Below are 115,343 nucleotides of genomic sequence, written 5' to 3'. Positions count from 1 at the left end.
CTCCAGTGCCTACGTCACCCCCGGCTCCGGCCAGCTCTACCGCCAGTTCCAGGGCGAGGAGACCAAGGCCGGGCCGGTCTTCCTCGTCACCGACACGGGACTGCGCTACGTCCTGCAGTCCAACGGCGACAGCGCGACGGACGACGCGGGCATCGGCACCACCCCCGAACAGCGCGAGAAGCAGCAGCAGGAGGCCAAGCAGGCCCAGACCCTGCTGGGTTACAAGGACGTCGACCCGGCGCCGATCCCGGCCGCCTGGTCGGAGTTCCTGCCCACCGGCCCCCGCCTGTCGACGGCGGCGGCCCGCCAGCCGCAGGGCTCGTGAGAAGGGAGACGGCGATGGCGCCGCGTACGACGCCCGCCCCGCACGGGACGCCCGCCCCGCACGGGACGTCACGGCGATCCGCGACGTGGCGACCCGTGGCATGGCGTTCCGCGACGTGGGCCCTGCGCACGACGCTCGCGACGGCCGCCCTCCTCACGACCGCCACCACCCTCGCACCCCCCGCGGCGGCCGCGCCGGAAGGGGGCAAACTGCCCTACTCCGACCAGTGCGCGTTCCCCAACGGCGACTACCCGGGCCGCCCCTGGTCCCTGCAGCGGGTCCTGCTGGACGAACTGTGGAGCCGCTCCAAGGGCAAGGGCGTCCGGGTGGCCGTCATCGACACGGGCGTGGACGTAAAGAACCCGCAGCTCGCCCACGCGGTGGACGTGAAGGCCGGCATCAACCTCCTGCCGAAGAACCTCAAGGAGGAGGACGGCGACCCGATCGAGCGCGGCAACGAGAACGGCACGACGGACACCGTCGGCCACGGCACCAAGGTCGCCGGCATCATCGCGGCCCGCCCCCTCGAAGGCACCGGCTTCGTGGGCCTGGCCCCCGAGGCCACGATCATCCCGATCCAGCAGAACGACGCCGAAGGCCACGGCGACACCAAGTCCCTCGCCCGGGCGATCCGGTACGCAGCCCAGGCCGGAGCCGGGGTCATCAACATCTCCCAGGACACCTCCAACGCGCTGAAGCCGTCTCCCGACCTGGAGAAGGCGATCGACGAGGCGCTGGCGCGCAAGATCGTCGTGGTGGCGTCGGCGGGCAATGACGGCCTCGGCGGCAACGTCAAGGAGACGTACCCCGCCTCCTACGAGGGCGTCCTCGCGGTGGCCGCCTCGGACCGCAACAACGAGCGTGCCTCCTTCTCCCAGTCCGGCGACTTCGTCGGCGTCGCCGCCCCCGGCGTCGACATGATCTCCACGGTGCCCCAGGGCGGCCACTGCTCCGACAACGGGACGAGCTTCTCCGCGCCGTACGTGGCGGGCGTGGCCGCGCTGCTCAAGGCACGGCACCCGGACTGGACCGCACGCGAGATCGTCGCGCAGATCGAGCAGACCGCGGAGCGCACCATCGCGGGCCACGACCGCCTGGTCGGCTGGGGCGTCGTCGACCCGGTCCGCGCCGTGACGGAGGACGACCGCCCCATCGAGTCCCCACGCCCCGAAGGCGGCCTGGGCAAGGCCGAGGCCCCGTCCCCCGCCAAGTTCCAGATCGGCGAGACCCCCGACGAACGCAACACCCGCCTCGCCACCTACGTCACCGTCGCGGCGGCCGTCCTCGTAGCCGGCCTCACCGGCACGGCGGTGGCCATCCGCGACGCCCGCAAACGCTCCCGCAGGCTCGCGGGGGCGGGCTAGGGAGCGGAGTAACGGCGCGAAACAGCCGACGCTCGCGGCCACGGGGCGAGTTGAGGCGTGCATGAGGCACGGACTTATAGGATCATCGCAACAGCAAGCGACTTATGATGCCGATGCGTCGGGGGACGGGGGTAGGCATGGGTGTGCCCGGAGCCGGCTCGGGGCAGGGGAGCGGCCCGAATTTGCGGGTCTCCGCAACAAGCCTCACCAAACTCGCCGGCGACCTGGACGACATGCAGGATCACCTGGACAAACAGGTGCAGCGCATGGACGCGATCGTCGACCGCATCGAGGCGGGCTGGCGCGGCCCGGCGGCGTCGGCGTACCGCGACTTCCACCGCGCCGCGGCCGAGGACGCCGTACGCATCCGTGAAGTGATGAAGCTGCTGGAGGAGGCGGTACGGCTCAGCCGCGACGGCTTCTCCCAGGACGACCTCGAAGTGCTCGCCCACATGCGCCAGATCCAGGTGGACGTCGACAGCGAGGTCGCCCGCCTGTCGACCCCGAACACCGAGCCGCCGCCGTCGGCAGCACCGCGCAGCAGCCTCGACTCCTTCTGACGCGCAGGCCGAGCGCTCTTTCCCGCCACAGCTGCCGCAGCCGCCGATACCAAGGGGGACCATGACGAACAGCGCCGCACCCGACGAACACATCACCGTCTCCTTCGCCACGCTCCACGAGCTGGCGGCGGACCTGGAGGACATTCTCAAGGGACTGAATGAGAAGTTGGACGGCCTCTACGACCGTGTCGTCCCGGTCGTTGCGGGTTGGGAGGGTGAGACGCGTGAGGTGTTCGTCGACAAGCTCGACGAGTGGGACCGCTCGGCGCAGGACCTGCAAGCCGCCCAGAAGTGGCTGCACGCGTACGTGACCACCGGCCACACGAACTACGCAGCGGCCCACCTGGCAGTACTGCGGGGCTGGGGAGCGGCCTGATGGGCACCCCGATCCCGTCCGCCAGCGGCACCATCGACGTCAAGCCGTCCCACCTGCACTACGTGGCGGGCGGCTTCGCCGGGCAGCAGACTCCCTTCGACAAGGCAGCCAAGGATCTGCTCACCGAGCTGAACAAGTATCCGGACGCGGGTGGTTTCGGAACGTCCGCCGAGGACCTGGCGAAGGCGTACGTCGAGGTCGGCACCCTGTACCTCAAGGTGTGGGCCAGATCGGTCGAGAGCATCGGCGGCGTCGGTGTCGGGTTTGCGACGACCGCCAACAATTATGCGAAGGCCGAGGCGGCGAACGACGCGTCCGGCAAGACCAAACCTGCCGTGCAACCGCCGCCACAGGTGATCCAGAAGGAGCCGAACTACGGCTCGGTGCCAAATCTCAAATGGGGCGACGACGACGGCGGCGACGATTTCATCCGCTCGCTTCTTGAAGGCATTCCGGAAGTCGTCTGGCACATCATCAGGCCCCTTCTGGAGGACGCCTTCCGTTGGGGCAAGGTGGCGGAGGTCTACCCCTATCCCCAGCAGCACTACCTGAACTCCCTGTCACAGGCATGGGGCGACATGACCATCACGCTCTCCATGACGGAGGGCACGCTGACCGGCCTGGTGAGCGGTATCACGCAGCAGAGCAACAGCGAGTGGTACGACGCCATGCGTCAATTCTGCAGCTCCTTGTGGGGAACCAGCGCATGGGGGAAGAACCCTCAGAACCGCCCCTACAAGTGGAAGCACGACAGCGCTTCCAGCCCCACTGCCACCCACCCTGTCATGTCGGTCCTCTTCGACAGCGCGAAGAAGATCAGTGATCTGCTGCGCGAGTTCGCAGAGGCAGCGGTCGACCTGAACGGCAAGGTATGGGACATCTACGTCGAAGCAGTGAAACGGGCCGTCGGCAACATCGACCTCAGTGACGGCCTCGACATGGACGACGTCAAAAAGGGAGCCAAGGCGGTCGGCCGTGTTGTGAAGGGGCTCTTTTCGGCGGGCGCGGAGCTGGGCGCCGAGATCACACTCAACATCGACACCGCGGCGATCAACGCGGTGGTGGAGCACTACAACCGGCGGGTCAACGCCTTGACGCCCCAGTTCCGCGCCCTCAAGCCGGATCTGGAGGAAGCGCAGCTCAGCGCTCCCCGCTACGCGGCCGAGGAGGCCCGCGCCGAGGCCTTCGGCGCCCGCGCCCTCAACGACTTCAAGAAGGAGCACCAGTGGACGGTGCCGGGCGACGATGCGGCAAACCACAGATATCCGCTCGATCTGGCCGGTCAGGAATACATCGCGAACTCCCACGGCGTGGACAAGCACATCGGCAAGGACGATGCTCAGCTCGCCCAGCGGCTGCGTGACCAGACCAACATTCCTGCTGCCTCCACCTTCACCACCCTGGCCGATGGCCAGAAGTACACACAGCTGTGCATCGACAAGAACCAGGGCGACATCAAGGCCTATCTGGAAAGCGGCCCCCCGTACCACCCGCCGAACAAGGTCTTCACCTATCATGATGTAAATGGTCCGGTGACCGGAAGAAGTCTTTCCAAGTCGGACTACCAGGCTTCCCTGAACTCTCAACAGCCGCCGAATGTAGTCGACTCGCACGGTGTGCAGATCCGGGTGAAGCCCGACCCGGGAATGGACCCGCCGTTCACGCTCATAACGTCCACGCCCACGAAGAACTGACATGGAATCGACCCGTAGACCCGAGGAGTGGCCGAGCGACATGCTCAGCGAAGACACGATCAACCATTGCCGCTTTGCGGGTGCGCGAGTCCTCCTGTCGGTGTTTCGCGACGGACGAACCGTCGACGTTGCGGAGGAACGTGACACTGTCCTCGAACCGGTTCTGCGCTCCCTTTGGCTTGCCGGTAGAAGGGGTGGGCGGAACCTCTGCGAGGCCGCTGCGCAGGTACGCCTGATCGCCGATGCCCTGGAGCCGGGCTCGGGCGGCAGCCCTCCCGTACCCGCAGACCTGGGCGAAATCATCGCCGCCTGGCCCGTGGACGAGCCGTGGTCGGTGCTGCGAGCCATGGCTGAGCGCGCGGAATCCTGGGAGTCGGGCTTCGTGGCCAAACTCCTCGACGCGAACCCCACCAGCCAGGAACTCGGCCGCCGCTTCCCCCGGCTGACCGAATTCCTCCTGAACTACTACGGTCAGGACGGAATGGCGACCGAAGGGGACATGACGGAGGTCGAGGGACTGCAGCTCTTCATCGAAGAATGCCACCCCATCTGTCTGTGGTGCCTCCCTCCTGTCGCGGCGGAATGCGCGGAAGCGCTGGCCATCTTCCACAGCGAGGAGACGCTGCGACGGTTTTTCGAAGAGGAACACGGCTTGGGATCGGGGAATCTCACCTGGTCGGAATGGCTCCCCCTCATCATCGAGACCTTCACCGCGCATATGCGCGAGCACCATTCACCGGACTGGACCTCGGCATCGTCCTGACCGGAGCAGACGCAGGTGCTCGCCGACGCCCGGATGCACCTCGGCCGGTACGGTGACGACGTCGCCTGCTACCGCAACATCACCGACGCCCGCGTGTCCCCGTCGCCCGACGTTTCGTCCGGTGTCAACGGGTGGACGCCCCTCACGCGGTACGGCGGAGACTTCGGATTCGTCGTCGTCTCGTCCGAAGAAGTGGGCGTCTTCTGTTCGTCCAACCCGTCTGATGGAGCCCAACACTTGCGCACCCGCACCGCCACCTACCCCGACCGTGAGACCGCCCAGTGGGCCACCCAGCAGGTCGTCACCGCCAACGAGCAGGTCATTCACCGCTGGCTGGCCGGGTCCACGCGCCCCCGCCTGACCATCGAGGCGTCCTGGCCCTCGCGGCCGGAGCCGGTCGGCCGGGTGCTGGTGCAGGCGATGATGCTGGCCGGCCGGGAGCCCGTCGACGTCCACGCGGCCCGGGTGATCCTCAAGCGGGACGCAAGCCGCCCGCACGGCTTCACCGTTCATGCGACTTTCCCCGTGTACCTGTAGAAACCCAGCATTAGAAACCCTGTAGAGGCTGCCCACCGTGCCCCTGAGCCCCCTCGAACACGACCGCCGTTACGGCGAGTTGGACCAGGTGATCCGCGCCTATGCCGGCAGGCCGGCGGACGACACCGCCGACAGGCCGAGTCTCGCCCTGACCGCCTATCTGCGCCACACCTGGCACACCCGCCCCTGGGCCCTGGCCGTGGCGGAACGCCAGCTGCGCGAGTACGCCGACAACCCGCCCGGCCGACTCCGGGTCCGCCTGGGCGAGTTCTACGCCGTCCCGGACGTCGGCCTGCCGGAAGCCGAGATCCAGCAGTGGCTCTACTGCCTGGCCGACCACCTCCGGCACAGCGTCGAGCAGGGCCAGGTTCCGCCGCCCGCCGTCCCCGCCACCCACTGGGAGTGGCACGCCCGCTTTCCGGAACTGGGCCAGTTCCTCGGCGGCTGGTTCTCGCAGGACATGCCCGACGAGTTCGACGACCACGACGCGGCCGTCGACGACTACCGCTCGCACACCGACCCGCACCTCGCGGCCCGCCTCGTCGGCGAACTGCACGAACTGCTCGCCCTCGACCTGGACGAGCCCGACTACGCCCTGGCCGTGGCCGAGTTGGGCATGGAGGTCGACCCTCCGGCCCCGTACGCCCCCAGCGGATGGCTGGCACACGTCGCAGGCCGACTCAGCGCCCCACGCGCCGACTACGGCCCCGGAGCGCCGACGGACGGGCCCTGACGGGCGACCAGGTCATCTCGCGGTCAAGCGCTGATCTGGCCGCGGCTAAACACCCGTATGCGTTCCGCATGCTCCGCCCCCGCCAACCTGAAATAGCCGGACTTGCCCGAAAGCGGCCTGGCTACGGTGGTGCCGCCACAGCATCCGCAGGTCCATGGGGAACAGGAGACGGCGGTGGGCACACCCATGCGTTCACGCCTCCACGATTACATCGAGGCAGAGCCGCCCGCAGCACCGCCCGCAGGGGCGGACCCGGCAGTTCCGCAGTCGCCGGAGTCGGGGTCGCGGCCAGAGCGCGGTAGATCGCGCCTCCTCGAATACGTCGAGGCAGCGCCCCCTGGAGCAACCCGGTCCGCACCCCCAGGCTCCAAGCCCGGCGTCCCCGCCTACCACACCCCCGTGTTCGTGCCGGCCCATCCCCGGTACGCCGACGTCACGGACGTGGACGGCCGTCCGGCCCGGGTGCCTTTCATCGCGTACGAACTCTTCGAGCACCCGGCGGCCGGAACCGGAACCGGAACCGGAACCGGAACCGGAACCGGAACCGAAGACACGACAGTGACCGGGACCGGGACCGGAACCGTGGCGTTCGCCTTCACCACCCGAGACCGGCTCGTCGCCGCGCTCGGCGAGGCCCAGCCGTGGGTCGCCACATCGATCGGCCCCCTGGCCGAGGCCGTCGGCGCGTACGAAGCGACGGTCCTCCTCGACCCGCGGGTCGCCCCCGGCCACCACAACTGGCAGCCGGACGATCTGGCCGCCTACACGCGGGAGTTGTACTGATGCCGCCCGACTTCAAGGCCGTCCTCGGCGACCTCACCGCGATGTCCACGACCTTCCACGACGAGGCCGTCAACTACCGCAAGCTGCACGCCGACGTCGCCCCGCCGCTCGTCAGCGGCGGCGACGCCGGGCTGGACCACGCCCTCAAGGAGGTCGCCGACCTCATCGTCGCCCTGCACATCGGCTTCGCCGACCGCCTCGACGACCACGGCGACAAGGTGACGTACGCCCGCGACTCGTTCCGACGACACGACATCGACGTGCACGGACTCTTCGAGGACCTGATGGCGGAGGACGGCTGATGGCGGACAGCTGGGTCGGCGGCGACATCGGCGGACTGCGCACGATGGCCGAGACGTACAAGAACGCCAAGGACAAGCTCGACGACGTCATCACCCCCGTCAGCCGCGCCGTCGAGGCGCTCGTCGGCGACGCCGCCTGGAAGGGCGAGGCGGCCGAGACCTTCCGCGCCACCTGGAGCGAGGACGCGCTGACAGCCGGGGCGTTCGCCACGCTCGTGCACAGCGCGGGCGACATCCTCGACACACTTGTGGGCGCGCTCTCGGCCTGCGAGACGGCGCTGCAGAACGCTGAGCACGTCGCCACGGGCAAGGGCGTCCCCATGGGGGAGATGGGCGTCCCGCTGGAGATGCTCACCGCGAGTCCGCCCAGCGCCGACGACCAGAAGACGATCGCCGCCCTCGTCGAGTACGGCAAGGTCCGCAACGAGATCCTGCACACCGCCCAGCATGCCCGCCTCGTCGCCGCGGACGGCCTGCGTGGCCTCTACGCGCAGGTGACGGCGCCGGTCTCGACCGGCGACAAGATCACCATCGCGGACGCCCTGCGCGGCCTCTACGCCTACGACGCCGAGGACGCTCGGGCAGGCGGCAAAAAGGCCCGCACCTTGATCGACGACGCCAAGGCCGAGGAACGGGCCGCCAAGAAGGAACTGCGCACGGAACGCAAGGCCTTCCAGAAGGCCGGCCGCGCGCTGCCCGACGATCTTCCCGCCAAGGGCGCCTACCGGGACGCGGTGACACAGGTCGACTCGCTGGAGGACGCCATCGCCCGTGCCGACCACGGGAGCACCGCCCTGCCGTACGACCGGGCCCTCAACGTCAAGCTGGCCGACGCGGCTGACGCCCTGCGCCTCGGCGAAGGCGTCGCCAAACTTCCCGAGTTCCTCAGGGAGATCCCGGTGCTGGACGTCGCGGCGGCCGCCGCCTGCGGCCTGGTGGAGGCCAAGGACGACCATGACAAGGGCTGGTCCTGGCAGCACTCCGTGGTCGTCGACGGCGGTGCCGCGCTCGGCGGTGTGGCCATTGGAGCGGGCATAGTGGCCGCCCTGCCCGTCGAGGGGGCGGTCGCGGTGGCCGGCGTCGGGGTGGTGGCCGCGATCGGGGCGACCAGCCTCCTTGATCACACTTTCCACGAGCACTGGAGTGAGGACATCCACGACCACGGAGTGGTGGGTGGGGTACTGACCGGCTCGGGTCATGTCCTGACGGAGACCAAGGACGACGGCGTACGCATGGCGAAGGACATCTGGCATGGCGTCAAAAGCATCTTCTGAGCCGACCGAGCAGGCCGGGACCCCTGTGCTCGACATCCCCTCCCTGCCCAAGCTCGGGAGGACCTGGTACAGGCGCGGCCCGCTCTACTGGCTCAGCCGCGCCCGTACGACGGTCTTCCTGCTGTCGGTGATGGCCCTGGTCTGCTTCATGGCCCTCAGCCTCTACCAGGGGTTCCGCAGCGAGATGCCGGCCACCGCACGCACCGTCTGCGACGGCGTCCAGGTGGCCGCCTCCGTGGCGGCCCTGGTCTGGGGCTGGGTCCAGCAGCGCCGCGGACACCGCGAAGGCCTCCGGAACCCGCCCACCCCCGAGCAGACCCGTCAGGCCAAACTGGACCACAACAGGCGCGCCCCCGGCCGGGCCGCCGCCGGTCGCGGCCTGGCGATCCTCGCGGCACCTGTCATGCCGGTCTTCGCCGCGTACCTGGTCGGCTGGCTGACCGCCTGGCTGACCGTCCGTGAGTACCCGAGTGAGGTCGGTGCCCGGCGCTGGATGGCACGGAGGGTGTGACGGTTCTGCGAAGAACAGGTGGTGTGCGCAACGAGCGGTAGCAGGGTTGTTGCATATGGCAGTTGGGACTGTCAGAGGAGGTCGTTAGAGTGGTCGTGTTGCGGTCATGAACACGTGAGAGGCGCGGAGTGAGCTGCTCAGGACGAGCAGCGGAAAACGGGGAGATGGGCTGTCGTGATTCCTGCGGACACAAGTGGGGGCGCCGACATGCGGCGCGGCTACATGGCGCTCTCGACGTTCAAGAAGCGGGTGGACGACCTGCTCACGGCCTTCGAGAAATCTGCGGGCGGTTCCGCCAAGGTCGCGGGACACAGCCTGTCGGCGGCCACGTTCGGAGCGGGTGAGTTCCCGGAGGCAAAGACCCTCCACCTGCAGTACGAGCGCGTCCACGAGCGCATCACCGCGCTCTCCAAGTCACTCGGCCTCCAACTGGAAGCCATGCAGATCGCCGTGCACGGCGTGGACGTCACCTTCGACAACCTGGAAGACGAGTTGCGGTACCGCTTCCATGCGATCCGGGCCGAGGTCAACCAGGATCGCGACGCGATGATGCACGAGCAGATCAAGCGTGACAACAACGCCGACCACACGGACGCGGGGTACTGATGAGCGGCGACAAGAAGCCGGACCACTACCAGGCGGAACGCCAGGACGCGACCCAGCAGAACACCGGCGTGGACGACGCCGTGAACAAGGCTGTGAACATCAGCCCCGGCATGCTCAGCAGTCCCGGCGGATTCGGCAACACCAGCTTCGAGGGCTACGAGCTCAACGCCATGATCGACATCGTCGAGGGGGCGAGCCCGGAGACGCTGGAGAGCGCGGCCACGGCCCTCGTCGACGCGCGGGACGCCATCAACGACGCCGCCGACGAGCTGAGCCGCAACCTGGGCAACGTCGACTGGGAGGGCGAGGCGCACACCGCGTTCTACACGTGGGGTATGAACCTGACCACCACGGCTCTGGAACTGGCGAGTTACACCGACGACGTGGGCACCCAGGTCCTGGCGGCAAGCTCCGGTCTCGCGTCCGTACGCAAGTCGATGCCCCCGCGTGACAGCCGCATCGTCCCCAAGAAGGTCGAGGACATCCCGACGCCCCAGCAGGTCGAGGGCAACGCCGAGTACACGGCGGCGGTCAAGGCCGAGAAGGACCGCCAGGAGGCCATCAACCAGATGTACCGACTGGCGTCGTTCTACACGGTGTCGAGCGGCATGATGGAGATGGCCAAGGAGCCGGTCTTCCCGGAGATGCCGGATGTGGGCGTGCCGGCACCGCCTCCCGAGGACGGCCTCAACGTGGGCGAGCCGATCGCGGGGTCGCGCGGGACCGCGATCAACTCGGGCTCAACTTCCCACCATGTTATGAATTCAACTGCGACGAGACCAGGCACACACGACTTGCCGGCGTCTCACACGAGCCCGGACGAGACCGTAGGGCTGCCCGAACGGCATGTGGGCACGGAGATCGACAGCGTCGGTACCTTGCCGCCTCAGGACACTACGAGGCCGGCGACGGTCGCCCCACCCTCGACGACAGTTCCCAATGCGACTCCCGGAGGACCCCCTTCTTCCTTCGCCCCCGTCGGCGTACCTCCCACTTTCCGAGGCGCCGCCGGGCGTGTCTCACCGATCACCGGGGCGTCGGCAAACAGGTTTTCCGCCTCGCAGGGACGTGTCGCAGGTACCCCGGGCGGTACTGCGGCTGGGCGTACGGGAATCGGCCCCGTGGGGCCGACGGGCCGTGCTGATGCAGCAGGGAAGACTGGCGGCCGTACTGCTGGTCCCATGGAGCGGGGCGTGGTCGGCGGAGCGCCGAAGCCCGCAGGTCAGCCCATGGGGCGTACTGCCAGTGGCCCACGTGGTCCTGTCACCGGGGCGGGTGCCATGAACCCTGGGCGTCCTGGTGGCGCTGGGCGCTTCGGTGCCGGACGTGTCGGCAATGGCGTTGTTGGCGGGAGGCCTGTCACCGCGGGACCCGCTGGCTCCAAGACTTCCAAGTTGTCGCGCGGCACGGTCGTCGGTAGCGAAGGCACACTCACGCCGCGCGACGCGGGTGAACGGCCCGGACAGCGTGGGGTCGTTGGGGCACCCCGTTCAACGGCGGGGCCGGCAGCAGGACAGGCGGCTCGCCGTTCTGGCGGTAGCCCTGGCGGTGTGGTCGGTACGCCTCAAGGACGAGTTTCCGGCGGCAGGAATGGCGGAAACCCTTCCAGTGGCCCGGGCGCGGGGCGTGGTTCTGCCCGCAAGCAGGGTTCAGGTGAGACACGTTCGCGCCGTGACGAGCGGCGCGATGACGCGTCGTCGACCGACTGACCGCACAAGAGCGAGGACAGGCAAGGGCATGGTGGCACTGAGCAGCCGACGCGGCGGGCAGAGCGCGTCTTTCGCAGCACGAAACGGCAGACGGGTCTCCGCCGTCTGTTCAGCGCTCGGTGCCTTCGCCGTGTTCTCAGCAGGCTTGGTCCCGAGCGCGTCGGCTGCCGATGTCCAGTCTCAGCAGTGGTACTTGACTGCGATGAAGGCCGACGAGATGTGGAAGTCGAGCACCGGCAAAGGCGTCAAGGTCGCCGTGATCGATTCGGGGGTCAATCCGCACACGGCTTCACTCAAGGGGCAAGTGCTCGCAGGCGAGGTGCCGAACGCTGTCGCCTATAAGGCAACTGAGGATTACAACGGCCACGGCACAAGTATGGCGGAACTAATCGCCGGGACTGGTGCCGGCGGCGGTCTGAAGGGCCTCGCGCCAGGGGCAAAAATCGTTCCATATCGAATCGCCACAACTCAACTGACAGAAAAGGAGGAAGCGGGCAAAGCTCCTCAGGTGGCGGCAGCGATCCGGGCGGCTGCAGACAGCGACGCCAAGATCATTAGTATGTCGTTCGGCGGTGGCATCGACTATCCCGATAGGAGAGCGGCCGTCAAGTACGCCCAGTCGAAGGGCAAACTGATGTTTGCCAGCACTGGTAATGACGCGCAGACGAAGAACGCAATCGGATTTCCAGCGGCCTATCCCTATGTGGTTGGCGTCGCTGCTTCGGACAAAAACGGAACTGTAGGTAAGTTCTCCGAGTTCGGAAACTACGTCGATCTTGCCTCTCCAGGGCTGGACGTACCCACGTGGTGCGACAACAAGTTCCGCTCCTACTGCCCCAGCCAGGGCACCAGCCAAGCCACAGCCATCGCCTCCGCCTCCGCCGCCCTCATCTGGTCCGCCCACCCCAAGTGGACGGCCAACCAGGTCCTCGCCAGTCTGATCGATACCGCCGGGCGTGACTGGGCGAAGGATGACCCGAGTACGTACCTCGGCTACGGCCTGATCCGCCCTCGCAAGGTGTTGGAGAACCCCAACTTCAACCCCGGACCGGCCGGCACCGACCCCCTGGCCAAGGAAAACGTCACCGGCGTCACGGACGCGGCGGGCAACGCGCCCTCCGCCAAGGCTTCCGCGTCAGCCTCGCCGCAGCCCTCGAAGGGCACGACGGACGATCAGGCCCCCGCAGCGGCAACCGCCGACGCTTCCGACAACACCACGATGTGGATCGCACTCGGAGCCGCAGCAGCGGTTCTGGTGATCGGAGGCGGCGCCTTCGCCCTGATCCGCTCACGGCGAGGTGCCGGATCGACGCACGCATGACGAAGACCGGTCACACACGACGGTTCGGACACACAGACCACCGCGCAGTCAGCAGCGAATCGAAGCTCACAAAGAAGGAGTGTCGCAATGGTCGACCGCAAGCTCAATGACGGCGATGTACACAAGCTCCAGAAGGAAGTCATCGACCGGTACGACAACATCCGGAGCTCCCTCGCGAAGCTGCAGGGCACGATCGACATGATCGAGAAGGCATGGACGGGCCAGGGCGCCAACGCGTTCAACGCCAAGCAGACGGAGATCAACACCCACATGGTGGGGATCGGCAAGATGCTCGAGGACTTCCTCGAGGGCATCCACATGACCAAGACCGACAAGCAGAACCTGGAAGACCAGATCACGGCCGACCTGACCAAGATCTCGGTCGACGATCTCGGTGGAAAGACCTCGGCGCTCAGCAGCTACTGACGAGCCCGAGCCACGGATCGCGCTGAACCACACTGTTGCCCGGACTGACGATTCCGGCTGACATCCGCAAAGAAACGAGGGAAACATGTCCGGAGCCCATTACGAGGAACTTGCCGTCACCTACGGCACCATGGACGCGCTCGCCACCGAGCTCGGCGACCAGGCCAAGAAGCTCGAGGACGACCTCGAGGCGCTTCGGCAGGCCGTGCTCAACGTGTCGGCCGGCTGGGGCGGCGAGGCGTTCCAGGCGTTCCAGGGCAAGAGCGAAGAGTGGAACAAGCACGCACGGGGCATCCACACGGCCCTGATGCAGATCTCGCACAAGGTCCACGGCGCCGGCGGTGACTACCGCGGCGGCGACCTGAAGGGCGCCAGCTACTTCATGTAAGCGCGGGCACGTACGTCACGACACAGGGTGGGCACGCACGGGAGGTGCCCACCCTGTGCTGTGCCGCAACATCCGCAACCGCCGCCTTCGAAGCTGCCCCGTCAGCCGTCGCTGTTGTCCTCCTCGGACGCGCCGGCGGGCATGGCGACGACGAACACGCCCTTGCCCTGGACGCCTTGAACGGTGCCCTCGGCCTGCAGTACCTCGATGGCGGACTTGATGGTTCGGCGGCTGACCGCTCCGCCCGTCTCCTGCTCCAGCTCGTGGTGAGAAGGGATGCGGCGGCCAACCGGAATCTCGCCGCGTCGGATGCGCTCCCGCAGAGCGGAAGCAAGCTGCACGTACATCGGGACGATGCTCTCCCGGTCGATTTCTATCACACCTTAGAGCGTAAAAGGCCAGCTCAGGACAGCATAGGGCGACCTATTACGTGCAAAGACGTACTAGGACGTACCAAGTTGCCGTACAGTCGATGTCAGGAGAAGACCCCCGCGACGGTAGGCGCCGTCCGGGGGCATGGCCGCCAACCCAACGGAGGTTGATGACAATGAGCATTATCCACGCGCTGTTGCGCTGGATCCTGGGCGTGTTCGCGCCTGGCACCGGCAGGCGGAGGGCGGGCGCACTCTCCGCCGTACCGGCCGCCCGCGTCGCGCAGAAGCCCGACGCAGGGGCCGTACGGCGACTCCCCGCAGCCCGTTCCCCCTACGGGCTCCCCGAGCGCCTCGACGGAGCCGACACCGTCCCGGTTCGCCCATACGTGCTCGCGGCCGAGCGAGTTCATCACGGCGGGGAACAGGTACGGGAACAGGTGCCGGAACAGCAGCGGACGCGGCAGACGCCGACCCGGCGTCGGGTGGCCCTGGTCCTCGCGGCGGACTTCGGAATCGACCTCGACCGGCGTGTCATCGGCACGGAGCGGGCGGCGTGACGGGGCCGGCGGAGAGGGCACCCCGCCCGCCCGTGCGGATGTGTGTGCGCTGCGAGGTGACCACGGAGACGCCGGTCGTGGTCGGAGTCGTCCACCAGAACTCGGGGCCGGGCTTCGTCGTCTACGCGTGCCAGGCGTGCGCCGCGCACTACCCGCCGCAGCCGGAGATTCTCACGGTCCTGACCCCGCCAGGCCGAGCCGGGAGTGTGCAGTGAGCCGACGCTTGGCCGAACGGCCGTGGGAGACCCGGGAGTTGTCGCCGGAATGCGCCCTGGCGCATGTGCCCGGCTACGAGGACGTACACCTCTCGTGCCGCCGCCTGCGGGACATCCCGCTCCCGCACGGCGGGGGCCTGCTACTGGTTCACCGTTGCCCCTGCCCCTGCCACCGCCCACGGACGAAGGCAGCGCAGACGGGCGTCGACGCCCAGGCTCAGGCAGCGCCAGACGTCCGACGCTGAACGCGCCCACTCCATGACCTGGATCGGTCCGGCAGGTCGGCCCGATCCAGGCCCTCCCCGAAATGGCGTCGGTGTCGATGTGAGAGCGCAGTAGGTGGTCGGCGGTGCGACACCGCTGGAGCGGTATGCCATGGCCGGCTCGTTGTTTCTCAGTGCCACGGGTTGTGGAGGGGACGGTGATGACGACGGACTTCCGGACGACTACAAGGTCGTTGCGGGGACGCAACTCTGTGGTGGTAGGGCCGTGTCCGCCGACGCGTCCCGGGCGCTGAAGGTGATCACGGGGTCGTCGCGGTTCGAGGCGTCGGCAGAGAAGTACACCGTCACGCAGGCCGCGACGGACCTCGTCTACGCGTTCCCCGGCCGCACTGTGAGGAAGGACGTCTGCCTGCGCTGCGAGAAGAATGGCGGGCTCCCCGAGCGCCCCGTGCTGGATCCCGCGTAGCCGCCGGGGGGCGCGTAGCCGCGGGGGAAGCCGCTTCTGTGCCTCACGCCCCCGGCTCACCCCGCCCCCGGCTCACCCCCCGCTCGCTCCGTCCCTTCCAACCCGTCCGCCACCAACCCCACCTGAACCAACGGCTTCCCCCGCCGCCGGGAGACGAAGATGCCCCGGCCCGCGGGCATCGGACGGGGCCGCACGCCGCCCAGGAGGTCGCCCTCGCCGGGGTCGCCCGCCAGGACCACGCCCTGTGCCCCGAGTTCCTTGACGCGCTGCATGAACGCCTCGTAGGAGGCACGCCCCGCGCCCGCCGTCGACCGCGCGATGATGAACCGTACGCCCACGTCCCGGGCGAACGGCAGCAGTTCGGTCAGTCCCGCCAGCGGATTGCCGCTCGACGTGGCGACGAGGTCGTAGTCGTCGACGACGACGAAGACCGTCGGCCCCCGCCACCAGCTGCGGTCCCGGAGCTGCTGCGCCGTCACGTCGGCCGTCGGCGTCCGGCGCTTCATGAGGTCGGCGAGCGCGGCCATGTGGTGGTCCATCGCGTTGGACATCGGGATGTACTCGGCGAGATGCGACGCCGGCGTCACGTCCAGCAGGGAACGCCGGTTGTCGACCACGAACAGCTTGCACTCGTCGCCCGAATACCGCTGCGTGAGCTGCTTGATCAGCAGCCGCAGCAGATTCGACTTGCCGGACTCGCTCTCGCCGAGGACGAGGAAGAACGGATCCTGCTCGAAGTCGACGAAGACCGGCTCGAGACGGTCCTCGTCGAGACCGAAGGCGACCCCGCGGCGCGGGAAGCGGTCGCCCGGCGGCAGCGACTCGGCCGGGAACTCCCGCGGCAGCAGCCGTACTTCCGGGGCGGGCGCGGCCTGCCAGTGCCGGGAGACCTCCGCGGCCAGTGCCTGCGTGGCGTCGGAGAGCTCGGTGTCCGAGGCGAGGCCGTCGATCCGCGGCACCGCGGCCATGAAGTGCAGCTTCTGGGGCGACTGCCCCCGGCCGGGAACGCCCGACGGGACGTTCGCGGCGAGCTTCCGGTCGATCTCGGAGTCCATCGTGTCGCCGAGCCGGAGCTCCAGCCGGTTCATCAGATGGTCCTTGAGGGCGGCCCTGACCTCCATCGACCGCGACGCCGTCAGCACCAGGTGGATGCCGTAGCCGAGGCCGCGCGCCGCGATCTCGTGGATGATCTGGTCCATCGCCTCGTAGTCCGCGCGGAAGTTGCCCCATCCGTCGATGACCAGGAAGACGTCTCCCCACGGCTGGTCCGTGACCGAGATCTCGCCCCGGGCCCGCCTGGACCGGAAGTCGGCGATCGAGGGGATTCCCGACGCGCGGAAGTACTCCTCGCGGCGGGTCAGGATGCCGTACACCTCGGCCACCGTGCGCCGCACCCGCTCGGGGTCCAGCCGGGACGCGACCCCGCCCACATGCGGCAGGCCGGCCACCGAGGCCATCCCGCCGCCGCCGAAGTCGAGGCCGTAGAACTGCACTTCGTGCGGCGTGTGGGTGAGGGCGAACGCCGAGATCAGCGTGCGCAGCAGCGTCGACTTGCCGGACTGCGGACCGCCGACGATCTGCATATGGCCGGCCGCGCCGGAGAAGTCGACCCAGAGCGAGTCCCGGCGCTGCTCGAACGGCTTGTCCACCAGGCCGACCGGTACGACCAACCGTCCCGCGCCCTCGTAGCCGGGCTGGGTGAGCCCGCGGCCCTCCACCGCCGTGAGGCCCGGCAGCAGCGCGTCCAGCGACGGCGGGCTGTCCAGCGGCGGCAGCCACACCTGGTGCGCCGCCGGACCCTGCGCCTCCAGCCGGCGCACGATCACATCGAGCACGGTGTCGGCCAGCGCGTCGTCGACCTCCGCGTCGCCGGCCGGGCGGGCCTGCGGCACGGCCGCGTACCGCACCGGAACCTCGGACGAGGTGAAGAGCACCGGCCGCCGGTCCAGGGGCAGCGGGCCGCCCCCCGGCGCCGTCCGCTGGCCGCCCGAGCGGTAGACGCCGGACACGTACGCCGCCTTGAACCGCACCATCTCGTCGGTCCCGAACTTCAGGAAGCCCGAACCCGGCACGTTGGGCAGCGAGTACGCGTCGGGCACGCCCAGCGCCGCCCGCGACTCCGCGGCGGAGAACGTGCGCAGACCGACGCGGTACGACAGATACGTCTCCAGTCCGCGCAGCCGCCCTTCCTCCAGGCGCTGCGAGGCCAGCAGCAGATGCACCCCGAGCGAGCGCCCGATCCGGCCGATCTGGACGAACATCTCGATGAAGTCCGGCTTGGCGGTGAGCAGTTCGCTGAACTCGTCGATCACCAGCACCAGCGAGGGGATCGGCTGCAGGGCGGCGCCCGCGGCCCGTGCCTTCTCGTAGTCGTGGATGTTGGCGTAGTTGCCCGCGTTGCGCAGCAGCTCCTGACGGCGGTTGAGCTCGCCCCGGATGGAGTCGCCCATCCGGTCGACCAGCGTCAGATCGTCCGCCAGGTTGGTGATCACGGCCGCGACGTGCGGCATCTGCGCCATTCCCGCGAACGTGGCGCCGCCTTTGAAGTCGGCGAGGACGAAGTTCAATGTCTCCGACGAGTGCGTCACCGCCAGCCCCAGCACCAGCGTGCGCAGCAGCTCGGACTTGCCGGAGCCGGTGGCGCCCACGCACAGACCGTGCGGGCCCATGCCCTCCTGCGCCGCCTCCTTCAGGTCCAGCATCACCGGACGACCGTCCTCGCCCACCCCGATCGGCACCCGCAGCCGCTCGGCCAGCGAACGCGGCCGCCAGGTGCGCTGGGTGTCCACCGACGCGGCGTCGCCGAGGCTCAGCAGCTCGGTGAACTCCAGGTTGGCCAGCAGCGGTTCGTCGTCGTCGCCGCCGGAGGCCATCCTCAGCGGCGCGAGCTGCCGGGCGAGCGCCTCCGCGGACTCCGGCGACAGCACGTCGGGCGTCCCCTCGTAGACGGCCCCGTGCCCCGACTCCAGCCGCAGCGCCCCGGGCTGTACGACGATGTCGAGCTCGCCGCCCGTTCCCGTCAGCTCGCCGGGGACGATCTCGAGGACCGTCACGCCCTGCAGTCCCTCGGAGTTGGCCAGGACCGAGTCCTGCGGGAGCGACACACCGTCCAGGATCACGACCACGTGCGGCTCGTCGACCAGCGGAGTCGCGTTCGGGTGGAAGCGCGGCCGCCCGGTCAGCCGGGAGCCGAGGAGGCTCTCCAGCTCACGGGTGCTCGAGCCGATCAGCCGACGGCTGCCCGCCCCGTCCACGGCGGCGGGGGTCTGGACGTGCGGCAGCCACTTCGCCCACTCCCAGTGAGGCAGTTCGTCCCGGCCCGCCGCGACCACGAGCACCAGGTCCTCGGACGAGTGCAGCGCGGCCAGCGAACCGGCCAGGGCCCGGGTGCAGGAACGGACCGACTCCGGCTCGCCGCTGACCGTCACGTGGTAGAAGGCACGCAGGGAGACCGCCATCGGCAGGTCGTCCAGACTGTCGTGCACGGCGAGGAAACGCTGCAGCGCGCCCGCCGTCAACGGCTCCAGCTGCTCCACCGGACCGGTCTCCGGGGCGACCAGCGGGGTGGCCAGGGCCTGGGCGCCGAGGCCCACCCGGACCTGCCCGAAGTCCTCGTCCCCGGGCCGCCGTTCCCACACCCTGCTGCCCTCGGCGACCAGGGCCCACAGCTGCTCGGGGGAGGGATGCAGGTAGTACTGCGCGTCACGCTGGGCCCGCGCGGTGTCGAGCGCGGTACGCCGGGTCTGCGCCAGGTAGCTGAGGTAGTCCCGGCGCAGATCCGCCAACTGCCCCTGGGAACCGCGCCGGAAACGCACCACCATCGCGATCGACATGGCCACCGTCGAAGCGATCATGACCATGCCCATGATGCGCATGAACGGCTGCCCGCTCGTGAAGAAGAAGACCACCGAGCCACCCATGCCGAGCGTCGGCAGCAGTTGCATCAGCACGCTCTCCTGATGCCCCCGAGGCAGCTCGGGCGGAGGCTGCAGGACGACCTCGCCCATGGGCACCTCGGACGGCAGCGCCCTGGGCGGACGCTTCACGACGATGTGGCTCACTGCTCACCAATCCCCTTGCGAGGCCCCCGGGAAGTACCGTCCGCCACCCCGTGTCAGGCGGACGCAGGCCGCCGCGTGATCCTACTGACTGCTGGTACCACCGCGGGGCGGTAGGGTGCCGGATGTTCGCGTGAGCACACCGCGGGCCGTGCGACCGCACGAACCTGCGCGGGACCTTCACACGGCCGACGCGAGACCATCACTGAGGGGGAGCAGCAGGTTGAGCATCACGACCTCCGCGGCAGCCACCGGAGAGGGACGCGGCGCCGCAGCCGCGCCCGCGGCGGGGACGGGGCTCGGCTTCTGCCGGGTCACCATCGTCGCCCCCGACAGCCGGATCGACGTGGCGCTGCCCGACGACATCCCGGTCGCCGACCTCTACCCGGAGATCCTCCGGCTCGCCCGGCAGAGCCCCGCCGAGGGCGCGCCGGTCGGCTACACCCTCGTCCGCCGGGACGGCTCGGTCCTCGACAGCTCGCGTTCGTTCGCCGCCCAGCACATCCTCGACGGCGAACTCCTCACGCTGCGCCCGTTCTCCGAGTCGCTGCCGCCCGCCGTCTTCGACGACGTGTCCGAGGCGGTCGCCTCGGCCGTCACACGCGAGCACACCCTGTGGAGCGGCGAACTGACCCGCACCGCGGGCCTCGTCGGCGGAAGCGTGCTGCCGGCCCTGCTCGCCTTCGTGGCCTGGACCGGCGACCCGCACCACGACATGCACGGTCTGCCCGGCGTCCTCGCCGCCGTCGTCGGCGTGCTGCTGGTCGCCCTCGCCGGCGTCCGGGCCCGCGTCTACGACGACCGCGGCTCCGCGATCGCCCTGGGCCTCGGCGCCCTGCCCAACGTGGCGGTGGCGGGCTCCGGACTCCTCGCGCTCGCCGACGGCCAGGGCATCGGCAAGCTGCAGTTCCTGCTGGCGTGCGCGGCGGTTCTGCTGGCGTCGGTGCTGCTCACCCTGTGCTCACCCCGCGGCGACGGCCCGTTCGTCGCGTTCGTGGTCGCGTCGGGCGCCGGCCTCGCGGCGGTGTTCGCGGCGATGCTCGCGCACTGGAGCCCGGCCGAGACCGCCGCCCTGTGCGCCCCCGTCGGCGTGGGCGCCCTGGCGTTCCTGCCCGGCCTGTCCATGCGTTTCGCCCGCCTGCCGATCGGCTTCGACGCCCCGGACTCCGCCTCGCGCCGCGCCTACGGCGCCGATCCCGCACCCCGGGAACCGGTCGACGCCGAGCGGATCGCCGCGCAGGCCCGCCGCGGTCACGAACTCCTGGTCGGCCTGGTCGGCGGCTGCGCGGCGATCACGGTCGGCGCCTGCGCGGTCCTCGGGTTCTCGGACGGCGTCTGGGCCCAGCTGCTCGCGCTGGCCACCGGCACCGCCCTGCTGATGCGCGCCCACCTCTTCCGCTACACCGCGCAGGTCGCCCCGGTGCTGGCCGCGGGCCTCGGCTCGCTCGTCCTGCTCGGACTCGGCCTGGCGCTCAACCCGCCCCACCCGGTGATCCGCGCCGCCCTCACCGGCGACCGCGCCGACCTGGACATCCGCACGGTCTGGCTGGTCGCCGCCGTCGCGGCGGCCGCCGCGATCGTCACCTCGATCGGCCTGATCACCTCGCGGGGCGGCCTCACCCCGTTCTGGGGCCGCTTCATGGAGATCGCCGAGGGCTTCGTCCTGCTGACGCTGGTGCCGCTGGCCCTGGCCGTCTTCGACGTGTACTCGGCGGTCCGCTCGATGACCGGCTGACCCCGTGCGGCGGGCGTCATGGGGTCACGGGGCACTCGCACAGATGAGCGCCCGACAGCAGCGCCCCTCGACACCCGGTCCCCGACGCCCGGACGACTCCGGGCGCCCACCCTCCCGGCGCGGTCCGCGCCGACGGTCGGCGACGAGCGGGTCGCCGCCGTACGGCGGATGCGGAAGCGGCTCGACCTATTCCGTCACCTCGGCGGTCTCCGTCGCCGTCCCGCCGTCGTGCGGCGTCGGCTCCAGGTCGAACTCGCCGTCCCGGGCGCCCAGCACGAAGGCGCGCCACTCCGCCTCGGTGTAGCGCAGCACCGTCTCCGGGTCGAGCGAGGACCGCATCGCCACGGCCCCCTCGGGCAGACAGGCGATCTCGACGCGCTCCTCGTGCTCCTCCGTGCCCGGCGCGCTCTGCCACTCGACGCCGGAGATGTCGAGCGCGTACAGCTCGTCCCGCTCCCGCTCCTTGCGCGCTTTGACTGCCATGTCCTCGGCATCGGCCATGTCGGCTCCGACCCCTTCCTCTGAGTTCGCGCTGCCCCAACGAGCTGCAGCGCCACCCTACTTGCCAGCGTTCCCCCAGCTCAGAGGTTCTTCCGTTACGTTCCGGCCGGCCGGCGTCGCCCGTACACTGCCCCGGCCCACCCGAGCGCGGCCCGGCCGTCCGCCGCGATATCCGGGCAGGTCGGGCGCACCGGCCTGATACCCTGGCTCTCGGCCGTTTGTGTACGCACCCCCGGAAGCACCCTCAGACAGCCCCTGAAGGTTCTGGAGGTCGCGCCCAGCGGATCCCCGCCTCCCGAGTAACGGAAGCTCCCCCGAGACCAAGACCGGGGGCACTCGGTGGCCACTGAAAAGACTACGAGGAGTACGCGTGCCGCTCGACGCCGCTACGAAGAAGCAGATCATCAGCGAGTTCGGTCAGAAGGAGGGCGACACCGGCTCCCCCGAGGTCCAGGTCGCCATGCTGTCCCGCCGGATCTCGGACCTGACCGAGCACCTCAAGACGCACAAGCACGACCACCACTCCCGTCGTGGTCTGCTGATCCTGGTCGGCCAGCGTCGCCGCCTGCTGCAGTACCTCGCCAAGAAGGACATCCAGCGCTTCCGTGCGCTGGTCGACCGCCTCGGCATCCGCCGCGGTGCGGCGGGCGCCAAGTAGGTCGCCGTGAGGGGAGCGGTTCCCGGAGACGGGACCGCTCCCTTTGCTGTACACGTCGATGCGCGCCACCTCGGTACGCGTCGGCACGCACCACGACAGGGCCCGTCGTACGCCCGACCGTGGAGCGCAAACGTGCGGAGTGTCACCGACGCTTTGTAGTGTGGTAGCACAACGCCATACGTACGACACAGCGTGATGACGTGTACTCGCTGCGGGTAGACGTCACCACGCACACGAACGAGGAGAAGCGCGCCTAGCCGCCGCCGGTCCTCGGTAGTGGCCCCCGGGCGAGAGAACCCCGGGTGCTTCGATCGAAGACCGGCCCGCACCGAGCGTTTCTCCGCCACCGTCCCCCTGCCACACGGGCAGCGAGGGACGAAAGACGACAAGTAACGGAGAAAATGCTAGTGGAGAACGAGACCCACTACGCCGAGGCCGTGATCGACAACGGCACCTTCGGCACCCGCACCATCCGCTTCGAGACGGGCCGCCTGGCCAAGCAGGCCGCCGGCTCCGCCGTGGCGTACCTGGACGACGACACCATGGTGCTGTCGGCCACCACCGCCTCCAAGAACCCCAAGGACCAGCTCGACTTCTTCCCCCTCACGGTGGACGTCGAGGAGCGGATGTACGCCGCCGGCAAGATCCCCGGCAGCTTCTTCCGCCGTGAGGGCCGCCCCTCCGAGGACGCCATCCTCACCTGCCGCCTGATCGACCGCCCGCTGCGCCCGTCCTTCCGCAAGGGCCTGCGCAACGAGATCCAGGTCGTCGCCACCATCATGGCGCTCAACCCCGACCACCTGTACGACGTCGTGGCGATCAACGCCGCCTCCGCGTCCACCCAGCTGGCCGGCCTGCCCTTCTCCGGCCCGATCGGCGGCGTCCGCGTCGCGCTGATCAACGGCCAGTGGGTCGCGTTCCCGACGCACACCGAGCTCGAGGACGCCGTCTTCGACATGGTGGTCGCCGGTCGCGTCCTGGAGGACGGCGACGTCGCCATCATGATGGTCGAGGCCGAGGCCACCGAGAAGACCATCCAGCTCGTCGCGGGCGGCGCCGAGGCGCCGACCGAGGAGGTCGTCGCCGCCGGTCTGGACGCCGCGAAGCCCTTCATCAAGGTGCTCTGCAAGGCCCAGGCCGACCTCGCCGCCAAGGCCGCGAAGCCGACCGGCGACTTCCCGGTCTTCCTCGACTACCAGGACGACATCCTGGAGGCCCTGTCCGCCGCCGTCCGCCCGGAGCTCGCCTCCGCGCTGACCATCGCCGGCAAGCAGGACCGCGAGGCCGAGCTCGACCGCGTCAAGGCGCTCGCCGCCGAGAAGCTCCTCCCGGAGTTCGAGGGCCGCGAGAAGGAGATCTCCGCCGCGTACCGCTCGCTCACCAAGCAGCTGGTCCGCGAGCGCGTGATCAAGGAGAAGACCCGCATCGACGGCCGCGGCGTCACGGACATCCGTACGCTCGCCGCCGAGGTCGAGGCCATCCCGCGCGTGCACGGCTCGGCGCTGTTCGAGCGTGGCGAGACCCAGATCCTGGGCGTCACCACCCTGAACATGCTCCGCATGGAGCAGCAGCTGGACACCCTCTCCCCGGTGACCCGCAAGCGCTACATGCACAACTACAACTTCCCGCCGTACTCCGTAGGCGAGACCGGCCGCGTGGGCTCCCCCAAGCGCCGCGAGATCGGCCACGGCGCCCTCGCCGAGCGCGCCATCGTGCCGGTGCTGCCGACGCGCGAGGAGTTCCCCTACGCGATCCGTCAGGTGTCCGAGGCCCTCGGCTCCAACGGCTCGACGTCCATGGGCTCGGTCTGCGCCTCCACCATGTCCCTGCTGAACGCCGGTGTGCCGCTGAAGGCCCCCGTCGCCGGCATCGCCATGGGCCTGATCTCCCAGGAGATCAACGGCGAGACGCACTACGTCGCCCTCACCGACATCCTCGGTGCGGAGGACGCCTTCGGCGACATGGACTTCAAGGTCGCCGGCACCAAGGAGTTCGTCACCGCCCTCCAGCTCGACACCAAGCTGGACGGCATCCCGGCCTCCGTCCTGGCCGCGGCCCTCAAGCAGGCCCGCGACGCCCGCCTCCACATCCTCGACGTGATGATGGAAGCGATCGACACGCCGGACGAGATGTCCCCCAACGCCCCGCGGATCATCACCGTCAAGATCCCCGTGGACAAGATCGGTGAGGTCATCGGCCCGAAGGGCAAGATGATCAACCAGATCCAGGAGGACACCGGCGCCGAGATCACGATCGAGGACGACGGCACCATCTACATCGGTGCCCAGGTCGGCTCGCAGGCCGAGGCCGCCCGCGCCACGATCAACGGCATCGCCAACCCGACCATGCCGGAGGTCGGCGAGCGCTACCTGGGTACGGTCGTCAAGACCACCACCTTCGGTGCGTTCGTGTCGCTGCTCCCGGGCAAGGACGGTCTGCTGCACATCTCGCAGATCCGCAAGCTCGCCGGCGGCAAGCGCGTGGAGAACGTCGAGGACGTGCTCGGTGTGGGCTCCAAGGTCCAGGTCGAGATCGCCGAGATCGACTCCCGCGGCAAGCTCTCCCTGATCCCCGTGATCGAGGGCGAGGAAGCTGCCGAGGACGCGAAGGACGACTCCGACAAGTGACGTCGAGCAGCTCCCAGGCGACGGCCCGCACCTCTTCGGAGGCGCGGGCCGTCGCCCGTACCCAAACCCTGATCAAGGGCACGGCCGGCATCGGCGTCGTCCGCAAGACCACCCTGCCGGGCGGCCTGCGCATCGTCACCGAGACCCTCCCCTCGGTCCGCTCCGCCACGTTCGGCATCTGGGCGCACGTGGGCTCCCGTGACGAGACGCCCTCCCTGAACGGCGCCACGCACTACCTGGAGCACCTCCTCTTCAAGGGGACGACCCGCAGGTCCGCGCTCGACATCTCCTCCGCGATAGACGCGGTGGGCGGCGAGATGAACGCGTTCACGGCGAAGGAGTACACGTGCTACTACGCGCGCGTGCTCGACACCGACCTGCCGCTCGCCATCGACGTCGTCTGCGACATGCTGACCGGCTCCCTCATCCGTGAGGAGGACGTCAACGTCGAGCGCGGCGCGATCCTCGAAGAGATCGCCATGACCGAGGACGACCCCGGCGACTGCGTGCACGACCTGTTCGCGCAGACGATGTTCGGGGACAACCCCCTCGGCCGGCCGGTCCTCGGCACCGTCGACACCGTCAACGCCCTCACCGCCGACCGCATCCGCCGCTTCTACCGGAAGCACTACGACCCGACCCATCTCGTGGTCGCCGCGGCCGGCAACATCGACCACAACAAGGTCGTCCGCCAGGTCCGCGCGGCCTTCGAGAAGGCGGGCGCCCTCAGGAACACCGACGCGGCGCCCATCGCCCCGCGTGACGGCCGGCGCGCCATCCGCGCCTCGGGCCGGGTCGAGCTGATCGGCCGCCGGACCGAACAGGCGCACGTCGTGCTCGGCATGCCCGGTCTCGCCCGCACGGACGACCGGCGCTGGGCGCTCGGCGTGCTGAACACGGCCCTCGGCGGCGGCATGTCCTCCCGTCTCTTCCAGGAGGTCCGCGAGAAGCGCGGCCTGGCCTACAGCGTGTACTCGTACACCTCGGGCTTCGCCGACTGCGGGCTCTTCGGCGTCTACGCGGGCTGCCGCCCGAGCCAGGTGCACGACGTGCTGAAGATCTGCCGGGACGAACTCGACCAGGTCGCCGAGCACGGGCTGTCCGACGAGGAGATCGTCCGCGCCATCGGCCAGCTCCGCGGCTCCACGGTCCTCGGCCTGGAGGACACCGGCGCGCTCATGAACCGCATCGGCAAGAGCGAGCTGTGCTGGGGCGACCAGATGTCCGTCGACGACATGCTGGCCCGGATAGCGGCCGTCACCCCGGACGAGGTCCGCGCCGTGGCCCGCGACGTCCTGGGACGGCGCCCGTCGCTGTCGGTCATCGGCCCGCTCAAGGACAAGCAGGCCGCGCGGCTGCACGACGCGGTCGCCTGACACCCCCCGTCAGGCCTTCGGCAACTTCGGTAAGGAAGCACAAGAGATGAGCAAGCTGCGCGTGGCGGTCCTCGGCGCCAAGGGCCGGATCGGCTCCGAGGCGGTACGGGCGGTCGAGGCCGCCGAGGACATGGAGCTGGTGGCCGCCCTCGGCCGCGGCGACGACCTGGAGACGCTGGCGCAGACCGGCGCCCAGGTCGCGGTCGAACTGACCACCCCCGCCTCGGTCATGGACAACCTCGACTTCTGCGTACGACACGGCATCCACGCCGTGGTCGGCACCACCGGCTGGACGGACGAACGCCTCGCGCGGCTGAACGGCCGACTGGCCGCGTCCCCCGCCACGGGCGTGCTCATCGCACCCAACTTCTCCATCGGGGCCGTCCTCACCATGAAGTTCGCGCAGATCGCCGCGCCGTACTTCGAGTCCGTCGAGGTCGTCGAGCTGCACCACCCCAACAAGGTGGACGCACCCTCCGGCACCGCCACCCGTACCGCCCAGCTCATTGCCGAGGCCCGCCGCGCCGCCGGCGTCGCCCCGGCGCCGGACGCCACCGAGACGGGCCTGGACGGGGCGCGTGGCGCGAACGTGGACGGGATCCCCGTCCATGCCGTCCGGCTGCGCGGCCTGCTCGCCCACCAGGAGGTCCTGCTGGGCGGCGAGGGTGAGACCCTGACCGTCCGCCACGACTCGCTGCACCACAGCAGCTTCATGCCTGGCATCCTGCTGGGGGTTCGCCGCGTGGTGTCGACGCCCGGCCTCACCTTCGGCCTGGAACACTTCCTCGACCTGAACTGAGCCTCTGACGTCATGCGCGCGAAGATCTCCTACGCCCTCACGGCCGCCGTCCTGGTCTTCTACTTCGTCCTGGTCGGCAGCCGCGGCGTCATGCTCATCCAGTCCGGCACGCTGCTGACCGTCACCTTCGGTGTGGCGGTGCTGATCCTCCCGGTCATCGGCGTCTGGTTCCTGTGGAAGAACACCCAGTTCGTCCGCCGGGCCAACGCGCTCGCCGCCGAGCTCGACGCCGAGGGCGGTCTGCCCGTCGACGAGCTGAAGCGGACCCCGAGCGGCCGGGTCGACCGCGACTCGGCGGACGAGGTGTTCGCCGTGCGCAAGGCCGAGACCGAGGCGGCGCCCCAGGACTGGCGCACCTGGTTCCGTCTCGCCGTCGCCTACCACGACGCCCGGGACACCCCACGGGCCCGCAAGGCCATGCAGCGAGCGATCAGCCTGCACGACGGCAAGCCCGTCGAGGCTGCCTGACCTCACGGATCCCCGAGCGTCCCGCCCGCACCCGGCCACGCGAAACGGGGCCGGCCCACCCTCGCGGCGGACCGGCCCCTTCGTACGTTCGGCGGTCAGCCGTGCCGGTTCTCCGCGGCCCACGCCTCGACCGCGTCCGCCGCCCGGTCGAAGGCCTCGCCGCGTGCCAGGAAGTCCGCCCCGTGCGTGGTCAGCAGCGGCGTGCTCTCGGCGGGCCGGTCCCGTCGCGCGACCGTCAGGGCCTGCCCCTGGACCGTCCGCGGCAGCCCCAGCCAGCGCACCGGCTGCTGCACGGTGTGCACCACCCCGACCCGCTCCCACGGCAGGGTGCGCGTGACGAGGAAGCCGACCTGGCGCAGCCCGCGCGCGCTCACCCACACACCCATGCGCAGCAGCCGCAAGGCGCAGGCGATCACCAGCAGGGAGCCGCCGAAGACCACGGCGGCCTCGGACACCGATCCGGTCAGGGCAATGATGACGGCCGCGAACAGCACGAACGAGGCGAGCAGCAGCGTCAGCGCCGCGATCCCGACCCGCCAGGGGCCGGGCCGGTAGGGACGCCGCCAGCGCTCACGGTCCTCGAAGGGCAGGGCGACGTCGTCCGCCGCGTCGAACGGTCGGTCGGCCGTCAGAAAGGGCAGGGGCACGACTGGTCCTCACTCGTCCATGCGTGGGCTGTGCCCGGTGAGGCTATCCGGCTGTGTCCCCGCTCACCACCATCGGGGGTCCGTGGCGGCGACGCCCGCTCCGCGTCAGCGGCCCTGGGACGCCTGTGACTGCTGAGGCAGCGAGGAGTCGACGCGCAGTGCCGGCATCCCGATGACCAGCGACCCCACCAGCCCGGCCACGATGGTGAGCCCCAACAGCCAGCGCCCGGCTGTCCGGCTCACGGAGGACCGCTCGGGGGGTGGGGGAGCGACATTGCTTCGGAAGCTGTCGGCCTCCGTGAGGAAGGCGAAGGGGACGGGCTCGCGCCGACGGAGCATGGTGGGTACTTCCTCCCGGAACTGTCCTGTGTGACGTCGTCTGTCGATACAGACGAGCGAGTGCCCGAAAACGTGCCCCATATCAGCAGACGTCCCGAGGGAATCCCGCGGCATGCCCGTGCCCGTCCGGCCCAACGCCCCCCGTAGAGTTGGCGCCGCTCCGAAGACGCGATGGAAGGACCCCCCTGCCGTGACCGACAGTCCCGCCGACGACCCCAAGCCCGGCTTCCGCAGCGACGTCACCGTCGAGCTGGTCAAGCACACCGCGTCCGACGCCGACGTGCTCTTCGCCGCCCGTGTCTCGACCGTCGGCGAGCAGTCCCTCGACGAGCTGGGCAAGGACCCCGAGCGGTCGAAGGGCCTGATCAACTACCTGATGCGGGACCGGCACGGCAGCCCCTTCGAGCACAACTCGATGACCTTCTTCATCAGCGCCCCGATCTTCGTCTTCCGCGAGTTCATGCGGCACCGCGTGGGCTGGTCGTACAACGAGGAGTCCGGCCGCTACCGGGAGCTCCAGCCCGTCTTCTACGTCCCCGGCGAGTCCCGCAAGCTGGTGCAGGAGGGCCGCCCCGGCAAGTACGTCTTCGTCGAGGGCACCCAGGCCCAGCAGGAGATCGTGGGCCGCACCATGGAGGACTCCTACCGACGGGCGTACGAGGCCTACCAGGAGATGCTCGCCGCCGGAGTCGCCCGCGAGGTCGCCCGCGCGGTCCTCCCGGTCGGCCTGTTCTCCTCGATGTACGCCACCTGCAACGCCCGCTCGCTGATGCACTTCCTGGGCCTGCGCACCCAGCACGAGCTGGCGAAGGTTCCCTCCTTCCCGCAGCGGGAGATCGAGATGGTGGGCGAGAAGATGGAGGCCGAGTGGGCCAGGCTCATGCCCCTCACCTACGCGGCCTTCAACGCGAACGGGCGTGTCGCGCCGTGACGAGGACGGGCTACGGAGACGTATGTACGGATCATCCGCCCGAAGTGTCCGTATTGCGGCATTTGGAGAAGTTCATCTAGCCTGATCGAACGGACCCGGCACTGCTTGAACCCCCGAGCAGGCAGTGCCGGGTTCCACCTTTGTCATGACTTTTCGCGCCCCCCGAGGGCAGACCTCGCGGTGGGCAACGAGTAGCGTGTCACCCATGGCTCCGACCTCCACTCCGCAGACCCCCTTCGGGCGGGTCCTCACCGCCATGGTCACGCCCTTCACGGCGGACGGCGCGATCGACCTCGACGGCGCACAGCGGCTCGCCACCCACCTGGTGGACGCAGGCAACGACGGCCTGATCGTCAACGGCACCACCGGCGAGTCGCCCACCACCAGCGACGCGGAGAAATCGGATCTGGTACGAGCCGTCCTGGAGGCCGTCGGAGACCGCGCCCACGTGGTCGCAGGCGTCGGCACCAACGACACCCACCACAGTGTCGAACTGGCCAGGGCGGCCGAGACGACGGGCGCCCACGGCCTCCTGGTCGTCACCCCGTACTACAACAAGCCCCCGCAGGAAGGCCTGTACCGGCACTTCACTGCCGTCGCCGACGCCACCGGACTGCCGGTCATGCTCTACGACATCCCCGGCCGCAGCGGAGTCCCGATCAGCACCGAGACGCTGGTCCGCCTCGCCGCGCACCCCCGGATCGTCGCCAACAAGGACGCCAAGGGCGACCTCGGCCGTGCCAGCTGGGCCATCGCGCGCTCCGGCCTCGCCTGGTACTCCGGCGACGACATGCTGAACCTGCCGCTGCTCTCGGTGGGCGCGGTCGGCTTCGTCTCGGTGGTCGGCCACCTCGTCACCCCGGAGCTGCGCGCCCTGGTCGAGGCATTCACCGCCGGCGACGTCCAGAAGGCCACCGAGATCCACCAGAAGCTGCTCCCCGTCTACACGGGCATGTTCCGCACCCAGGGCGTCATGACGACGAAGGCGGCGCTCGCCCTGCAGGGCCTGCCCGCGGGACCCCTGCGGTTGCCCATGGTCGAGTGCTCGCCCGAAGAGATCGAACAGCTCAAGATCGATCTTGCCGCGGGCGGGGTACAGCTCTGACAACAGACTTCACAACTGAATAGGCAGGCCACCGGTGCCTGCAATCCACAACGACAACTGCTTCTGCACGAACGTCATGCGCGCCACGTGCCCACCGGTACGTGGCGCGCATGTTTGAGGAGAGTCTTTTGAGCCATCCGCATCCGCAACTCGCTCCGCCTCCGAAGCTCCCCGCGGGCGGCCTCCGGGTCACCCCGCTCGGCGGCCTCGGCGAAATCGGCCGGAACATGACGGTCTTCGAGTACGGCGGCCGCCTGCTGATCGTCGACTGCGGGGTGCTGTTCCCCGAGGAGGAGCAGCCCGGCATCGACCTGATCCTGCCGGACTTCTCGTCCATCCGGGACCGCCTCGACGACATCGAGGGCATCGTCCTCACCCATGGTCACGAGGACCACATCGGCGCCGTCCCCTACCTCCTGCGCGAGAAGCCGGACATCCCGCTCATCGGCTCCAAGCTGACCCTCGCGCTGATCGAGGCCAAGCTGCAGGAGCACCGGATCCGCCCGTACACCCTCGAGGTGGCGGAGGGGCACCGTGAGCGCATCGGCCCGTTCGACTGCGAGTTCATCGCCGTCAACCACTCGATCCCGGACGCCCTCGCGGTCGCCATCCGCACGCCCGCCGGCATGGTGGTCCACACGGGCGACTTCAAGATGGACCAGCTTCCGCTGGACGGCCGGCTCACCGACCTGCACGCGTTCGCCCGCCTGAGCGAGGAGGGCATCGACCTTCTTCTCTCCGACTCGACGAACGCCGAGGTGCCCGGATTCGTGCCGCCCGAGCGGGACATCTCCAACGTCCTGCGCACGGTCTTCGCCGGAGCCCGCAAGCGGATCATCGTGGCCAGCTTCGCCAGTCACGTCCACCGCATCCAGCAGATCCTCGACGCGGCGCACGAGTACGGCCGTCGCGTCGCCTTCGTCGGCCGCTCGATGGTCCGCAACATGGGCATCGCGCGCGACCTGGGATACCTGAAGGTCCCACCGGGCCTCGTGGTGGACGTCAAGACCCTCGACGACCTTCCGGACCACGAGGTCGTGCTGGTGTGCACGGGTTCCCAGGGTGAGCCCATGGCCGCCCTGTCCCGTATGGCCAACCGCGACCACCAGATCCGCATCGTTCCCGGCGACACGGTGATCCTGGCGTCGTCGCTCATCCCGGGCAACGAGAACGCGGTCTACCGGGTGATCAACGGGCTGACCCGCTGGGGCGCGAACGTCATCCACAAGGGCAACGCCAAGGTGCACGTCTCGGGCCACGCCTCGGCCGGCGAGCTCCTGTACTTCTACAACATCTGCCGCCCGAAGAACCTGATGCCGGTGCACGGCGAATGGCGGCACCTGCGCGCCAACGCCGAGCTGGGTGCCCTGACGGGCGTCCCGCACGACCGCATCGTGATCGCGGAGGACGGTGTGGTCGTCGACCTCGTCGAGGGCAAGGCGAAGATCGCCGGCAAGGTCCAGGCGGGATACGTGTACGTCGACGGCCTCTCGGTCGGCGACGTCGGCGAGCCGGCCCTGAAGGACCGGAAGATCCTTGGCGACGAGGGCATCATCTCGGTCTTCGTCGTGGTGGACTCCTCCACCGGCAAGATCACCGGCGGCCCGCACATCCAGGCCCGCGGCTCGGGCATCGAGGACTCCGCCTTCTCAGCAGTCACTCCGAAGATCGCCGAGGTCCTGGAACGCTCGGCCCAGGACGGCGTCGTCGAACCCCACCAGCTGCAGCAGCTGATCCGCCGCACCCTGGGCAAGTGGGTCTCCGACACCTATCGCCGCAGGCCGATGATCCTCCCGGTCGTGGTGGAGGTCTGAGCGACGTACGCCCCCTCGTACGCGTGAACCCGGAGCGGGGCTCCCCGATTTGCATCGGGGAGCCCCGCTCCAGTACGTTTACGGCTCCGCCTGAACGGGAACCCCGCCACCTTGCGTACCGGGAGACTGTCCCGGGAGGGCCGGGAAAACCGACTCAGAACTTCTGATAAAGTCGGAACCGCCGGAAAGGGAAACCGCGAGATAAGCGGGAAACCTGGAAAGCACCGAGGAAATCGGATCGGGAAACGGTCTGATAGAGTCGGAAACGCAAGACCGAAGGGAAACTGCCCGGAGGAAAGCCCGAGAGGGTGAGTACGAAGGAAGCGTCCGTTCCTTGAGAACTCAACAGCGTGCCAAAAATCAACGCCAGATATGTTGATACCCCGTCCCCGGCAGTGATAGCCGAGGATGAGGTTCCTTTGAAACAAACACAGCGAGGACGTTGTGAACGCCGGGCTTATTCCGCTCGACGTTCCGCTCTCGTGTGTGCGATCCCGATTACGGGAAAACATTCACGGAGAGTTTGATCCTGGCTCAGGACGAACGCTGGCGGCGTGCTTAACACATGCAAGTCGAACGATGAACCACTTCGGTGGGGATTAGTGGCGAACGGGTGAGTAACACGTGGGCAATCTGCCCTTCACTCTGGGACAAGCCCTGGAAACGGGGTCTAATACCGGATACCACTCCCGCAGGCATCTGTGGGGGTTGAAAGCTCCGGCGGTGAAGGATGAGCCCGCGGCCTATCAGCTTGTTGGTGAGGTAATGGCTCACCAAGGCGACGACGGGTAGCCGGCCTGAGAGGGCGACCGGCCACACTGGGACTGAGACACGGCCCAGACTCCTACGGGAGGCAGCAGTGGGGAATATTGCACAATGGGCGAAAGCCTGATGCAGCGACGCCGCGTGAGGGATGACGGCCTTCGGGTTGTAAACCTCTTTCAGCAGGGAAGAAGCGAAAGTGACGGTACCTGCAGAAGAAGCGCCGGCTAACTACGTGCCAGCAGCCGCGGTAATACGTAGGGCGCAAGCGTTGTCCGGAATTATTGGGCGTAAAGAGCTCGTAGGCGGTCTGTCGCGTCGGATGTGAAAGCCCGGGGCTTAACCCCGGGTCTGCATTCGATACGGGCAGACTAGAGTGTGGTAGGGGAGATCGGAATTCCTGGTGTAGCGGTGAAATGCGCAGATATCAGGAGGAACACCGGTGGCGAAGGCGGATCTCTGGGCCATTACTGACGCTGAGGAGCGAAAGCGTGGGGAGCGAACAGGATTAGATACCCTGGTAGTCCACGCCGTAAACGGTGGGAACTAGGTGTTGGCGACATTCCACGTCGTCGGTGCCGCAGCTAACGCATTAAGTTCCCCGCCTGGGGAGTACGGCCGCAAGGCTAAAACTCAAAGGAATTGACGGGGGCCCGCACAAGCAGCGGAGCATGTGGCTTAATTCGACGCAACGCGAAGAACCTTACCAAGGCTTGACATACACCGGAAACGGCCAGAGATGGTCGCCCCCTTGTGGTCGGTGTACAGGTGGTGCATGGCTGTCGTCAGCTCGTGTCGTGAGATGTTGGGTTAAGTCCCGCAACGAGCGCAACCCTTGTTCTGTGTTGCCAGCATGCCCTTCGGGGTGATGGGGACTCACAGGAGACTGCCGGGGTCAACTCGGAGGAAGGTGGGGACGACGTCAAGTCATCATGCCCCTTATGTCTTGGGCTGCACACGTGCTACAATGGCCGGTACAAAGAGCTGCGAAACCGTGAGGTGGAGCGAATCTCAAAAAGCCGGTCTCAGTTCGGATTGGGGTCTGCAACTCGACCCCATGAAGTCGGAGTTGCTAGTAATCGCAGATCAGCATTGCTGCGGTGAATACGTTCCCGGGCCTTGTACACACCGCCCGTCACGTCACGAAAGTCGGTAACACCCGAAGCCGGTGGCCCAACCCCTTGTGGGAGGGAGCTGTCGAAGGTGGGACTGGCGATTGGGACGAAGTCGTAACAAGGTAGCCGTACCGGAAGGTGCGGCTGGATCACCTCCTTTCTAAGGAGCACTTCTAGGCAGCCGCAAGGTTGTCCAGAGGCCAGTTCATCGGCGAACGTCCGGTGCTGGTTGCTCATGGGTGGAACGTTGATTATTCGGCATTCTCAGTCATCTCGGGCTGCAAGTACTGCTCTTCGGAGCGTGGAAAGCTGATCACGAGTGGCGGGGGTGCCGGGCACGCTGTTGGGTGTCTGAGGGTGCGAGCGTTTTCGCTTGCCCTTCTGATGCCGGCCCCAGTGAACTCCAGCTCAGGTTGGGGGTGATGGGTGGCTGGTCGTTGTTTGAGAACTGCACAGTGGACGCGAGCATCTGTGGCCAAGTTTTTAAGGGCGCACGGTGGATGCCTTGGCACCAGGAACCGATGAAGGACGTGGGAGGCCACGATAGTCCCCGGGGAGCCGTCAACCAGGCTTTGATCCGGGGGTTTCCGAATGGGGAAACCCGGCAGTCGTCATGGGCTGTCACCCATACCTGAACACATAGGGTATGTGGAGGGAACGCGGGGAAGTGAAACATCTCAGTACCCGCAGGAAGAGAAAACAACCGTGATTCCGGGAGTAGTGGCGAGCGAAACCGGATGAGGCCAAACCGTATGCGTGTGAGACCCGGCAGGGGTTGCGCATTCGGGGTTGTGGGATCTCTCTTTCACAGTCTGCCGGCTGTGAGGCGAGTCAGAAACCGTTGATGTAGGCGAAGGACATGCGAAAGGTCCGGCGTAGAGGGTAAGACCCCCGTAGTCGAAACATCAACGGCTCGTTTGAGAGACACCCAAGTAGCACGGGGCCCGAGAAATCCCGTGTGAATCTGGCGGGACCACCCGCTAAGCCTAAATATTCCCTGGTGACCGATAGCGGATAGTACCGTGAGGGAATGGTGAAAAGTACCGCGGGAGCGGAGTGAAATAGTACCTGAAACCGTGTGCCTACAAGCCGTGGGAGCGTCGGATACGTGCTTGCACGTATCTCGTGACTGCGTGCCTTTTGAAGAATGAGCCTGCGAGTTTGCGGTGTGTTGCGAGGTTAACCCGGGTGGGGTAGCCGTAGCGAAAGCGAGTCCGAACAGGGCGTTTCAGTAGCACGCTCAAGACCCGAAGCGGAGTGATCTAGCCATGGGCAGGTTGAAGCGGAGGTAAGACTTCGTGGAGGACCGAACCCACCAGGGTTGAAAACCTGGGGGATGACCTGTGGTTAGGGGTGAAAGGCCAATCAAACTCCGTGATAGCTGGTTCTCCCCGAAATGCATTTAGGTGCAGCGTCGTGTGTTTCTTGCCGGAGGTAGAGCACTGGATAGGCGATGGGCCCTACCGGGTTACTGACCTTAGCCAAACTCCGAATGCCGGTAAGTGAGAGCGCGGCAGTGAGACTGTGGGGGATAAGCTCCATGGTCGAGAGGGAAACAGCCCAGAGCATCGACTAAGGCCCCTAAGCGTACGCTAAGTGGGAAAGGATGTGGAGTCGCAGAGACAACCAGGAGGTTGGCTTAGAAGCAGCCACCCTTGAAAGAGTGCGTAATAGCTCACTGGTCTAGTGATTCCGCGCCGACAATGTAGCGGGGCTCAAGCGTACCGCCGAAGTCGTGTCATTGCGATATATACCCCCAACGGGGATCGTGATGGGTAGGGGAGCGTCGTGTGCCGGGTGAAGCAGCACCGGAAGGTAGTTGTGGACGGTTCACGAGTGAGAATGCAGGCATGAGTAGCGATTCACACGTGAGAAACGTGTGCGCCGATTGACTAAGGGTTCCTGGGTCAAGCTGATCTGCCCAGGGTAAGTCGGGACCTAAGGCGAGGCCGACAGGCGTAGTCGATGGATAACCGGTTGATATTCCGGTACCCGCTGTGAAGCGTCAAACATTGAACCAGGCGATGCTAAGTCCGTGAAGCCGTTCCGGACCCTTCGGGGAATGGAAAGTGGTGGAGCCGACGGACCAGACTTGCAGTAGGTGAGTGATGGGGTGACGCAGGAAGGTAGTCCATCCCGGGCGGTGGTTGTCCCGGGGTAAGGGTGTAGGACGGTGTGTAGGCAAATCCGCACACCACATAGTCTGAGACCTGATGCCGAGCCGATTGTGGCGAAGTGGATGATCCTATGCTGTCGAGAAAAGCCTCTAGCGAGTTTCATGGCGGCCCGTACCCTAAACCGACTCAGGTGGTCAGGTAGAGAATACCGAGGCGTTCGGGTGAACTATGGTTAAGGAACTCGGCAAAATGCCCCCGTAACTTCGGGAGAAGGGGGGCCACGCTTGGTGAGAGGACTTGCTCCTCGAGCTGGGGGTGGCCGCAGAGACCAGCGAGAAGCGACTGTTTACTAAAAACACAGGTCCGTGCGAAGCCGTAAGGCGATGTATACGGACTGACGCCTGCCCGGTGCTGGAACGTTAAGGGGACCGGTTAGTCACTCTTCGGGGTGGCGAAGCTGAGAACTTAAGCGCCAGTAAACGGCGGTGGTAACTATAACCATCCTAAGGTAGCGAAATTCCTTGTCGGGTAAGTTCCGACCTGCACGAATGGCGTAACGACTTCTCGACTGTCTCAACCATAGGCCCGGTGAAATTGCACTACGAGTAAAGATGCTCGTTTCGCGCAGCAGGACGGAAAGACCCCGGGACCTTTACTACAGTTTGATATTGGTGTTCGGTTCGGCTTGTGTAGGATAGCTGGGAGACTGTGAAGCTTGGACGCCAGTTCAGGTGGAGTCGTCGTTGAAATACCAGTCTGGTCGTGCTGGATGTCTAACCTGGGTCCGTGATCCGGATCAGGGACAGTGTCTGATGGGTAGTTTAACTGGGGCGGTTGCCTCCTAAAGAGTAACGGAGGCGCCCAAAGGTTTCCTCAGCCTGGTTGGCAATCAGGTGTTGAGTGTAAGTGCACAAGGGAGCTTGACTGTGAGACCGACGGGTCGAGCAGGGACGAAAGTCGGGACTAGTGATCCGGCGGTGGCTTGTGGAAGCGCCGTCGCTCAACGGATAAAAGGTACCCCGGGGATAACAGGCTGATCTTCCCCAAGAGTCCATATCGACGGGATGGTTTGGCACCTCGATGTCGGCTCGTCGCATCCTGGGGCTGGAGTCGGTCCCAAGGGTTGGGCTGTTCGCCCATTAAAGCGGTACGCGAGCTGGGTTTAGAACGTCGTGAGACAGTTCGGTCCCTATCCGCTGCGCGCGCAGGAATATTGAGAAGGGCTGTCCCTAGTACGAGAGGACCGGGACGGACGAACCTCTGGTGTGCCAGTTGTTCTGCCAAGGGCATGGCTGGTTGGCTACGTTCGGGAGGGATAACCGCTGAAAGCATCTAAGCGGGAAGCCTGCTTCGAGATGAGTATTCCCACCCACTTGATGGGGTAAGGCTCCCAGTAGACGACTGGGTTGATAGGCCGGATGTGGAAGCCCAGTAATGGGTGAAGCTGACTGGTACTAATAGGCCGAGGGCTTGTCCTCAGTTGCTCGCGTCCACTGTGTTGGTTCTGAAACCACGAACAGCCCCATGCCATGGTCACGGTGTGGTGCGGCTGAACAGTTTCATAGTGTTTCGGTGGTCATAGCGTGAGGGAAACGCCCGGTTACATTCCGAACCCGGAAGCTAAGCCTTACAGCGCCGATGGTACTGCAGGGGGGACCCTGTGGGAGAGTAGGACACCGCCGAACAATCATTGCGAAAACCCCCGTGCCATTCGGCACGGGGGTTTTCTGCGTTTAGGGCACGACGAACCGGCCGGCGGCCGGCGCTTCGGCGTCCGGTCGGACGGAAGATGCACCGGACGGGCCTGTCCGGTGAGGGATGGCGGACCGCTTCAGCCCGGCCTGTGAGCGAGTTTGAGAACACCGGGCCGTTCGGGGTATGCTCTATTCCGTTGCCGCGAGGGAAACCTCGAGAAGTGACCAGCCCCCTTAGCTCAGTCGGCAGAGCGTCTCCATGGTAAGGAGAAGGTCAACGGTTCGATTCCGTTAGGGGGCTCCACAAAGAAAAGGCCTTCACCCGTTCGGGTGGAGGCCTTTTCTCATTGCCCGTCTCCCTATGCCACGCGCATGGCCAGGATCGCCATGTCGTCCGACGGGGCGTCGGACGCGAAGCGTTCCACCGCGCGCATGATGCGGGCGGCGACCGCGCCGGCCGTCAGACCCGTGCAGGTGGTGAGGACGTCGGCGAGACCGTCGTCCCCCAGCATGCGGGTGCCCTCACGGCGCTCGGTGACTCCGTCGGTGACGCAGAGCAGAACATCGCCCGGGTCTAGGGTGACGGTCTGCTCGTACAGCTCCAGGTCCTCCATGACGCCCAGCAGCGGCTGGGGTTCGGCGGCCGGCTCGACCGTGCCGTCCTGGCGCAGCCGGAGCGGGAGCGGGTGGCCCGCGCACACGACCTTCAGCTCCGCGCTGCCGTCCTCGTGCGGGCGCATCTCGCCGTAGAGGAGGGTCAGGAAGCGGCTGCGGGCACCCTCGTCGAGGATGGCGGAGTTGAGACGCTCGAGGACGGCCGGGCCACTGAGGCCTTCCCTTGCCAGGAGACGAAGCGCGTGACGGGCGAGCCCGGTGACCGCCGCCGCGTTGGGGCCCGTACCGCAGACGTCGCCGATGGCGAAACCGTAGACGCCCTCGCTGATGGGAAAGACATCGTAGAAGTCGCCGCCCACCTCGTTGCCCTCTCCGGCCGCCCGGTAGATGACCTCGACCTCGACACCGTCGATCTTGGGGGTCTCCGGGGGGAGGAGGCTGCGCTGGAGCGCCTGGCTGATGGCCGTCCGCTCCGAGTACAGGCGGGCGTTGTCCAGGGCGAGGGCCGCCCGGCGGCTCAGGTCCTCGGCCAGTTCCAGGATCTCCTGGCGGAAGTGCTCGTCGGTGGGCTTGCCGAGAGTCAGCATGCCGATGACGCGGTTGCGGGCCACCAGAGGGAGGACGACGGTCTCGCCGCCGACGGCGGAGGCCGTGGCGAGGGTGGGACCGATGCCCGACGCCACCTGATGGGTCGGGCCGCCGGTCAGGCCGAGGCTGCGCATGGAACTGCGCAGGGCCGCGTCGTGCGCCGCCGCAGCGGGGGCTGCCCACACCCGGGCGCCGGGCGTGGGGACCGGGTCGGGCGGGGCGATCTTCGAGAGCAACGACTTGATGCCGTCGATCAGTTCCTCGTCCTCGTGCAGGACGTAGGAGAGATAGGGGTCGGACGCCTGGTCGGCGATCGTGTAGACCGCGCACCAGGTCGCCAGCGTCGGCACGGTCATCTGGGCCATCAGGGCGAGGGTCTGGTCGCGGTCCAGGGTGCCGGCGAGGAGGTCGGAAGCCTCGACGAGGAAGCTGAGAGAGCCCCGGCGCAGGCGCTCCAGCTCTCCGAGCCGGGCCGACTCCACTGCCAGCGCGATGCGGTCGGCCGCGAACTGCAGGCGCAGGGCCTCCTCGTTGGAGTAGCGGCCATGAGCCTCCGCCGCCACGCCGAGGGAGCCCGTCAGCCGACCCTCGACCTTCAGCGGGACCGTGACGACCGAGCGCATACCCGTGCCGCTCAGCAGGGGGACCGCGCCGGGGACGGCGAGAAGATCCTCGTGCACGGCGGGCATCCGGGCCGAGCCGTAACGGCCCGGGCCTGCCTCGACGGGCACGCGCGCGAAGCGCTGGCGGGCGGAGGGCAACCCCGTGGAGGCGCGGACCTCCAACTCGGTCTCGTCGTCGGTGGCCAGGAGGAGGAACGCGGAGTCGCCGTCGAGCATGTCGCGGGCGCGTTCGACCGTGCGCTGGAGAAGGCCGTCGAGGTCGTCGGGGGCCGGTGAGCCGATGAACACCTCGAAGGGATCGGTGCTCTGGCCGTCGGAGGCGGTGGTGCTGTCCGTGGACGGGACGCGCGAGGGGGTCTGCAGGACGGCGCGTTCGTGGTCGCGGACGAGCAGGCAGACCGTGGAGGGCTCGCCGTCGGTGTCACGGACGCGCAGGTGGGAGGCGTAGACCGGGGTGACCCGGCCGTCCGCGCCGCGGATGCCGTAACTGCCCTCCCAGCGGGAGAGCTGAAGCGCCTCGGCGATGCCGGTGCTGGTGCCCGGAGTGTGCGGCCAGGCGGCGAGGTCGGTGAGGGGCTTGCCGGTGACCTGGTCGGCGGGGTAGCCGAACAGTTCCTCGGCGTCCTCGTTCCAGGCGGAGACGGCTCCCACGCGGTCGATCTGGACGACGGCGACGCGTACCCGGCTGTCGGCGAGGGGCAGCAGATCGGCGGGGAGCGACGGGCCGGCAGCGCGGGTGCCCACCGGGCGGTCGGGGAGGTCGAGTTGGAACCAGACCTGCTTTCGGGTGGGGGTGTACTCGACGCCCCAGCGGGCGGCGATGGCCGCGCACAACTGGAGGCCGCGGCCGCCCTCGCGGTCGGGACTGCCCATGGTCGCGGGGGAACCCTGGAGAGGGATCTCGCGCTCCGGATACCGGTCGGCCACCTCGATGCGGACACCGCCGTCGCTGCGCAGACACAGGACGTCGGCATGGGTGCCGGCGTGCACGACCGCGTTGGTCACCAGTTCGCTGGTGAGGACCACCGCGTCGTCGACGATGTCGGCGAAGCCCCACCCCTGGAGGGTGTCGCGGACGAAGGCGCGGGCGGTCGCCACGGATCGCCCCACGGGCTCGAAGCTGGCAGCCGCGCGCGCGGTGATCACAGAACTCCTCGGCCGGTCGTCGACGTGCAGGGCTCCCCGGCCGGTCAGGTCGCCTCGCTGGTGCGGCGGACGCGTGCCCGAGGACCGGGGGTCCGGGGTCTGTCCCCCCGGGATCAGTCCGGTGGTCATGTGTGCGGCCGCCCCTCCGATGCCCGCTCGTGCTCGTGCCACCGCCCAGGCCGGTGGGACCGGCGCGGCTGGGAGGCCGCATGCAAGGTTACTTACCATCCCGGTCCGCGCGGATGCCGGTCGGCTGTGTTCAGCCCAAGGGTGTGCGGACGATGTGCGAAGCTGCCGAACTGTTATGGCCTGGTTCGGCAAGGGTGAAACACTGGGCAGGCTTCTTGTGAAGGTCCGGGCAGACTGGGTGTCTTCTGAGCACAGGGGGCAGTAGCTCCCGGGCGCCGCCTGGTTTGATCGGGCGGGGATACCCAGAAGTAACGGGCATGGCGAAAAGTAGCACCCAGGCACAGCGGTAACGGTCGACCCCTGCGGGAGGGACAAGTGGAGTCTGGCGCAGCGACGCGGGGCACTAAGACGCGCGCGAAAGGCGGACAGTCTCTGAGCAGGCCGCGTACACCACGTGGCGGGACCACTGTCGTGGACACGGCAGCTCTGAACCGGTTGCTGGTCGCTCTGGTGTCCATGCGGGAGGGGAATTTCCGCAGGCGGCTCACGGTCTCCGGTGACGGCGTGATGTCGGAGATCGCCGCCGTGTTCAACGAGGTGGCGGACCGCAACCTGCATCTCACGGGTGAGCTGTCGCGGGTGCGACGCATGGTGGGACGGGAGGGGAAGCTCACCGAACGGCTGGAGACGGGTGCCTGTGAGGGCTCCTGGGCGACGGCAATCGACAACTCGAACGCGCTGGTCGACGACCTGGTCCGGCCGGTCTCCGAGGTCGGGCGGGTGCTGTCGGCGGTGGCCGAGGGCGATCTGTCGCCGCGCATGGAGCTCAGGACGCTGACGCCGGACGGAGCGGCCGGACAGCCGTTGCGCGGGGAGTTCCTGAAGGTCGGGCGGACCGTCAACAACCTCGTCGACCAGTTGTCGACGTTCACCGACGAGGTCACGCGGGTGGCCAGCGAGGTGGGCACCGAGGGCAAGCTGGGCGGGCAGGCGCAGGTGCGCGGCATGTCCGGTTCGTGGAAGGACCTCACGGAGTCCGTCAACACCATGGCGTACCGGCTGACTGCGCAGGTGCGGGACATCGCGCTGGTGACGACGGCGGTGGCCAAGGGTGATCTGTCACGCAAGGTGACGGTTCACGTCGAGGGCGAGATGCTCGAGCTGAAGAACACCGTCAACACGATGGTGGACCAGCTCTCCGCGTTCTCGGTCGAGGTGACGCGGGTCGCCCGCGAGGTGGGCACCGAGGGCATCCTCGGCGGCCAGGCGCAGGTGTCCGGTGTCGACGGCGTGTGGAAGGAGCTCACCGATTCGGTGAACACCATGGCCGGGAACCTGACGGCCCAGGTGCGCGGGATCGCGGAGGTGACGACGGCGGTCGCCAACGGTGACCTGTCGCAGAAGGTGACGGTGTCGGCGCGCGGCGAGGTCGCGCAACTCGCCGACACGATCAACCAGATGACCGAGACGCTGCGGACGTTCGCCGACGAGGTCACGCGGGTCGCCAACGAGGTGGGCGCCGCGGGGCAGCTGGGCGGCCAGGCGAACGTGCCGGGCGCGGCCGGTACCTGGAAGGACCTGACGGACTCCGTCAACACCGTCTTCCGCAACCTCACGACGCAGGTGCGGGACATCGCGGCCGTGACGACGGCGGTGGCGAGCGGTGATCTCTCGCAGAAGGTCACGGTGGACGTGGCCGGCGAGATGCTGGAGCTGAAGAACACCGTCAACGGGATGGTCGACCAGCTGTCGGCGTTCGGCGCGGAGGTCACGCGGGTGGCGCGTGAGATCGGCGTCGAGGGCGAGCTCGGCGGTCAGGCGCAGGTGTCGGGCGCGGCCGGTACCTGGAAGGACCTGACGGACTCCGTCAACACGGCGTTCAGGAATCTCACCGGACAGGTGAGGAACATCGCGCAGGTCACCACGGCGGTGGCCAACGGCGACCTGTCGCAGAAGGTCACCGTGGACGTGTCCGGCGAGATGGCGCAGCTGAAGAACACCGTGAACACCATGGTGGACCAGCTGTCGTCGTTCGCCGACCAGGTGACGCGGATGGCCCGGGACGTGGGCACCGAGGGCCGCCTCGGCGGTCAGGCGCGGGTGGACGGCGTCTCGGGCACGTGGAAGGAGCTCACCGACTCCGTCAACTCCATGGCGGGGAACCTGACCTCGCAGGTGCGAAACATCGCGCAGGTGACGACGGCGGTGGCCCGCGGCGACCTGTCGCAGAAGATCGACGTGGACGCGCGCGGGGAGATCCTCGAGCTCAAGAACACCATCAACACGATGGTCGACCAGCTGTCCGCGTTCGCCGACCAGGTGACCCGGGTCGCGCGTGACGTGGGTACCGAGGGCCGCCTCGGCGGTCAGGCGCAGGTGCCCGGCGTGGCGGGTGTGTGGCGGGACCTGACCGACTCGGTGAACGGCATGGCCGGCAACCTGACCGCCCAGGTGCGCAACATCGCCCAGGTGGCCACGGCGGTGGCCCGGGGTGACCTCTCCCAGAAGATCACCGTGGACGCGCGCGGGGAGATCCTCGAGCTGAAGAACACCCTGAACACGATGGTCGACCAGCTGTCGTCGTTCGCCCAGGAGGTCACGCGGGTGGCCCGTGAGGTGGGTACGGAGGGGCAGCTGGGCGGGCAGGCCGAGGTGCAGGGCGTCTCCGGCACCTGGAAGGACCTCACGCAGTCCGTGAACTTCATGGCGAACAACCTGACCATCCAGGTGCGCCAGATCGCGGAGGTCACGACGGCGGTCGCCAAGGGCGACCTGTCGAAGAAGATCACCGTGGACGCCAAGGGCGAGATCCTCGAGCTCGTCACCACCGTCAACACGATGGTCGACCAGCTGTCGTCGTTCGCGGAGCAGGTGACCCGGGTGGCCCGTGAGGTGGGCACCGAGGGCATCCTGGGCGGCCAGGCGCACGTGCCGGGCGTCACGGGCATCTGGAAGGACCTCAGCGGCAACGTCAACCTGATGGCCAAGAACCTGACCATGCAGGTGCGCAACATCTCCCAGGTCGCGGCGGCCGTCGCCAACGGCGACCTGACGCGGCAGGTGACGATCGAGGCGCGCGGCGAGGTGCAGCAGCTCGCCGACACCTTCAACACCATGGTGAAGACGCTGAGTTCGTTCGCCGAGCAGGTCACCAAGGTGGCCCGTGAGGTGGGCACGGACGGCATCCTGGGCGGGCAGGCGCATGTGCCGGGTGTGGCGGGCACCTGGAAGGACCTCACCGACTCGGTGAACGGCATGGCGTCCAACCTGACCGGTCAGGTGCGCAACATCGCCATGGTCACGACGGCCATCGCCAAGGGTGACCTGACGAAGAAGATCGACATCGACGCGCGCGGGGAGATCCTCGAGCTGAAGACGACCATCAACACGATGGTCGACCAGCTGTCGTCGTTCGCCGAGGAGGTCACCCGCGTCGCCCGCGAGGTGGGCACCGAGGGGCAGCTGGGCGGTCAGGCACGCGTGCGGGACGTCGACGGCACCTGGCGCGACCTGACCGAGTCGGTGAACGAGATGGCCGGGAACCTGACCCGGCAGGTACGGGCCATCGCGCGCGTGGCGACGGCGGTGACGCGCGGCGACCTGAACCTGAAGATCGACGTGGACGCGTCCGGAGAGATCCAGGAGCTCCAGGACTACATCAACAAGATGATCGCCAACCTGCGTGACACCACGATCGCCAACAAGGAGCAGGACTGGCTCAAGGGCAACCTCGCGCGCGTGTCCGCCCTCATGCAGGGCCGGCGCGACCTTCAGGACGTGGCGTCGCTGATCATGAGCGAGCTGCCGCCCCTGGTGGCCGCGCAGCACGGCGCGTTCTTCCTGGCGATGCCGCCGGCGGACGGCGACGCGGACCTGTACGAGCTGCGGATGCTCGGCTCGTACGGCTATTCGATGGGATCGATGCCGTCGTCGTTCCGGCCCGGCGAGGCGCTGGTGGGGACGGCGGCCGAGGAGAAGCGCACGATCCTCGTCGCGAACGCCCCGAGCGGCTATCTGAAGATCTCCTCGGGGCTCGGTGAGGCGCCGCCCGCGCAGGTGATCGTGCTGCCGGTGCTGTTCGAGGGGCAGGTGCTCGGCGTGATCGAGCTGGCGTCGTTCACGCCGTTCACGCAGATCCAGAAGGACTTCCTCAACCAGCTCGCCGAGATGATCGCGACCAGCGTCAACACGATCTCCGTCAACACCAAGACGGAGCAGCTGCTGAAGCAGTCCCAGGAGCTGACCGAGCAACTGCGGGAGCGGTCGGCCGAGTTGGAACAGCGGCAGAAGGCGCTGCAGGCGTCCAATGCCGAACTGGAGGAGAAGGCCGAACTGCTGGCCCAGCAGAACCGCGACATCGAGGTGAAGAACACCGAGATCGAGGAGGCGCGGCAGGTGCTGGAGGAGCGCGCCGAGCAGCTCGCGGTGTCGATGCGCTACAAGAGCGAGTTCCTGGCGAACATGTCGCACGAGCTGCGCACGCCGCTGAACTCGCTGCTGATCCTCGCCAAGCTGCTCGCCGACAACGCGGACACCAACCTCACGCCGAAGCAGGTCGAGTTCGCCGAGACGATCCACGGGGCGGGTTCCGACCTGCTGCAGCTGATCAACGACATCCTCGACCTGTCGAAGGTCGAGGCGGGCAAGATGGACGTGTCGCCGACGCGGATCGCGCTCGTGCAGCTCGTGGACTACGTGGAGGCCACCTTCCGCCCGCTGACCGCGGAGAAGGGCCTCGACCTGTCGGTGCGGGTGTCGCCGGAGCTGCCGGCCACGCTGCACACCGACGAGCAGCGACTGCTGCAGGTGCTGCGGAACCTCCTGTCCAACGCGGTGAAGTTCACCGACTCCGGGTCGGTGGAGCTGGTCATCCGGCCGGCCGGTGCGGAGGTGCCGGTGGCGATCCGCGAACAGCTGCTCGAGGCGGGTTCGCTGACCGACGCGGACGCGCCGCTGATCGCGTTCTCGGTGACCGACACCGGCATCGGGATCGCGGCCAGCAAGATGCGGGTGATCTTCGAGGCGTTCAAGCAGGCGGACGGCACCACCAGCCGCAAGTACGGCGGTACGGGCCTCGGGCTGTCGATCTCGCGGGAGATCGCGCAGTTGCTCGGCGGCGAGATCCACGCGCAGAGCGAGACGGGCCGTGGGTCGACGTTCACGCTGTACCTGCCGCTGCACCCGAGCGAACTGCCGCCGCAGGGCTACCAGCAGATCGTGCCCGCCCTGGAGGCCGGTGACCTGGTGGCCTCCGAGAACGGGGCGGCCGAGCCGTCGGAGCTGTCCGAGACCGAGATCCAGATGCCGGCCGAGGTGAAGTCGTACCAGGACGCGCAGAACGGCCCGGCGGCCCTTTTCCGGCGTCGTCGCCGCCTGGTGAGCGGTGAGCAGGTCGGCAGGCCGGAGCAGTGGCCGTCCCGCGGACAGCAGACGGGTACGCAGGCGCGCCCGGGCATCCGCTTCGGCGGTGAGAAGGTGCTGATCGTCGACGACGACATCCGCAACGTGTTCGCGCTGACCAGCGTCCTGGAGCAGCACGGCCTGTCGGTGCTGTACGCGGAGAACGGCCGGGAGGGCATCGAGGTCCTGGAGCAGCACGACGACGTGGCGGTCGTCCTCATGGACATCATGATGCCCGAGATGGACGGCTATGCGACGACGACGGCGATCCGGCGGATGCCGCAGTTCTCGGGGCTGCCGATCATCGCGTTGACCGCGAAGGCGATGAAGGGCGACCGGGAGAAGGCGATCGAGTCGGGCGCCTCCGACTATGTGACGAAGCCCGTCGACCCCGATCACCTGCTGACCGTCATGCAGCAGTGGATGCGGGGCGCGTGACACGGGTTCTCGGTGTGATCGAGGCCTCCCGTGTGACGGGAACTCGCGGCGGCCGCCCGGAGTTGTTGACTGAGGGTGGCCGCCGCCGTGTAGCGGGGCGGAATTCGGGGAACCTTCTGGTCTTCTGCTGCGTTCCTGCTACGTGCACAGTGACATCACGGTGACAGGGTGTGGCGACGGTCGGGGTGCGGCTACCATGACCGGCACAAGGAAGGGCGGCGTACAGGAGTCGTCCCCAGGGGCGGCGCCCGGTGCACTGCCGGGGCGAGGAGGGCGGGCCATGGTGCAGAAGGCCAAGATCCTCCTGGTCGATGACCGGCCGGAGAATCTGCTGGCGCTGGAGGCGATCCTCTCGGCGCTCGATCAGACGCTGGTGCGGGCATCGTCCGGGGAAGAGGCGCTCAAGGCACTGCTGACGGACGACTTCGCGGTCATTCTGCTGGACGTCCAGATGCCGGGAATGGACGGTTTCGAAACGGCCGCGCACATCAAGCGGCGGGAGCGGACCCGGGACATCCCGATCATCTTCCTCACCGCGATCAACCACGGGCCGCACCACACCTTCCGCGGTTACGCGGCGGGTGCGGTGGACTACATCTCCAAGCCGTTCGACCCTTGGGTGCTGCGTGCGAAGGTCTCGGTGTTCGTCGAGCTGTACATGAAGAACTGCCAGCTCCGTGAGCAGGCAGCGTTGTTGCGGCTGCAGTTGGAGGGCGGTGGCGGCAAGGCCGCCACGGGCGGCGCCAAGGAGGCGGCAGGGCTGCTCGCCGAGCTCTCCGCGCGGCTCGCGGCCGTCGAGGAGCAGGCGGAGGCGCTGTCCAAGCAGCTCGACGACGAGTCGGCCGACGCGGCCGCGGTGGCCACGGCTGCTCACCTGGAGCGCAAACTCACGGGTCTGCGCCGGGCGCTGGACGCCCTGGAGCCGGGCGCCGGCAGCGGCACGGCCTCCGTGTCGTCGCAGAACTGAGCCGCCGCCGAACTGAACGGAACTGACGCGGGCGGTGCGCGGAGTTGCGCATGACAACGCGTCAGTTCTTTCCTCCCGCACGGGGGACGCGTCAGTTCCGGGTGTCCGCGAAGGCGACACGAACGGGTGAAGCGGTGGGCACGCGTGTCCCCTGTGGTCTCCACCGGTAACCTCACACTCATGGCCTCACGTCCTTCCGCAGCCAAGAAGCAGCCCGCCAAGAAGGCGGCTGCTCCCGCGAAGGCTGTGGCGAAGAAGGCCGCCGCGAAGAAGGCCGTCCCGAAGAAGGCGCCGGCGAAGAAGGCGCCTGCCAGGAAGGCCGCGGTCCGCAAGCCCCCGCCCCCGCCGGCTCCCAGCCCCACCGGAGGCGTCTACCGGCTCGTCCGCGCCGTCTGGCTCGGTCTGGCGCACGCCGTGGGCGCGGTGTTCCGCGGCATAGGGAACGGCGCGAAGAACCTCGACCCGGCCCACCGCAAGGACGGCGTCGCGCTGCTGCTGCTGGGCCTCGCCCTGATCGTCGCCGCGGGCACCTGGGCCGACCTGCGCGGTCCCGTCGGCGACCTCGTCGAGATCCTGGTGACCGGCTCGTTCGGCCGGCTCGACCTGCTCGTACCGATACTGCTGGCGGTCATCGCCGTGCGCTTCATCCGGCACCCGGAGAAGCCGGAGGCCAACGGGCGCATCGTGATCGGTCTGTCCGCGCTCGTCATCGGCGTGCTCGGACAGGTCCACATCGCCTGCGGCGCGCCCGCGCGCAGCGCCGGCATGCAGGCCATAAGGGACGCGGGCGGTCTCATCGGCTGGAGCGCGGCGACCCCGCTGACCTACGCCATGGGCGAGGTGCTCGCCGTGCCGCTGCTGGTGCTGCTCACGGTCTTCGGGCTGCTCGTCGTCACCGCGACCCCGGTCAACGCGATTCCGCAGCGGCTGCGCCGACTCGGGGTGCGGCTGGGCGTGCTGCACGATCCCCAGACGGACGAGTACGACGAGTTCTCGGACGACGAGCGCTACGACGAGCAGTGGCGTGAGGCGCTGCCCGGGCGCCCCCGACGGCGCTCGGGCGCGCCCGAGGCGTACGACCCCGACAGTGCCGAGCAGGACGCGCTCTCCCGGCGGCGCGGCCGCCCCCGGCGCTCGGCGGTGCCGCAACCGGCCATGGACCGGCAGCCGGACGCCGTGGACATCGCGGCGGCCGCCGCGGCCGACCTCGACGGCGCCGTCCTGCACGGGATGCCGCCCTCGCGGACCGTCGCCGACCTCACCCAGGGCGTCAGCGTCGGCGACCGGGAGCCGACTACGCCGACACCCGTGCCGGCGCCGGCCGCGGCGCCCGTCCCCGCGCCGGCGGCGCGCCCCAGGCAGGAGAGGCTCAGGACCGACCAAGCCGTGCCGGACCTGACCAAGTCGGCTCCCGAACATTCGCGCGAGCTGCCGCCGCGCGCCGAGCAGCTCCAGCTCTCCGGCGACATCACCTATGCGCTGCCCTCGCTCGACCTTCTGGAGCGCGGCGGCCCAGGCAAGGCGCGCAGCGCCGCCAACGACGTCGTCGTCGCGTCGCTGACCAACGTCTTCACCGAGTTCAAGGTCGACGCCGCCGTCACCGGCTTCACCCGTGGGCCGACGGTCACCCGTTACGAGGTCGAGCTCGGGCCGGCCGTGAAGGTCGAGCGGATCACCGCCCTCGCCAAGAACATCGCCTACGCCGTCGCCAGCCCCGACGTGCGGATCATCAGCCCCATCCCCGGCAAGTCCGCGGTCGGCATCGAGATCCCGAACACCGACCGCGAGATGGTCAACCTCGGTGACGTACTGCGCCTGGCCGAGTCCGCCGAGGACGACGACCCGATGCTGGTCGCCTTCGGAAAGGACGTCGAAGGCGGTTACGTCATGCACTCGCTGGCGAAGATGCCGCACATCCTGGTCGCCGGCGCCACCGGCTCCGGCAAGTCGTCCTGCATCAACTGTCTGATCACCTCGGTCATGATGCGGGCGACCCCCGAGGACGTCCGGATGATCCTGGTCGACCCCAAGAGGGTGGAGCTGACGGCCTACGAGGGCATCCCGCACCTGATCACACCGATCATCACCAACCCGAAGCGGGCGGCCGAGGCGCTCCAGTGGGTCGTACGCGAGATGGACCTGCGCTACGACGACCTAGCCGCCTACGGCTACCGCCACATCGACGACTTCAACCGGGCCGTGCGCGAGGGGAGCGTCAAGTCGCCCGAGGGCAGCGAGCGCGAGCTCCAGCCGTACCCCTACCTGCTGGTGATCGTCGACGAGCTCGCCGACCTGATGATGGTCGCGCCGCGGGACGTGGAGGACTCCATCGTGCGCATCACGCAGCTCGCGCGCGCGGCGGGAATCCACCTGGTGCTGGCCACGCAGCGCCCGTCGGTCGACGTCGTCACCGGCCTGATCAAGGCGAACGTGCCCTCCCGGCTCGCCTTCGCCACCTCCTCGCTCGCCGACTCGCGGGTCATCCTCGACCAGCCGGGCGCCGAGAAGCTGATCGGCAAGGGCGACGGACTGTTCCTGCCGATGGGCGCGAACAAGCCCACCCGTATGCAGGGCGCCTTCGTGACCGAGGCCGAGGTCGCGGCCGTCGTCCAGCACTGCAAGGACCAGATGGCCCCGGTCTTCCGGGACGACGTCACCGTGGGCACGAAGCAGAAGAAGGAGATCGACGAGGACATCGGCGACGACCTGGACCTGCTGTGCCAGGCGGCCGAGCTGGTGGTCTCCACGCAGTTCGGGTCGACGTCCATGCTCCAGCGCAAGCTGCGGGTCGGCTTCGCCAAGGCGGGACGGCTGATGGACCTCATGGAGTCGCGGAACATCGTCGGGCCCAGCGAAGGGTCCAAGGCGCGTGACGTTCTGGTGAAGCCGGACGACTTGGACGGCGTCCTCGCGGTGATCCGAGGGCAGTCTGAGGGGTAGACGTCAGTCGAGGGAACCGGGTGCCGGCCGTGACTCACCCGTTAGAAAACGCTGAGCAACCGTTTCCCCTTGCCGTACGTCCAGTTGAGCGAGAGGCAGGTGCGGTTCCCCGTCAGGGGCCCCGTGACCGGCCCGTCATCGATGTGTCCGGGCCATACCGATGGCGTACAAAGTCCCACCGTCCGGTTGCCCCTCCCTTCGGCACCCCCCCTAGACTGAACCTCCAGCACAGGTGGCTATCCGCTCGAAAGGCGCCCCCGTGTCCATCGGCAACTCCCCTGAAGACGAGCGTCCGTTCGAAGACCCGTCCGAGGAAGCCCCCTTCTCCATCGGTCGTGCCCTGCGGCAGGCGCGCATCGCGGCCGGTCTGACCGTCGACGACGTCAGTACGGCCACCCGGGTGCGCATCGCCATCGTGCACGCCATCGAGGCGGACGACTTCACCCCCTGCGGCGGGGACGTCTACGCGCGCGGGCACGTCCGGACCCTGGCCAGGGCCGTCCACCTGGACCCCGCCCCCTTGATCGACCGGTACGACGCCACCCACGGCGGCCGCCCCGCGCCGACCCCCGCGGCACCCCTGTTCGAAGCGGAACGCATCCGCCCCGAGCGCCGGGGACCCAACTGGACCGCTGCCATGGTCGCCGCGATCGTCGCGGTCGTCGGCTTCGTCGGCTTCACCGCCTTCCGGGGCGGCGACGACGGGTCGAAGGAACAGGTCGCCGAGGGCGCGACTCCCACCATCGGCAAGACCGCCTCGCCCACGCCGAAGACCCACAAGCCGGTCGACGAGACGCCCGAACCCTCCGACAGCGCCATCGCCGCGGCGCCGCAGGACAAGGTGACCGTCCAGGTCGTCGCCGCCGACGGACGCAGCTGGGTCTCCGTCAAGGACCACACCGGCCGCCTGCTCTTCGACGACCTGCTCAAGAAGGGCGCCTCCCGCACCTTCCAGGACAGCCAGAAGATCAACCTCATCCTCGGCGACGCCGGCGCCGTCGATCTGTACGTCAACGGCAAGAAGCTGAACGACGACTTCCAGCCGGGCGCGGTGGAGCGGCTGACGTACACGAAGGGCGACCCGCAGGTCGGATGAGCGGCCGTTTCCCGTGTGACGGGGGCCTACGACGGGGTCGGCGAAGATCGTCAACCCCGTCGACGTCCGCTGTCGGCAGGACAAAGTAGTCTTGAGCCCATGCCTGAACGCCGTACCGTCGCACTCGTCACTCTTGGCTGCGCCCGCAACGAGGTGGACTCGGAGGAGCTCGCAGGCCGTTTGGAGGCGGACGGCTGGCAGCTCGTGGAGGACGCCGAGGACGCGGACGTCGCCGTCGTCAACACCTGCGGCTTCGTCGACGCCGCCAAGAAGGACTCCGTCGACGCCCTCCTGGAGGCCAACGACCTCAAGGGCCACGGCAGAACTCAGGCCGTCGTCGCGGTGGGCTGCATGGCCGAGCGGTACGGCAAGGAGCTCGCCGAGGCCCTTCCCGAAGCCGACGGCGTGCTCGGCTTCGACGACTACAGCGACATCTCCGACCGCCTTCAGACCATTCTGAACGGCGGCATCCACGCCTCCCACACCCCGCGTGACCGGCGCAAGCTGCTGCCGATCAGCCCGGCCGAGCGCCAGTCGGCGACCGACGTGGCGCTGCCGGGCCACGGCGCGCCGACCGACCTCCCCGAGGGCCTGGCCCCGCAGTCCGGCCCCCGCGCCCCCCTGCGCCGACGGCTGGACGGCGCTCCGGTCGCCTCCGTCAAGCTCGCCTCCGGCTGTGACCGGCGCTGCTCCTTCTGCGCCATCCCGTCGTTCCGCGGCTCCTTCATCTCCCGCCGGCCGAGCGACGTGCTGAACGAGACGCGGTGGCTGGCCGAACAGGGCGTCAAGGAGGTCATGCTGGTCTCCGAGAACAACACCTCGTACGGCAAGGACCTCGGCGACATCCGCCTGCTGGAGTCGCTGCTGCCCGAGCTCGCCGAGGTCGACGGCCTGGAGCGGGTGCGCGTCAGCTACCTTCAGCCGGCCGAGATGCGACCCGGTCTGATCGACGTGCTGACCTCGACGCCGAAGATCGCCCCCTACTTCGACCTGTCCTTCCAGCACTCCGCGCCCGGCGTGCTGCGCGCGATGCGCCGCTTCGGCGACACCGACCGCTTCCTCGAGCTCCTGGACACCATCCGCGGCAAGGCGCCCCAGGCGGGCGTGCGCTCCAACTTCATCGTGGGCTTCCCCGGCGAGTCCGAGGCCGACCTGGCGGAGCTGGAGCGGTTCCTGGACGGCGCGCGGCTGGACGCGATCGGCGTCTTCGGCTACTCCGACGAGGACGGCACCGAGGCCGCGACATACGACGGCAAGCTCGACGTGGACGTCGTGGCCGAGCGGCTCGCCCGGGTCTCCCGGCTCGCCGAGGAGCTCGTCTCGCAGCGCGCCGAGGAACGGCTCGGCGAGACCGTCCACGTGCTCGTGGAATCGATCGACGACGAAGGCGTCCACGGCCGGGCCGCGCACCAGGCGCCGGAGACGGACGGCCAGGTGCTGCTCACGTCGGGCGAAGGCCTGGGCATCGGTCGTATGGTCGAGGCGAAGGTGATCGGCACGGCAGGCGTCGACCTGGTGGCCGAGCCTTTGCAGGGCTCGTTCGGGTGTAGTGAGGAGGCGGGCAGATGACGGGTGTTCCGGCATCGGCCGCGGGCGGCCCCTCGCACGCTGCCCCGCAGCCCGCCGCCACGCAGGCCGCAGAGGCCGAGCAGGCCACGGTGACCGCCCTGGACGCGACCGCCGCCGACGTGGCCGCGCTCACCGAACCGGAGGGCGACACAAAGCCGCCACGGGGCGCGAAGCTCGCGGCCGCCGCCGTCAACCAGGCCAGTGTGTGGAACATCGCCAACCTTCTGACGATGCTCCGGCTGATCCTGGTACCCGGCTTCGTCGCGCTGATGCTGGCCGACGGCGGCTACGACCCGGCGTGGCGCTCCTTCGCCTGGGCCGCCTTCGCCATCGCCATGATCACCGATCTTTTCGACGGTCATCTGGCCCGCACGTACAACCTCGTCACCGACTTCGGGAAGATCGCCGACCCCATCGCCGACAAGGCGATCATGGGAGCGGCGCTGATCTGTCTCTCCTCGCTCGGCGACCTGCCGTGGTGGGTGACGATCGTGATTCTGGGCAGGGAACTCGGCATCACCCTCATGCGTTTCGTGGTCATCCGCTACGGCGTCATCCCGGCGAGCCGTGGAGGCAAGCTGAAGACGCTCGTCCAGGGCATCGCCGTCGGGATGTACGTCCTGGCACTGACGGGGTGGCTGGCGACCCTGAGGTGGTGGGTGATGGCCGCGGCGGTCGTCCTGACCGTGGTGACCGGGCTCGACTACGTGAGGCAGGCCATCGTGCTGCGCCGGGCGGGAATCGCCGAGCGCGAGGCCGCGGCGGAGGAGACGCAAGGGTGAATTCCACGGCCGTCGAGGTGGTGCGACTACTCACAGCCACGGGTGGCACGCTCGCCGTCGCCGAGTCGCTGACCGGCGGTCTGGTCGCGGCGGAGATCACATCGGTCCCCGGAGCGTCCAAGGTCTTCCGAGGCTCGGTGACGGCGTACGCCACCGGGCTCAAGCACGAGCTGCTCGGCGTCGACGCCGGCCTGCTGGCGGCGCGGGGAGCGGTGGACGCGCAGGTCGCGGCGCAGATGGCGGCCGGCGTGCGCAAGGCGCTGGGTGCCGACTGGGGTCTCGCGACCACCGGCGTGGCCGGCCCGGACGCCCAGGACGGACAGCCCGTGGGAACGGTCTTCGTGGCCGTGGACGGACCGTTCGGCGCGGATCCCGGTTCCGCCGCTGGCGGAAAAGTGGAGGCCCTGCGGTTGAACGGCGACCGGGCGGAAATTCGTAGAGAGAGTGTACGGAGCGTACTCGCACTGCTCCTGAGCGAGCTTGCGGGCGAACAGACCGGGAACGAGCGGGCACAGGATACGGAACAGAACGGGGGGTTTTGATGTTTGCAGCCCTGAGTGAACACGACATCGCTCCCCGCACGGCCGCAGCGCGAGGCGGTACGGTGGGGCGTGAAGGATGCGGCTACGCGGTCCGAGGAGGGAGCCACCGATGATTCTGCTCCGTCGCCTGCTGGGTGACGTGCTGCGTCGGCAGCGCCAGCGCCAGGGCCGTACTCTGCGCGAAGTCTCCTCGTCCGCCCGAGTCTCACTCGGCTATCTCTCCGAGGTGGAGCGGGGGCAGAAGGAGGCATCCTCCGAGCTGCTCTCCGCCATCTGCGACGCGTTGGACGTACGGATGTCCGAGCTCATGCGGGAAGTGAGCGACGAGCTCGCCCTCGCGGAGCTGGCACAGTCTGCAGCGGCCACCCCCAGCCAGCCTGTGCCCACGTCGGTTCGTCCGATGCTGGGTTCCGTGTCGGTGACCGGTGTGCCTCCGGAGCGGGTGACCATCAAGGCACCCGCCGAGGCGGTGGACGTGGTCGCCGCGTGAGACGCACGTGCGCCGGCCCCTGAGTCGGCGCGGGCACGTGCGCAGGTACGTGCACTGGCAAGTGTGAGGCCCCGGCCGGGGCTTCTCCGGGAAGACCCGGAGAGGGTGCGGTCGGGGTTTTTCGCGTCCGGGTCCGTTTGCCGGTGCCGATGGTCGAGGTCATCGTGGAGGGGCACTGCGGGGGCCGACCACCGGAGGTACGGATGTACGTCGTGAAGAGTCCTCTGTCCGACGCCGACCTGAAAGTCGTCTCCCAGGCGCTGCAGGGCGCGCTCGTCGATCTGGTCGACCTGTCGCTCGTCGCCAAACAGGTCCACTGGAACGTCGTCGGGCCGCGCTTCCGTTCGGTGCACCTGCAGCTCGACGAGGTCGTGGACGTCGCCCGCGCCCACTCCGACACCGTGGCGGAGCGTGCCTCGGCGCTGGGCGTCCCGCCGGACGGACGCGCGGCGACCGTGGCCGCCGGCAGCGGGATCGAGGCGGTGGCGGAGGGCTGGGTCAAGGACTCCGACGCGATCGGGACGCTGGTGGCCGCTCTGGGGGCGGTGATCACCCGTATGCGGGAACGGGTGGCGGCCACCGGCGACGCGGATCCGGTGAGCCAGGACATCTTCATCGGGATCACCGCCGATCTCGAGAAGCATCACTGGATGTTCCAGGCGGAGAACGCGTGAGACCGCGGCTCTGTCGGGTCGTACGGCCGGGCCGGCCGCCGGGTCGTCCGGCCGGGCGGACCTGATGCTCCCGGTCGTCCGGGGGGTGCGGGTGCTCCCGGTCGTCCGGGGGCGTGATGCTCAGGGTGCTTCGAGTGTTCCCCCGGGGACGGGCGGGGCACGGCGGGTTGCGGGGTGCGCCGGTGTGCCATGCGTGCGCCCTGCCGGAGAGGGGGGAGCGCGCTTAGCGTCGTCGTCCCGCGGAGTGGACGGGGCGTGGTCGCGGGCGCCGTCCACTCCTCTCGCCGGCTGCGGCGGGTCCGGCGCGGGCGAGAAAGGCCCGGCGTCTGAGGGATTCCGCGTGCGGAAGTGCTTCGGGTGACGCTCGGGCTGGAGGTGACGGGACTGTGGCGAGGCGAATAGCCGGGGGCGGGTGGGGGCGTGGGCGGGTGGCCGCTGCGGGCCTCGGCCTGGGAGCCGGGGTTGTGTGGTGGTGGGCCGTGGTGCGGCTCGCGGTGGCGCCGGACGCCGGCGTGCTGGAGGGCGCGGTCGCGGCCGGAGGGTGGGGTCTGAGCCTGCTTCCGGTGCACTGTGTCGCCAAGGCGCGGGCGGCGGGCTCGGTTGCCGACGGGCGGTGGCGGGGCGCTTGGCGGGGGGACGGACGCGGCTCGGCACGCGGGGACGGCGGGGACGGCGAAAACTGCGGAGACCACGAGAGCTGCGGGGGCCGCGAGGACGGCCGGGACCGCGGAGGGGGCGACGGGGGCACGAGGAGGGAGTGACGTGAGGCGAGCGTGGTGTGGGTCGGGGCGGGGAGACGTGGCCTGGGCACCGGCGTGGACCCGCCGCCGGCTACCAGGGCATGGCCACGCCGCCGTTCGGGCGGAGGATCTGGCCCGTCGTGAACGCCGACGCGTCCGAGGCCAGGTGGAGGACCGCGTGAGCGACGTCCTGCGGTGCGCCCACCCGGCCCAGCGGTGACATGCGGGACATGAGCGCCTCCGTGTGCGCCTGTGCGCCGGTGTCGTGGCGGTCGGTCATCGGTGTGCGGATCCAGCCCGGGGCGACGGCGTTGACGCGGATGCCGTGCCGGCCCACCTCCGTCGCCAGGGTCTTCGTCAGCTGGACGACGGCCGCCTTGGCGGCGCCGTAGCAGAGCAGGCCGGGGCCTCCGGTGTCCACGGCGCCGGACGCCATGGTGACGATGCTGCCGCCGGCGCCACGTGCCAGCATCAGCCGGGCCGCCTCCTGGCACGCGTACAGCACGCCCTTGAAGTTGACGGCCAGAACGCGGTCGAGATCCTCGTCGCGGGTCTCCAGGACCGGACTGCTGTGCATGATCCCGGCGACCGCCGCCATGACGTCCAGGCGCTCGCACGACTCCACGGCATGCCGCACCTGGGCTCGGTCGGTGACGTCGAGGCGGTGGGTGTGGGCGGCGCCGCCCTGAGCCTTGATCAGGGTCGCCGTCTCGTGCAGCCCCTCGACATCCCGGTCCGCCGTGTGTACGGTCGCGCCCGCCTGGGCGAGCAGGACGGCACAGGCACGGCCGATTCCGCTGGCGGCGCCGGTGACGAATGCGATGCGTCCGGTGAGGTCGTACGCCTTCACGGCCATGAAAGGACGGTACGAGGATTTCTGACGGTCCGTCAATCGGTGGGCGTTCACTGCGCGGTGCGGGGGAGGCGGCGGGTGTGACGCGTCGGCGGTGAGGCGGGTGCCGGGACCGGGCCCGTCTGGCAGACGGGGCACCAGTACGTGGGGCGTTCCCGGGAGCCGTCGCCCTGGTCGGCCACCCGGATCGGGGTGCCGCAGCGCAGACAGGGGCGGAAGGCGCGGCCGTAGACGAACAGGTCCTGGCCGCGGCGGCCGGTCGTGTTGCGGTTCGGGCGGTCGCGATTGGCCTCCAGGAGCTTTTTCGCCAGTGCGGGCAGCTTCGCGGCGCGGTCGGCGGGGAGGGTGCCGACCGGGAGCCACGGCGTGGCGCCCAGGAGGAAACAGAGTTCGCTCTTGAAGACGTTCCCGATGCCGGCGAGATTGCGCTGGTCGAGGAGGGCCTCGCCGAGGGCGCGCGCGGGGTCGGTGAGGAGGTTGGCGAGCGCCTGCTCGGGGTCCCAGTCGGGGCCCAGCAGGTCGGGACCGAGGTGGCCGACGGCCCGCTGCTCCTCGCCGGTGCGCAGCAGTTCGAGGACGGGCAGGCGGTACCCGACGGCCGTGCGGTCGTGGGTGCCGAGGACGGCCCGGATCTGGTGCTCCGGGCCGCCGGTCCAGCGCTGGCCGTTCGTGTACACCTTCCACGAGCCGTCCATCCGCAGGTGCGAGTGGAGCGTCAGGCCGCCTTCGACCCGGGTGAGCAGGTGTTTGCCGCGCGCGGTGACGCCGAGGACGGCGCGGCCGGTGAGGTCCGCGGTGGCGAACTTGGGGACGCGCAGATCGGAGCAGGTCAGCACCTTGCCCGCGAGGGCCTCGTTGAGTCGCCTCGCGGCCTGCCAGACGGTGTCACCTTCGGGCATGCGTCAAGGGTGACACGGGGGACAAGGGCCGGCTCGGGGGACGGAGGGGGCTCATCGTCGTCATGCGCGCAGCCGCAGGCCTCGCGGGGTCGCGATGAAGCCGGCCCTTTCCAGCAGGGCGCCGATGGGCGAGGTGAGGGCCGAGCTGCCGTTGACGCGCTCCACCGTGACCGTGCCCAGGGCGCCCGCGCGCGCGGCCTCGGCGAGGGCCTGCGCGGCGGCGTGCAGCTGTGGGTCGTCGGCGGGTGCCCCCTCGCTGTCCGCGACGGAGGGCCAGGCCAGCAGGGTCTTGCCGCCGCGCTCCATGTAGAGCGTCAGTTCGCCGTCGACGAGGACCACCAGGGAGCCGGCCTTGCGGCCGGGCTTGTGTCCGGCGCCGCTCGGCGGCTCGGGCCAGCCGAGAGCGGCGCCGTAGGCGTTCGCGGGATCGGCGGCGGCGAGGACGACGGCGCGGGAGGCCGGGGACGCCTCGCGACCGCCGTGACGCACGCCGCCGTGGCCGGGTCGGCCGGGGAAGCCCGCGGCGTTCGGGAACGCGCCGCCGCCGCGGCCTCCGCCCGTGCCGGGGGAGGCGAGGTCGCGGGGCGAGACGTACTCGTCCGAGGAGGCCGGACCCCTTCGAGGGGCGGGCGGCGAGGGGAAGGAGGCGCGGTCGCCCGGAACGTCCCACGCGTCGTCGGCCGGGAGGTCGTCGGGGAAGACGAAGTCGTCCTGGGTGTGCGGGGTCGGGTTCGGGCCGGGCAGTGCCTCGCCGCGGTCGCGGGCGTTGGCCACCGCACGCAGGCGGTCCACGGCGCCGTCCATGGCGAACTGGGCGGCGCCGAGGCCCTCGACGACGTACCCGCGGCGGGCCTGGCCGCTCTCCTCGAAGACGGACAGGATGCGGTACGTCGCGGAGAAGCCGCCCTCTACGCCCTCGGCCGCGACCGCTCCGCGCGTCACCACGCCGTGCCGGTCGAGGAGCGTGCGGGCGAGTGCGTGGGCGCGGACCGTGGGATCGGGCTCGTGGGCGGGGAGGAGGGACCAGCGGCCGGCGACGGTCGGGGGGCCGCCACGGGAGGCGGGGCGGGCCCCGGCAGTCAGCGAGCCGTAGCGGCCGCGCGGGACCGCGCGTTTGGCCCGGTGGGCCGTGGACCCGGCGGTGCGGCCCGAGCCCAGCAGGGAGCGCATCGGGGTCAGCGTGTCGTTGGTGAGCCGACCGGACCACGCCAGGTCCCAGACGGCGTCGGCGAGTTGGGGGTCGCTCGCCTCGGGGTGGGTGGTGGCGCGGACCTGGTCGGCGATCTGGCGGAAGAACAGGCCGTAGCCCCCGGTGAGCGCGTCCAGGACGGACTGGTGCAGTGCCGTCAGCTCGAGCGGGTGGGGCGGGGAGAGCAGGAGTGGCGCGGTGTCCGCCACGTACAGCGAGACCCAGCCGTCCTTGCCCGGCAGTGCGCCGGCGCCGGCCCAGACCACCTCTCCGGCCGCGGTGAGCTCGTCGAGCATCGCCGGGGTGTAGTCCCGCACGCGCGAGGGCAGGACGAGCTTCTCCAGGGCCGAGGCGGGCACCGAGGCACCCTGCAACTGCTCGATCGCGCGCACCAGTCCGTCGACGCCGCGCAGTGAGTGCCCCCTGCCGATGTGCTGCCACTGGGGCAGGAACTGGGCGAGCGCGGGCGGCGGCACCGGTTCCAGCTCATGGCACAGGGCGGCCAGGGAGCGGCGTCGCAACCGGCGCAGGACCGTCGCGTCGCACCACTCCTGGCCGATGCCCGCCGGGTGGAACTCGCCCTGGACGACGCGTCCGCCCGCCGCGAGCCGCTGGAGGGCGCCCTCGGTGACCGCCACGCCCAGGCCGAAGCGGGCGGCCGCGCCGGCGGAGGTGAAGGGTCCATGCGTGCGGGCGTGGCGCGCGAGGAGGTCGCCGAGAGGGTCTTTCACCGGCTCCGTGAACGCCTCCGGCACGCCGACCGGCAGTGCGGTGCCGAGGGCGTCCCGCAGCCGGCCCGCGTCCTCGATCGCGGCCCAGTGCTCGGTGCCGGCGATGCGTACCGGGATGGCGCGGCGGGCGACGGCCAGTTCCCGTGCCCACTGCGGTTCGCCGCCGCGCTCGGCCAGTTCGGCGTCGGTGAGCGGGCCGAGCAGGCGCAGCAGGTCCGCCACGCCCTCGGCGTCCTTCACCCGGCGGTCCTCGGTGAGCCACTGGAGTTCCTGTTCCAGTTCGGCGAGGACGTCCGCGTCGAGCAGTTCACGCAGCTCCGCCTGGCCGAGCAGCTCGGCCAGCAGGCGGGAGTCCAGGGAGAGGGCGGCGGCGCGGCGCTCGGCCAGCGGAGAGTCCCCCTCGTAGAGGAACTGGGCGACGTAACCGAAGAGCAGGGAACGGGCGAAGGGGGACGGCTCCGCGGTGGTGACCTCGACCAGGCGCACCTTGCGCGACTCCAGGTCGCCCATCAGCTCCACGAGGCCGGGGACGTCGAACACGTCCTGGAGGCACTCGCGGATCGCTTCCAGCACGATCGGGAAGGAGCCGAACTCGCTCGCCACCTGCAGCAGCTGAGCGGCGCGCTGACGCTGCTGCCACAGCGGAGTGCGCCTGCCCGGGTTGCGGCGCGGCAGCAGGAGTGCGCGGGCGGCGCACTCGCGGAAGCGCGCCGCGAACAGGGCCGAGCCGCCCACCTGATCGGTGACGATCTGGTCGACCTCGCCCTTGTCGAAGACGACGTCCGCCGCGCCCACCGGGGCCTGTTCGGCGTCGTACTCGGCGCCGGCCTTCATCGGTTCCTGGTCGAAAAGGTCCAGGCCCATCAGGTCGGCGTCGGGCAGCCGCAGCACGATCCCGTCGTCGGCGTGCATCACCTGGGCGTCCATGCCGTACCGCTCGGAGAGCTTCGCCCCCAGCGCGAGCGCCCAGGGCGCGTGCACCTGGGCGCCGAAGGGGGAGTGGACGACGACGCGCCAGTCGCCCAGTTCGTCGCGGAAGCGCTCGACGACGATCGTGCGGTCGTCGGGGATGTGGCCGCAGGCCCGGCGCTGCTCGTCCAGATAGGAGAGCACGTTGTCGGCCGCCCACGCGTCGAGGCCCGCGGTGAGCAGGCGCAGCCGGGCGTCCTCCTCGGAGAGCGAACCGACCTCGCGCAGGAACGCGCCCACCGCGCGGCCGAGCTCCAGCGGCCGGCCCAGCTGGTCGCCCTTCCAGAACGGCAGACGACCCGGAACGCCGGGAGCGGGGGAGACCAGGACCCGGTCGCGGGTGATGTCCTCGATCCGCCAGGAGCTGGTGCCGAGCGTGAAGACGTCACCCACGCGCGATTCGTAGACCATCTCCTCGTCGAGTTCACCGACCCGGCCCCCGCCCTTCTTGGGGTCGGAGCCCGCCAGGAAGACGCCGAACAGGCCCCGGTCGGGGATCGTGCCCCCGGAGGTGACGGCGAGGCGCTGGGCTCCGGGGCGGCCGGTGACCGTCCCGGCGACCCGGTCCCACACCACGCGCGGGCGCAGCTCGGCGAACGCGTCCGACGGGTAGCGGCCGGCCAGCATGTCCAGGACGGCGGTGAACGCTGACTCCGGCAGCGACGCGAAGGGAGCGGCGCGGCGGACCAGGGCCAGCAGGTCGTCCACCTGCCAGGTGTCGAGGGCCGTCATGGCCACGAGTTGCTGGGCCAGGACGTCCAACGGGTTGGCGGGCACCCGCAGGGACTCGATCGAGCCCGTACGCATCCGCTCGGTCACCACGGCCGCCTGGACGAGGTCGCCCCGGTACTTCGGGAAGACCACGCCGGTGGACACCGCGCCCACCTGGTGCCCGGCCCGTCCGACGCGCTGGAGACCGGAGGCCACCGAAGGCGGCGACTCCACCTGCACGACGAGGTCCACCGCGCCCATGTCGATGCCCAGCTCGAGACTGGAGGTCGCCACCACGGCGGGCAGCCGGCCTGCCTTGAGGTCCTCCTCCACGAGGGCGCGCTGCTCCTTGGAGACCGAGCCGTGATGGGCGCGCGCGATGACGCCCGGGGCTCCCTGGGCCGCGCCGGAGCCGCCCATCAGCTGGGCGGGGGAGTGATGCTCGCCCAGGGGCTCCCCGGTGGCGCGCTCGTAGGCGATCTCGTTCAGCCGGTTGCACAGCCGCTCGGCGAGTCGGCGCGAGTTGGCGAACACGATGGTGGAGCGGTGGGCCTGGACGAGGTCGGTGATCCGCTCCTCGACGTGCGGCCAGATCGAGGGGCGTTCGGCGCCCTCGGTGCCCTCGGCGACCGGGGAGCCGCCCAGCTCGCCCAGATCCTCCACCGGCACGACGACCGAGAGGTCGAACGCCTTGCCGGACTTCGGCTGGACGATCTCCACCTTGCGGTGCGGGGAGAGATAGCGGGCCACCTCGTCGACCGGACGGACCGTGGCCGACAGGCCGATGCGACGGGCGGGCCTGGGCAGCAGCTCGTCCAGTCGCTCCAGGGAGAGGGCGAGGTGCGCGCCGCGCTTGGTGCCGGCGACCGCGTGCACCTCGTCCAGGATCACCGACTCGATGCCGGTCAGCGCCTCGCGGGTGGCCGACGTGAGCATCAGGAAAAGCGACTCCGGCGTCGTGATCAGGATGTCCGGCGGGCGGGTGGACAGCGCACGGCGCTCGGCGGGCGGGGTGTCGCCGGAGCGGATGCCGACCTTGATCTCGGGCTCGGGCAGGCCCAGACGCACGGACTCCTGACGGATACCGGTCAGTGGACTGCGCAGGTTGCGCTCCACATCGACCGCGAGCGCCTTGAGCGGGGAGACGTAGAGGACCCGGCAGCGTTTCTTCGGATCGGCGGGCGGGGGCGTCGAGGCCAGCGTGTCCAGGGCGGCCAGGAAGGCGGCCAGCGTCTTGCCGGAACCCGTCGGGGCCACCACCAGCACGTCGGAGCCCTCGCCGATGGCTCGCCACGCGCCGGCCTGGGCCGCGGTGGGCGCGGAGAACGCCCCCGTGAACCAGCCGCGGGTCGCGGGGGAGAAGCCGTCGAGGGCCCGGTGTGCGGAGCTGACCATGCGTCCATCCTGCACCCCTCCACTGACAATGGCCCTGAGCTGCGAGAACACGGCGGGTGAAGCGATGTGTGGAGCAGCGGAAGGTCATGTTCCGAGCCCCGTCGGCGGCCGGGAGGCTCGTCGCGGAGAATGGTCGGGTGGCGGGTTCGGGTTCTCGAGAGCGGGCGCGGCACTGGCAGTACCCGGAGCTGCCCGGTGTCGACCTCCTGCGGGCCCGCTATGTCCGCAAGACGTTCGTGCGGCACACCCATGAGCACTTCGTGATCGCCGCCATCGCCGACGGCGTGGAGGTCTTCCGGCACAGCGGCTCCGATCGGCACGCGGGAGCCGGAGCGCTCGCCCTGGTCAACCCCGACACCCCGCACACCGGACGGGCCGGAGTGCCCGAGGGGTGGCGGTACGGGGCGGTCTATCCGTCCCCCGGCCTGGTGGCCGAGATCGCGGCCGAGACGACGACCCTTCGCGGCACCCCGGGCTTCGTCAGCCCCGTACTCGACGACCCCTACGCCGTCGGGCTCGTCCACCAGGTGCTCCGAGCCGCCGAGGAGGGCAACGCGCTGGCCGCCGACACGCTGCTGCGGGTCGCCGTCACGCGGCTGCTGCGGCTCAACGGCGGGCCGCTGCCGCAACGGGAGGTGGGGTCAGCCGGGGCACGGATCGCCGCACGCGCACGCGGTGTGCTGGAGGAACGACTGGCGGCCCCGCCCACGCTGGAACAGCTGGCAGCGGATCTGGGAACCAGCCCGTTCGCCCTGCTGCGGGCCTTCCGGGACGCGTACGGACTTCCGCCCCACGCCTGGCTCACCGACGTCCGCGTGCGTCGGGCGCGACGGCTGCTGGACGCGGGGACGGCGCCGGCCGAGGTGGCCGTCATGGTGGGATTCACCGACCAGCCCCACCTAAACCGCCATTTCGCACGCATCGTGGGAGTCCCCCCGGGCGCGTACCAGCGGGAGCGCAAGAACGTACAAGACCCGCCCGGGCCGCTGCTCGTATCGTCCCGGTCGTGGCAGAACAGACAGCTTTGACGGACATACGAGCCGACGGCGGAGCAAAGCCCGACGCCGCCGTCGTACGGGACTCCCTCGGGGTCGGCATCGCCGTGGGACTCTCCGGATTCGCCTTCGGGGTGACGTCGGCGGGCAGCGGACTCTCGGTGTGGCAGACCTGCGCGCTCAGCCTCCTGGTGTTCACCGGCGCGTCCCAGTTCGCGCTCGTCGGCGCGCTGGCGGCGGGCGGCAACCCCCTGACAGCGGCCGCGGGCGCCTTCTTCCTGGGGGTGCGCAACGCGTTCTACGGGCTGCGGCTGTCGCAGCTGCTGGCCCTCCCGCGCGCGATGCGCCCGCTCGCCGCCCACTGGGTGATCGACGAGACGACCGCTGTCTCGCTGGCGCAGCCGGGGCGGCGCGCCGCGCGCCTCGGTTTCGCGGTCACCGGGCTGACCCTGTACGTCCTGTGGAACCTCACCACACTGTTGGGCGCCCTGGGCGCCGAGGCCATCGGCGACACCGACACGTGGGGGCTGGACGCGGCCGGCCCGGCCGTATTCCTGGCCTTGCTCGCGCCGATGCTCAAGACCGCGGCCGACCGGACCGTGGCCGCGATCGCGGTCCTCCTCGGGCTCGGACTGCTCCCCGTCCTGCCCGCCGGAGTGCCCGTCCTGGCGGCCGCGCTCGCCGTGCCGGTCGTCCTGTACCTCGAGGGCCGGCGCGGAGCCGGCCGCGACGACGCGGAGGAGAAGCGTTGAACACCTGGATCGCGATCGCCGCGACGGCGCTCGGCTGCTACGCCGTCAAACTCGCCGGACTGCTCGTCCCCGCGGGCGCGCTCGAACGACCTCTGGTCAGGCGCTCCGCCGCGCTGCTCCCCGTGGCGCTGCTGGCCGCCCTCACGGCCCAGCAGACCTTCGCGGACGGGCACGCGCTCGTGCTGGACGCCAGGGCCGCGGGGCTGGCCGCGGCCGCCGTCGCCGTCGTGCTGCGGGCTCCCTTCCTGCTCATAGTCGCGGCAGCCGTGGTGGTGACGGCGGGGGCCCGGGCCCTGGGCGGCTGAAGGGGGCGGGACGGACGGCCGGGCCGAGAGAGGACGCGGGCGGCGGACCGGGGTCGCACGCGGGCGGGTAGGGCGGCAGGCGGACGGGAGGTCCGGCGGGGGCGCGGCCGCGGCCTCGTGGACGTCGCGGACGGTGGCCGCCTCCGGTCAGCCGATGGCGCGGCCGTAGGCCCGCAGGGTGCGCAGCGCCTCGATCGTCACGATGGGGCGTCCCTCCAGGGCGGTGCCGGGCGCCCAGCGACGCCAGTGGACGGGCCAGCCGCCGTCCTCCTCCTGCGCGCCGGCGAGGTGGTCCAGGGAGCGCGCCATCTCGTCGTCGGTGAACCACGCGCGCGCGAGGGAGTGCGGTGTCCGCGCGAAGTCGTACGGGAAGTGGTGCTCACCGGGGGCGTAGCCGGAAGGGACCGGCCAGGCGTCGAGGCGGTCCGGCTCCAGCACGACCATCCGGTGTGCGCGCACCAGGCGGCCCAGACGGTCGGCGGCCGACTCCGCGCGCGGGCGGTCGGGAACGGCGTCCAGGAAGGCCACCGCGGCCTGGATCTCGTACGGATGCGACCGCTCCAGGGAGTCCACCGCCTGCCAGCAGAAGTCCGTGGCCCGGAACAGCCAGGCGTGCCACACGTCGTTGCGGTGCAGCAGACCCACCACCGGCCCGGTGGCAAGCAGGTCGCTGGGCGGGTCGTCCACGATCGGGATGAACGGGGCCGCCGGGTAGCCGCGCTGGCTGGGAAGGATCGCCGGCAGCGCGCCGTCGCCGGTGGACACGGACGTCAGGTAGTCGCACATCCGCTCCACGCGCCTGCCGCCGAGACGCCCGACGCAGTCCAGCACCCGCAGGGCGTGCGCGGTGTGCAGGGGCTGGCTGACGGGACCGCGCAGATCGGGCTCCAGCGCGTGGCCGTATCCTCCGTCCTCATTGCGGTAGGCGTCGAGGGCGGTCTCGACGGGGTCGGCGGAGCCGTGCAGGAAGTCGTGCGCGAAGAGGCGCTGCTCCAGTACGCGCGCGGTGAGCCAGACGAAGTGCTCGGCGCGGAAGAGCGGGGAGTGCGCCGGGGGCGTCGGGGGGAGTGGGGATGCTCCGGTTTCGGCCATGCGTCAGACCGTAGGGCGGAAAGCGGTCTCGGCAGGCGCTCACGGATGGGGACGCCCCCGAGGGCGGGATACTGGTGTCATGCGGTTGACGGTCTTCTGGCAGCGGATGGACGAGCACTTCGGCACGGGGTACGCCGAGACCTTCGCGCGCGATCACGTGATGACGGAACTCGGCGGACGTACCGTGCACGAGGCGCTGGCGCAGGGCTGGGCGGCCAAGGACGTGTGGCGCGTGGTCTGCGCGGTGATGAACGTTCCTCAGGAGATGCGCTGATAGGTCGAGAAGATCGCAGGTGGCGGTCCGATTGTCGGCGGCGTAGGCGAGACTTGCTCCGTGGCACCCACTGACGACACCGGGCAGACGGCCCGGAACGCACCCCCGCACGGCACGACGCCGCCCTCCGGGCCTCCTCCGGCCGACGGCGGCGCCGCGCAGGGCGCGCACATGCCGCGCTGGCTGCCACGCGCCATGGTGCTCGCGCTCGCCCTCGTCGCGGCGTTCCAACTCGGCACGTGGGCGTTCCACCAGCTCGTCGGCCTGCTGCTCAACGTGCTCATCGCGTTCTTCCTGGCACTCGCCGTGGAGCCCGCGGTCAGCCGGATGGCCGCCCGCGGGATGCGCAGGGGGTTCGCCACCTGTCTGGTCTTCTTCGGTCTGCTGATCGTGGTCGCCGGCTTCTTCACGCTGCTCGGCTCGATGCTCGCGGGGCAGATCATCAAGATGATCGAGGGCTTCCCGGAGTACCTGGACTCCGTGATCCACTGGATCAACACCACGTTCCACACCGAGCTCAGGCGCGTGGACGTCCAGGAGGGCCTGCTCCACTCCGACTGGCTGCGCAAGTACGCGCAGAACAGCGCGGCAGGCGTCCTGGACGTCTCCACCCAGGTCCTCGGCGGTCTTTTCCAGCTGCTGACGATCGCCCTGTTCTCGTTCTACTTCGCCGCGGACGGACCGCGTCTGCGGCGGGCACTGTGTTCCGTCCTGCCGCCGGCCAAGCAGGCCGAGGTGCTGCGCGCCTGGGAGATCGCCGTCGACAAGACCGGCGGCTACCTCTACTCCCGCGGGCTGATGGCGCTGATCTCCGGGGTGGCGCACTATGTGCTGCTGCAGGCCCTCGGTATCCCGTACGCGCCCGTGCTCGCCGTCTGGGTGGGCGTGGTCTCGCAGTTCATCCCCACCATCGGCACCTATCTGGCGGGCGCCCTGCCCATGTTGATCGCCTTCACGGTCTCGCCGCTGTACGCGCTGTGGGTGCTGATCTTCGTCGTGGTGTACCAGCAGTTCGAGAACTACATGCTGCAGCCCAAGCTGACCTCGAAGACCGTCGACATCCACCCTGCCGTCGCCTTCGGCTCCGTGATCGCGGGCACCGCCCTCCTCGGAGCGATCGGTGCGCTTGTCGCCATCCCGGCGGTGGCCACGCTGCAGGCGTTCCTGGGCGCTTATGTGAAGCGGTACGACGTCACGGACGATCCGCGCGTCCACGGCCACCGGGGACGTGGCGAGGGGCCCGGGCCGCTCGCGCGCGTGCAGCAGCTGTGGACCCGGGCACGCACCCGGACGGGCGGCTCGCGGGACGGGTCCGGCTGAGAGGCGGAAACCGGGCGTCGGGGTTCGGGGGCAGGGCTCGTCGGCAGCCGCAGTAGGTGAGGACCGCCCACACCACTGCGGCCGCGACGACCGCGGCCGCTCAGCAGCCCAGCCGCCGCGGTGATCCGCCACCGCACCCTCTAGCCAGGGGGCCTGCGGGACGACATCAGCCAGGCCGGCGCGGGAAGTGCCAGGACGGCGTGCGGGCTGACTCCGTGCAGCGGCTTGAGCGGGCCCGTGGAGTGGTACGCCGTCTCCTGGTGGCCGGTGCGGGGGAGCACGACCCCGCGCGCCGTCATCGCCGCCCCCGAGGCGAGCGCTGCCAGCAGGATCGCGAACCCGGAACGCACCGCGAGGGCCATCCCCGCCGGGCCGGCCGGCGCCGGAAGGACACCACGGCGAACACCTGCCGGCGACGTGTGAACGTAGCCTCGGGAGTGCCGCGTGGTGCGCTTGACATCAAAATCGAACATCCGTTCTTATGGAGGCTCCGGCGGCTCTCGGAGTGGGGGTTGTTTCCCGCTATGGGCCGATATGCGCCCGAGTTATCCACAGGCCGGACGGGCGTCGAGGCGCATTGTCAGTGGCAGGCGTTAGCGTCTTTGACGTGAAGCGATCGACTCAAGCAAACCGGGTGGAACCCATGGCAGGAACCGACCGCGAGAAGGCGTTGGACGCCGCACTCGCACAGATTGAACGGCAGTTCGGCAAGGGTGCGGTGATGCGCCTGGGCGAGCGGCCGAACGAGCCCATCGAGGTCATCCCCACCGGGTCGACCGCACTCGACGTCGCCCTCGGTGTCGGCGGGCTGCCCCGTGGCCGCGTGGTGGAGGTGTACGGGCCGGAGTCCTCCGGTAAGACGACGCTGACGCTGCACGCGGTGGCGAACGCGCAGAAGGCCGGCGGCCAGGTCGCGTTCGTGGACGCGGAGCACGCCCTCGACCCCGAGTACGCGAAGAAGCTCGGCGTCGACATCGACAACCTGATCCTCTCCCAGCCGGACAACGGCGAGCAGGCTCTGGAGATCGTGGACATGCTGGTCCGCTCCGGCGCCCTCGACCTGATCGTCATCGACTCCGTCGCCGCGCTCGTCCCGCGTGCGGAGATCGAGGGCGAGATGGGCGACAGCCACGTCGGTCTGCAGGCCCGTCTGATGAGCCAGGCGCTGCGGAAGATCACCAGCGCGCTCAACCAGTCCAAGACCACCGCCATCTTCATCAACCAGCTCCGCGAGAAGATCGGCGTCATGTTCGGCTCCCCGGAGACCACGACCGGTGGCCGGGCGCTGAAGTTCTACGCCTCGGTGCGACTCGACATCCGTCGCATCGAGACGCTGAAGGACGGTACGGACGCGGTGGGCAACCGCACCCGCGTCAAGGTCGTCAAGAACAAGGTCGCCCCGCCCTTCAAGCAGGCAGAGTTCGACATCCTCTACGGGCAGGGCATCAGCCGCGAGGGCGGCCTGATCGACATGGGTGTGGAGCACGGCTTCGTCCGCAAGGCGGGTGCCTGGTACACGTACGAGGGCGACCAGCTCGGCCAGGGCAAGGAGAACGCGCGCAACTTCCTCAAGGACAACCCCGATCTGGCCAACGAGATCGAGAGGAAGATCAAGGAGAAGCTGGGCGTCGGCGTGCGCCCGGACGAGTCCGCCGCCGAGCCGGCCACGGACGCCGCAGCGTCCGCCGGCGCGACCGCGGACGACGCCAAGGCGGTTCCGGCTCCCGCAGCCAAGGCCGCCAAGCCCAAGGCCGCGGCTGCCAAGAGCTGATCCATGACACGACGAACGGACTGGGCCGAGTACGTCCACCCCGACGCCCCGCGGGGGACGGGCAGCGGGGTCGACGGCGGCCTGTCCCTGGACGGCGACGACCGGTCGGGCACCGGCCGGGCAGGGGGCGGTGACGAAGGCAGTCCACGTGGCGGGCGTGGGCGCCGTCGGCGCGGCTCCCGGAAACCGTCCACCGAGGACGGAGGCGCTTCTTCCTCGTCGAGGGCCGAGAGGGAGCAGCCTTCGGGGGACCCGGCTGAGCGGGCACGGGCGATCTGCCTGCGCCTGCTCACCGGGACCCCGCGCACGCGGAAGCAGCTCGCCGACGCCCTGCACAAGCGGGAGATCCCCGACGACGTGGCGGAGGAGGTGCTTTCGCGGTTCGAGGAGGTCGGACTGATCAACGACGGCGCCTTCGCGGACGCCTGGGTGGAATCCCGGCACCACGGCAGAGGACTGGCCCGGCGCGCGCTCGCGCAGGAGCTGCGGACCAAGGGCGTCGACCAGGAGCTGATCCAAGAGGCCGTAGGCCGGCTCGACTCCGAACAGGAGGAGGAGACGGCGCGCGAACTCGTCGCCCGCAAGCTGCGCGCGACCCGCGGTCTCGACCGCGACAGACGGCTGCGCCGCCTCGCCGGCATGCTCGCACGCAAGGGCTACCCCGAAGGCCTGGCCCTGCGGGTGGTCCGGCAGGCGCTGGAGGAAGAGGGCGAGGACACGGACTCCCTGGGGGACGACGGGTTCTGAGCGCAGCCGCCACCTTCGTGTGCGCTGATGCAGCGACGTCGGCCAAGGACTGCCAGCAGGTCTCCCGTCGTCGGACGGGGGTTGAGCGACGTCGGCCCCTCCAGGGGCAGGAACGCCTCGCGTCCCCGGAGGACCGAGCACGTTCCCCGTCGGGCGCCCACGCCGTCGCCCACGCCGCCGCGTCCCGCCGCGACATCGGGCCCGCCCGCCGAATCCGCCGCTCGAGGCCGGCCCCTCGGCCCTCGCCGGTGCGGCTACGGCGTCACAGGGAGGCCCGCCGCCTTCCACGCCTGGAAGCCGCCGACGAGATCGGTCGCCCGGTGCAGTCCCAGTCGGTGCAGGGACGCGGCGGCCAGGCTCGACGCGTACCCCTCGTCGCAGATCACGATGGCCCGCACGGCATGGCTCGTGGCCTCGGGGAGGCGGTGACTGCCCTGAGGGTCGAGACGCCACTCCAGTTCGTTGCGCTCGACGACCAGCGCGCCGGGGATCAGCCCGTCCCGCTCCCGCAGAGCGGCGTACCGGATGTCGACGAGCAGAGCCTCGCCCGCGCGGGCGGCGTCGAACGCCTCCCCGGCCTCCACGCGCGCGTAACCGGCACGGACACGCTCGAGCAACTCATCGATCCCCGAGGGCTGTTCGTCGTGCCGCTTGTCGTGCCGTTCGTCGTCGCCCCGCTGTCGCTTCCGGGGCCTGCTCGCGTCGGTCACTGCCAGTCCTCCGGACGCTCGACCTGCTCCAGCCGCAGCACCTGCCCGGTACGGCTGTAGCGGCGGATGCGGGGCAGCGGCGGGTAGTAGGCGTGGACGGAGACAGCGTGTTCCTCGGTGGACTCGTTCAGGACCTCGTGGACGTGGTGGCGGCCGAAGGACCGGCCCCGGCCGGCCGGCAGGGTGCGCGAGCGGTCCACGCCGTCGGACAGCTCCAGAGTCCGCCAGCCGTCGGTGGGCAGCCGGGCGGCGAGCGAGGACTCCTTGAGTGTTCCCCGCGCGGTCAGGAACGCTCCCACCGAGTCGGCGTGGTCGTGCCAACCGGTGCCGGTGCCCGGAGGCCAGCCGATCAGCCAGGCCTCGCTGCCGCCCGGTCCCTCCAGACGCACCCAGGTACGGCCCTGCGGATCGAGAGGGAGCGAGGCGATCAGCGCGGCGTCCGCGGCCGTACGCCGGACGAACTCGAGGAGGTCCGCCTGCGTGGGCGCGGCGGCGGAAGGGGGCGACGAGGGGGTGGCGGGGAAGGAGGAAAAGAGGGGTGCGGAGACAGACACGGAAGCCGTCCTGGGAACGTTCGCGGAGGGCGCGGGCCGCACACGTGCGGGGGCGCATCGGCGGCGCGCGCCGGGGGGAAGGGTTGCGAGTTCAGCAGGACGGACGACACACGCAGCCCGCATAGCGGACGAGGTCCATATGGACCCTCCGCCACAGGCGTACATCGGTGTCGGTCACGATCCGGAGTACAGCATGCCGGTGCACCGAGGTCAACTCACCGTCACCCTGTGGACCGCACGGTGACGACGGCGCGGGCAGCGCGGCCCGGCGACCGGCCTGTCGCAGGGTCACCGTGGGGCGCTGCCCCGTTCCACGGCCGCCGTCCGAGCCCCTCTCGTCACACCGGTCCGCAGCCGCCCGCCGTCGCGCCGCACCGTCACCTCCGAGCCCCCGCTCGCGCTCACGCTTGGTGGCCGCGCTCTCGCCGCGAAGCCCCGGCATCCCGCCGCCGCGGAGTTGGCCGTCATGTGGCCGTGAAGCCCGCCGTCAGAACAATGCCGGTGGGTGGTCCCATGGCCGTCGAGGCCGTCGAGGCCGTCCTCACGTCGCTGCGGAGGCCGCCCGGGCTCCCGCGGCGGACGTCTCCTGGGCCGACTGCGCCGGGCCGCCCACGGCCGCCTCCGCCGCGGCGTACAGGTCGGCCGCGCGCACCCCGTTGAGCGCGGTGACGAGATGGCCGTCCGGCCGGATCAGCAGGACCGTATGGGCGGCCGCGCCCGGGTAGCTCTCGGCCACCAGCAGCTCGGCGGGGCACGGCAGGGCCGTCACCGCGGCGGCCAGCCGGGGCATGATCCCGGCGCCGACCCAGTGCCGGCGCTCCCACACGCCGGTGCCCGGTGCGATCAGCAGCACCAGCAGGGCGCCCCGGCCGAGCCGGTCCCGCAGCTGAACGAACGAGCCGTCCTCCCCGGTCACCCGGATGTCCTCGACGGGTGCGCCGGGGGATGTGTCCACCGGGGCCTCCGCCTCCAGGTGCCGGGGCGCGAGGGGGGACCCGGCGTACGATCCCGGCGCGCCCAGCGGGCCGCGTCCCAGGTGGCCGTCGGTGAGCAGCGCGTCGTGACCGCGGGCCGCGCCGGGGACGTACGCCCTGATGCCCCCGCCGCCGCGCAGCAGCGGGAGCGCCTGGTCGGCGGCCCGCAGCCGGGCGGCGACGACCGCGCGGCGCTCGGCCTGGTAGCTGTCGAGAAGTGCCTCGTGCGGCCCGTGATGCCAAGTCAGGGCCAGCTTCCAGGCGAGGTTGTCGGCGTCCCGCAGGCCCTCGTCCAGACCCTGGGTGCCGAGCGTGCCGAGCAGGTGGGCGGCGTCCCCCGCGAGGAAGACCCGGCCCACGCGCCAGCGCCGGGCGAGCCGGTGGTGCACGGTGTGCACGCCGGTGTCGAGCAGCTCGTACGGGGGCGTGGAACCGCCGCTCCAGCCCGCCAGGGTCTCGCGGACACGCGCCACCAGCACCTCGGGCGTGACCAGGTCCTTGCCGGGCGGCAGCAGCCAGTCGAGCCGCCAGACGCCGTCCGGCAGCGGACGGCCCGTGACCTCCGCGGCGGGGGGACCGGAGGTCCGCCACGGCGGGGTCCGGTGAAGCAACGCCTCGCCGTCCCAGGGAAGTTCCGCGCGCAGCGCGGCCACGGCGTGTCGCTCCACCGCCGTACGGCCGGGGAAGCGGATGTCGAGAAGCTTGCGGACGGTGGAGCGGGGGCCGTCGCAGCCGATCAGATAGCTGCCGCGCCACCAGGTGCCCTGCGGGCCGCGGGTGTGGGCGGTGACCCCGGTCGGCTCCTGTTCGAGGCTGTCCAGACGGCTGTCCACGGCGATCTTCGCCAGCCGTTCGCCGGCGAGGGCCGTGCGCAGGAACCCGGTGAGCACGTGCTGGGCGATGTGCAGCGGCGCGGGCTCGGCGTCGTCGTCGAACGCGATCTCCTGCGTCACCTGCTTGCGCCGCATCGACCGCCATCCGGACCAGCGCACCCCGGCGTCGGCGAGGGACGCTCCCGTCAGTCTCTCCAGGAGGGCGACGGTGTCCTCACGCAGCACGACAGTGCGCGCGAGCCGCTGCTCGTCCTTGCCCGGGCCCTCGTCGAGGACCACGGACGGCACCTGCTGGCGCGCCAGCGCCAGGGCGAGCGTGAGCCCCACCGGCCCCGCTCCGACGATGATCACCGGGTCCACGGCGCGGCACTCCCTGCCTTCGACGGTGTCCTCGCGGGCTTGGGTGAACAAGAGGTTGGAGCAGGGTGCACGATCACAGAACGTATGCAACCCATTGTCGTTGTTTGCGTCAAGCGGCGAAAGGCAGTGGCGCGCACGCCACTGCCTTTCGTACCGGACACGTTCCTTGATTCTGCGTCAGATGCCGCCGCCGCCCGCGCCGGTGCCGTAGGAGCCGCCGACCGCGGCCGCGTTCAGGTCGTCGACCTTGTCGACGCCCAGCACCGCGCCCGTGCTGCGCTTGCTGCGCCGCAGGTATCGCTCCAGCCAGCTCGCGAAGCTCGTCAGGACGAAGTTCAGCGCGATGTAGATGATCGCGACGACGATGAAGCTCTGGATCACGTTGGCGTAGTTGGCCGCGAGCGTGCCGCGCGAGTTGAGCAGTTCGGGGAAGTTGAGCATCACGCCGCCCAGCGCGGTGTCCTTCACGATGACCACGAGCTGACTGACGATGGCCGGCAGCATCGCGGTGACCGCCTGCGGGAGCAGGATGCTGCTCATCGTCTGACCCTTGCGCAGACCGATGGCGTACGCCGCTTCCGTCTGGCCCTTGGGCAGGGACAGGATGCCCGCCTTGACGACCTCGGCGAGGACGGCCGCGTTGTAGAGCACCAGACCGGTGACGACGGCGTAGAGAGGCCGGTCCTCGCTGCTGACGTCCGTGTAGCGGGAGTAGAACTCGTTGGCGAACAGCATCAGCAGGAGTACCGGGATCGCCCGGAAGAACTCCACCACCGTGCCGGCCACGCCGCGCACCCAGCGGTGGTCGGACAGGCGAGCGATGCCGAAGACCGCTCCCAGCGGAAGGGCGATCACCATGGCCAGTGCCGCGGCCTTCAGCGTGTTGGCGAGGCCGGGAAGGAGGTACGTCGTCCACGCCTCCGACGTGGTGAACGGCTTCCACAACGCTGAGTCGAGCTGGCCCTTGTCGTCCATCTTCTGCCACACCCACCACAGGAGCAGCAGCAGTAGGACGGTGAAGACCACCGAGAAGAGGACGTTGCGCCGCTTGGCGCGAGGTCCGGGAGTGTCGTAGAGGACCGAGCTCATCGCTTCACCGCCAGTCGCTTGCCGAGCCAGCCCAGGATGAGGCCGGTCGGCAGGGTCAGAACCACGAACCCGAACGCGAAGACCGCGCCGATGAGCAGCGTCTGCGCCTCGTTCTCGATCATCGTCTTCATCAGGAGGGCGGCCTCGGCGACGCCGATGGCGGCCGCCACCGTGGTGTTCTTGGTCAGCGCGATCAGGACGTTGGCCAGCGGTCCGATGACCGAGCGGAAGGCCTGCGGAAGGACGACGAGCGTCAGGGTCTGACTGAAGCTCAGGCCGATGGCCCGGGCGGCCTCCGCCTGACCGAGCGGCACGGTGTTGATGCCGGAGCGGATCGCCTCGCACACGAACGCCGCGGTGTAGGCGGCCAGGCTGAGTACGGCCAGCCGGAAGCCCTGGATGTCGAAGTCCTTGGTTCCCATGGTCATGCCGAAGATGTCGGCGAGCCCGAGCGAGCTGAAGAGGACGATGACCGTCAGGGGGATGTTCCGGACGACGTTGACGTAGACGGTGCCGAACCCGCGCATCAGCGGAACCGGGCTCACCCGCATCGCGGCCAGCAGGGTGCCCCAGACCAGAGCGCCCACGGCGGAGACGGCGGTGAGCTTCACCGTCATCCAGAACGCCCCTAGGACGTCGTAACCATCAAGAAAGTCGAACACGATCTCCCGCGCTTCCGGCTGGGTGGCGTATGGGAAGGGCGCGGTGTGCCGCCGCCGGGATCGCGACGGGCGGCGGCACACCGCGGGAACCCCGCTGTGGCTGAGGTGTGGTTACGAGGCGTTCGGGACGATGACGCCGATCTTCGGGGCGGGCTCGTTCTTGTAGTCCGCCGGGCCGAAGTTGTCCTTGACGGCCTTGTCCCACGCGCCGTCGCTGACCATCTGCTCCAGCGCCTTGTTGATCTTGTCCACGGTCGCCGTGTCGCCCTTCTTGACACCGATGCCGTAGTTCTCGTTGCTGAGCTTGAGGCCCGCGAGCTTGAACTTGCCCTTGTACTGGTCCTGGGACGCGAAGCCCGCGAGGATCGAGTCGTCGGTGGTGACCGCGTCCACGGCGCCGCTCTGCAGGCCGGCGATGCACTCGGAGTAGGAACTGACCTGCTTGAGCTGCGCGTCCGGGGCGATCGTCTTCTTGACGTTCTGCGCCGAGGTCGACCCGGTCACGGAACACAGCCTCTTGCCGTTGAGGTCCGTGCCCTTGGAGATGTCCGAGTCTGACTTGACCAGCAGGTCCTGGTGGGCCAGCAGGTAGGGGCCCGCGAAGTCGACCTTCTTCTTGCGCTCGTCGTTGATCGAGTAGGTGGCGGCGATGAACTTCACGTCACCGCGCGCGAGGGCGTTCTCGCGGTCGGCGCTCTTGGTCTCGACGAACTCGATCTGGTCCGGCTGGTAGCCGAGCTGCTTGGCGACGTACGTGGCGACGTCCACGTCGAAGCCGGCGAAGGACCCGTCGGGCTTCTTCAGGCCGAGGCCCGGCTGGTCGTACTTGATGCCGACCTTGATCTTGCCGCCACCGCCGCTGCCCGCGCTGGCGCTGCTGCTCGTGTCGTCGTCCTTGCTGTCGCCGCCGCACGCGGTGGCGGTCAGGGCGAGGACGAGGGCTGCGGCCGAGGCGGCGGTGACCTTGCGAAGCTTCATGGTGACTTCCTTTTGAGAAGAGTGGTGAAGTTACTGCGAGCGGTGCGGGTTCCGTCGGTGCTACAGGTCAGTGGTGCAGGATCTTCGACAGGAAGTCCTTGGCACGGTCGCTGCGCGGATTACTGAAGAACTGGTCGGGCGCAGCCTCTTCGACGATGCGTCCGTCCGCCATGAACACCACGCGGTTTGCAGCCGATCGTGCGAAACCCATCTCATGGGTGACGACGATCATGGTCATGCCGTCCCGGGCCAGCTGCTGCATGACTTCGAGGACCTCGTTGATCATCTCGGGGTCCAGGGCCGACGTCGGCTCGTCGAAGAGCATGACCTTCGGGTCCATCGCCAGCGCCCGCGCGATGGCGACGCGCTGCTGCTGGCCGCCCGAGAGCTGTGCGGGGTACTTGTCGGCCTGGGTGCCCACGCCAACGCGGTCGAGCAGGGCGCGGGCCTTCGCCGCGGCCTGCGTCTTGTCGGCCTTGCGGACCTTGATCTGGCCGAGCATCACGTTCTCGAGCACGGTCTTGTGCGCGAACAGGTTGAACGACTGGAACACCATGCCGACGTCGGCGCGCAGCCGGGCCAGCGCCTTGCCCTCCTGGGGCAGCGGCTTTCCGTCGATCGAGATGGCGCCGTCGTCGATCGTCTCCAGGCGGTTGATCGTGCGGCACAGCGTCGACTTGCCGGACCCGGAGGGGCCGATGACCACGACGACCTCCCCGCGGGTGATCGTCAGGTCGATGTCCTGGAGAACGTGCAACGCGCCGAAGTGCTTGTTGACGCTCTTCAGGACGACCAGGTCACCGCTCGCGACCGCGTCCTCCTTGGTCACCGATACTTCGGTCATCGCTTCGGGGCTCCGTCCTCCTCGGTTGCGGAGGACAGTAGTGACCCGCCGCGACCAGCGTCATTACATCTGAGGGGAATCTGAGCATCACGATCCGATAGCAATCGGACACATGTCGTAGCACTTGCGACCTGCGCGCGTATCGGCCGAGTAACGGAAGTCCCGCGCAACCGGAACCTGCTTGACTGCGTCCTCGTCCATCGGCGTGACTGCCATGATGCACGCACGCGTGTGCCGCGGTTCTCCGGTACCGGAGAACCGAACACCCGTTTTCGTGAGTCAGACCGTTTGCCCGACGAACCGGAGGAGGCCGGGATGAGACTGCTTCTCGTCGAGGACGACAACCACGTCGCCGCCGCCCTGTCCGCGGTCCTCAAGCGGCACGGTTTCGACGTCACCCACGCGCGCAGCGGCGAGGAGGCGCTGCAGGCACTCGTCCCGGAGGGGCCCGGCTTCGGCGTCGTCCTGCTCGACCTGGGGCTGCCGGACCAGGACGGCTACGAGGTGTGCGGCAAGATCCGCAAGCGCACCGCCACGCCGGTGATCATGGTGACCGCCCGCTCCGACGTGCGCTCCCGCATCCACGGCCTCAACCTGGGCGCCGACGACTACGTGGTGAAGCCGTACGACACCGGGGAGCTGCTCGCCCGGATCCACGCCGTGAGCCGGCGCACCGTCCCCGAGGACGCGGCCGCCGAGGGGGAGAGCGCGCTGCGCCTCGGCCCCGTGCAGATCGAGCTGCCCACCCGGCGCGTCACGGTGGACGGCACGGCCGTCCAGCTGACCCGCAAGGAGTTCGACCTGCTGGCGCTCCTCGCACAGCGACCCGGCGTGGTCTTCCGGCGGGAGCAGATCATCAGCGAGGTGTGGCGCACCAGTTGGGAGGGGACCGGGCGCACCCTGGAGGTGCACGTGGCCTCGCTGCGCGCCAAGCTGCGCATGCCCGCGCTGATCGAGACGGTGCGCGGGGTCGGATACCGGCTCGTCGCCCCGGCCGCGTAGCGGGGATCACTGTTGCGTACGCGTCTGCTGCCGCTCCTCATCGTCCTGATGGCTGCCGTGCTGCTGGCCCTCGGGGTGCCGCTGGCCATCAGCGTGGCGGGCGCCGAGCAGCAGCGGGTGGTCGTCGACCGCATCGACGACACCGCGCGCTTCGCGGCGCTCGCCCAGTTCGTCACCGTCTCCTCGGGCGTGGACGATCCGACGTCGGCGTCCACGAACGAGCGGCGCGAGACGCTCGGCCGGGAACTCGCGAGCTACTACGACGTCTACGGCATTCGTGCCGGGGTCTTCTACACCACCGACACCCCCATGGCTCATGCTCCGCGCGACTGGTACCTCCCCGCATCGGGTGAGGTGCGGGACGCGTTCGAGGAGGCGTCGCTCAGCCGTCGCAGCCACGACCCCCGGCAGGTGTGGCCGTGGCAGCGCAACCGGCTCGTCGTGGCGTCGCCGGTCATCCGGGACGGCGACGTCGTCGCGGTCGTCGTCACCGACTCGCCCACCGGGGCGATGCGGTCGCGGATCCTGCACGGCTGGCTGGTGATCGGCGCCGGAGAGGCCGCGGCCATGCTGCTGGCCATCGGTGCCGCCCTGCGGCTGACCGGCTGGGTGCTGCGGCCGGTGCGCGTCCTGGACGCCACCACCCACGAGATCGCGAGCGGCCGTCTGAAGTCTCGGGTCGCGGTGGCCGGGGGCCCGCCGGAACTCAGGAGGCTGGCCGGCGCGTTCAACGAGATGGCGGACAACGTCGAGGACGTGCTGGAGCAGCAGCGTGCCTTCGTCGCCGACGCCTCACACCAGTTGCGCAACCCGCTCGCCGCCCTGCTGCTGCGCATCGAACTGCTGGGATACGAACTCCCGGAGGGCAACGAGGAGATCGCCTCCGTCCAGCACGAGGGCAGACGCCTCGCCCAGGTCCTGGACGACCTGCTGGACCTGGCCCTCGCCGAGCACGCCGAGGCCGACCTGCGGGTCACCGACATCGGCGCGCTGGCCGCCGAACGCGTCGCCGCCTGGGCGCCCACCGCCAAGGCCAAGGGGGTCCGGCTGGTGGGCGAATGCCCGCCCACCACGGCCTGGGCCGACCCGGTGACGCTGTCCAGCGCCCTGGACGCGGTGATCGACAACGCGGTGAAGTTCACCCCCGGGGGAGAGAGCGTCGAGGTCACGGTCACCGCCGACGGCGCGACCTCCTCGGTCGTCGTCACCGACAACGGGCCGGGGCTGACCGACGAGGAGCTCACGCGCGTGGGCGACCGCTTCTGGCGCAGCGGCCGTCACCAGAACGTCAAGGGCTCGGGGCTCGGCCTGTCCATCTCCCGTGCCCTGCTCGCGGCCGGCGGCGGCTCCCTGTCGTACGCCCGCCACGAGCCGAGCGGACTGACGGCGACGGTGTCGGTGCCCCGGTCGCCGACGTCGTAGCGTGAGCCTCTACGGCTTGACGGAGCGGTAGTAGCGACGGGCGCCCGCGTGCAGCGTGAGCGGGTCGGTGTAGATGGCCGTGCGCAGGTCGACCAGCTGGGCGGAGTGCACGTGCGCGCCGATGAGATCCCGGCTCCTGATGACGGTACGGGTCACCCACTCGGTGAGCCGGGGGTCCACGTCGGTGCGGGTTATCAGCAGGTTGGACACGGCGATCGTCGCCACGGTGGAGCCGTTCTGGATGGTGGGGTAGGCCGACTCGGGCATGTTCGTCGCCCGGTAGTAGCCGGTGGAGTCGTCCTGGTCGTGCATCTTGGCGACGAGCTCGGGGCTGATCGGCACGAACCGGAAGGTGAAACCGTCGGCCAGCTTCTCCAGTCCGGCCGTCGGCACCCCGCCCGACCAGAAGAACGCGTCGATCTTTCCCTGCTTGAGCTGCTCGGGGCCGGTGTCGATGCCCCGCTCCACCGCTCTGATGTCCTTGGCCGGGTCCAGGCCCGCCGCCTTGAGGACCCGCTCGGCGATCAGCCGCACGCCGGAGCGGGGCAGACCCGTCGCCACCGTCCTGCCCCGCAGGTCCGCGATGGACCGGATGTTCGAGTCCCGGGCCACCACCAGCTGGACGTAGTCGTCGTACAGCCGGGCCACCCCGCGCAGCCGGGCGGAGGGGCCGGGATGCTGCGTCTCGTACGTCTGCACCGCGTCGGCCGCGGCGATGGCGAAGTCGGCCTCGCCCGCCGCCACGCGCGCGACGTTCTCCGGCGACCCGTTGCTGGTCGACAGCTTCACGTCCAGGTCGGGCATGTCCTTGGCGAGCGCGGTGCGCAGCTGGGTGCCGTACGCGTAGTAGACGCCGCTCGTCGTGCCCGTGTTGAGGGTGATCGAACCGCTCGGCGGCTCCTCGCCCAGAGGCAGCAGCCACCACAGCAGCAGCCCGAGGACGACGACGCCGGCGGCCGTGCCCTGCAGGGCACGGCGCCTGCCGATGTGGAAGAACGACGGGGACATGAGCGCGATCCTGCCAGCCGGTACGCGGTGCTGGCCAGGGCGGGCTCACCGGGCAGGTTACCGAGGCGGTGACGGACGTGAGCGACGGACGTGAGCGACGGAGCGGAGGGGCGCAACGGGAGGGGCGAACGGGAGTGTCGGTGGCCGTCGATACAGTCGTGGCATGAGTTCCTCGCCCGCCGACCTGGTCCGTGAGTTCCACCGCGCCTTCGGGCTCGACGCCCGCAGCACGCCCACGCGGGTCTCGCCCGGGCTGGCCGCCCACCGCGGGGACCTGCTCGCCGAGGAGGCCGCGGAGGTCGCCGAGGTGTCGGTCACCGGCTCCCTGGACCGGCTGGCCCACGAACTGGCGGACGTCGTCTACGTCGCGTACGGCACGGCCCTGGTGCACGGGATCGACCTCGACGCCGTGCTCGCGGAGATCCACCGGTCCAACATGACCAAATTGGGACCGCACGGTCAGGTCGCCCGTCGCGCCGACGGCAAGGTCCTCAAGGGCGAGCACTACGAGGCTCCGGACGTGTCCGCGGTCCTGCGCCGCCAGGGGTGGGCCGACGGCGGGGAGTGATGCTGCCGGCGGGGCATGAGACCGCGAGGGCCGGGTGAGCCGGGTGGCGGGTCGGGCCTGGAACAGGGCGGCGGGTCGGGCCTGGAACCGGGTGGCGGGTCGGCCGTGGGCGGGTGTACGCCCTCTCTCCGCTTCCCCCGTCCCGCCCACTCGCCGTCTCCCCGCCTCAGTCACCCACGCGGGTCTGCGGGACAGGCTCGGGCAGCTGCGTCGGTGCGCCGTCGGCGCGGGGGCGTCCGCGTCGGGACCTGCGGGCCGCCAGGGGCTCAGTGTAGCGGGCCGTGAGGGGGCCCACGATGACGAGGATCAGGACGTAAGCCGTCGCCAGCGGACCGAGTGAAGGCTCGATTCCCGCGGTGACCGCGAGACCGGCGATGACGATCGAGAACTCCCCGCGCGCCACCAGCGCACCGCCCGCCCGCCACCGTCCCTTGACCGAGATCCCGGCGCGCCGGGCCGCCCAGTATCCCGTGGCGATCTTCGTGGCCGCGGTGACGACCGCCAGGGCGAGCGCCGGGGCGAGAACGGGAGGGATGCTCGCCGGATCGGTGTGCAGGCCGAAGAACACGAAGAAGACGGCGGCGAACAGGTCGCGCAGTGGGCTCAGCAGGGTGTGCGCCCCCTCGGCGACCTCCCCGGAGAGCGCGATGCCCACCAGGAACGCCCCCACCGCCGCCGACACCTGCAGCTGCTGCGCCACCCCGGCGACCAGGATCGTCAGCCCCAATACCACCAGGAGCAGTTTCTCCGGGTCGTCGCTGGACACGAAACGGGAGATGACCCGCCCGTAGCGCACCGCGGCGAAGAGCACGAGGCCCGCGGCGCCCAGCGCGATCGCCAGGGTCACGCTGCCGGCCGCCAAGCCCACCCCGGCCACCAGGGCGGTGACGATGGGCAGATAGACGGCCATGGCCAGGTCCTCCAGGACCAGCACGCTGAGGATCACCGGCGTCTCCCGGTTGCCGACCCGGCCCAGGTCGCCGAGCACCTTGGCGATCACTCCGGACGACGAGATCCAGGTGACGCCCGCCAGCACCACCGCCGCCACCGGCCCCCAGCCCAGCAGCAGCGCGGCGGCCGCGCCCGGCACGGCGTTGAGGGCGCAGTCGACGAGGCCGGAGGGGTAGTGGGCCTTGAGGTTGGAGATCAGATCGCTCGCCGTGTACTCCAGGCCGAGCATCAGCAGCAACAGGATGACGCCGATCTCGGCGCCGGTGGCGACGAACTCCTCGCTCGCGCCGAGCGGCAGCAGCCCGCCCTCGCCGAAGGCCAGACCCGCCAGCAGGTAGAGCGGGATCGGCGAGAACCGGAATCGGGCCGCGAACCGGCCGAGCAGGCCGAGCCCGAGGATGATGGAACCGAATTCGATCAGCAGAACCGCGGAGTGCACTCGCTCACTCCCGCCCGAGGACTGCCGCGGCCGCGTCCACGCCCTCGCGGGTGCCGATGACGATGAGCGTGTCGCCTCCCGCGAGACGGAAGTCGGGCGCCGGGGACGGAATGGCCTCGGCCCGCCGCAGCACCGCCACGATCGAGGCGCCGGTCTCGGTGCGCATCCGGGTGTCGCCCAGCAGCCGCCCGTTCCAGCGGGAGGTCGCCGCCACCTCCACGCGCTCGGCGACCAGCCCCAGATCCGTCGTGTACAGCAGGCTCGCGCTGTGGTGGGACGGCGTCAGCGCGTCGATCAGTGAGCCGGCCTCGGCGGCTGTCAGGCGCACGGATCCGGCGCAGGAGTCGGGGTCGTCGGCCCGGTACACGTTGACGGTGCGGGCACCGTCGCGGTGCGCAACGACCGACAGGTGGCGTTGCTCCCGCGTCACGAGGTCGTACTGGACTCCGATGCCTGGCAGCGGAGTCGTCCGGAGGCGTGGAGCAGGCACGTTTCTTCCCCTTGTCGATCGTCGGCTGGTCGTTCAGTCGCCGCGGTCGTCCCGCGCTCGCCCGCCCGCCGGTGCTCACCGGAGGGCGCCGGCCGTCGTCGGTCGGCACCGAGCGCTCGCGTGACGCCCGTTCGCCTGACGTCCGGTCCGTGACGTCTCCCACGGGTGCCCGCGCCGCCATGCTGCCATTCCGCCGTACGGTGACGACAGGGTGTCGTGACGGATGGACAGGGCCGGCTCCGCACGGCGAGGCCGGCCACGGCGGCGCCATGGAGAGCCGACCGGGACGGCGGCATGCGCGACCGGCTGGAGCCGGCCCGCACCCGCTACACGATCCGCGCCCTCCTCATCGACCCCTGAGGTGTCGCCGACCGTCCCCGCGCATCACGGGGAACGGGCGTTCTCCGGGACCGCCTACCCTTGACGCATGACCAGCAGCAGTGACCGGAGCCTCGCCGTGGACGCGCCCGCACCCAAGAGCTACGAAATCCGCACTTACGGGTGCCAGATGAACGTCCATGACTCCGAGCGATTGTCCGGACTGCTCGAAGAGGCCGGGTACGTGCGCGCCCCCGAGGGGGCGGACGGCGACGCGGACGTCGTGGTCTTCAACACCTGCGCGGTGCGCGAGAACGCCGACAACCGGCTGTACGGCAACCTCGGCCGGCTCGCGCCGCGCAAGGCGAGCCGGCCCGGCATGCAGATCGCGGTCGGCGGCTGCCTGGCGCAGAAGGACCGCGACACCATCGTCAAGAAGGCGCCCTGGGTGGACGTCGTCTTCGGCACGCACAACATCGGCAAGCTCCCGGTGCTGCTGGAACGCGCGCGCGTGCAGGAAGAGGCGCAGGTCGAGATCGCCGAGTCGCTCGAGGCCTTCCCCTCCACGCTGCCCACGCGGCGCGAGAGCGCCTATGCGGCCTGGGTGTCCATCTCCGTGGGCTGCAACAACACCTGCACCTTCTGCATCGTTCCGGCGCTGCGCGGCAAGGAGAAGGACCGGCGCACCGGCGACATCCTCGCCGAGATCGAGGCGCTGGTCGGCGAGGGCGTCAGCGAGATCACGCTGCTCGGCCAGAACGTCAACGCCTACGGCTCCGACATCGGCGACCGCGAGGCCTTCGGCAAGCTGCTGCGCGCGTGCGGCGCGATCGAGGGCCTGGAGCGCGTCCGCTTCACCTCCCCGCACCCGCGCGACTTCACGGACGACGTCATCGCCGCCATGGCCGAGACGCCCAACGTGATGCCTCAGCTGCACATGCCGCTGCAGTCCGGCTCGGACACGGTCCTGAAGGCGATGCGCCGCTCCTACCGGCAGGAGCGCTACCTCGGGATCATCGAGAAGGTGCGCGCCGCCATCCCGCACGCGGCTATCACCACCGACATCATCGTGGGCTTCCCCGGCGAGACCGAGGAGGACTTCGAGCAGACGCTGCACGCGGTGCGCGAGGCGCGCTTCGCGCAGGCGTTCACCTTCCAGTACTCCAAGCGCCCCGGCACGCCGGCCGCGACCATGGAGGGCCAGATCCCCAAGGAGGTCGTGCAGGCGCGCTACGAGCGCCTCGTCGCCCTCCAGGAGGAGATCTCCTGGGAGGAGAACAAGAAGCAGGTCGGCCGCACCCTGGAGCTGATGGTCGCCGAGGGCGAGGGCCGCAAGGACGGCGCCACCCACCGCCTCTCCGGCCGCGCCCCCGACAACCGCCTGGTCCACTTCACCAAGCCGGAGCAGGAGGTCCGCCCCGGCGACGTGGTGACCGTGGAGGTCACCTACGCAGCCCCGCACCATCTCCTCGCCGAGGGCGCCGTCCTCGACGTGCGCCGCACGCGCGCGGGAGACGCCTGGGAGAGGCGCACCGCCGAGAAGGCGGCGAAGCCGGCGGGCGTGATGCTGGGTCTGCCGAAGATCGGCGCCCCGGAGCCAGTGCCGGCGGCCGCGGCGACCGGCTGCGGCTGCGACTGACGGCCTGACACGGGCGGGGCGGGCGGAGGCGACCGCGGGCCGGCCGTCCCCGTGCGCGCGATCGTCGCCCCGTCGGCCTTGGCGGCTTTGTGATCCTCAGGCCTGAGGATGGGTCCGATCGAGGGCCGCCGCCGGGGTGTCCCGCGGGGTTACCCTGCCGATCATGCTTGTCGCTGCCGCAGTCTGCCCCTGCCCGCCGCTCCTCGTGCCCGAGGTCGCCGCGGGCGCCGCGCCCGAGCTGGACCCCGTGCGCACCGCCTGTTCCGACGCGCTGGCCGTGCTGGCGGCCGCCCGGGCGGACCGGCTCGTCGTCGTCGGGCCGGCCGAGCAGTCGGGCCGCGGCCCGCACCCGGAGGGCGCCCGGGGTTCCTTCCAGGGCTTCGGAGTGGATCTCGCCGTCCGGCTGGGCCGCGGCGGCGCGGACACGCCCGCCGGACGTGAGCTGCCGCCGTCCCTCGCGGTGGCGGCCTGGCTGCTCGAGCGGGCCGACTGGTCGGGCGCCCCCGTGGAGGGCCTGGGCGTGGGCGAGTCGCTCGCAGCCGAGCGTTGCGTCGAGGCCGGCCGGCGGATCGGCGGGTCGGCGGGGCGGGTCGCCCTCCTGGTGATGGGCGACGGCAGTGCGTGCCGGACGCTGAAGGCCCCGGGTTACCTCGACGAGCGTGCGGCTCCGTTCGACGCGGCGGTCGCCCGGGCGCTCGGCACGGCGGACGTCGAGGCCCTCATGGCACTGGACGCCGAGCAGGCACACGAGCTCAAGGCGGCGGGCCGGGCGCCCTGGCAGGTGCTGGCGGGCGCCGCCGAGGGCACGGAGCCGGCCGGCGCCCTGCTGTACGAGGACGCGCCGTACGGCGTGGGGTACGTGGTCGCCACCTGGTCGTAGCCGCGCGTGCGCGAAGTCCGGGCACAGCACGGCGGACGGGCGCGCGCGTGTGAAACGCGGCCGCCCGCCGTTCGCGGGTCGGCGCAGAGGTCGCTCAGGAGGCAGGCGGGGGCGTCTTCGGCGGAGTGAAGGTGTCGCCGCCCCCCGCTGAGCCGTCCTTGTGCGCGAGCCGGTCCATGGCGCCCTTGGCCTTGCCGGTGCCCGTGTGGATCCTGTCGCTGTACTTGCCCCTGGTCTTCTCGTCGACGACGTGCGCGGCCTTGTCGATGCCGTGCTGGATCTTGTCCCCGTGCTGGAGCGCGAGGTCCGAGACCTTGCCTTTGGCCGGGGTGAGCTTGCTCTTCAAACTGTGCAAGAGACCCATGGGTCACCTTCCTCGCGGGTTCCTCACGTGCGGGCGCCGTCGTCCGCCGCGCTGTCGGCGGCCTCCTCGGCGGACGGCTGCCGGGGGATTCCGACGCCTTCGCCGGCGGCCTCTTCCGTCTCGCTCTCCGGTTGCGGCCCCGTCTTCGACGAGGCTGTCGGCTCGGTCCCCGTCCCGGGCGTCGGCGACCGGGTCGTCGGCATCGGTCCCGGCGGGCTGCGGTGCCGGGCAGGTCTCGGCCGGCTGCTGCGCCTCCTCGGCGGTCGTCGCCTCCTCCGTGGCGGCTCCCTCCTCCGGCGCCTCCTCCGAAGCCTTCGACCTTCCGAAAAGTCGCTCCAAAACGCTCATATCTACTCCATACGGTACTCGTACGGGCGAAATCCCGCGTCGGCCGGTGCGTCCGTTCGCGCCGCCGAAGGCCGCCGCTCGCGCCAGGGCGACGGGAATCCGGCAACGGGGAACGACGCCGCACGTGTCCCGTCACGTAACTCGTTCGAGGGTGGGCGCGGACGTTTGCGAGACTGGTGGCGTGAGCAGCGCACCCCCCGCCCCCCGCGTCATCGCCGTCGTCGGACCGACCGCGGCCGGAAAGTCCGATCTGGGCGTCTTCCTGGCCCAGCGGCTCGGCGGCGAGGTCGTCAACGCCGACTCCATGCAGCTCTACCGAGGGATGGACATCGGCACCGCCAAACTGACGGCCGAGGAGCGCTGCGGCGTCCCGCACCACCTCCTGGACGTCTGGGACGTCACGGTCACCGCGTCCGTCGCCGAGTACCAGCGGCTGGCGCGGGAGCGCATCGACGCCCTGCTCGCCGCGGGCAGGTGGCCGATTCTGGTCGGCGGCTCCGGCCTGTACGTCCGCGGCGCCGTCGACAACCTGGAGTTCCCCGGCACCGACCCCGAGGTCCGCGCCCGGCTGGAGGAGGAGCTCACGCTGCGAGGTTCGGGAGCCCTGCACGCCCGGCTGGCCGCGGCCGACCCGGAGGCCGCGCAGGCGATCCTGCCCGGCAACGGCCGCCGTATCGTCCGGGCGCTCGAGGTGATCGAGATCACCGGTAAGCCCTTCACCGCCAATCTGCCCGGACATGACTCGGTCTACGACACAGTCCAGATCGGCGTGGACGTGGCCCGCCCGGAACTCGACGAACGCATCGCCCGCCGCGTCGACCGGATGTGGGACGCGGGACTGGTGGACGAGGTCCGCGCGCTGGAGGCCCAGGGCCTGCGCGCGGGCCGTACGGCCTCACGCGCGCTCGGCTATCAGCAGGTCCTCACGGCCCTGAGTGGCGAGTGCACGCAGGACGAGGCGCGCGCGGAGACCGTGCGCGCCACCAAGCGCTTCGCACGCCGTCAGGATTCGTGGTTCAGGCGCGATCCGCGGGTGCACTGGTTGAGCGGGGCTGCGGCTGATCTCACGGAACTGCCGGAGTCCGCACTGGCGTTCGTGGAGCGACCGGTCACAGCCTGATCACGTCATTGCATCGGGACGCCCAGGCCGTCATCCAGGCCTCCCGCGCCGTGCCATCATCGAGCTTCGATCGACCAAGTGGAGTCCGAGTTGGGAGGGCGCGTGGCGATGGAGGCCGGCCCTCGCGACACCGCACACGGCACCGAACACCTCACCACCGAGCGTGGTGAGACGGAGCCGGAGGAAGGCCGTCTGAGCCCGGACGGGCCGGACGAGGACGACACCCGGGGCGGCGTCAGCGACGACGGTCCCGAGCCCGAGGAGATGTTCGCGAGCGGCCCCGAGGTGGAGGTCGAGCTGCGCCCGCAGCGCCGGCTGCGGATCTGGCAGCTCGCACCCATCGTGGCCCTCGCCGCCATCGGCTCCCTGATGTTCGCCTTCCCGCTCGCCTTCGACTTCGGCGACAGCGGCGCCATGATCGCCATGCTCGGGCTGCTGATCTGCTTCTGCGCGGCCGGATGGGGCATGACGGCCGCCCGCCGCGTCGGTTACACGTGGCCCGGGCTGCCCCCGCGCGGCTCCGGGCGCAGACCCGACTGGCGGGTCGCCCTCGCCTACGTCGTGATGGTCGCGGCGGTGGTGGCGCTGGCCGTCTGGCGGGTCGCCAGGCTGCGCTGAGCCTGCCGCGCGGCACGCCGTACGATCGAGGAATGAGCACCCGGATCGCCTTCCTCAAGGGGCACGGGACCGAGAACGACTTCGTGATCGTCCCGGACCCCGAGAACGCCGTAGACCTCTCCCCGGCCCATGTCGCAGCCCTGTGCGACCGCCGCGCGGGCATCGGGGCGGACGGGGTGCTGCACGTCGTGCGGTCCGCGGCGCACCCCGAGGCCGGGCACATGGCCGCCGAGGCGGAGTGGTTCATGGACTACCGCAACGGCGACGGCTCCGTCGCCGAGATGTGCGGCAACGGAGCCCGCGTCTTCGCGCGCTATCTCCAGTACGCCGGACTCGTCACCGACGGCGACCTCGCGATCGCCACCCGCGGCGGCGTGAAGCGCGTGCACCTCGCAAAGAACGGCGACGTCACGGTCGGCATGGGCAGGGCCCGCCTGCCCGAGGGCGACGTCACGGTGAGCGTCGGGGAGCGCAGCTGGCCCGCTCGCAACGTGAACATGGGCAACCCGCACGCCGTCGCCTTCGTGGACGACCTCGCACACGCCGGCGCCCTGCTCTCCCCGCCGCCCTTCAGCCCAGCCGCCGCCTACCCGGACGGGGTCAACGTCGAGTTCGTCGTGGACCGCGGCCCGCGGCATGTCGCCCTGCGCGTGCACGAGCGCGGCTCCGGCGAGACCCGCTCGTGCGGCACGGGCGCGTGCGCCGTCGCCGTGGCCGCCGCGCGCAGGGACGGCGCCGACCCGGCGGCCACCGGAACCCCCGTCATGTACACGGTCGATGTGCCGGGCGGACGTCTGGTGATCACCGAGCGACCCGACGGGGAGATCGAGATGACGGGGCCTGCCGTGATCGTCGCCACAGGAGAGATCGATGCCGAGTGGCTGGAAACAGCCCTTCGGTGACGCTGTGGAGGCTTCGTATCGGAGGCGAGGCACGGCCCGGAGCAATCATCAGGGCCTCCTCGTCCCGATCACGGGGTGCGAATGCCCGATCGAGCTCAGCCTCGGTGGCTCGAAATCGTAAACCTTCGATCCATCGCTCGAATGGGTGATCCGTTTCACGCTCGGCGAGAGGCGGTCGGTCGCACGTGATGGGCTCGGTAGCATCAAGCACCGGCCCGGACGGGGGACCGTTCAACCAGTCCCCTGAGCCGTGTCCGCCCTGGGACACCCCGTCCGCCGGTCGACGCAGCCGGAGGTACCCATGAGTGCGGAGGCCACGAACCCTGCGACCCCAGGCCCGGTAACCCCGGCCACGCCCCGCAGGCGCAGCCTTCCCCGGATCGACCTGCGCCGCCTGGGCCGGGCCGCGCTGCTCGGTCCCGCCTCCCGCGGCCGGCTGCCCGACGCGATCAGCCACGTCGTCGAGGTCCATCGCGCGCACCACCCCGACGCCGACCTCGAACCCCTGCGACGCGCCTATGTGCTCGCCGAGTCCTCGCACCGCGGGCAGATGCGCAAGAGCGGCGAGCCCTACATCACCCACCCTCTTGCGGTGACGTTGATCCTCGCCGAACTCGGCGCGGAGACCACCGCCCTGACGGCCTCACTCCTCCACGACACCGTCGAGGACACCGATGTGACGCTCGATCAGGTCGGCGAGGAGTTCGGCGCCGAGGTGCGCTATCTCGTCGACGGCGTCACCAAGTTGGAGAAGGTCGACTACGGCGCGGCCGCCGAACCCGAGACGTTCCGCAAGATGCTCGTCGCCACCGGCAACGACGTCCGCGTGATGTCGATCAAACTCGCCGACCGGCTGCACAACATGCGCACCCTCGGCGTGATGCGCCCCGAGAAACAGGCGCGCATCGCCAAGGTGACCCGTGACGTCCTCATCCCGCTCGCCGAACGCCTCGGCGTCCAGGCCCTCAAGACGGAGCTGGAAGACCTCGTCTTCGCGATCCTGCACCCCGAGGAGTACGCGCACACCCGCGAGCTGATCGCCGGCAACGCCGCGCAGGAGACCGACCCGCTCGCCGAGTTCTCCGACGTGATGCGCACGGTGCTGCGCGAGGCCGGCATCCAGGCCGAAGTCCTCATCCGGCCACGGCACTTCGTCTCCGTCCACCGGGTCTCCCGCAAACGCGGCCGGCTGCGGGGCTGCGACTTCGGCCGGCTGCTGGTGCTGGTGAACGAGGACGCCGACTGCTACGCCGTGCTGGGCGAACTGCACACCTGTATGACGCCGGTCGTCTCGGAGTTCAAGGACTTCATCGCGGTGCCCAAGTTCAACCTGTACCAGTCGCTGCACACCGCGGTGGCCCGCGAGGACGGCCAGGTCGCGGAAGTCCTCATCCGCACACACCAGATGCACAAGGTCGCCGAGGCCGGCGTCATCGCGCTCGGCAACCCCTACACGGCCTCCGCGGACGAACAGAGCGGCCCGGGCGCGCCCGCGGACGAGGAACGCGTCGACCCCACCCGGCCCGGCTGGCTCTCCCGGCTCCTCGACTGGCAGGAGGCCGCGCCCGATCCCGACACCTTCTGGTCGACCCTGCGCGAGGACCTCGCCCAGGACCGCGAGATCACCGTCTACCGCCCCGACGGCGGCGCCCTCGGCCTGCCCGAGGGAGCCACCTGCGTGGACGCCGCCTACGCGCAGTACGGCGAAGACGCCCACGCCTGCATCGGCGCCCGGGTGAACGGCCGGCTGGCGACCCTCAGCACCGTCCTGCGGGACGGCGACACCGTCCAGCTCCTCATGGGCCAGGACCCCGCCTCGGAACCCTCCCGGGAATGGCTGGAGCACGCCCACACCCCCGCCGCCCGGATCGCCATCCAGCGCTGGCTGACCACGCACCCGGCGCCCGCCGAGGACGCCCCCGCCGAACCCGTCGCCGGCCCCGCCGAGACCGCACAGCCGGCCCTTCGGTCCTCGGCCGACACCGCCCCGGCGGACCCGTCCGCCCCGCGCCCCGGAGCCGCCGTCACCGTCGTCGACCGGCCCGAAGCGAACGTCCGGCTCGCCGGGTGCTGCACGCCCGTCCCGCTCGACGAGGTCACCGGCTTCTCGGTGCGCGGGGGAGTGGTGACCGTGCACCGCGTCGAGTGCGCCGCCGTGGCGCGCATGGCGGACGCGGGGCGCGAGGAGGTCACCGTGAGCTGGGGCGACACCACCGGATGCCGTGTCACCCTGGTCGCCGAGTCGTTCGGACGCCCCCACCTGCTCGCCGACCTCACCGAGGCCATGGCGCTCGAGGGCGCCGAGATCGTCTCCGCCACCGTCGAACCACCGACCCAGCAGCGGGTACGTCACACCTACACCGTCCAACTGCCCGACGCGGCCCACCTGCCCGCCCTGCTGCGGGCCATGCGCGACGTGCCCGGCGTGTACGACGTGGGGCGCGCGCAGCACCACGCCGCGGCCCCCTCCGGGACGAGGTAGGTCTGCCCACGCGCGCGGGAGCCACCCGTTCGAGTGGGCCGGGCGCGCGTCGCCGACGCGGCACCCACGCCCGCTGGTAGCGGTGGTGCATGCTGCTCACCCCCCGCGCCCGGCTGAAGTCCGCGCTGCTCGCCTCGGCCGTCTCCGTCTGCCTCGTCGCCGCCGGCGCGCCGGCGGCCCCGCTCGGCGTCGGCGACCGCCTCTTCCCGCACCTGGGCAACCCCGGCTACGACGTCGCGTCGTACGACCTGTCCTTCACCTACTCCGGCGCCAACGACAAGCCGCTCCAGGCCGTCACCGTCATCAACGCCTGGACCACCGCCGCCCTGGACCGGATCAACCTCGACTTCGCGCACGGCAAGGTCGACTCGGTCGAGGTGAACGGCAGTCCGGCCGCCTTCACCGGTGTGGACGACGACCTCGTGATCACTCCGCGGGACACCCTCGTCCCGGGGAGCTGGATGCGCATCACCGTGCGGCACACCAGCGATCCCGTGATGAGCGGCGACCGCGACGGCGGCTGGGTCAGGACCGCGGACGGCCTCGCCATGGCCAACCAGGCGGACGCCGCCCACCTCGTCTTCCCGTGCAACGACCACCCCTCCGACAAGGCCGTGTTCACCATCCGGGTGACCGCGCCGGACGCCTACACGGCAGTCGCGGGCGGGCTGCTCGCCGGAGTGGAGAAGACCGGCGGGACGACCACCTGGACGTACCGGGGCCAACACCCCATGGCGACCGAGCTCGCCCAGGTGTCCGTGGGCCGCTCCACGGTGGTACACCGCGAGGGGCCGCACGCGCTGCCGCTGCGGGACGTCGTGCCCACCAAGGACCGTGCCCTCCTCGAGCCCTGGCTGAAGAAGACCCCCGAACAGATCGCCTGGCTGGAACGCAGGGTCGGTCCCTACCCCTTCGAGACCTACGGGCTGCTCATGGCCGACGCCTCCACCGGGTTCGAACTCGAGACACAGACGCTGTCCCTCTTCGAGAAGAGCCTCTTCACCCAGCCCGCCTACCCCAAGTGGTACGTCGAGTCGATCATGGTGCACGAGCTGGCCCACCAGTGGTTCGGTGACAGCGTCTCCCCGCGCACCTGGTCCGACCTGTGGCTGAACGAGGGACACGCCACCTGGTACGAGGCGCTGTACGCGGAGGAGAAGTCGGGTAGCACCCTGGACGCGCGCATGAAGGCGGCCTACGGCGCCTCCGACCGCTGGCGCGCCGCGGGAGGACCGCCCGCGCTGCCCCGGGCGCCGAAGGCCGGCCAGAAGATCAGCATCTTCCGCCCCAACGTGTACGACGGCGCCGCGCTCGTCCTGTACGCGCTGCGCCAAGAGATCGGCCGGGCCGCGTTCGCACATCTGGAGCGCGCCTGGACGCACAACCACCGGGACTCGACGGCGAGCACGGCCGACTTCGCCCGCCTCGCCGAAACCGTCTCCGGACGCGACCTGACCCCGTTCTTCAGGGAGTGGCTCTACGGAGAGAAGACCCCGCCGATGCCGGGCCACCCGGACTGGAAGGCGGCGGCGCCGGTCGTGAAGCATCCGGCCGGGAACGCCCCGAAGTCCGCCCCACAGGCTCCGCCCGCCGCGAAATAAGGCCGTGACGAGACGGGCCGTGCCGTGCGACCATCGTCAGGTCGCCGCGGCACGGGACACGGGAATCTCCCGGGCTCCTCGTGCGTTGTGCAGCGTGTAGGCGCCGACTCGGCATCTCCAACGACGTAAGGATCCAATGACCTCCTCTTCTTCCTTTTCCCAGGACACCCAGCGCATGGCGCACGCCTACCCCGAAGGTCTTCGGGCCGATGCCCTGATGGAAGAGGACGTCGCCTGGAGTCACGAGATCGACGGAGACCGGGACGGCGAACAGTTCGACCGTTCCGAGCGCGCGGCGCTGCGCCGCGTGGCAGGCCTCTCCACCGAGCTCGAGGACGTCACCGAGGTCGAGTACCGCCAGCTCCGCCTGGAGCGGGTCGTGCTCGTGGGCGTCTGGACCACGGGGACCGCACAGGACGCGGACAACTCCCTCGCGGAGCTCGCCGCCCTCGCGGAGACCGCGGGCGCGCTCGTGCTCGACGGCGTCATCCAGCGCCGCGACAAGCCCGACGCGGCCACCTACATCGGATCCGGCAAGGCGAACGAGCTGCGCGACATCGTGCTCGAGACGGGCGCCGACACCGTCATCTGTGACGGTGAGCTCAGCCCGGGCCAGCTCATCCACCTCGAGGACGTCGTCAAGGTCAAGGTCATCGACCGCACGGCCCTGATCCTCGACATCTTCGCCCAGCACGCCAAGTCCCGAGAGGGCAAGGCGCAGGTCGCACTCGCGCAGATGCAGTACATGCTGCCGAGGCTGCGCGGCTGGGGTCAGTCGCTGTCCCGTCAGATGGGCGGCGGCAAGGGCGGCGGTCTCGCCACCCGCGGTCCCGGTGAGACCAAGATCGAGACGGACCGGCGGCGGATCCGCGAGAAGATGGCGAAGATGCGCCGGGAGATCGCGGAGATGAAGACCGGCCGCGAGATCAAGCGCCAGGAGCGCAAGCGTCACAAGGTGCCGTCCGTCGCCATCGCGGGCTACACCAACGCGGGCAAGTCCTCGCTGCTCAACCGCCTCACGGGCGCGGGCGTCCTGGTCGAGAACGCCCTGTTCGCGACCCTGGACCCGACCGTGCGCCGGGCCGAGACGCCCAGCGGCCGCCTGTACACCCTGGCGGACACCGTCGGATTCGTCCGACACCTGCCGCACCACCTGGTCGAGGCGTTCCGCTCCACCATGGAGGAGGTCGGCGAGTCCGACCTGATCCTGCACGTGGTGGACGGCTCGCACCCTAACCCGGAGGAGCAGTTGGCGGCGGTGCGCGAGGTGGTCCGGGACGTCGGCGCCACCGGCGTGCCCGAGATCGTCGTCATCAACAAGGCGGACGCGGCCGACCCGCTGACGCTGCAGCGCCTCATGCGGGTCGAGAAGCGCTCCATCGCGGTCTCCGCCCGCACCGGCCAGGGCATCGAAGAGCTGCTCGCACTGATCGACAGCGAGCTGCCGAGGCCGTCCGTGGAGGTCGAGGCGCTCGTGCCCTACACGCACGGCAAGCTGGTCGCGCGTGCCCACGACGAGGGCGAGGTGATCTCCGCGGAGCACACGGCGGAGGGCACCCTGCTCAAGGCGCGGGTGCACGAGGAACTGGCGGCGGAACTCGCGCCGTACGTGCCGGTGCCGGCCGCCTGAGCCGTCGTCCTGGTCCGCTGAACCCGCGAAGGCCCACCCCCTGCTTGCCGCAGGGGGTGGGCCTTCGCGGGTGCGGGCGGTCGAGGGCCGCCGGACGCCCGCCGCCGGTCCGGGCTACCGGCCGGCGAACTTCTTGCTCACCGAGTCGTACACGCCCTTGGCCACGTCGTTCAGTCGCGGGCCCGCGAGCCAGCCCGCGCGCACCGGGCCGATCGAGGTGTTCGACACCAGCGCGGGCTTTCCGTCCGAGCCCGTGGCGACCCAGCCGCCGCCCGAGGCGCCGCCGGTCATCGTGCAGCCGATGCGGTACATCGTCGGGTCCGCGGTGCTGAGCGAGAACCGTCCCGGCTTGTCCTTGCACTGGTAGAGCTTCTGCCCGTCGTAGGGCGCCGCCGCCGGGTAGCCGGTCGCGGTGATGCGGCTCACCTTCGGCACCGCCGGGGCCTTGAAGTCCACCGGGAGCGCCGAACCGACCGTCTCCTCCAAGGACTTGCCGGAACCGCCCTCCTCCGGTGTCACATGGATGACGGCGTAGTCGTAGGAGGCGCCGTCACCGCCGGTCTGGCCGCCCTGGGCGATCCACTGGTCGGAGGTCTGCGCCCAGTCCCCCCACCACACGCCGTAGGGAGCCGCCTCCTCCTTGGTCGCCGACTTCATCTGCGAGGCCGACCTGCCCGAGTCGTTGTACGACGGGACGAACGCGATGTTCCGGTACCAGCCGCCCTTCTTGCCGGCGTGCACACAGTGACCCGCCGTCCAGACCAGGTTGGACTTCCCCGGGTGGGCCGGGTCCCGCACGACCGTCGCCGAGCAGACCATCGTCCCCTCGGGGGAGTCGAAGAACACCTTGCCCGCCTGGGGCGCGTTGGCGTGGTACGCCGGGGGCACCGCCTTCGCCTCCACCGCAGCGGGCGTCGGGTCGGTCACCCCCTGGTCGCCGGAGAGGTCGCTGTCGTCGACGCTGCGGTCCGGGTCCTCGGCCTCCCGCATCCGGTCCGGGTCCCACAGCCCCTTGATGATCGGGTTGACGTAGTCCTGCGCCTCGCGCAGCCAGTCGTCCCTGTCCCAGTTCTTCCAGGCGCCGTTCTTCCACTTGTCGAGATCGATCCCGTGCTCTTTGAGCCGGTCCTTGATGTCGTCCGGGATCGTGATCTTTCCGTCGTCCGTGGCCGACGCGGAGGCGCTCGCCTGACCGCTCGCATCGGCGTCGCCCGAATCGCAGGCGGTCGCGGTGAGCGCGAGCACCGAGGCGAGGGCGAGCGCGCTCAGCACGGGGGAGGTTCTACGACGCGCGTTCCTCCCCCGGCGAGCGGTGGACGACGGCCGTATGGATCGCATGCTGGTTACTCCCCCTGCTGTCAACGAACGTGGAGCTCCGACCGTCCCCGCGGAGCGAACCCGGCGGAACGCGGTCGAACTCGATCAGACATGGCTGTAATCCGTCGAGCTTGGTTCAACTCGACCGAACGCAAACGAACTCGGTCACGCTCCGTCGAACTCATGGTGATCTCACGGCGAGTTCGAGCGGGACTCATGACCGGGTGCGATGCCACCACACGATATGCGGTCGCTGTGGGGGACTTCCGACGGAACGGCAACTGTTCGGTCACAGCGGGGATCTTGAGGCAACCCGTAACCGGCCGCCGCCCGGGGTTGTAGCGACAGGGGCTGCTGTGGTGCCCGCCTCTGAACCGAGGGCCGGCAGAGAGCGTGGCCGTGGCCGAGCCGGCGCCCCAGGACGTCCGCGAGCGAGCCGGTGGGCCGGGCCGTCCCGCCGGCCCATCCCGCGCAGCCGCCTTGATCACCAGGAGCGACCTTGACCACCGCCCCCCAGTCCACCGCCGATCTCCTGGACCACCCCGATCCGCACACGGCTGCCCAGGCAGCCGCCGTGGAGAACCTCTTGCGCTGCTGGGTCCGCGAGGCCGGCCTGTCCGCGCCCGCCGACGGCTGCCTCCAAGTGCCGCTGCCCGCCAGCGGGGTCGCGCTGCTGGCACCCGTCCGCTACTGGTCCCCGACGGGCATGCACCGCTTCGGCCTGCCCCGCCTGGCGGGCGTGCCCGAGCAGACCCCACCCGTGGACGCCGTCATGGTCGCCGCCCTGCTGGCCCGAGAGGCAACCCCGGTCGCCTGCCGGACCGGGCGGCCGCGCGGGGACGGCGAAGCCCGGCCGGTCACTGCCGACGGCGAAGGCGCCGACCTCGTCGCACGAGTCGCCGACTCCGTCCGCCGCACCGCCGCCTTCATCGGCGAGCGCCGGGAACGTCCCGCCGACGCTCCCGACCTGTTCCTCGCCGCCGAGCAGGCGCTGGTGCTCGGGCATCCGCTGCATCCGACCCCGAAGAGCCGGGAAGGGCTCTCGGACGGTGACGCGCATCTGTACTCGCCCGAAACACGCGGTGCGTTCCCCCTGCACTGGCTCGCCGTCGCTCCGTCGGTGCTGGCCACCGACTCCGCCTGGACCGAGGGCGGCCGCCCCGTCCCCGCCGCCGTGCTGACGGCCCGGCTCGCCGGCCGCGGCCTGCCGCTGCCCGAAGGCTTCGCGGCGCTGCCGATGCATCCCTGGCAACTGCGCGAAACACGGCGCCGGCCGGAGATCCGGGCCCTCCTCGACGCCGGACTGCTCCGGGACCTCGGCGCCCACGGCACGCCCTGGCAGCCGACCTCCTCCGTGCGAACCGTCCATCGCTCCGGCGCCGCCGCGATGCTGAAACTGTCGCTGGGACTGCGCATCACCAACTCCCGGCGCGAGAACCTCCGCAAGGAACTGCACCGCGGTGTCGAGGTGCACCGACTGCTGCGCGGCGGCCTGGCGGGGCGGTGGCGGGCCGCGCACCCCGGCTTCGACATCGTCCGGGACCCGGCCTGGCTCGCCGTCGACGGTCCGGACGGCCTTCCGCTGACGGGGCTCGACGTGGTGATCCGCCACAACCCGTTCGCCCCGGCCGACGACGTCACCTGCCTCGCCGGTCTCGTCGCACCCCGGCCGCACGGCCCGCGGACGGACGCCTCTGCGGCCTCCCCGGCCCCGGCCGCCGTCCCCCGCTCCCGGCTGGCCTCGATCGTCCAGCGCCTCGCCCGACGGACCGGCCGGGCGCCCGGGGCGGTCGCCGCCGAGTGGTTCCTTCGCTACCTGGAACGGGTCGTCCGTCCCGTCCTGTGGCTTGACGGCGAGGCGGGCATCGCGCTGGAGGCGCACCAGCAGAACACCCTTGTCCTGCTGGACGCCGACGGCTGGCCCACGGGCGGCCGCTACCGCGACAACCAGGGCTACTACTTCCGCGAATCCCGCCGCGCGGACCTCGCCGCCCGGCTGCCCGGGATCGGCGAGGCCAGCGACACCTTCGTCGCCGACGAGGTCACCGACGAGCGCTTCTGCTACTACCTGGGGATCAACAACGTCCTCGGACTCGTCGGCGCGTTCGGCTCGCAGCGGCTCGCCGACGAACGACTGCTGCTCGCCGCCTTCCGGCGCTTCCTCGCGGACGTCGCATGCGGCCCGGGCCGGATGCGCAGTTCGCTGCCCGCGCGACTGCTCGACTCGACCGTTCTGCGCTGCAAGGCCAATCTGCTCACCCGGCTGCACGGCCTCGACGAACTCGTCGGACCGGTGGACACGCAGTCCGTCTACGTCACCGTCCCCAATCCCCTGTGTCCCTGAACCGGGTGCCCGCCCACCGCCTGCCTCCCATCGTCTGCGGTGCGTCCGCCGGAAAGACATCTCACGTGCCTAAGAGGTCAACCCGCTACGGCCGGATCCGCCGACGGGATTCCGTCCGGTGCCCATGAGGCCGCCACGAGTCCCACCTCGTCGCCAGTCCGGTCAGCCCCTCAGCGGGGGCCGACCGGAGCCACTGCTCAAGGATGAGGAGCCCGCCTTGCGGTTCGTCGAGACCGGAACCGGAGCCGGAGCCGGAGCCGGAGCCCGGCTCGCCCCCGTCCCGGGCCCCGCCCTCCGGGTCGGTGACTGGCGGGCCGCCCGGACGCCGGCGGGGGCGTTCCGGCTCGTCCCGGTGCGCGTCGAGCGGGATCTGTCGCTCGTCGGCCGGTGGATGAACGACCCGGCCGTCGCGGCCTTCTGGGAACTGGCGGGACCCGAACGCGTCACCGCGCGACACCTGCGCGAACAACTCGCCGACGACGGGCACAGCGTCCCGTGTCTCGGTGTGCTGGAGGGGCGGCCCATGAGCTACTGGGAGATCTACCGGGCCGATCTCGATTCGCTGGCCGGCCACTATCCGGCCCGGCCGTACGACACCGGGATCCATCTGCTCATCGGTGGTGCCGCCGATCGCGGGCGGGGGCTCGGGAGCCTGCTGCTGCGTGCCGTCGCCGATCTCGTCCTCGCCGGGTCGCCCGCGTGCGCCCGGGTGGTCGCCGAGCCCGACCTGCGCAACGTTCCGTCCGTCGCCGCGTTCCTGAGCGCCGGTTTCCGGTTCTTCACCGAGCTCGAGCTCCCCGCCAAACGGGCCGCCCTCATGGTCCGGGACCGGGGCCTGCGTGATCTGCTGTGAGCCCCCTCACTGGTCCTCACCGGTCCTCACCGGTCTTCGGTGGTCTTCACCGGTCTTCGGCGGTCCTCAGTGGTCGGGTGCGGTCGCTGGTTGATCTTCGACCGGTCATTTCGCGTCCCGGCCCGCTCACGTTCGTCCGCCTCGCCTTCCCCCAGCGAGAGGCCACCGTCTTGATCCCTTCCCTCCCGCCCGCCTCGACCGCCCGATTGTCAGTGCCGCGCCGTAGGGTGGTCGCGCTATGACGAAGCCCTCACTCCCCGAACTCCTGCATGCCGCCGTCGCCGCAGTCGGCGGCACGGAGCGCCCCGGCCAGGTGACCATGGCCGAAGCCGTCGCCGAAGCGATCGACGACGGCTCCCATCTTCTGGTCCAGGCCGGCACCGGCACCGGAAAGTCGCTCGGCTACCTCGTGCCCGCGCTCGCCCACGGGGAGCGCGTCGTGGTGGCGACCGCCACGCTGGCCCTGCAGCGCCAACTCGTGGAGCGGGACCTGCCGCGCACCGTCGAGGCGCTGCACCCGCTGCTGCGTCGCCGCCCGGAGTTCGCCATGCTCAAGGGCAGATCGAACTACCTGTGTCTGCACCGGCTCCACGAAGGCGTCCCGCAGGACGAGGAGGAAGGCCTCTTCGACCAGTTCGAGGCCGCAGCACCCAGCAGCAAGCTGGGCCAGGACCTGCTGCGGCTGCGGGACTGGTCGGACGAGACCGAGTCCGGTGACCGGGACGACCTCACCCCGGGCGTGTCCGACCGGGCCTGGGCGCAGATCTCGGTCTCCTCCCGGGAGTGCCTGGGCGCGACGAAGTGCGCGTACGGCGCCGAGTGCTTCGCGGAGATGGCCCGCGAGCGCGCCAAACTGGCCGAGGTCGTCGTCACCAACCACGCTCTGCTCGCCATCGACGCCATCGAGGGCGCCCCCGTGCTGCCGCAGCACGAGGTGCTGATCGTCGACGAGGCGCACGAGCTGGTCTCACGGGTGACCGGCGTCGCGACCGGTGAGCTCACCCCCGGCCAGGTCAACCGCGCCGTACGCCGGGCGGCGAAACTGGTCGACGAGAAGGCCGCCGACCAGCTGCAGACGGCCGCCGAGGGCTTCGAGCGACTGATGGAGCTGGCGCTGCCCGGCCGTCTGGAGGAGGTCCCGGAGGATCTCGGCTACGCGCTGATGGCCCTGCGCGACGCCGCACGGACCGTCATCTCCGCCATCGGCTCGACCCGCGACAAGTCCGTCCAGGACGAGGACGCGGTCCGCAAGCAGGCGCTGGCCTCGGTCGAGTCGGTGCACGACGTGGCCGAGCGGATCACCAACGGATCCGAGTGGGACGTCGTCTGGTACGAGCGGCACGACCGTTTCGGCGCGTCGCTGCGGGTCGCCCCGATGTCGGTGTCGGGTCTGCTGCGGGAGAAGCTCTTCACGGACCGCTCCGTCACCCTCGCCTCGGCGACGCTCAAGCTGGGCGGCGACTTCAACGGGGTGGGCGCGTCTATGGGGCTGGCCCCGGAGGGCACGGAGGGGGAGGACGTCCCGCAGTGGAAGGGCATCGACGTCGGCTCGCCCTTCGACTACCGCAAGCAGGGCATCCTGTACGTCGCCAGACACCTCGCGCGCCCCGCGCGGGACGGCGACCGCGCCGATATGCTCGACGAGCTGACCGAACTGATCCAGGCTGCCGGCGGCCGCACTCTCGGCCTCTTCTCCTCCATGCGTGCGGCCCAGCTCGCCGCCGAGGAACTGCGCGTGCGCATCCCCGAGTTCCCGATCCTCCTCCAGGGTGAGGAGACGCTCGGCGAGCTGATCAAGAACTTCTCGGCGGATCCGCAGACCTGTCTCTTCGGCACGCTGTCGCTCTGGCAGGGCGTCGATGTCCCCGGCCCCAGCTGTCAGCTGGTCGTCATGGACAAGATCCCGTTCCCGCGCCCCGACGACCCCCTCATGAGTGCGCGCCAGAAGGCGGTGGAAGAAGCCGGCGGCAACGGCTTCATGGCCGTGGCGGCCACGCACGCGGCGCTGCTCATGGCGCAGGGGGCGGGCCGCCTCGTCCGGGCGTCGGGGGACCGCGGGGTCGTCGCCGTCCTGGACCAGCGGCTGGCGACGGCCCGCTACGGCAGCTATCTCAAGGCGTCGCTGCCGGACTTCTGGTACACCACGGACCCCCAGCAGGTCCGCAGGTCGCTGACGGCGATCGACGCGAAGGCGAAGCAGACGGAGGCAGAGGCAGAGGCGGCGACGGAGGCAGAGGCAGTGACGGAATAGGGCCCGGGCCGGTGAAACGCCCAGGCCCTTCGAGGGGCCCGGGCGCAGCACAGGGCCCCGGAACCGGCGCAGGGATCCCGGGGCCCAGTCAGGGGGACGGGGAAGGCCCGTCCGCCGCCGTGCTCAGACGCGGCGGAGTACGGCCACCACCTTGCCGAGGATCGTCGCGTCGTCGCCGGGGATCGGCTCGTAGGCGGCGTTGTGGGGGAGCAGCCACACATGGCCGTCCTCGCGCTTGAAGCGCTTCACGGTGGCCTCGCCGTCGAGCATCGCGGCCACGATGTCGCCGTTCTCCGCGACGGGCTGGCGGCGTACGGTGACCCAGTCGCCGTCGCAGATCGCGGCCTCGATCATCGAGTCCCCGACGACCTTCAGCACGAACAGTTCGCCGTCGCCGACCAGCTGCCTCGGGAGCGGGAAGACGTCCTCCACCGACTCCTCCGCGAGGATCGGACCGCCGGCGGCGATCCGGCCGACCAGCGGCACGTAGGAGGCGGCGGGCTTGCCGGCGGTGTCCGTGGGCTGCACCGAGGCCGCCTGGTCGGAGCCTCGCACCTCGTACGCGCGCGGGCGGTGCGGGTCACGGCGCAGGAAGCCCTTGCGCTCCAGTGCCATGAGTTGGTGTGCGACCGAGGAGGTGCTGGACAGGCCGACCGCCTGGCCGATCTCCCGCATCGACGGCGGGTAGCCGCGCCGTTGTACGGAATCCCTGATGACCTCGATCACCCGGCGCTGCCGGTCCGTGAGTCCCGAGCTGTCCGCGCGGATGCCTGGAGGTCGGCCCGGCAGGGAACGCTTGTGTCCCTCGGGATTCATGGCTTCGTTCATCGCATGCACCGGCTCGAGTCGGCCCTGGGAGCGGTCCTGGGCGGTGATGGTGGCACTGTCTGCGGTGGTGGTCACGTCGGCCCCTCTCGGTTGTCTCCCTGCTGGACAACGGTAGTGGCTTTCGAAAGGTTGCGCCAAACACACGTTCGAGTGAAAAAGTACGGATCGCCTTACTTGATCACGTGTTGGGGTGTATGGCTGACGCGATTTCCCGGCGGACGGACGAGGTTGTCGTCGTACCCGTTGTTGTAGTCTTCACGGCCGGAGTCGATGACCTTGTGAGGCGCGGCCCCAGTCTGCCATCCGGCCCCCTGTCGATCAGGGACGGGCTCCGCTCTGCGCGAGAGCCCCACCGCTCCTCCTTGTGGCGCTCACGGTATCGCCGCGCGGGCCGCAGCGATACGGCCGCGGGTGGGCATGTGCGTGCGCCCGCGTGTGTGGGCGCACGCCCGGCGGGCACGCGGAAGGGCGGGCGGACGGCGGGTCCGGGCAGGCGATCTCGGGTGCTCGGTGTGACCGCCGGAACGCGTGCGGTGAGATCGTCGAAGCGACACGCGACGCAGCCTGGTTGTATGAGCCAATCCCTACATCTAGTGGTTGGATTGCGACAGCGGCCCAGAAGTTGTGGTCCCTGGTGTCTTCGGATGCTCATGGATCCCCTATGCTTGGGGCTGCTTCGAGGGGCCCGTGAGGCCTGGCGAGGCCATGGAGTCTGCTGTGAGGAGGGTTGGAGTTCATGCACTGCCCCTTCTGCAGGCACCCCGACAGCCGTGTGGTCGACAGTCGGACCACGGACGACGGCACGTCGATCCGTCGGCGCCGCCAGTGCCCTGACTGCTCCCGTCGGTTCACGACCGTGGAGACGTGCTCGCTGATGGTGGTCAAACGGTCCGGAGTCACCGAACCGTTCAGCCGTACGAAGGTCATCAACGGCGTGCGCAAGGCATGCCAGGGGCGGCCGGTCACCGAGGACGCTCTCGCTCAGCTCGGTCAGCGGGTCGAGGAAGCGGTGCGGGCCACCGGAAGCGCCGAGTTGACCACCCATGACGTGGGGCTGGCCATACTCGGTCCGCTGCAGGAACTCGATCTCGTCGCCTATCTGCGATTCGCCTCCGTCTACCGGGCGTTCGACTCGCTCGAGGACTTCGAGGCCGCCGTCGCGGAACTCAGGCACGGGCCGGAGAGGTCCGACGCGGACGACGACGACCGCGCGGACGAAGCCCGGGCCGAGGACGACACGGGAGCCGTCGCGGGGAGCCAGGAAGACGGCGGCGGGCCGGGAGGGACCGTGCAGGTCCCCGAGCCCGCCCACGCCACCGACTGACCGACGGGCCGGAACCGGACTCACGAGCCCGGGCGGCCGGTGCGGCGGCGGACGAAGACCTGCTGTGGGCGGTGGCGCGTGGACGCCCGCAGCACCAGACAGAACAACGTGCCACGGGAACAACGTGGCATTTCAGGGCGTTTTCGCCCGCAGAGGGAGGCGGCATGACAGAGACGGCGAGCGGTCCGGCACGAGGTTCCCGAGCCAAGGGAGCCAAGACCACCAAGGGCCTGCGTATCGAGCGTGTCCACACCACCCCCGGAGTTCATCCGTACGACGAGGTGGTCTGGGAACGCCGTGACGTCGTCATGACCAACTGGCGCGACGGCTCGGTCAACTTCGAGCAGCGTGGCGTCGAGTTCCCCGACTTCTGGTCGGTGAACGCGGTCAACATCGTCACCAGCAAGTACTTCCGGGGCGCCGTCGGCACCCCGCAGCGCGAGACCGGCCTCAGGCAGCTGATCGACCGCATCGTGAAGACGTACCGGAAGGCCGGCGAGGACCACCGGTACTTCGCCTCGCCCGCCGACGCCGAGATCTTCGAGCACGAGCTGGCGTACGCCCTCCTGCACCAGATCTTCAGCTTCAACAGCCCCGTCTGGTTCAACGTGGGCACCCCGCAGCCCCAGCAGGTCTCCGCCTGCTTCATCCTGGCCGTCGACGACTCCATGGAGTCGATCCTCGACTGGTACAAGGAAGAGGGCATGATCTTCAAGGGCGGCTCCGGCGCCGGCCTGAACCTCTCCCGCATCCGCTCCTCCAAGGAGCTCCTCTCCTCGGGCGGCAACGCCTCCGGCCCGGTCTCCTTCATGCGCGGCGCCGACGCCTCGGCCGGCACCATCAAGTCCGGCGGCGCCACCCGACGCGCGGCCAAGATGGTCGTCCTCGACGTGGACCACCCGGACGTCGAGGACTTCATCGCCACCAAGGTGAAGGAGGAGGAGAAGATCCGCGCCCTGCGCGACGCGGGCTTCGACATGGACCTGGGCGGCGACGACATCACGTCCGTCCAGTACCAGAACGCCAACAACAGCGTCCGCGTGAACGACGAGTTCATGACGGCCGTGGAGAACGGCACCGAGTTCGGCCTCCGTGCCCGCATGACCGGCGAGATCATCGAGAAGGTCGACGCCAAGGCGCTGTTCCGCAAGCTCGCCGAGGCCGCGTGGGCCTGTGCCGACCCGGGCATCCAGTACGACGGCGTGATCAACAACTGGCACACCTGCCCGGAGTCCGGCCGGATCACCGCGTCGAACCCGTGCAGCGAGTACATGCACCTGGACAACACGTCCTGCAACCTCGCCTCGCTGAACCTGATGAAGTTCCTCAAGGACGACAGCAAGGGCTACCAGTCCTTCGACGCCGACCGCTTCCAGAAGGTCGTCGAGCTCGTCATCACCGCGATGGACATCTCCATCTGCTTCGCGGACTTCCCGACCCAGAAGATCGGCGAGAACACGCGCGCGTTCCGCCAGCTCGGCATCGGCTACGCCAACCTCGGCGCCCTGCTGATGGCGACCGGCCACGCGTACGACTCCGACGGCGGCCGGTCCCTCGCAGGCGCCATCACGTCCCTGATGACGGGAACGGCCTACCGCCGCTCCTCCGAGCTGGCGGCGGTCGTCGGCCCCTACGACGGTTACGCGCGCAACGCCGACGCCCACAACCGCGTCATGAAGCAGCACTCGGACGCCAACGCCACGGCCGTCCGCATGGACGACCTGGACACCCCGGTGTGGGCCGCCGCCACGGAGGCCTGGCAGGACGTGCTGCGCCTCGGCGAGAAGAACGGTTTCCGTAACTCCCAGGCGTCCGTGCTCGCCCCGACCGGCACCATCGGTCTGGCGATGTCCTGCGACACCACCGGCGTCGAGCCCGACCTCGCCCTGGTCAAGTTCAAGAAGCTGGTCGGCGGCGGCTCGATGCAGATCGTCAACGGCACCGTTCCGCAGGCCCTGCGCCGCCTGGGCTACCAGGAGGAGCAGATCGAGGCGATCGTCGCCCACATCGCCGAGAACGGCAATGTGATCGACGCTCCCGGCCTCGCGCACGAACACTACGAGGTGTTCGACTGCGCCATGGGCGAGCGTGCCATCTCCCCGATGGGCCACGTCCGCATGATGGCCGCGATCCAGCCGTGGATCTCCGGCGCCATCTCCAAGACGGTCAACATGCCGGAGACGGCGACCGTCGAGGAGGTCGAGGAGATCTACTTCGAGGCCTGGAAGCTCGGCGTCAAGGCCCTCGCGATCTACCGCGACAACTGCAAGGTCGGCCAGCCCCTCTCCGCGAAGACCAAGGAGAAGGAGAAGACCGAGGTCACGCAGAAGGCCGAGGAGACGATCCGCGCCGCGGTCGAGAAGGTCATCGAGTACCGCCCGGTCCGCAAGCGGCTGCCCAAGGGCCGTCCCGGCATCACGACCTCGTTCACGGTCGGCGGCGCCGAGGGCTACATGACCGCCAACTCCTACCCGGACGACGGTCTCGGCGAGGTCTTCCTGAAGATGTCCAAGCAGGGCTCGACCCTCGCCGGCATGATGGACGCGTTCTCCATCGCGGTCTCGGTCGGCCTCCAGTACGGCGTGCCGCTGGAGACCTACGTCTCGAAGTTCACCAACATGCGCTTCGAACCGGCCGGCATGACCGACGACCCGGACGTGCGGATGGCGCAGTCGATCGTCGACTACATCTTCCGGCGCCTGGCGCTCGACTTCCTGCCGTTCGAGACGCGTTCCGCGCTCGGTATCCACTCCGCCGAGGAGCGTCAGCGCCACCTGGAGACCGGTTCGTACGAGCCGACCTTCGAGGAGGAGAACGTGGACGTCGAGGGTCTCGCCCAGTCGGCCCCGCGCCAGACGGACCTCAAGGCCGTCGCCGCGCCCAGGGCCGAGGTCGAGGCAGCCGAAACCGCCCCGAAGCAGGTCCACACCAGCGCCGAACTGGTGGAGATGCAGCTGGGCATCCAGGCGGACGCCCCGCTCTGCTTCTCCTGCGGAACGAAGATGCAGCGGGCGGGCTCCTGCTACATCTGCGAGGGCTGCGGGTCCACGAGCGGCTGCAGCTGACGTACGGACGTCCGCTGGACTTGATCCGGCTCGTCAGGGCGGTGGAGTCGATGTCCAGCTCCGCCGCCCTCGGCGTCTTCGTGCCCGGGCGGTGGAGCCGGTGCCCGGCAGACTTCGGCTCCCGGGCTCCGGGTACGGGAGGATTCGCTCACGGGAGGCTTCCGTGGACGGGCGGAGCCCGGCGGCGGTCAGGAGCGCCGCATCCGGCCCATGATCCGGGTGAACGTCGACGGGTCGTCCTCGAAGCCCTGGACGCCCGAGTGGAACGACCAGCTGTCGGACGTCTCCCGGACGAACTCCGCGACCGTGGCCGCCGTCGCGCCGAGGACGTCGCCGAAGTCGTTCTCGTCCAGGACGGTGTAGCCCTCCCTTATCCGGAAGGCCGGGTTCAGCACGCTGGCGAACGTCCGGTGCTCCTGGATCTGCTGGATGACGACGCCGATGACCACGCGCGCGTACCGCGCGTCCAGACGGTCGAGTTCCAGCGTCATGACCTCGTCCCAGCCGAAGCCCTTGCCGTCCTTGCTGTCCCGGTTGAGATAGATCGTGCCGTCGGGGGAGCGGCTGTCGAAGTGCACCACGAAGGCCGGCTCGCCCTGCGGGTCGCTCGTCAGATACGTCGCGGCCACGATGTCCAGGTCGGTGGCCGGCCTGCCTGCCGGGCTCGGGTCCCACTTGAGCGACATCTCGATCTTGCGGATGCCTTTGTTGAGTCCGCTCACCGGACTTCCCCTCCCCGTTTCCCCGGCTGTCTGCCGTCACCCCGAACTGCTCGACCGTCAGGGCCGGTTGTCCATCCTGCCACGCGGCGTGCGCCGTCGCAGGCCCGCTGTCTCTCCGAGCGTGACCAACGCCACGCCCTCTGGCCTTACCATGGCGCGGTGCTGGTCAAGTGGATTCGCTGCACCGTGGTGGACCGCCGCGGTTTCGAACGGGGACAGCGAAAGTGGGCGGGGCTTCTGGGGGAGCCGGGATTCAGGGGACAGGGCGGGGGCTGGAGCAGGGCACGGCCCTCCGTCGCGCATGTCTTCGCCTTCTGGGAGAGCCGCGCCTTCTACGACTCCTTCATGGCCCGCTCCCACGACCGGCTGGCGACCGCCCAGGCGGGCACGTTCAAGGACGCCCAGGCGCGGCTGTTCGACTACCGCTTCGACGTGAAGACCGGCTTCGAGCCCCGCTTCACCGACTCCGACGTGGTGCGGGTGGCCCTGTGCCGGGTTCACGAGGAACGCGCCGAGCACTTCACCCTGATGCAGGAGAAGGTCTGGAATCCGGCCATGGCCGGCTCGCCCGGCATGATCCGGGGCATGTTCGCCGAGGCGCCCGGCCACGAGTTCCTGGTGCTGTCGATGTGGCGCTCGCAGGCCGAACACGGCAAATACCGCACCGAGCGGGTGGAACGGCTCGCCCTCCGTGCCCAGACGGAGGCGGACATAGCCTCCCTCACCGGCGACATCGTCGAACTCGAGTCGGCCTGGACGGTCTGACAGCGCAGTCGGGGGAGCGGAAGGCGGGCCGCCAGGCGTTCTTCCGGTGCGGGACGGTGTGACCTACGCCGTATGGAGGCCGCCCGAGTGCTCGATCGGGCGTCGGTCGATCTAGGGTCTTGGCATGGCACGACCACGGCGCATCGTCCTTGTCCGGCACGGCGAGTCGACGGGCAATGTTGATGACACCGTCTACGAGCGAGAACCCGATCATGCCCTGGGCCTGACGGAGCAGGGCCGCCGGCAGGCGGAGGAGACGGGAAAGCACCTGCGGGAGGTATTCGGCCGCGAGCGGGTCAGCGTGTACGTCTCCCCCTACCGGCGTACGCACGAGACCCTCCGGGCCTTCCACCTCGACCCCGGGCTCATACGCGTACGGGAGGAGCCCCGGCTGCGCGAGCAGGACTGGGGGAACTGGCAGGACCGCGACGACGTCCAGTTGCAGAAGACCTACCGGGACGCCTACGGACACTTCTTCTACCGGTTCGCGCAGGGGGAGAGCGGAGCTGACGTGTACGACCGGGTGGGCGGCTTCCTGGAGAGCCTGTTCCGCAGCTTCGAGGCCCCGGACCACCCGCCGAACGTGCTTCTCGTGACCCACGGGCTGGCGATGCGGCTGTTCTGCATGCGCTGGTTCCACTGGACGGTCGCCGACTTCGAGTCGCTCGCCAATCCCGGGAACGCCGAGATGCGGATGCTCGTTCTCGGCGACGACGGCAAGTACACCCTCGACCGGCCGTTCAACCGCTGGCGGGAGCCGGAGCCGTACGGGATCACCGGAGATAGAGTGGCAGAGAGATGACAGCCGATTCCTCGCCCGCAGTCCGCCTCGACCGGGCCCTCGCCAGTCTGCGCGGTCTCGCCGTGGGCGACGCGCTGGGCTCGCAGTTCTTCGTTCCGGTGAACTTCCCCCTGCTCCAGCGTCGTGAGCCACCGCCCGGGCCGTGGCAGTGGACGGACGACACCGAGATGGCGTGCTCCGTCGTGGCCGTACTGGCGGCCCACCACCGCATCGACCAGGACGCCCTGGCCCGCTCCTTCGCGGAGCACCACGACTTCGACCGCGGGTACGGCCCCGCCGTCAACCGTCTGTTGCGGCTCGTCAGGGAGGGCGCGGACTGGCGGGAGCTGTCGGCCGCCCTGTTCAACGGACAGGGTTCCTGGGGCAACGGCGCCGCGATGCGCGTCGCCCCGCTCGGCGCCTGGTACGCGGACGACCCGGAGCAGGCGACCCATCAGGCCGAGATCTCCGCGTATCCCACGCATCAGCACCGGGAAGCCGTGGTCGGGGCCATGGCCGTCGCCGCGGCCGCCGCGCTGGCCGCCGCACCCGCAGGACCGCCCAGCGCCGAGGCGCTGCTGGACGGCGTCGTCGCGCTGGTACCGAAGAGCGCCGTCGGCGCCGGGCTGCGGCGTGCCCGGGACATGCTCGACTACGCCGACGCGGCCACCGTCGCGGCCACCGTCGCGGCCGTGCTCGGCTGCGGGCGGCGTACGTCGGCTCATGACACCGTCCCCTTCGCGGTCTGGTCGGCCGCCCGCGCCCTCGGCGACTTCGAGACGGCGTTCTGGACGACCGCGCAGGTCGGCGGGGACGTGGACACGACCTGCGCCATCGTGGGCGGCATCCTGGCCGGCGGAAAGGCGGGAATGCCGCCGGCCGCCTGGACGCGTCAGGTCGAGGAACTCCCGGACTGGCTGCCCGCCGCCTCTGCTTGACGCCGCGGGGGCCCGCCGCCACCGGGAGTCGTCCGGTGCCCCTCGGTGGGTGACGTCGGACGCCCCTCACCGCGAGACGGCCGGTGAGCCTCGCCGCGTGTGACACCTGTGCGCGTCTTCGCCCGGTGACGGCGGAGGGCGGACCTCCGGTCGTTGGAGACTCTATGTGGTCGACGGGAACTCTGTGTGACCGTCCCGCGTTGTCCGAATACCGCTGCGCGACATGTGCGAGGTCCACGGCGCGACGTATGCGGTGCCGGTGCCAGGGCCGGGGAGTGATCCAGGGGGTGGGGATGAGGTTGGTGGTGGTGATTCTGCTCGTGATCATGTCGACGTCCCGGGGGCGCCGACAGGGCCGCCTCCGGGAGGACCGCCGCTGCGCTGCGGCAGGCGGTGGCGCTCCCGGGGCGGCCCGTGCGACCGTACGGTCACCCCGCCGCGGGGCCTGCCGTACCGGACAGCGCTTCCAGGTCGCTCTTGCGGACCCGGATCACGAACCATGCCGTCACCAGAGCGAGCACGGCCATGGCGGCGGCCGGTACGAACGCCGTCGATATGCCGTGGGCGAGCACCTCGTGTCCCCAGGGGGCGGGCAACTGGTGCGTCTTGGCGAACTCCGCCTTCTGCTCCGCGGTGCCGTCGGCGAGGAACCGGGGCAGCTGCTTCTCCGCCTCGTCCTTGCTCGCGGACCCGAAGACGGTCGTCAGGATGGACAACCCCAGCGAGCCGCCCACCTGTTGCGTGGCGTTGAGCAGCCCGGAGGCCGCGCCGGCCTCGTGCGGGGCGACGCCGGAGACCGCCGTGACGGTGACCGTCACGAAGTTGAGCCCCATGCCGAAGGCGAAGACCAGGATCGGCCCGAGGATCCCGCCGGCGTAGGAGCTGTCCGGGCTGATGAACGCCTGCCAGGTGAGCCCGATCGCCACCAGAGCGGAACCGGTGAGCATGAACGGCTTGGGGCCGAGCACCGGCAGGAAGCGCTGCGACAGGCCCGCGCCCGTCGCGATGGCGACCGTGACCGGCAGGAACGCGAGACCGGCCTTGATCGGGCTGTACCCCAATATGTTCTGCACGAAGAGCACGATGTAGAAGAACATGCCGAACATGGCGGCGGCGAGGCTCAGCATGATCACGTACGTGCCGGAGCGGTTGCGGTCGGCGAACATCTTCAGCGGGGTGATCGGCTCCTTGGCGCGCCTTTCGGTGAACACGAAGCCGATCAGCAGGATCGCCGCCGCCGCGAACGCGCCGAGGGTCAGGCCGTCCCGCCAGCCTTCCTCGGCCGCGCGGATGAAGGCGTAGACGAGGGAGGCCATGCCGGCCGTCGACGTCAGTGCGCCCGCGATGTCGAAGCGACCGGGATGGCGCTCGGACTCGTTGATGTACAGCGGCGCGACGACGGCGATGAGTACCCCGATGGGTACGTTCACGAACAGCACCCAGCGCCAGTCGAGCCACTCGGTGAGCATGCCGCCCGCGAGCAGTCCGATGGCGCCGCCGCCCGCGGAGACGGCCGCGAAGACACCGAAGGCCCGGTTGCGCTCGGGGCCCTCGGGGAACGTCGTGGTGATGAGCGCCAGCGAGGTGGGCGACGCGATGGCGCCGCCGACGCCTTGCAGGGCCCGTGCGGCCAGCAACTGCCAGGGCTCCTGGGCCAGTCCGCCCAGGAGCGAGGCGAAGGTGAAGATCAGGATGCCCGCCATGAAGACGCGACGACGGCCGAGGATGTCGCCCGCTCGAGCGCCGAGCAGCAGCAGCCCGCCGAAGGTGAGCGTGTAGGCGCTGACCACCCAGGTGAGGTCGGTGGTGCTGAACTTGAGCGCGTCTTGAATGTGCGGGAGTGCGATGTTCACAATCGTCGCGTCGAGGACCACCATGAGTTGGCAGGCCGCGATGACGGTGAGCGCGATGCCGGGATGTCCCGCCCGGCGGGCCGCACCTGGTTTCCGTTTCTGGATCAACTGAGAGGTCGTCACTATGGGTCCCCCACAAGAGCGTTAGTGAACGCTGGCGTTCACTGGCGCGTCAACGGTAGTGAGTCCTCAGTAGTGAACGCAAGCGTTCACTCGCGGCGTCGCCCCAGGGCGTGTCCCCCGCCGCGAGCACACGGAGCCTCGCCTGCCCGGCCGAGCCCCACCCCTTTCCCCGCTGCACCTGCAATCCCCACTGCACCCGCAATCCCCGCTCCTACTGGTCGCTGGAGACAGTCAGATGGTTACTTCGCGCTGGACGGCCGCCCCCGCTCAGGCTGCCTCCCCCCGCCGGCGCGGCGCCGTGCTCGAACGCGCGATTCTCGATGCCGCGCTCGATCAGTTGGGCACGGTCGGCTGGAACGGCCTCACGATGGAGGGCGTCGCGGCCGGCGCCCAGACCGGCAAAGCAGCCGTCTACCGGCGCTGGCCGTCCAAGGAGGACCTCGTAGCCGACGCCCTGCGGGCCGGACTGCCCGCATTCGACGATGCTCCGGATCTGGGCAGTGTGCGGGCGGATCTGGTGGCGTTGTGCCGCACCGCGCGGGACGCGATGTATTCCCGCCCGGGTTTCGCCTTGCGCTCGGTGATTCACGAATGTGATCCAGCTCAGGCGGGACGCTTCCAGGCCCTGATCCTCGAGGGCGTGGTGGAGCCAACCCTCGGTCTCCTGCGCAAGGTGATCAGTCGGGGAATCGAGAGGGGGGAGGTGCGTGCCGACGCGGCGAACGGCTACGTCTTCGACGTCATCCCGGCCGTCATGATGTACCGCTCCAAGATGTGCGCGTGCGAATGGAGCGACCGTGATCTCGACGAGATGATCGACCAGCTCATGCTGCCGCTGCTGCGACCGGAGGCGTCCTGAGAGGCGTTCCGGCCACGCCGGAATCGGGCCGTGCCGCAGCCCCGCTACGGCCGTGACCGACCGGGGTGTCGCTCCGGGATCCGGTCGGCGTAACCTAAGGGCGCCATGCCGTACGAACCACCTACCCACACCGTCGAGCGCTCCCTTCGCGCCACGACCGGAGCGAAGATCATTGCCGGTGTCGACGAGGTGGGCCGCGGTGCGTGGGCCGGCCCCGTCACCGTATGCGCGGCGGTCACCGGTCTGCGCCGACCCCCCGCAGGCCTCACCGACTCCAAGCTGCTCACCCTCAGGCGACGCACCGCGCTCTCCGCGGTGCTGCTCGACTGGGTGACGTCGTACGCCCTCGGGCACGCCTCTCCGGAGGAGATCGACGATCTCGGGATGACCGCCGCGCTACGGCTCGCCGCGGTACGCGCGCTGGACGCCCTCCCGGTCCGGCCGGACGCGGTGATCCTCGACGGGAAGCACGACTATCTCGGCGCTCCGTGGCAGGTCCGCACGGTGATCAAGGGTGATCAGTCGTGCGTGGCGGTTGCGGCGGCCTCGGTGATCGCGAAGGTTCAGCGCGACAAAATGATGGCAGAACTGGGCATCGACCATGCAGACTTCGGCTTTGCGGACAACGCCGGCTATCCGTCGCCCGTGCACAAGGCCGCACTGGAGGAGCGGGGCCCCACCCCGTACCACCGGTTGTCGTGGGCGTATCTTGATGCGCTGCCCCAGTGGCGGCACCTCAAGAAGGCCCGCAGCTCGACGAACGGAAACGCTCCGGAGATCGAAGGCCAGCTCGGCTTCGACTTCTGACGGCTCCGGCCGCACTGATGTGCCACCCGCTGGCGCGTGTCGTGCCAACGTTTGATAAATAACAGCTCATGCCTCTCATTCCCGAGGAGCCTCAGATTCACGAGAGTGCCCAGGGTCCCCGCGCGACTCCGGCCAGCGGCCGCACCGCGCCGACCCCTCGACCTGTACCCGGACCCCGTCCCGCGGCTCCGTCGCGTCCCGGTCGTCCCGGACCCTTCCGGCCCACGCCGCCGGCGCAGCGAGCGCCGCGTGACGGGGCAGTCAAGCCCGGGCCGTCGGCCCCGGCTTCCCCGGCCGCCGCGCCTGCTGCGGCGGCTCCGCAGGTCCAGTTGATCCCGGCCTCGGCCGAGGGCGCGCTGGACGCCGCCGAGGAGGCCGTGGACCTCCTCCTGGAGTCGGGCCGCGCCCCGGGGGACGTGCTGGTGATCACCACCGGCGAGCAGCACCCGTGGGCCGCCCACGAGCTTTCCTTCGGTGAAGCGCCCTACTGGGCCCAGCACGACGCAGGCGACGACGTCTTCTACGCGGACGCCGCCGTCGCGGGCCGTGCGGCGGTGCGTCCGGTGGTCGTGGTCGCCGTCAACGGCGGCGCCGACGCGGTGACCGCTGCGCTGCCGCTGGCCCGTACCCGGGCCGGTGCCCTGCTGATCTGCTGCGGCGACCCCCAGCAGATCAACGCGGTGCTGGGCGCGGGCGTCTGAGCCGCTCCGGCGGCCTCACGGATCGCCGGG

The 115,343-nt window shown here is 70.1% G+C and carries 96 protein-coding genes, 1 tRNA gene, 3 rRNA genes and 1 pseudogene (1 of these 101 cut by a window edge); 73 read left to right on the top strand and 28 right to left on the bottom strand.

The window, feature by feature from the left end; all coding sequences use genetic code 11:
• From eccB to C6376_RS00795, 17 genes are all read left to right on the top strand, one after another.
• Positions 1-325, top strand: partial view of a type VII secretion protein EccB gene (eccB, locus tag C6376_RS00875; protein WP_107441639.1) — the final stretch only. Its footprint begins 1,202 nt before the window's first position; the window shows 325 of its 1,527 coding nt (coding positions 1,203-1,527); its start codon lies beyond the left edge, outside the window; its stop codon occupies positions 323-325.
• A gap of 95 nt (positions 326-420) precedes the next feature.
• Positions 421-1,689, top strand: coding sequence for a type VII secretion-associated serine protease mycosin (gene mycP, locus C6376_RS00870; RefSeq protein WP_254075800.1), 1,269 nt, complete (start codon positions 421-423; stop codon positions 1,687-1,689).
• A gap of 137 nt (positions 1,690-1,826) precedes the next feature.
• Entirely contained in the window at positions 1,827-2,249 is a 423-nt protein-coding gene (locus C6376_RS00865; RefSeq protein WP_107441637.1) for a WXG100 family type VII secretion target, read from the top strand.
• A gap of 61 nt (positions 2,250-2,310) precedes the next feature.
• Positions 2,311-2,625, top strand: coding sequence for a WXG100 family type VII secretion target (locus C6376_RS00860; RefSeq protein ID WP_107441636.1), 315 nt, complete (start codon positions 2,311-2,313; stop codon positions 2,623-2,625).
• Positions 2,625-4,319: an RNase A-like domain-containing protein gene (locus tag C6376_RS00855; RefSeq protein ID WP_159083135.1), complete on the top strand. Its 1,695-nt coding sequence runs from the start codon at positions 2,625-2,627 to the stop codon at positions 4,317-4,319. Before C6376_RS00860 ends, C6376_RS00855 begins: the two co-directional genes overlap by 1 nt.
• Before the next feature lie 40 nt (positions 4,320-4,359).
• On the top strand, positions 4,360-5,082 hold the full coding sequence (locus tag C6376_RS00850; RefSeq protein ID WP_159083134.1) for a hypothetical protein: 723 nt from the start codon (positions 4,360-4,362) through the stop codon (positions 5,080-5,082).
• Positions 5,083-5,319: 237 nt separating this feature from the next.
• The gene (locus tag C6376_RS00845) at positions 5,320-5,619 is read left to right on the top strand and encodes an RNase A-like domain-containing protein (RefSeq protein WP_107448706.1); all 300 of its coding nucleotides are present in this window, start codon (positions 5,320-5,322) and stop codon (positions 5,617-5,619) included.
• Between the two features lie 37 nt (positions 5,620-5,656).
• Complete coding sequence (locus tag C6376_RS00840) at positions 5,657-6,352, top strand: contact-dependent growth inhibition system immunity protein (protein WP_107441634.1); 696 nt, start codon at positions 5,657-5,659, stop codon at positions 6,350-6,352.
• 399 nt (positions 6,353-6,751) lie between these two features.
• Complete coding sequence (locus C6376_RS44655) at positions 6,752-7,135, top strand: SAV_915 family protein (RefSeq protein ID WP_254075799.1); 384 nt, start codon at positions 6,752-6,754, stop codon at positions 7,133-7,135.
• Entirely contained in the window at positions 7,135-7,437 is a 303-nt protein-coding gene (locus C6376_RS00830) for a DUF6317 family protein (RefSeq protein ID WP_107441633.1), read from the top strand. Before C6376_RS44655 ends, C6376_RS00830 begins: the two co-directional genes overlap by 1 nt.
• A complete protein-coding gene (locus C6376_RS00825) occupies positions 7,437-8,711 on the top strand; it encodes a WXG100 family type VII secretion target (protein ID WP_107441632.1) in 1,275 nt (424 codons plus the stop codon). Before C6376_RS00830 ends, C6376_RS00825 begins: the two co-directional genes overlap by 1 nt.
• On the top strand, positions 8,689-9,222 hold the full coding sequence (locus C6376_RS00820; protein ID WP_107441631.1) for a hypothetical protein: 534 nt from the start codon (positions 8,689-8,691) through the stop codon (positions 9,220-9,222). Before C6376_RS00825 ends, C6376_RS00820 begins: the two co-directional genes overlap by 23 nt.
• A gap of 174 nt (positions 9,223-9,396) precedes the next feature.
• Positions 9,397-9,828: a hypothetical protein gene (locus C6376_RS00815; protein WP_254075798.1), complete on the top strand. Its 432-nt coding sequence runs from the start codon at positions 9,397-9,399 to the stop codon at positions 9,826-9,828.
• Positions 9,828-11,537, top strand: a complete 1,710-nt coding sequence (locus C6376_RS43655) for a WXG100 family type VII secretion target (RefSeq protein WP_159083133.1) — start codon at positions 9,828-9,830, stop codon at positions 11,535-11,537. Before C6376_RS00815 ends, C6376_RS43655 begins: the two co-directional genes overlap by 1 nt.
• A gap of 202 nt (positions 11,538-11,739) precedes the next feature.
• Positions 11,740-12,858: a S8 family serine peptidase gene (locus C6376_RS00805; protein WP_254075797.1), complete on the top strand. Its 1,119-nt coding sequence runs from the start codon at positions 11,740-11,742 to the stop codon at positions 12,856-12,858.
• A gap of 87 nt (positions 12,859-12,945) precedes the next feature.
• Positions 12,946-13,284 carry a WXG100 family type VII secretion target gene (locus C6376_RS00800; RefSeq protein WP_057579479.1) on the top strand — a complete coding sequence of 113 codons (339 nt, stop codon included), beginning with the start codon at positions 12,946-12,948 and terminating at the stop codon, positions 13,282-13,284.
• 85 nt (positions 13,285-13,369) lie between these two features.
• Positions 13,370-13,672 carry a WXG100 family type VII secretion target gene (locus C6376_RS00795; RefSeq protein WP_107441627.1) on the top strand — a complete coding sequence of 101 codons (303 nt, stop codon included), beginning with the start codon at positions 13,370-13,372 and terminating at the stop codon, positions 13,670-13,672.
• A 101-nt stretch (positions 13,673-13,773) separates the two neighbouring features.
• On the opposite strand, the gene C6376_RS00790 is transcribed toward C6376_RS00795, so the two are convergent.
• A complete protein-coding gene (locus C6376_RS00790; RefSeq protein ID WP_107441626.1) occupies positions 13,774-14,052 on the bottom strand; it encodes a GntR family transcriptional regulator in 279 nt (92 codons plus the stop codon).
• A 167-nt stretch (positions 14,053-14,219) separates the two neighbouring features.
• On the opposite strand from C6376_RS00790, the gene C6376_RS00785 reads away from it, so the two are divergent.
• The 3 genes from C6376_RS00785 to C6376_RS44925 all read left to right on the top strand — a co-directional run bounded on the left by C6376_RS00785 (position 14,220) and on the right by C6376_RS44925 (position 15,508).
• On the top strand, positions 14,220-14,603 hold the full coding sequence (locus tag C6376_RS00785; protein ID WP_107441625.1) for a hypothetical protein: 384 nt from the start codon (positions 14,220-14,222) through the stop codon (positions 14,601-14,603).
• 56 nt (positions 14,604-14,659) lie between these two features.
• Entirely contained in the window at positions 14,660-14,818 is a 159-nt protein-coding gene (locus tag C6376_RS00780) for a hypothetical protein (RefSeq protein ID WP_173985539.1), read from the top strand.
• 489 nt (positions 14,819-15,307) lie between these two features.
• Positions 15,308-15,508, top strand: a complete 201-nt coding sequence (locus C6376_RS44925; protein ID WP_107441623.1) for a hypothetical protein — start codon at positions 15,308-15,310, stop codon at positions 15,506-15,508.
• A 56-nt stretch (positions 15,509-15,564) separates the two neighbouring features.
• Here the strand turns inward: C6376_RS44925 and eccCa are convergent, their stop codons facing one another.
• Entirely contained in the window at positions 15,565-19,569 is a 4,005-nt protein-coding gene (eccCa, locus tag C6376_RS00765; RefSeq protein WP_107441622.1) for a type VII secretion protein EccCa, read from the bottom strand.
• Positions 19,570-19,789: 220 nt separating this feature from the next.
• Here eccCa and eccD point away from each other — a divergent pair, with 220 nt between their 5' ends.
• Positions 19,790-21,301, top strand: a complete 1,512-nt coding sequence (gene eccD / locus C6376_RS00760) for a type VII secretion integral membrane protein EccD (protein WP_173985553.1) — start codon at positions 19,790-19,792, stop codon at positions 21,299-21,301.
• 186 nt (positions 21,302-21,487) lie between these two features.
• On the opposite strand, the gene C6376_RS00755 is transcribed toward eccD, so the two are convergent.
• Positions 21,488-21,802, bottom strand: a complete 315-nt coding sequence (locus C6376_RS00755) for a DUF397 domain-containing protein (RefSeq protein ID WP_107441621.1) — start codon at positions 21,800-21,802, stop codon at positions 21,488-21,490.
• 370 nt (positions 21,803-22,172) lie between these two features.
• Here C6376_RS00755 and rpsO point away from each other — a divergent pair, with 370 nt between their 5' ends.
• The 5 genes from rpsO (at position 22,173) to C6376_RS00730 (ending at position 27,730) form a co-directional block, all read left to right on the top strand.
• The gene (gene rpsO / locus C6376_RS00750) at positions 22,173-22,460 is read left to right on the top strand and encodes a 30S ribosomal protein S15 (protein WP_015657483.1); all 288 of its coding nucleotides are present in this window, start codon (positions 22,173-22,175) and stop codon (positions 22,458-22,460) included.
• A 407-nt stretch (positions 22,461-22,867) separates the two neighbouring features.
• Positions 22,868-25,087, top strand: coding sequence for a polyribonucleotide nucleotidyltransferase (locus tag C6376_RS00745; protein WP_107441620.1), 2,220 nt, complete (start codon positions 22,868-22,870; stop codon positions 25,085-25,087).
• On the top strand, positions 25,084-26,463 hold the full coding sequence (locus C6376_RS00740; RefSeq protein ID WP_107441619.1) for a pitrilysin family protein: 1,380 nt from the start codon (positions 25,084-25,086) through the stop codon (positions 26,461-26,463). Before C6376_RS00745 ends, C6376_RS00740 begins: the two co-directional genes overlap by 4 nt.
• A 46-nt stretch (positions 26,464-26,509) precedes the next feature.
• Entirely contained in the window at positions 26,510-27,262 is a 753-nt protein-coding gene (gene dapB / locus C6376_RS00735; RefSeq protein ID WP_107441618.1) for a 4-hydroxy-tetrahydrodipicolinate reductase, read from the top strand.
• Positions 27,263-27,274: 12 nt separating this feature from the next.
• Entirely contained in the window at positions 27,275-27,730 is a 456-nt protein-coding gene (locus C6376_RS00730; RefSeq protein ID WP_107441617.1) for a hypothetical protein, read from the top strand.
• A 95-nt stretch (positions 27,731-27,825) separates the two neighbouring features.
• Here C6376_RS00730 and C6376_RS00725 read toward each other — a convergent pair whose 3' ends face one another.
• A complete protein-coding gene (locus C6376_RS00725) occupies positions 27,826-28,377 on the bottom strand; it encodes a hypothetical protein (RefSeq protein ID WP_107441616.1) in 552 nt (183 codons plus the stop codon).
• A gap of 105 nt (positions 28,378-28,482) precedes the next feature.
• Positions 28,483-28,716 carry a hypothetical protein gene (locus C6376_RS00720; RefSeq protein ID WP_107441615.1) on the bottom strand — a complete coding sequence of 78 codons (234 nt, stop codon included), beginning with the start codon at positions 28,714-28,716 and terminating at the stop codon, positions 28,483-28,485.
• Positions 28,717-28,906: 190 nt separating this feature from the next.
• On the opposite strand from C6376_RS00720, the gene thyX reads away from it, so the two are divergent.
• The 7 genes from thyX (at position 28,907) to C6376_RS00680 (ending at position 38,558) form a co-directional block, all read left to right on the top strand.
• On the top strand, positions 28,907-29,647 hold the full coding sequence (thyX, locus tag C6376_RS00715; protein ID WP_107441614.1) for an FAD-dependent thymidylate synthase: 741 nt from the start codon (positions 28,907-28,909) through the stop codon (positions 29,645-29,647).
• Positions 29,648-29,852: 205 nt separating this feature from the next.
• Complete coding sequence (gene dapA, locus C6376_RS00710) at positions 29,853-30,752, top strand: 4-hydroxy-tetrahydrodipicolinate synthase (RefSeq protein WP_107441613.1); 900 nt, start codon at positions 29,853-29,855, stop codon at positions 30,750-30,752.
• Between the two features lie 128 nt (positions 30,753-30,880).
• Positions 30,881-32,566 carry a ribonuclease J gene (locus C6376_RS00705; protein ID WP_107441612.1) on the top strand — a complete coding sequence of 562 codons (1,686 nt, stop codon included), beginning with the start codon at positions 30,881-30,883 and terminating at the stop codon, positions 32,564-32,566.
• A gap of 511 nt (positions 32,567-33,077) precedes the next feature.
• Positions 33,078-34,603 (top strand): 16S ribosomal RNA (locus C6376_RS00695).
• A gap of 313 nt (positions 34,604-34,916) precedes the next feature.
• Positions 34,917-38,038, top strand: a 23S ribosomal RNA gene (locus C6376_RS00690).
• A 90-nt stretch (positions 38,039-38,128) separates the two neighbouring features.
• Positions 38,129-38,245, top strand: a 5S ribosomal RNA gene (gene rrf / locus C6376_RS00685).
• The 16S, 23S and 5S rRNA genes sit together here with 1 tRNA gene alongside, the layout of an rRNA operon.
• Positions 38,246-38,482: 237 nt before the next feature.
• Positions 38,483-38,558: transfer RNA gene (locus tag C6376_RS00680), tRNA-Thr, on the top strand.
• 55 nt (positions 38,559-38,613) lie between these two features.
• Here C6376_RS00680 and C6376_RS00675 read toward each other — a convergent pair.
• Positions 38,614-41,355: a SpoIIE family protein phosphatase gene (locus tag C6376_RS00675; RefSeq protein ID WP_107441611.1), complete on the bottom strand. Its 2,742-nt coding sequence runs from the start codon at positions 41,353-41,355 to the stop codon at positions 38,614-38,616.
• A gap of 375 nt (positions 41,356-41,730) precedes the next feature.
• Here C6376_RS00675 and C6376_RS00665 point away from each other — a divergent pair, with 375 nt between their 5' ends.
• The 10 genes from C6376_RS00665 to C6376_RS44920 all read left to right on the top strand — a co-directional run bounded on the left by C6376_RS00665 (position 41,731) and on the right by C6376_RS44920 (position 57,014).
• Positions 41,731-47,193: a HAMP domain-containing protein gene (locus C6376_RS00665; protein WP_107441610.1), complete on the top strand. Its 5,463-nt coding sequence runs from the start codon at positions 41,731-41,733 to the stop codon at positions 47,191-47,193.
• A 280-nt stretch (positions 47,194-47,473) separates the two neighbouring features.
• Positions 47,474-48,160, top strand: a complete 687-nt coding sequence (locus C6376_RS00660; RefSeq protein ID WP_107441609.1) for a two-component system response regulator — start codon at positions 47,474-47,476, stop codon at positions 48,158-48,160.
• A 180-nt stretch (positions 48,161-48,340) separates the two neighbouring features.
• Positions 48,341-51,100 carry a DNA translocase FtsK gene (locus tag C6376_RS00655; RefSeq protein ID WP_173985552.1) on the top strand — a complete coding sequence of 920 codons (2,760 nt, stop codon included), beginning with the start codon at positions 48,341-48,343 and terminating at the stop codon, positions 51,098-51,100.
• Between the two features lie 259 nt (positions 51,101-51,359).
• Entirely contained in the window at positions 51,360-52,196 is an 837-nt protein-coding gene (locus C6376_RS00650) for a helix-turn-helix domain-containing protein (RefSeq protein ID WP_107441608.1), read from the top strand.
• 99 nt (positions 52,197-52,295) lie between these two features.
• Positions 52,296-53,765: a 30S ribosomal protein S12 methylthiotransferase RimO gene (gene rimO, locus C6376_RS00645; protein ID WP_107441607.1), complete on the top strand. Its 1,470-nt coding sequence runs from the start codon at positions 52,296-52,298 to the stop codon at positions 53,763-53,765.
• Positions 53,762-54,547: a CDP-diacylglycerol--glycerol-3-phosphate 3-phosphatidyltransferase gene (gene pgsA / locus C6376_RS00640; RefSeq protein ID WP_107441606.1), complete on the top strand. Its 786-nt coding sequence runs from the start codon at positions 53,762-53,764 to the stop codon at positions 54,545-54,547. The genes rimO and pgsA overlap by 4 nt, the downstream gene beginning before the upstream one ends.
• Positions 54,544-55,089, top strand: coding sequence for a CinA family protein (locus C6376_RS00635; protein WP_107441605.1), 546 nt, complete (start codon positions 54,544-54,546; stop codon positions 55,087-55,089). Before pgsA ends, C6376_RS00635 begins: the two co-directional genes overlap by 4 nt.
• A gap of 109 nt (positions 55,090-55,198) precedes the next feature.
• Positions 55,199-55,579, top strand: coding sequence for a helix-turn-helix domain-containing protein (locus tag C6376_RS00630; protein ID WP_057575292.1), 381 nt, complete (start codon positions 55,199-55,201; stop codon positions 55,577-55,579).
• 203 nt (positions 55,580-55,782) lie between these two features.
• Positions 55,783-56,253: a Dps family protein gene (locus C6376_RS00625; protein ID WP_107441604.1), complete on the top strand. Its 471-nt coding sequence runs from the start codon at positions 55,783-55,785 to the stop codon at positions 56,251-56,253.
• Positions 56,254-56,681: 428 nt separating this feature from the next.
• On the top strand, positions 56,682-57,014 hold the full coding sequence (locus tag C6376_RS44920; RefSeq protein WP_107441603.1) for a hypothetical protein: 333 nt from the start codon (positions 56,682-56,684) through the stop codon (positions 57,012-57,014).
• Between the two features lie 70 nt (positions 57,015-57,084).
• On the opposite strand, the gene C6376_RS00615 is transcribed toward C6376_RS44920, so the two are convergent.
• From C6376_RS00615 to C6376_RS00605, 3 genes are read right to left on the bottom strand one after another with little or no spacing between them, the layout of a single operon-like run.
• On the bottom strand, positions 57,085-57,849 hold the full coding sequence (locus C6376_RS00615) for an SDR family NAD(P)-dependent oxidoreductase (RefSeq protein ID WP_107441602.1): 765 nt from the start codon (positions 57,847-57,849) through the stop codon (positions 57,085-57,087).
• Positions 57,850-57,896: 47 nt separating this feature from the next.
• Positions 57,897-58,745, bottom strand: coding sequence for an Fpg/Nei family DNA glycosylase (locus tag C6376_RS00610; RefSeq protein ID WP_107441601.1), 849 nt, complete (start codon positions 58,743-58,745; stop codon positions 57,897-57,899).
• Between the two features lie 60 nt (positions 58,746-58,805).
• Positions 58,806-63,740, bottom strand: coding sequence for an ATP-dependent helicase (locus C6376_RS00605; RefSeq protein ID WP_107441600.1), 4,935 nt, complete (start codon positions 63,738-63,740; stop codon positions 58,806-58,808).
• An 86-nt stretch (positions 63,741-63,826) separates the two neighbouring features.
• Between C6376_RS00605 and C6376_RS00600 the strand changes: the two genes are divergently transcribed.
• The 3 genes from C6376_RS00600 to C6376_RS00590 are packed head-to-tail and all read left to right on the top strand — an operon-like array spanning position 63,827 to position 65,792.
• A complete protein-coding gene (locus C6376_RS00600; protein WP_107448701.1) occupies positions 63,827-64,768 on the top strand; it encodes an AraC family transcriptional regulator in 942 nt (313 codons plus the stop codon).
• On the top strand, positions 64,747-65,487 hold the full coding sequence (locus tag C6376_RS00595) for an AzlC family ABC transporter permease (protein ID WP_107441599.1): 741 nt from the start codon (positions 64,747-64,749) through the stop codon (positions 65,485-65,487). Before C6376_RS00600 ends, C6376_RS00595 begins: the two co-directional genes overlap by 22 nt.
• On the top strand, positions 65,484-65,792 hold the full coding sequence (locus tag C6376_RS00590; protein WP_107441598.1) for an AzlD domain-containing protein: 309 nt from the start codon (positions 65,484-65,486) through the stop codon (positions 65,790-65,792). Before C6376_RS00595 ends, C6376_RS00590 begins: the two co-directional genes overlap by 4 nt.
• Positions 65,793-65,939: 147 nt before the next feature.
• Here the strand turns inward: C6376_RS00590 and C6376_RS00585 are convergent, their stop codons facing one another.
• Positions 65,940-66,884 carry a hypothetical protein gene (locus tag C6376_RS00585; RefSeq protein ID WP_107441597.1) on the bottom strand — a complete coding sequence of 315 codons (945 nt, stop codon included), beginning with the start codon at positions 66,882-66,884 and terminating at the stop codon, positions 65,940-65,942.
• A 79-nt stretch (positions 66,885-66,963) separates the two neighbouring features.
• Between C6376_RS00585 and C6376_RS00580 the strand changes: the two genes are divergently transcribed.
• Positions 66,964-67,158, top strand: a complete 195-nt coding sequence (locus C6376_RS00580) for a DUF3046 domain-containing protein (protein WP_107441596.1) — start codon at positions 66,964-66,966, stop codon at positions 67,156-67,158.
• A 60-nt stretch (positions 67,159-67,218) separates the two neighbouring features.
• Positions 67,219-68,478 (top strand): AI-2E family transporter, encoded by a 1,260-nt coding sequence (locus C6376_RS00575; RefSeq protein WP_107441595.1) that lies wholly within the window; start codon positions 67,219-67,221, stop codon positions 68,476-68,478.
• 100 nt (positions 68,479-68,578) lie between these two features.
• On the opposite strand, the pseudogene C6376_RS00570 reads toward C6376_RS00575, so the two are convergent.
• Positions 68,579-68,858 (bottom strand): annotated as a pseudogene (locus C6376_RS00570) (hypothetical protein); the annotation flags it as partial.
• Between the two features lie 263 nt (positions 68,859-69,121).
• Between C6376_RS00570 and recA the strand changes: the two are divergent.
• Both recA and recX read left to right on the top strand, forming a co-directional pair.
• Entirely contained in the window at positions 69,122-70,249 is a 1,128-nt protein-coding gene (gene recA, locus C6376_RS00565; protein ID WP_107441594.1) for a recombinase RecA, read from the top strand.
• Between the two features lie 3 nt (positions 70,250-70,252).
• Positions 70,253-70,996, top strand: a complete 744-nt coding sequence (gene recX / locus C6376_RS00560; protein WP_107441593.1) for a recombination regulator RecX — start codon at positions 70,253-70,255, stop codon at positions 70,994-70,996.
• 254 nt (positions 70,997-71,250) lie between these two features.
• On the opposite strand, the gene C6376_RS00555 is transcribed toward recX, so the two are convergent.
• From C6376_RS00555 to C6376_RS00525, 8 genes are all read right to left on the bottom strand, one after another.
• The gene (locus tag C6376_RS00555; protein ID WP_254076325.1) at positions 71,251-71,622 is read right to left on the bottom strand and encodes a rhodanese-like domain-containing protein; all 372 of its coding nucleotides are present in this window, start codon (positions 71,620-71,622) and stop codon (positions 71,251-71,253) included.
• A gap of 80 nt (positions 71,623-71,702) precedes the next feature.
• Entirely contained in the window at positions 71,703-72,260 is a 558-nt protein-coding gene (locus C6376_RS00550; protein WP_107441591.1) for a cysteine dioxygenase, read from the bottom strand.
• A gap of 91 nt (positions 72,261-72,351) precedes the next feature.
• Positions 72,352-72,702, bottom strand: coding sequence for a putative leader peptide (locus tag C6376_RS46310; RefSeq protein WP_319595950.1), 351 nt, complete (start codon positions 72,700-72,702; stop codon positions 72,352-72,354).
• 99 nt (positions 72,703-72,801) lie between these two features.
• Positions 72,802-74,427: an FAD-dependent monooxygenase gene (locus C6376_RS00545; RefSeq protein ID WP_107441590.1), complete on the bottom strand. Its 1,626-nt coding sequence runs from the start codon at positions 74,425-74,427 to the stop codon at positions 72,802-72,804.
• 177 nt (positions 74,428-74,604) lie between these two features.
• The gene (locus C6376_RS00540; protein ID WP_107441589.1) at positions 74,605-75,516 is read right to left on the bottom strand and encodes an amino acid ABC transporter permease; all 912 of its coding nucleotides are present in this window, start codon (positions 75,514-75,516) and stop codon (positions 74,605-74,607) included.
• On the bottom strand, positions 75,513-76,178 hold the full coding sequence (locus tag C6376_RS00535) for an amino acid ABC transporter permease (RefSeq protein WP_107441588.1): 666 nt from the start codon (positions 76,176-76,178) through the stop codon (positions 75,513-75,515). The genes C6376_RS00540 and C6376_RS00535 overlap by 4 nt, the downstream gene beginning before the upstream one ends.
• Before the next feature lie 111 nt (positions 76,179-76,289).
• Positions 76,290-77,156 carry a glutamate ABC transporter substrate-binding protein gene (locus C6376_RS00530; RefSeq protein ID WP_107441587.1) on the bottom strand — a complete coding sequence of 289 codons (867 nt, stop codon included), beginning with the start codon at positions 77,154-77,156 and terminating at the stop codon, positions 76,290-76,292.
• A 67-nt stretch (positions 77,157-77,223) separates the two neighbouring features.
• Positions 77,224-78,000 carry an amino acid ABC transporter ATP-binding protein gene (locus tag C6376_RS00525; protein ID WP_107441586.1) on the bottom strand — a complete coding sequence of 259 codons (777 nt, stop codon included), beginning with the start codon at positions 77,998-78,000 and terminating at the stop codon, positions 77,224-77,226.
• A 315-nt stretch (positions 78,001-78,315) separates the two neighbouring features.
• On the opposite strand from C6376_RS00525, the gene C6376_RS00520 reads away from it, so the two are divergent.
• Positions 78,316-79,002, top strand: a complete 687-nt coding sequence (locus C6376_RS00520) for a response regulator transcription factor (RefSeq protein ID WP_107441585.1) — start codon at positions 78,316-78,318, stop codon at positions 79,000-79,002.
• 12 nt (positions 79,003-79,014) lie between these two features.
• Entirely contained in the window at positions 79,015-80,424 is a 1,410-nt protein-coding gene (locus tag C6376_RS00515; protein WP_107441584.1) for a HAMP domain-containing sensor histidine kinase, read from the top strand.
• 9 nt (positions 80,425-80,433) lie between these two features.
• On the opposite strand, the gene C6376_RS00510 is transcribed toward C6376_RS00515, so the two are convergent.
• Complete coding sequence (locus C6376_RS00510) at positions 80,434-81,432, bottom strand: TAXI family TRAP transporter solute-binding subunit (protein WP_107441583.1); 999 nt, start codon at positions 81,430-81,432, stop codon at positions 80,434-80,436.
• Between the two features lie 163 nt (positions 81,433-81,595).
• Between C6376_RS00510 and C6376_RS00505 the strand changes: the two genes are divergently transcribed.
• Positions 81,596-82,000, top strand: coding sequence for a MazG nucleotide pyrophosphohydrolase domain-containing protein (locus C6376_RS00505; protein WP_107441582.1), 405 nt, complete (start codon positions 81,596-81,598; stop codon positions 81,998-82,000).
• 166 nt (positions 82,001-82,166) lie between these two features.
• On the opposite strand, the gene C6376_RS00500 is transcribed toward C6376_RS00505, so the two are convergent.
• Positions 82,167-83,390, bottom strand: a complete 1,224-nt coding sequence (locus C6376_RS00500) for a cation:proton antiporter (RefSeq protein WP_107441581.1) — start codon at positions 83,388-83,390, stop codon at positions 82,167-82,169.
• Between the two features lie 4 nt (positions 83,391-83,394).
• Positions 83,395-83,880 (bottom strand): cation:proton antiporter regulatory subunit, encoded by a 486-nt coding sequence (locus tag C6376_RS00495; protein WP_107441580.1) that lies wholly within the window; start codon positions 83,878-83,880, stop codon positions 83,395-83,397.
• Positions 83,881-84,096: 216 nt separating this feature from the next.
• Between C6376_RS00495 and C6376_RS43650 the strand changes: the two genes are divergently transcribed.
• The 3 genes from C6376_RS43650 to C6376_RS00485 all read left to right on the top strand — a co-directional run bounded on the left by C6376_RS43650 (position 84,097) and on the right by C6376_RS00485 (position 86,717).
• Positions 84,097-84,240 carry a hypothetical protein gene (locus C6376_RS43650; RefSeq protein ID WP_159083132.1) on the top strand — a complete coding sequence of 48 codons (144 nt, stop codon included), beginning with the start codon at positions 84,097-84,099 and terminating at the stop codon, positions 84,238-84,240.
• 67 nt (positions 84,241-84,307) lie between these two features.
• Positions 84,308-85,837, top strand: coding sequence for a tRNA (N6-isopentenyl adenosine(37)-C2)-methylthiotransferase MiaB (gene miaB / locus C6376_RS00490; protein WP_107441579.1), 1,530 nt, complete (start codon positions 84,308-84,310; stop codon positions 85,835-85,837).
• 163 nt (positions 85,838-86,000) lie between these two features.
• Positions 86,001-86,717, top strand: a complete 717-nt coding sequence (locus tag C6376_RS00485) for a class III extradiol dioxygenase subunit B-like domain-containing protein (RefSeq protein ID WP_107448700.1) — start codon at positions 86,001-86,003, stop codon at positions 86,715-86,717.
• A gap of 94 nt (positions 86,718-86,811) precedes the next feature.
• Here C6376_RS00485 and C6376_RS00480 read toward each other — a convergent pair whose 3' ends face one another.
• Complete coding sequence (locus C6376_RS00480; protein WP_107441578.1) at positions 86,812-87,081, bottom strand: antitoxin; 270 nt, start codon at positions 87,079-87,081, stop codon at positions 86,812-86,814.
• A 23-nt stretch (positions 87,082-87,104) separates the two neighbouring features.
• Complete coding sequence (locus C6376_RS44915; protein WP_159083131.1) at positions 87,105-87,284, bottom strand: gliding motility protein; 180 nt, start codon at positions 87,282-87,284, stop codon at positions 87,105-87,107.
• 326 nt (positions 87,285-87,610) lie between these two features.
• Between C6376_RS44915 and miaA the strand changes: the two genes are divergently transcribed.
• The 6 genes from miaA (at position 87,611) to hflX (ending at position 95,782) form a co-directional block, all read left to right on the top strand.
• Positions 87,611-88,549, top strand: a complete 939-nt coding sequence (gene miaA, locus C6376_RS00470; protein ID WP_107441576.1) for a tRNA (adenosine(37)-N6)-dimethylallyltransferase MiaA — start codon at positions 87,611-87,613, stop codon at positions 88,547-88,549.
• A 108-nt stretch (positions 88,550-88,657) separates the two neighbouring features.
• Complete coding sequence (locus tag C6376_RS00465; RefSeq protein ID WP_107441575.1) at positions 88,658-89,167, top strand: hypothetical protein; 510 nt, start codon at positions 88,658-88,660, stop codon at positions 89,165-89,167.
• A gap of 32 nt (positions 89,168-89,199) precedes the next feature.
• Positions 89,200-90,069: a diaminopimelate epimerase gene (gene dapF, locus C6376_RS00460; protein WP_107441574.1), complete on the top strand. Its 870-nt coding sequence runs from the start codon at positions 89,200-89,202 to the stop codon at positions 90,067-90,069.
• Between the two features lie 301 nt (positions 90,070-90,370).
• Positions 90,371-92,551: a bifunctional (p)ppGpp synthetase/guanosine-3',5'-bis(diphosphate) 3'-pyrophosphohydrolase gene (locus tag C6376_RS00455; protein ID WP_107441573.1), complete on the top strand. Its 2,181-nt coding sequence runs from the start codon at positions 90,371-90,373 to the stop codon at positions 92,549-92,551.
• 89 nt (positions 92,552-92,640) lie between these two features.
• Entirely contained in the window at positions 92,641-94,152 is a 1,512-nt protein-coding gene (locus C6376_RS00450; RefSeq protein ID WP_107441572.1) for a M1 family metallopeptidase, read from the top strand.
• A gap of 136 nt (positions 94,153-94,288) precedes the next feature.
• Positions 94,289-95,782: a GTPase HflX gene (hflX, locus tag C6376_RS00445; protein WP_107441571.1), complete on the top strand. Its 1,494-nt coding sequence runs from the start codon at positions 94,289-94,291 to the stop codon at positions 95,780-95,782.
• A 114-nt stretch (positions 95,783-95,896) separates the two neighbouring features.
• Here hflX and C6376_RS00440 read toward each other — a convergent pair whose 3' ends face one another.
• Complete coding sequence (locus C6376_RS00440) at positions 95,897-97,120, bottom strand: serine protease (RefSeq protein WP_107441570.1); 1,224 nt, start codon at positions 97,118-97,120, stop codon at positions 95,897-95,899.
• A gap of 478 nt (positions 97,121-97,598) precedes the next feature.
• Between C6376_RS00440 and C6376_RS00435 the strand changes: the two genes are divergently transcribed.
• The 3 genes from C6376_RS00435 (at position 97,599) to C6376_RS00425 (ending at position 102,547) form a co-directional block, all read left to right on the top strand.
• The gene (locus tag C6376_RS00435) at positions 97,599-99,443 is read left to right on the top strand and encodes an IucA/IucC family siderophore biosynthesis protein (protein ID WP_107441569.1); all 1,845 of its coding nucleotides are present in this window, start codon (positions 97,599-97,601) and stop codon (positions 99,441-99,443) included.
• A 217-nt stretch (positions 99,444-99,660) separates the two neighbouring features.
• Entirely contained in the window at positions 99,661-100,296 is a 636-nt protein-coding gene (locus tag C6376_RS00430) for a GNAT family N-acetyltransferase (RefSeq protein ID WP_254075796.1), read from the top strand.
• Between the two features lie 238 nt (positions 100,297-100,534).
• The gene (locus C6376_RS00425) at positions 100,535-102,547 is read left to right on the top strand and encodes an ATP-dependent DNA helicase (RefSeq protein WP_107441567.1); all 2,013 of its coding nucleotides are present in this window, start codon (positions 100,535-100,537) and stop codon (positions 102,545-102,547) included.
• A 123-nt stretch (positions 102,548-102,670) separates the two neighbouring features.
• On the opposite strand, the gene lexA is transcribed toward C6376_RS00425, so the two are convergent.
• Positions 102,671-103,450 carry a transcriptional repressor LexA gene (gene lexA, locus C6376_RS00420; RefSeq protein ID WP_057575372.1) on the bottom strand — a complete coding sequence of 260 codons (780 nt, stop codon included), beginning with the start codon at positions 103,448-103,450 and terminating at the stop codon, positions 102,671-102,673.
• Between the two features lie 661 nt (positions 103,451-104,111).
• Between lexA and nrdR the strand changes: the two genes are divergently transcribed.
• Positions 104,112-104,699, top strand: a complete 588-nt coding sequence (nrdR, locus tag C6376_RS00415; RefSeq protein ID WP_107448699.1) for a transcriptional regulator NrdR — start codon at positions 104,112-104,114, stop codon at positions 104,697-104,699.
• 164 nt (positions 104,700-104,863) lie between these two features.
• A complete protein-coding gene (locus tag C6376_RS00410) occupies positions 104,864-107,764 on the top strand; it encodes a vitamin B12-dependent ribonucleotide reductase (protein ID WP_107441566.1) in 2,901 nt (966 codons plus the stop codon).
• A 188-nt stretch (positions 107,765-107,952) separates the two neighbouring features.
• Here the strand turns inward: C6376_RS00410 and C6376_RS00405 are convergent, their stop codons facing one another.
• Positions 107,953-108,486: a TerD family protein gene (locus C6376_RS00405; protein ID WP_107441565.1), complete on the bottom strand. Its 534-nt coding sequence runs from the start codon at positions 108,484-108,486 to the stop codon at positions 107,953-107,955.
• 159 nt (positions 108,487-108,645) lie between these two features.
• On the opposite strand from C6376_RS00405, the gene C6376_RS00400 reads away from it, so the two are divergent.
• The 3 genes from C6376_RS00400 (at position 108,646) to C6376_RS00390 (ending at position 110,970) form a co-directional block, all read left to right on the top strand.
• Positions 108,646-109,251, top strand: a complete 606-nt coding sequence (locus C6376_RS00400) for a YdbC family protein (protein ID WP_107441564.1) — start codon at positions 108,646-108,648, stop codon at positions 109,249-109,251.
• A 124-nt stretch (positions 109,252-109,375) separates the two neighbouring features.
• Positions 109,376-110,053: a histidine phosphatase family protein gene (locus C6376_RS00395; RefSeq protein WP_107441563.1), complete on the top strand. Its 678-nt coding sequence runs from the start codon at positions 109,376-109,378 to the stop codon at positions 110,051-110,053.
• A complete protein-coding gene (locus C6376_RS00390) occupies positions 110,050-110,970 on the top strand; it encodes an ADP-ribosylglycohydrolase family protein (protein WP_107441562.1) in 921 nt (306 codons plus the stop codon). The genes C6376_RS00395 and C6376_RS00390 overlap by 4 nt, the downstream gene beginning before the upstream one ends.
• 428 nt (positions 110,971-111,398) lie before the next feature.
• Here C6376_RS00390 and C6376_RS00385 read toward each other — a convergent pair whose 3' ends face one another.
• Positions 111,399-112,946 carry an MFS transporter gene (locus C6376_RS00385; RefSeq protein WP_107441561.1) on the bottom strand — a complete coding sequence of 516 codons (1,548 nt, stop codon included), beginning with the start codon at positions 112,944-112,946 and terminating at the stop codon, positions 111,399-111,401.
• Positions 112,947-113,181: 235 nt separating this feature from the next.
• Here C6376_RS00385 and C6376_RS00380 point away from each other — a divergent pair, with 235 nt between their 5' ends.
• The 3 genes from C6376_RS00380 (at position 113,182) to C6376_RS00370 (ending at position 115,313) form a co-directional block, all read left to right on the top strand.
• Entirely contained in the window at positions 113,182-113,805 is a 624-nt protein-coding gene (locus C6376_RS00380; RefSeq protein ID WP_107441560.1) for a TetR/AcrR family transcriptional regulator, read from the top strand.
• Between the two features lie 105 nt (positions 113,806-113,910).
• Positions 113,911-114,612 (top strand): ribonuclease HII, encoded by a 702-nt coding sequence (locus C6376_RS00375; protein WP_107441559.1) that lies wholly within the window; start codon positions 113,911-113,913, stop codon positions 114,610-114,612.
• 68 nt (positions 114,613-114,680) lie between these two features.
• Positions 114,681-115,313, top strand: coding sequence for a hypothetical protein (locus tag C6376_RS00370; RefSeq protein WP_107441558.1), 633 nt, complete (start codon positions 114,681-114,683; stop codon positions 115,311-115,313).
• Positions 115,314-115,343: the final 30 nt, after the last annotated feature.

It is taken from the genome of Streptomyces sp. P3, from assembly GCF_003032475.1.
GTDB lineage: Bacteria > Actinomycetota > Actinomycetes > Streptomycetales > Streptomycetaceae > Streptomyces.
The sequence above is the reverse complement of the archived record's forward strand: the minus strand, read 5'-3'. Positions and strand labels throughout refer to the sequence as shown.

Bases quoted from the DNA above. Each gene is read 5' to 3' on its own strand.
- C6376_RS00865 (WP_107441637.1), top strand. From the start codon at position 1,827: ATGGGTGTGCCCGGAGCCGGCTCGGGGCAGGGGAGCGGCCCGAATTTG.
- C6376_RS00860 (WP_107441636.1), top strand. From the start codon at position 2,311: ATGACGAACAGCGCCGCACCCGACGAACACATCACCGTCTCCTTCGCC.
- C6376_RS00855 (WP_159083135.1), top strand. From the start codon at position 2,625: ATGGGCACCCCGATCCCGTCCGCCAGCGGCACCATCGACGTCAAGCCG.
- C6376_RS00850 (WP_159083134.1), top strand. From the start codon at position 4,360: ATGCTCAGCGAAGACACGATCAACCATTGCCGCTTTGCGGGTGCGCGA.
- C6376_RS00830 (WP_107441633.1), top strand. From the start codon at position 7,135: ATGCCGCCCGACTTCAAGGCCGTCCTCGGCGACCTCACCGCGATGTCC.
- C6376_RS00825 (WP_107441632.1), top strand. From the start codon at position 7,437: ATGGCGGACAGCTGGGTCGGCGGCGACATCGGCGGACTGCGCACGATG.
- C6376_RS00820 (WP_107441631.1), top strand. From the start codon at position 8,689: ATGGCGTCAAAAGCATCTTCTGAGCCGACCGAGCAGGCCGGGACCCCT.
- C6376_RS43655 (WP_159083133.1), top strand. From the start codon at position 9,828: ATGAGCGGCGACAAGAAGCCGGACCACTACCAGGCGGAACGCCAGGAC.
- C6376_RS00805 (WP_254075797.1), top strand. From the start codon at position 11,740: ATGAAGGCCGACGAGATGTGGAAGTCGAGCACCGGCAAAGGCGTCAAG.
- C6376_RS00800 (WP_057579479.1), top strand. From the start codon at position 12,946: ATGGTCGACCGCAAGCTCAATGACGGCGATGTACACAAGCTCCAGAAG.
- C6376_RS00795 (WP_107441627.1), top strand. From the start codon at position 13,370: ATGTCCGGAGCCCATTACGAGGAACTTGCCGTCACCTACGGCACCATG.
- C6376_RS00785 (WP_107441625.1), top strand. From the start codon at position 14,220: ATGAGCATTATCCACGCGCTGTTGCGCTGGATCCTGGGCGTGTTCGCG.
- C6376_RS00755 (WP_107441621.1), bottom strand. From the start codon at position 21,802: ATGGCCGATGCCGAGGACATGGCAGTCAAAGCGCGCAAGGAGCGGGAG.
- dapB (WP_107441618.1), top strand. From the start codon at position 26,510: ATGAGCAAGCTGCGCGTGGCGGTCCTCGGCGCCAAGGGCCGGATCGGC.
- C6376_RS00730 (WP_107441617.1), top strand. From the start codon at position 27,275: ATGCGCGCGAAGATCTCCTACGCCCTCACGGCCGCCGTCCTGGTCTTC.
- C6376_RS00720 (WP_107441615.1), bottom strand. From the start codon at position 28,716: ATGCTCCGTCGGCGCGAGCCCGTCCCCTTCGCCTTCCTCACGGAGGCC.
- dapA (WP_107441613.1), top strand. From the start codon at position 29,853: ATGGCTCCGACCTCCACTCCGCAGACCCCCTTCGGGCGGGTCCTCACC.
- C6376_RS00675 (WP_107441611.1), bottom strand. From the start codon at position 41,355: ATGACCACCGGACTGATCCCGGGGGGACAGACCCCGGACCCCCGGTCC.
- C6376_RS00660 (WP_107441609.1), top strand. From the start codon at position 47,474: ATGGTGCAGAAGGCCAAGATCCTCCTGGTCGATGACCGGCCGGAGAAT.
- C6376_RS00655 (WP_173985552.1), top strand. From the start codon at position 48,341: ATGGCCTCACGTCCTTCCGCAGCCAAGAAGCAGCCCGCCAAGAAGGCG.
- rimO (WP_107441607.1), top strand. From the start codon at position 52,296: ATGCCTGAACGCCGTACCGTCGCACTCGTCACTCTTGGCTGCGCCCGC.
- pgsA (WP_107441606.1), top strand. From the start codon at position 53,762: ATGACGGGTGTTCCGGCATCGGCCGCGGGCGGCCCCTCGCACGCTGCC.
- C6376_RS00630 (WP_057575292.1), top strand. From the start codon at position 55,199: ATGATTCTGCTCCGTCGCCTGCTGGGTGACGTGCTGCGTCGGCAGCGC.
- C6376_RS00625 (WP_107441604.1), top strand. From the start codon at position 55,783: ATGTACGTCGTGAAGAGTCCTCTGTCCGACGCCGACCTGAAAGTCGTC.
- C6376_RS00615 (WP_107441602.1), bottom strand. From the start codon at position 57,849: ATGGCCGTGAAGGCGTACGACCTCACCGGACGCATCGCATTCGTCACC.
- C6376_RS00610 (WP_107441601.1), bottom strand. From the start codon at position 58,745: ATGCCCGAAGGTGACACCGTCTGGCAGGCCGCGAGGCGACTCAACGAG.
- C6376_RS00605 (WP_107441600.1), bottom strand. From the start codon at position 63,740: ATGGTCAGCTCCGCACACCGGGCCCTCGACGGCTTCTCCCCCGCGACC.
- C6376_RS00600 (WP_107448701.1), top strand. From the start codon at position 63,827: ATGTTCCGAGCCCCGTCGGCGGCCGGGAGGCTCGTCGCGGAGAATGGT.
- C6376_RS00585 (WP_107441597.1), bottom strand. From the start codon at position 66,884: ATGGCCGAAACCGGAGCATCCCCACTCCCCCCGACGCCCCCGGCGCAC.
- C6376_RS00580 (WP_107441596.1), top strand. From the start codon at position 66,964: ATGCGGTTGACGGTCTTCTGGCAGCGGATGGACGAGCACTTCGGCACG.
- recA (WP_107441594.1), top strand. From the start codon at position 69,122: ATGGCAGGAACCGACCGCGAGAAGGCGTTGGACGCCGCACTCGCACAG.
- recX (WP_107441593.1), top strand. From the start codon at position 70,253: ATGACACGACGAACGGACTGGGCCGAGTACGTCCACCCCGACGCCCCG.
- C6376_RS46310 (WP_319595950.1), bottom strand. From the start codon at position 72,702: ATGCCGGGGCTTCGCGGCGAGAGCGCGGCCACCAAGCGTGAGCGCGAG.
- C6376_RS00540 (WP_107441589.1), bottom strand. From the start codon at position 75,516: ATGAGCTCGGTCCTCTACGACACTCCCGGACCTCGCGCCAAGCGGCGC.
- C6376_RS00530 (WP_107441587.1), bottom strand. From the start codon at position 77,156: ATGAAGCTTCGCAAGGTCACCGCCGCCTCGGCCGCAGCCCTCGTCCTC.
- C6376_RS00525 (WP_107441586.1), bottom strand. From the start codon at position 78,000: ATGACCGAAGTATCGGTGACCAAGGAGGACGCGGTCGCGAGCGGTGAC.
- C6376_RS00520 (WP_107441585.1), top strand. From the start codon at position 78,316: ATGAGACTGCTTCTCGTCGAGGACGACAACCACGTCGCCGCCGCCCTG.
- C6376_RS00510 (WP_107441583.1), bottom strand. From the start codon at position 81,432: ATGTCCCCGTCGTTCTTCCACATCGGCAGGCGCCGTGCCCTGCAGGGC.
- C6376_RS00505 (WP_107441582.1), top strand. From the start codon at position 81,596: ATGAGTTCCTCGCCCGCCGACCTGGTCCGTGAGTTCCACCGCGCCTTC.
- miaB (WP_107441579.1), top strand. From the start codon at position 84,308: ATGACCAGCAGCAGTGACCGGAGCCTCGCCGTGGACGCGCCCGCACCC.
- C6376_RS00485 (WP_107448700.1), top strand. From the start codon at position 86,001: ATGCTTGTCGCTGCCGCAGTCTGCCCCTGCCCGCCGCTCCTCGTGCCC.
- C6376_RS00480 (WP_107441578.1), bottom strand. From the start codon at position 87,081: ATGGGTCTCTTGCACAGTTTGAAGAGCAAGCTCACCCCGGCCAAAGGC.
- C6376_RS44915 (WP_159083131.1), bottom strand. From the start codon at position 87,284: ATGCCGACGACCCGGTCGCCGACGCCCGGGACGGGGACCGAGCCGACA.
- C6376_RS00465 (WP_107441575.1), top strand. From the start codon at position 88,658: ATGGAGGCCGGCCCTCGCGACACCGCACACGGCACCGAACACCTCACC.
- dapF (WP_107441574.1), top strand. From the start codon at position 89,200: ATGAGCACCCGGATCGCCTTCCTCAAGGGGCACGGGACCGAGAACGAC.
- C6376_RS00455 (WP_107441573.1), top strand. From the start codon at position 90,371: ATGAGTGCGGAGGCCACGAACCCTGCGACCCCAGGCCCGGTAACCCCG.
- C6376_RS00450 (WP_107441572.1), top strand. From the start codon at position 92,641: ATGCTGCTCACCCCCCGCGCCCGGCTGAAGTCCGCGCTGCTCGCCTCG.
- hflX (WP_107441571.1), top strand. From the start codon at position 94,289: ATGACCTCCTCTTCTTCCTTTTCCCAGGACACCCAGCGCATGGCGCAC.
- C6376_RS00440 (WP_107441570.1), bottom strand. From the start codon at position 97,120: ATGCGATCCATACGGCCGTCGTCCACCGCTCGCCGGGGGAGGAACGCG.
- C6376_RS00425 (WP_107441567.1), top strand. From the start codon at position 100,535: ATGACGAAGCCCTCACTCCCCGAACTCCTGCATGCCGCCGTCGCCGCA.
- nrdR (WP_107448699.1), top strand. From the start codon at position 104,112: ATGCACTGCCCCTTCTGCAGGCACCCCGACAGCCGTGTGGTCGACAGT.
- C6376_RS00410 (WP_107441566.1), top strand. From the start codon at position 104,864: ATGACAGAGACGGCGAGCGGTCCGGCACGAGGTTCCCGAGCCAAGGGA.
- C6376_RS00395 (WP_107441563.1), top strand. From the start codon at position 109,376: ATGGCACGACCACGGCGCATCGTCCTTGTCCGGCACGGCGAGTCGACG.
- C6376_RS00390 (WP_107441562.1), top strand. From the start codon at position 110,050: ATGACAGCCGATTCCTCGCCCGCAGTCCGCCTCGACCGGGCCCTCGCC.
- C6376_RS00380 (WP_107441560.1), top strand. From the start codon at position 113,182: ATGGTTACTTCGCGCTGGACGGCCGCCCCCGCTCAGGCTGCCTCCCCC.
- C6376_RS00375 (WP_107441559.1), top strand. From the start codon at position 113,911: ATGCCGTACGAACCACCTACCCACACCGTCGAGCGCTCCCTTCGCGCC.
- C6376_RS00370 (WP_107441558.1), top strand. From the start codon at position 114,681: ATGCCTCTCATTCCCGAGGAGCCTCAGATTCACGAGAGTGCCCAGGGT.